The 114,323-nt window shown below is 69.1% G+C and carries 90 protein-coding genes, 1 tRNA gene, 3 pseudogenes and 1 riboswitch; of the genes and pseudogenes, 30 read left to right on the top strand and 64 right to left on the bottom strand.

Annotated elements, in window-relative coordinates:
• Positions 1-145: 145 nt before the first annotated feature.
• Positions 146-919 carry a ferredoxin--NADP reductase gene (locus tag BOQ54_RS00470; protein ID WP_063186709.1) on the bottom strand — a complete coding sequence of 258 codons (774 nt, stop codon included), beginning with the start codon at positions 917-919 and terminating at the stop codon, positions 146-148.
• Positions 920-1,061: 142 nt separating this feature from the next.
• Entirely contained in the window at positions 1,062-1,391 is a 330-nt protein-coding gene (fdxA, locus tag BOQ54_RS00465; RefSeq protein WP_063186706.1) for a ferredoxin FdxA, read from the bottom strand.
• Between the two features lie 137 nt (positions 1,392-1,528).
• Here fdxA and BOQ54_RS00460 point away from each other — a divergent pair, with 137 nt between their 5' ends.
• Positions 1,529-2,725, top strand: a complete 1,197-nt coding sequence (locus BOQ54_RS00460) for an amidohydrolase family protein (RefSeq protein WP_055459451.1) — start codon at positions 1,529-1,531, stop codon at positions 2,723-2,725.
• Positions 2,726-2,761: 36 nt separating this feature from the next.
• Here BOQ54_RS00460 and BOQ54_RS00455 read toward each other — a convergent pair whose 3' ends face one another.
• From BOQ54_RS00455 to BOQ54_RS00395, 13 genes are all read right to left on the bottom strand, one after another.
• Positions 2,762-3,193 carry a MarR family winged helix-turn-helix transcriptional regulator gene (locus BOQ54_RS00455; RefSeq protein ID WP_055459450.1) on the bottom strand — a complete coding sequence of 144 codons (432 nt, stop codon included), beginning with the start codon at positions 3,191-3,193 and terminating at the stop codon, positions 2,762-2,764.
• A gap of 37 nt (positions 3,194-3,230) precedes the next feature.
• Positions 3,231-3,935 (bottom strand): ABC transporter ATP-binding protein, encoded by a 705-nt coding sequence (locus BOQ54_RS00450; RefSeq protein ID WP_055459449.1) that lies wholly within the window; start codon positions 3,933-3,935, stop codon positions 3,231-3,233.
• Positions 3,932-4,705, bottom strand: a complete 774-nt coding sequence (locus tag BOQ54_RS00445; protein ID WP_055459448.1) for an ABC transporter ATP-binding protein — start codon at positions 4,703-4,705, stop codon at positions 3,932-3,934. Before BOQ54_RS00445 ends, BOQ54_RS00450 begins: the two co-directional genes overlap by 4 nt.
• Positions 4,702-6,663, bottom strand: coding sequence for an ABC transporter permease (locus BOQ54_RS00440; protein ID WP_245280534.1), 1,962 nt, complete (start codon positions 6,661-6,663; stop codon positions 4,702-4,704). Before BOQ54_RS00440 ends, BOQ54_RS00445 begins: the two co-directional genes overlap by 4 nt.
• Positions 6,664-6,913: 250 nt before the next feature.
• Positions 6,914-8,119 (bottom strand): ABC transporter substrate-binding protein, encoded by a 1,206-nt coding sequence (locus BOQ54_RS00435; protein ID WP_071923042.1) that lies wholly within the window; start codon positions 8,117-8,119, stop codon positions 6,914-6,916.
• A gap of 48 nt (positions 8,120-8,167) precedes the next feature.
• A complete protein-coding gene (locus tag BOQ54_RS00430; RefSeq protein WP_055459445.1) occupies positions 8,168-8,752 on the bottom strand; it encodes an amino acid synthesis family protein in 585 nt (194 codons plus the stop codon).
• Positions 8,749-9,333, bottom strand: a complete 585-nt coding sequence (locus tag BOQ54_RS00425; protein WP_071923041.1) for an amino acid synthesis family protein — start codon at positions 9,331-9,333, stop codon at positions 8,749-8,751. The genes BOQ54_RS00430 and BOQ54_RS00425 overlap by 4 nt, the downstream gene beginning before the upstream one ends.
• Positions 9,326-10,246, bottom strand: a complete 921-nt coding sequence (locus BOQ54_RS00420) for a UPF0280 family protein (RefSeq protein ID WP_071923040.1) — start codon at positions 10,244-10,246, stop codon at positions 9,326-9,328. The genes BOQ54_RS00425 and BOQ54_RS00420 overlap by 8 nt, the downstream gene beginning before the upstream one ends.
• Positions 10,243-11,736 (bottom strand): 6-hydroxynicotinate reductase, encoded by a 1,494-nt coding sequence (locus BOQ54_RS00415; RefSeq protein WP_071923039.1) that lies wholly within the window; start codon positions 11,734-11,736, stop codon positions 10,243-10,245. Before BOQ54_RS00415 ends, BOQ54_RS00420 begins: the two co-directional genes overlap by 4 nt.
• Position 11,737: 1 nt before the next feature.
• On the bottom strand, positions 11,738-14,527 hold the full coding sequence (locus tag BOQ54_RS00410) for a molybdopterin-dependent oxidoreductase (protein ID WP_071923038.1): 2,790 nt from the start codon (positions 14,525-14,527) through the stop codon (positions 11,738-11,740).
• 1 nt (position 14,528) lies between these two features.
• The gene (locus BOQ54_RS00405; RefSeq protein ID WP_055459440.1) at positions 14,529-15,380 is read right to left on the bottom strand and encodes an FAD binding domain-containing protein; all 852 of its coding nucleotides are present in this window, start codon (positions 15,378-15,380) and stop codon (positions 14,529-14,531) included.
• Positions 15,381-15,637: 257 nt separating this feature from the next.
• A complete protein-coding gene (locus BOQ54_RS00400) occupies positions 15,638-16,885 on the bottom strand; it encodes a TIGR03862 family flavoprotein (RefSeq protein ID WP_071923037.1) in 1,248 nt (415 codons plus the stop codon).
• A 6-nt stretch (positions 16,886-16,891) separates the two neighbouring features.
• Positions 16,892-17,317: an Lrp/AsnC family transcriptional regulator gene (locus BOQ54_RS00395; RefSeq protein ID WP_055459438.1), complete on the bottom strand. Its 426-nt coding sequence runs from the start codon at positions 17,315-17,317 to the stop codon at positions 16,892-16,894.
• A gap of 126 nt (positions 17,318-17,443) precedes the next feature.
• Here BOQ54_RS00395 and BOQ54_RS00390 point away from each other — a divergent pair, with 126 nt between their 5' ends.
• Positions 17,444-18,559 carry a saccharopine dehydrogenase family protein gene (locus tag BOQ54_RS00390; protein ID WP_071923036.1) on the top strand — a complete coding sequence of 372 codons (1,116 nt, stop codon included), beginning with the start codon at positions 17,444-17,446 and terminating at the stop codon, positions 18,557-18,559.
• Positions 18,560-18,659: 100 nt separating this feature from the next.
• Here the strand turns inward: BOQ54_RS00390 and BOQ54_RS00385 are convergent, their stop codons facing one another.
• Positions 18,660-19,445 carry an SDR family oxidoreductase gene (locus BOQ54_RS00385; protein ID WP_071923035.1) on the bottom strand — a complete coding sequence of 262 codons (786 nt, stop codon included), beginning with the start codon at positions 19,443-19,445 and terminating at the stop codon, positions 18,660-18,662.
• A gap of 174 nt (positions 19,446-19,619) precedes the next feature.
• Between BOQ54_RS00385 and BOQ54_RS00380 the strand changes: the two genes are divergently transcribed.
• Together BOQ54_RS00380 and pncB are read left to right on the top strand one after the other, a co-directional pair.
• Positions 19,620-20,750, top strand: coding sequence for an NAD(P)/FAD-dependent oxidoreductase (locus BOQ54_RS00380; protein ID WP_071923034.1), 1,131 nt, complete (start codon positions 19,620-19,622; stop codon positions 20,748-20,750).
• 102 nt (positions 20,751-20,852) lie between these two features.
• Entirely contained in the window at positions 20,853-22,145 is a 1,293-nt protein-coding gene (gene pncB, locus BOQ54_RS00375; protein ID WP_071923033.1) for a nicotinate phosphoribosyltransferase, read from the top strand.
• Positions 22,146-22,154: 9 nt separating this feature from the next.
• Here the strand turns inward: pncB and BOQ54_RS00370 are convergent, their stop codons facing one another.
• The gene (locus tag BOQ54_RS00370) at positions 22,155-23,753 is read right to left on the bottom strand and encodes a peptide chain release factor 3 (RefSeq protein WP_055459434.1); all 1,599 of its coding nucleotides are present in this window, start codon (positions 23,751-23,753) and stop codon (positions 22,155-22,157) included.
• A gap of 174 nt (positions 23,754-23,927) precedes the next feature.
• Between BOQ54_RS00370 and pncA the strand changes: the two genes are divergently transcribed.
• Positions 23,928-24,563: a bifunctional nicotinamidase/pyrazinamidase gene (pncA, locus tag BOQ54_RS00365; RefSeq protein ID WP_055459433.1), complete on the top strand. Its 636-nt coding sequence runs from the start codon at positions 23,928-23,930 to the stop codon at positions 24,561-24,563.
• A gap of 136 nt (positions 24,564-24,699) precedes the next feature.
• Here the strand turns inward: pncA and polA are convergent, their stop codons facing one another.
• From polA to BOQ54_RS00340, 5 genes are all read right to left on the bottom strand, one after another.
• On the bottom strand, positions 24,700-27,708 hold the full coding sequence (polA, locus tag BOQ54_RS00360) for a DNA polymerase I (protein ID WP_071923032.1): 3,009 nt from the start codon (positions 27,706-27,708) through the stop codon (positions 24,700-24,702).
• Between the two features lie 110 nt (positions 27,709-27,818).
• On the bottom strand, positions 27,819-28,874 hold the full coding sequence (locus tag BOQ54_RS00355) for an acyltransferase family protein (RefSeq protein ID WP_055459431.1): 1,056 nt from the start codon (positions 28,872-28,874) through the stop codon (positions 27,819-27,821).
• Positions 28,875-28,996: 122 nt separating this feature from the next.
• The gene (locus BOQ54_RS00350; RefSeq protein WP_432431516.1) at positions 28,997-29,491 is read right to left on the bottom strand and encodes an MmcB family DNA repair protein; all 495 of its coding nucleotides are present in this window, start codon (positions 29,489-29,491) and stop codon (positions 28,997-28,999) included.
• Between the two features lie 65 nt (positions 29,492-29,556).
• Positions 29,557-30,135 (bottom strand): Yip1 family protein, encoded by a 579-nt coding sequence (locus BOQ54_RS00345; protein ID WP_055459430.1) that lies wholly within the window; start codon positions 30,133-30,135, stop codon positions 29,557-29,559.
• 100 nt (positions 30,136-30,235) lie between these two features.
• Positions 30,236-31,864 carry a GMC family oxidoreductase gene (locus tag BOQ54_RS00340; protein WP_145979697.1) on the bottom strand — a complete coding sequence of 543 codons (1,629 nt, stop codon included), beginning with the start codon at positions 31,862-31,864 and terminating at the stop codon, positions 30,236-30,238.
• A 222-nt stretch (positions 31,865-32,086) separates the two neighbouring features.
• Here BOQ54_RS00340 and BOQ54_RS00335 point away from each other — a divergent pair, with 222 nt between their 5' ends.
• From BOQ54_RS00335 to BOQ54_RS00320, 4 genes are all read left to right on the top strand, one after another.
• Entirely contained in the window at positions 32,087-34,636 is a 2,550-nt protein-coding gene (locus BOQ54_RS00335; RefSeq protein WP_071923030.1) for an ABC transporter ATP-binding protein, read from the top strand.
• 77 nt (positions 34,637-34,713) lie between these two features.
• Positions 34,714-35,580, top strand: a complete 867-nt coding sequence (locus BOQ54_RS00330; RefSeq protein WP_082464806.1) for an MBL fold metallo-hydrolase — start codon at positions 34,714-34,716, stop codon at positions 35,578-35,580.
• 102 nt (positions 35,581-35,682) lie between these two features.
• On the top strand, positions 35,683-36,714 hold the full coding sequence (locus BOQ54_RS00325; protein ID WP_055459426.1) for a glycosyl transferase: 1,032 nt from the start codon (positions 35,683-35,685) through the stop codon (positions 36,712-36,714).
• Positions 36,711-37,640: an NAD-dependent epimerase/dehydratase family protein gene (locus BOQ54_RS00320; protein ID WP_425349126.1), complete on the top strand. Its 930-nt coding sequence runs from the start codon at positions 36,711-36,713 to the stop codon at positions 37,638-37,640. The genes BOQ54_RS00325 and BOQ54_RS00320 overlap by 4 nt, the downstream gene beginning before the upstream one ends.
• On the opposite strand, the gene BOQ54_RS00315 is transcribed toward BOQ54_RS00320, so the two are convergent.
• The 5 genes from BOQ54_RS00315 to BOQ54_RS00295 form a co-directional block, all read right to left on the bottom strand.
• Positions 37,567-39,534 (bottom strand): nucleoside-diphosphate sugar epimerase/dehydratase, encoded by a 1,968-nt coding sequence (locus BOQ54_RS00315; protein WP_071923029.1) that lies wholly within the window; start codon positions 39,532-39,534, stop codon positions 37,567-37,569. The two genes, BOQ54_RS00320 and BOQ54_RS00315, sit on opposite strands and share 74 nt — an antisense overlap.
• A gap of 92 nt (positions 39,535-39,626) precedes the next feature.
• On the bottom strand, positions 39,627-40,262 hold the full coding sequence (locus tag BOQ54_RS00310) for a TetR/AcrR family transcriptional regulator (protein ID WP_071923028.1): 636 nt from the start codon (positions 40,260-40,262) through the stop codon (positions 39,627-39,629).
• A gap of 93 nt (positions 40,263-40,355) precedes the next feature.
• Positions 40,356-41,147 (bottom strand): ABC transporter ATP-binding protein, encoded by a 792-nt coding sequence (locus BOQ54_RS00305; RefSeq protein WP_055459423.1) that lies wholly within the window; start codon positions 41,145-41,147, stop codon positions 40,356-40,358.
• Complete coding sequence (locus BOQ54_RS00300) at positions 41,144-42,187, bottom strand: FecCD family ABC transporter permease (protein ID WP_186438007.1); 1,044 nt, start codon at positions 42,185-42,187, stop codon at positions 41,144-41,146. Before BOQ54_RS00300 ends, BOQ54_RS00305 begins: the two co-directional genes overlap by 4 nt.
• Positions 42,188-42,191: 4 nt before the next feature.
• On the bottom strand, positions 42,192-44,168 hold the full coding sequence (locus tag BOQ54_RS00295; protein ID WP_071924346.1) for a TonB-dependent receptor plug domain-containing protein: 1,977 nt from the start codon (positions 44,166-44,168) through the stop codon (positions 42,192-42,194).
• A gap of 34 nt (positions 44,169-44,202) precedes the next feature.
• A riboswitch (cobalamin riboswitch) is annotated at positions 44,203-44,395 on the bottom strand.
• A 384-nt stretch (positions 44,396-44,779) separates the two neighbouring features.
• On the opposite strand from BOQ54_RS00295, the gene BOQ54_RS00290 reads away from it, so the two are divergent.
• Complete coding sequence (locus BOQ54_RS00290) at positions 44,780-45,619, top strand: ABC transporter substrate-binding protein (protein WP_071923027.1); 840 nt, start codon at positions 44,780-44,782, stop codon at positions 45,617-45,619.
• Here BOQ54_RS00290 and BOQ54_RS00285 read toward each other — a convergent pair.
• The 11 genes from BOQ54_RS00285 to BOQ54_RS00235 all read right to left on the bottom strand — a co-directional run bounded on the left by BOQ54_RS00285 (position 45,616) and on the right by BOQ54_RS00235 (position 63,245).
• Positions 45,616-47,100: a cobyric acid synthase gene (locus tag BOQ54_RS00285; RefSeq protein WP_186438006.1), complete on the bottom strand. Its 1,485-nt coding sequence runs from the start codon at positions 47,098-47,100 to the stop codon at positions 45,616-45,618. The genes BOQ54_RS00290 and BOQ54_RS00285 overlap by 4 nt on opposite strands.
• The gene (cobO, locus tag BOQ54_RS00280) at positions 47,100-47,714 is read right to left on the bottom strand and encodes a cob(I)yrinic acid a,c-diamide adenosyltransferase (RefSeq protein WP_071923025.1); all 615 of its coding nucleotides are present in this window, start codon (positions 47,712-47,714) and stop codon (positions 47,100-47,102) included. The genes BOQ54_RS00285 and cobO overlap by 1 nt, the downstream gene beginning before the upstream one ends.
• The gene (gene cobU / locus BOQ54_RS00275) at positions 47,711-48,244 is read right to left on the bottom strand and encodes a bifunctional adenosylcobinamide kinase/adenosylcobinamide-phosphate guanylyltransferase (RefSeq protein WP_055459418.1); all 534 of its coding nucleotides are present in this window, start codon (positions 48,242-48,244) and stop codon (positions 47,711-47,713) included. The genes cobO and cobU overlap by 4 nt, the downstream gene beginning before the upstream one ends.
• Positions 48,245-48,344: 100 nt before the next feature.
• Positions 48,345-48,665, bottom strand: coding sequence for a thioredoxin (gene trxA, locus BOQ54_RS00270; protein WP_019403177.1), 321 nt, complete (start codon positions 48,663-48,665; stop codon positions 48,345-48,347).
• Between the two features lie 136 nt (positions 48,666-48,801).
• Positions 48,802-52,311, bottom strand: coding sequence for a double-strand break repair helicase AddA (gene addA / locus BOQ54_RS00265; protein WP_071923024.1), 3,510 nt, complete (start codon positions 52,309-52,311; stop codon positions 48,802-48,804).
• Positions 52,308-55,469, bottom strand: coding sequence for a double-strand break repair protein AddB (gene addB, locus BOQ54_RS00260; RefSeq protein WP_071923023.1), 3,162 nt, complete (start codon positions 55,467-55,469; stop codon positions 52,308-52,310). The genes addA and addB overlap by 4 nt, the downstream gene beginning before the upstream one ends.
• Positions 55,470-55,471: 2 nt before the next feature.
• Positions 55,472-56,218 (bottom strand): nucleotidyltransferase family protein, encoded by a 747-nt coding sequence (locus tag BOQ54_RS00255; RefSeq protein WP_186438005.1) that lies wholly within the window; start codon positions 56,216-56,218, stop codon positions 55,472-55,474.
• A 20-nt stretch (positions 56,219-56,238) separates the two neighbouring features.
• Entirely contained in the window at positions 56,239-57,828 is a 1,590-nt protein-coding gene (gene tsaE, locus BOQ54_RS00250; protein ID WP_245316255.1) for a tRNA (adenosine(37)-N6)-threonylcarbamoyltransferase complex ATPase subunit type 1 TsaE, read from the bottom strand.
• A gap of 27 nt (positions 57,829-57,855) precedes the next feature.
• Positions 57,856-60,348, bottom strand: coding sequence for a sensor histidine kinase (locus tag BOQ54_RS00245; RefSeq protein WP_071923020.1), 2,493 nt, complete (start codon positions 60,346-60,348; stop codon positions 57,856-57,858).
• A gap of 164 nt (positions 60,349-60,512) precedes the next feature.
• Positions 60,513-61,913: an adenosylhomocysteinase gene (gene ahcY / locus BOQ54_RS00240; protein ID WP_055459412.1), complete on the bottom strand. Its 1,401-nt coding sequence runs from the start codon at positions 61,911-61,913 to the stop codon at positions 60,513-60,515.
• A gap of 93 nt (positions 61,914-62,006) precedes the next feature.
• Positions 62,007-63,245, bottom strand: coding sequence for an MFS transporter (locus BOQ54_RS00235; protein ID WP_071923019.1), 1,239 nt, complete (start codon positions 63,243-63,245; stop codon positions 62,007-62,009).
• 194 nt (positions 63,246-63,439) lie between these two features.
• Between BOQ54_RS00235 and BOQ54_RS00230 the strand changes: the two genes are divergently transcribed.
• The 3 genes from BOQ54_RS00230 to BOQ54_RS00220 all read left to right on the top strand — a co-directional run bounded on the left by BOQ54_RS00230 (position 63,440) and on the right by BOQ54_RS00220 (position 66,295).
• Positions 63,440-64,111, top strand: a complete 672-nt coding sequence (locus BOQ54_RS00230) for a response regulator transcription factor (protein WP_055459631.1) — start codon at positions 63,440-63,442, stop codon at positions 64,109-64,111.
• Positions 64,108-65,454 carry a sensor histidine kinase gene (locus tag BOQ54_RS00225; RefSeq protein WP_145979695.1) on the top strand — a complete coding sequence of 449 codons (1,347 nt, stop codon included), beginning with the start codon at positions 64,108-64,110 and terminating at the stop codon, positions 65,452-65,454. Before BOQ54_RS00230 ends, BOQ54_RS00225 begins: the two co-directional genes overlap by 4 nt.
• Positions 65,455-65,656: 202 nt before the next feature.
• Positions 65,657-66,295: an outer membrane protein gene (locus BOQ54_RS00220; protein WP_071923017.1), complete on the top strand. Its 639-nt coding sequence runs from the start codon at positions 65,657-65,659 to the stop codon at positions 66,293-66,295.
• A 6-nt stretch (positions 66,296-66,301) separates the two neighbouring features.
• Here the strand turns inward: BOQ54_RS00220 and BOQ54_RS00215 are convergent, their stop codons facing one another.
• The 4 genes from BOQ54_RS00215 to fabA all read right to left on the bottom strand — a co-directional run bounded on the left by BOQ54_RS00215 (position 66,302) and on the right by fabA (position 69,735).
• Complete coding sequence (locus BOQ54_RS00215; RefSeq protein WP_071923016.1) at positions 66,302-66,961, bottom strand: DsbA family protein; 660 nt, start codon at positions 66,959-66,961, stop codon at positions 66,302-66,304.
• Positions 66,962-67,034: 73 nt separating this feature from the next.
• Positions 67,035-67,880, bottom strand: coding sequence for an enoyl-ACP reductase FabI (gene fabI, locus BOQ54_RS00210; protein ID WP_276199431.1), 846 nt, complete (start codon positions 67,878-67,880; stop codon positions 67,035-67,037).
• A 28-nt stretch (positions 67,881-67,908) separates the two neighbouring features.
• Positions 67,909-69,126 (bottom strand): beta-ketoacyl-ACP synthase I, encoded by a 1,218-nt coding sequence (gene fabB / locus BOQ54_RS00205; protein WP_055459407.1) that lies wholly within the window; start codon positions 69,124-69,126, stop codon positions 67,909-67,911.
• A gap of 87 nt (positions 69,127-69,213) precedes the next feature.
• A complete protein-coding gene (gene fabA, locus BOQ54_RS00200; RefSeq protein ID WP_055459406.1) occupies positions 69,214-69,735 on the bottom strand; it encodes a 3-hydroxyacyl-[acyl-carrier-protein] dehydratase FabA in 522 nt (173 codons plus the stop codon).
• A 226-nt stretch (positions 69,736-69,961) separates the two neighbouring features.
• Between fabA and irrA the strand changes: the two genes are divergently transcribed.
• Genes irrA through otsA form a run of 4 tightly spaced genes read left to right on the top strand, consistent with a single transcriptional unit; the run spans position 69,962 to position 74,469 of the window.
• Entirely contained in the window at positions 69,962-70,480 is a 519-nt protein-coding gene (irrA, locus tag BOQ54_RS00195; protein ID WP_145979694.1) for an iron response transcriptional regulator IrrA, read from the top strand.
• 19 nt (positions 70,481-70,499) lie between these two features.
• Positions 70,500-71,267 carry a trehalose-phosphatase gene (gene otsB, locus BOQ54_RS00190; protein WP_063189643.1) on the top strand — a complete coding sequence of 256 codons (768 nt, stop codon included), beginning with the start codon at positions 70,500-70,502 and terminating at the stop codon, positions 71,265-71,267.
• Complete coding sequence (locus tag BOQ54_RS00185; RefSeq protein ID WP_071923014.1) at positions 71,264-73,048, top strand: glycoside hydrolase family 15 protein; 1,785 nt, start codon at positions 71,264-71,266, stop codon at positions 73,046-73,048. Before otsB ends, BOQ54_RS00185 begins: the two co-directional genes overlap by 4 nt.
• The gene (gene otsA, locus BOQ54_RS00180) at positions 73,045-74,469 is read left to right on the top strand and encodes an alpha,alpha-trehalose-phosphate synthase (UDP-forming) (RefSeq protein WP_055459403.1); all 1,425 of its coding nucleotides are present in this window, start codon (positions 73,045-73,047) and stop codon (positions 74,467-74,469) included. The genes BOQ54_RS00185 and otsA overlap by 4 nt, the downstream gene beginning before the upstream one ends.
• 15 nt (positions 74,470-74,484) lie before the next feature.
• Here the strand turns inward: otsA and BOQ54_RS00175 are convergent, their stop codons facing one another.
• Positions 74,485-75,018 (bottom strand): SH3 domain-containing protein, encoded by a 534-nt coding sequence (locus BOQ54_RS00175; RefSeq protein ID WP_055459402.1) that lies wholly within the window; start codon positions 75,016-75,018, stop codon positions 74,485-74,487.
• Positions 75,019-75,261: 243 nt separating this feature from the next.
• Between BOQ54_RS00175 and BOQ54_RS00170 the strand changes: the two genes are divergently transcribed.
• Both BOQ54_RS00170 and BOQ54_RS00165 read left to right on the top strand, forming a co-directional pair.
• Entirely contained in the window at positions 75,262-76,254 is a 993-nt protein-coding gene (locus BOQ54_RS00170; RefSeq protein WP_055459401.1) for a 2-hydroxyacid dehydrogenase, read from the top strand.
• Between the two features lie 36 nt (positions 76,255-76,290).
• Positions 76,291-77,100 (top strand): YiiX/YebB-like N1pC/P60 family cysteine hydrolase, encoded by an 810-nt coding sequence (locus BOQ54_RS00165; RefSeq protein WP_055459400.1) that lies wholly within the window; start codon positions 76,291-76,293, stop codon positions 77,098-77,100.
• Here BOQ54_RS00165 and BOQ54_RS00160 read toward each other — a convergent pair.
• Complete coding sequence (locus BOQ54_RS00160; RefSeq protein WP_071923013.1) at positions 77,091-78,197, bottom strand: OpgC family protein; 1,107 nt, start codon at positions 78,195-78,197, stop codon at positions 77,091-77,093. The genes BOQ54_RS00165 and BOQ54_RS00160 overlap by 10 nt on opposite strands.
• Before the next feature lie 228 nt (positions 78,198-78,425).
• Here BOQ54_RS00160 and BOQ54_RS00155 point away from each other — a divergent pair, with 228 nt between their 5' ends.
• Both BOQ54_RS00155 and BOQ54_RS00150 read left to right on the top strand, forming a co-directional pair.
• The gene (locus BOQ54_RS00155) at positions 78,426-79,538 is read left to right on the top strand and encodes a TRAP transporter substrate-binding protein (RefSeq protein ID WP_055459399.1); all 1,113 of its coding nucleotides are present in this window, start codon (positions 78,426-78,428) and stop codon (positions 79,536-79,538) included.
• A gap of 26 nt (positions 79,539-79,564) precedes the next feature.
• On the top strand, positions 79,565-80,281 hold the full coding sequence (locus BOQ54_RS00150) for a sulfate transporter family protein (RefSeq protein ID WP_071923012.1): 717 nt from the start codon (positions 79,565-79,567) through the stop codon (positions 80,279-80,281).
• On the opposite strand, the gene BOQ54_RS00145 is transcribed toward BOQ54_RS00150, so the two are convergent.
• The 3 genes from BOQ54_RS00145 to BOQ54_RS00135 form a co-directional block, all read right to left on the bottom strand.
• On the bottom strand, positions 80,282-81,286 hold the full coding sequence (locus tag BOQ54_RS00145; protein WP_071923011.1) for a complex I NDUFA9 subunit family protein: 1,005 nt from the start codon (positions 81,284-81,286) through the stop codon (positions 80,282-80,284). It lies immediately after the preceding gene.
• A gap of 124 nt (positions 81,287-81,410) precedes the next feature.
• A complete protein-coding gene (gene lepA, locus BOQ54_RS00140; protein ID WP_071923010.1) occupies positions 81,411-83,216 on the bottom strand; it encodes a translation elongation factor 4 in 1,806 nt (601 codons plus the stop codon).
• Positions 83,217-83,390: 174 nt separating this feature from the next.
• On the bottom strand, positions 83,391-83,867 hold the full coding sequence (locus BOQ54_RS00135; RefSeq protein WP_071923009.1) for an Lrp/AsnC family transcriptional regulator: 477 nt from the start codon (positions 83,865-83,867) through the stop codon (positions 83,391-83,393).
• A gap of 145 nt (positions 83,868-84,012) precedes the next feature.
• Here BOQ54_RS00135 and BOQ54_RS00130 point away from each other — a divergent pair, with 145 nt between their 5' ends.
• Positions 84,013-85,023 carry a 1-aminocyclopropane-1-carboxylate deaminase gene (locus BOQ54_RS00130; RefSeq protein WP_055459394.1) on the top strand — a complete coding sequence of 337 codons (1,011 nt, stop codon included), beginning with the start codon at positions 84,013-84,015 and terminating at the stop codon, positions 85,021-85,023.
• A gap of 168 nt (positions 85,024-85,191) precedes the next feature.
• On the opposite strand, the gene hrcA is transcribed toward BOQ54_RS00130, so the two are convergent.
• A complete protein-coding gene (gene hrcA, locus BOQ54_RS00125; protein ID WP_245280532.1) occupies positions 85,192-86,361 on the bottom strand; it encodes a heat-inducible transcriptional repressor HrcA in 1,170 nt (389 codons plus the stop codon).
• 201 nt (positions 86,362-86,562) lie between these two features.
• Between hrcA and BOQ54_RS00120 the strand changes: the two genes are divergently transcribed.
• Positions 86,563-86,647: transfer RNA gene (locus tag BOQ54_RS00120), tRNA-Leu, on the top strand.
• Between the two features lie 70 nt (positions 86,648-86,717).
• Here the strand turns inward: BOQ54_RS00120 and BOQ54_RS19610 are convergent.
• Genes BOQ54_RS19610 through puuE form a run of 3 tightly spaced genes read right to left on the bottom strand, consistent with a single transcriptional unit; the run spans position 86,718 to position 89,720 of the window.
• Entirely contained in the window at positions 86,718-87,380 is a 663-nt protein-coding gene (locus BOQ54_RS19610; protein ID WP_145979693.1) for a hypothetical protein, read from the bottom strand.
• The gene (locus BOQ54_RS00115; RefSeq protein WP_083585853.1) at positions 87,361-88,284 is read right to left on the bottom strand and encodes an HAD family hydrolase; all 924 of its coding nucleotides are present in this window, start codon (positions 88,282-88,284) and stop codon (positions 87,361-87,363) included. Before BOQ54_RS00115 ends, BOQ54_RS19610 begins: the two co-directional genes overlap by 20 nt.
• 23 nt (positions 88,285-88,307) lie before the next feature.
• Positions 88,308-89,720, bottom strand: coding sequence for an allantoinase PuuE (gene puuE / locus BOQ54_RS00110; protein WP_071924343.1), 1,413 nt, complete (start codon positions 89,718-89,720; stop codon positions 88,308-88,310).
• Between the two features lie 218 nt (positions 89,721-89,938).
• On the opposite strand from puuE, the gene BOQ54_RS00105 reads away from it, so the two are divergent.
• The 3 genes from BOQ54_RS00105 to BOQ54_RS00095 all read left to right on the top strand — a co-directional run bounded on the left by BOQ54_RS00105 (position 89,939) and on the right by BOQ54_RS00095 (position 92,447).
• On the top strand, positions 89,939-90,766 hold the full coding sequence (locus BOQ54_RS00105) for a GGDEF domain-containing protein (RefSeq protein WP_055460787.1): 828 nt from the start codon (positions 89,939-89,941) through the stop codon (positions 90,764-90,766).
• Between the two features lie 149 nt (positions 90,767-90,915).
• On the top strand, positions 90,916-91,272 hold the full coding sequence (locus BOQ54_RS00100) for a hypothetical protein (protein WP_055460786.1): 357 nt from the start codon (positions 90,916-90,918) through the stop codon (positions 91,270-91,272).
• 47 nt (positions 91,273-91,319) lie between these two features.
• Positions 91,320-92,447 (top strand): iron-containing alcohol dehydrogenase, encoded by a 1,128-nt coding sequence (locus tag BOQ54_RS00095; protein ID WP_071923008.1) that lies wholly within the window; start codon positions 91,320-91,322, stop codon positions 92,445-92,447.
• Positions 92,448-92,459: 12 nt separating this feature from the next.
• Here the strand turns inward: BOQ54_RS00095 and BOQ54_RS00090 are convergent, their stop codons facing one another.
• From BOQ54_RS00090 to exbB, 3 genes and pseudogenes are all read right to left on the bottom strand, one after another.
• Entirely contained in the window at positions 92,460-93,428 is a 969-nt protein-coding gene (locus tag BOQ54_RS00090) for a TonB family protein (RefSeq protein ID WP_071923007.1), read from the bottom strand.
• Between the two features lie 3 nt (positions 93,429-93,431).
• Positions 93,432-93,878 (bottom strand): TonB system transport protein ExbD, encoded by a 447-nt coding sequence (gene exbD / locus BOQ54_RS00085; protein ID WP_071923006.1) that lies wholly within the window; start codon positions 93,876-93,878, stop codon positions 93,432-93,434.
• A 12-nt stretch (positions 93,879-93,890) separates the two neighbouring features.
• Positions 93,891-94,795, bottom strand: a pseudogene (gene exbB / locus BOQ54_RS00080) (tonB-system energizer ExbB).
• Between the two features lie 434 nt (positions 94,796-95,229).
• Between exbB and BOQ54_RS00075 the strand changes: the two are divergent.
• Positions 95,230-96,126, top strand: a complete 897-nt coding sequence (locus BOQ54_RS00075; protein WP_055460782.1) for an SMP-30/gluconolactonase/LRE family protein — start codon at positions 95,230-95,232, stop codon at positions 96,124-96,126.
• Between the two features lie 119 nt (positions 96,127-96,245).
• Positions 96,246-97,334 carry a YeiH family protein gene (locus tag BOQ54_RS00070; protein WP_245316254.1) on the top strand — a complete coding sequence of 363 codons (1,089 nt, stop codon included), beginning with the start codon at positions 96,246-96,248 and terminating at the stop codon, positions 97,332-97,334.
• Positions 97,335-97,340: 6 nt separating this feature from the next.
• On the opposite strand, the gene BOQ54_RS00065 is transcribed toward BOQ54_RS00070, so the two are convergent.
• Both BOQ54_RS00065 and BOQ54_RS00060 read right to left on the bottom strand, forming a co-directional pair.
• Complete coding sequence (locus BOQ54_RS00065; RefSeq protein WP_063189667.1) at positions 97,341-98,690, bottom strand: AmpG family muropeptide MFS transporter; 1,350 nt, start codon at positions 98,688-98,690, stop codon at positions 97,341-97,343.
• 117 nt (positions 98,691-98,807) lie between these two features.
• Positions 98,808-100,361 (bottom strand): helicase HerA domain-containing protein, encoded by a 1,554-nt coding sequence (locus BOQ54_RS00060; protein ID WP_071924341.1) that lies wholly within the window; start codon positions 100,359-100,361, stop codon positions 98,808-98,810.
• A 258-nt stretch (positions 100,362-100,619) separates the two neighbouring features.
• Between BOQ54_RS00060 and BOQ54_RS00055 the strand changes: the two are divergent.
• Positions 100,620-101,190, top strand: a pseudogene (locus BOQ54_RS00055) (NUDIX domain-containing protein).
• A 61-nt stretch (positions 101,191-101,251) separates the two neighbouring features.
• Here the strand turns inward: BOQ54_RS00055 and BOQ54_RS19375 are convergent.
• Together BOQ54_RS19375 and BOQ54_RS00035 are read right to left on the bottom strand one after the other, a co-directional pair.
• A pseudogene (locus tag BOQ54_RS19375) lies at positions 101,252-103,071 on the bottom strand (ABC transporter ATP-binding protein); the annotation flags it as partial.
• Positions 103,072-103,312: 241 nt separating this feature from the next.
• The gene (locus tag BOQ54_RS00035) at positions 103,313-105,118 is read right to left on the bottom strand and encodes an ABC transporter ATP-binding protein (RefSeq protein ID WP_071923002.1); all 1,806 of its coding nucleotides are present in this window, start codon (positions 105,116-105,118) and stop codon (positions 103,313-103,315) included.
• A gap of 447 nt (positions 105,119-105,565) precedes the next feature.
• On the opposite strand from BOQ54_RS00035, the gene BOQ54_RS00030 reads away from it, so the two are divergent.
• Positions 105,566-106,540 (top strand): OmpA family protein, encoded by a 975-nt coding sequence (locus BOQ54_RS00030; protein ID WP_071923001.1) that lies wholly within the window; start codon positions 105,566-105,568, stop codon positions 106,538-106,540.
• 56 nt (positions 106,541-106,596) lie between these two features.
• Here the strand turns inward: BOQ54_RS00030 and gyrB are convergent, their stop codons facing one another.
• The 6 genes from gyrB to dnaA all read right to left on the bottom strand — a co-directional run bounded on the left by gyrB (position 106,597) and on the right by dnaA (position 114,323).
• Positions 106,597-109,023 carry a DNA topoisomerase (ATP-hydrolyzing) subunit B gene (gene gyrB, locus BOQ54_RS00025; RefSeq protein WP_055460775.1) on the bottom strand — a complete coding sequence of 809 codons (2,427 nt, stop codon included), beginning with the start codon at positions 109,021-109,023 and terminating at the stop codon, positions 106,597-106,599.
• A 156-nt stretch (positions 109,024-109,179) separates the two neighbouring features.
• Positions 109,180-109,803, bottom strand: coding sequence for a LysE family translocator (locus tag BOQ54_RS00020; protein ID WP_071924340.1), 624 nt, complete (start codon positions 109,801-109,803; stop codon positions 109,180-109,182).
• Between the two features lie 32 nt (positions 109,804-109,835).
• Positions 109,836-110,009, bottom strand: a complete 174-nt coding sequence (locus BOQ54_RS19605) for a DUF817 domain-containing protein (RefSeq protein ID WP_145979691.1) — start codon at positions 110,007-110,009, stop codon at positions 109,836-109,838.
• A gap of 216 nt (positions 110,010-110,225) precedes the next feature.
• Entirely contained in the window at positions 110,226-111,416 is a 1,191-nt protein-coding gene (recF, locus tag BOQ54_RS00015) for a DNA replication/repair protein RecF (RefSeq protein WP_071923000.1), read from the bottom strand.
• An 84-nt stretch (positions 111,417-111,500) separates the two neighbouring features.
• Positions 111,501-112,619: a DNA polymerase III subunit beta gene (gene dnaN / locus BOQ54_RS00010; RefSeq protein WP_071922999.1), complete on the bottom strand. Its 1,119-nt coding sequence runs from the start codon at positions 112,617-112,619 to the stop codon at positions 111,501-111,503.
• Between the two features lie 162 nt (positions 112,620-112,781).
• Positions 112,782-114,323 (bottom strand): chromosomal replication initiator protein DnaA, encoded by a 1,542-nt coding sequence (gene dnaA, locus BOQ54_RS00005; RefSeq protein WP_245282655.1) that lies wholly within the window; start codon positions 114,321-114,323, stop codon positions 112,782-112,784.

Here is a 114,323-nt window from a genome sequence, read left to right as displayed (position 1 = left end):
GCTCGCTTCGTCTGGCGCCCCTTCGCCATCGGCGCGTCATAGGCCAGCAGCGGGCGGGGGGCAAGGCGGGAGAGGGGGCGCAAGAGAAAAGGCGCGGCGGGTTCGCGCCGGCCGCGCCTCAGGCAGGGAGAAAGCTGAACCGGGCTCAGCGCTCGGCGAAGGCCTTCTCGATGACGAAATGGCCCGGCTCGCCGTGGTTGCCTTCGGTGAAGCCGCGCTCCTCGAGGATGATCTTGAGGTCGCGGATCATCTGCGGGCTGCCGCAGAGCATCAGGCGGTCGTTCTCGGCGTCGATCGGCGGCAGGCCGATGTCGCCGAAGAGCTTGCGGGTCGTGATGAGGTCGGTGATGCGGCCGCGGTTGCGGAAGGGCTCGCGCGTCACGGTCGGGTAGTAAATCAGCTTGGAGCGGATCTCCTCGCCGAGGAACTCGTCTTCCGGCAGGTCGCGCGTGATCATCTCGCCATAGGCGAGTTCGGACACCTGGCGGCAGCCGTGCAGCAGGACGACCTTCTCGAAGCGCTCGTAGGTCTCGGGGTCGCGGATGAGGCTGAGGAACGGCGCAAGGCCCGTGCCGGTGCCCAGCAGGTAGAGGTTGCGGCCGTGCATCAGGTTGTCGAGCACGAGGGTGCCGGTGGCCTTGCGGCCGACGATGATGGGATCACCTTCCTTCAGGTGCTGCAGGCGGGAGGTCAGCGGCCCGTCCGGCACCTTGATGGAGAAGAACTCCAGCTTCTCGTCGTAGTTGGGGCTCACGACGCTGTAGGCCCGCAGGAGGGGTTTTCCCTCCACCTCGATGCCGATCATCGTGAACTGGCCGTTTTTGAAGCGGAAGCCGGGGTCGCGCGTCGTCGTGAAGGAGAACAGCCTGTCCGTCCAGTGATGCACGCTCAGGACGCGCTCTTGGTTGAAGTTGCTCATGGCTTCTCGTCCATGCTCCCGGAGCTTCGTCGCGGCCGGTGCCGCGGGGTTGAGTGCCGCGCCTTCACATAGCGGGGCGCCGCGCGGGGGGAAAGGGGTAACCAGCTTCTATTTGCACGATATCATACGGAATTGCAAGTATTTACATTTTTTCCGTACTAAATAGAAATTTCTCCTTACCGGGGACGTCTTTCCAGGCATCCGCATCGTCCGGGACCGGTCCCTTATCGGTGATGTTGGGCCAGATCGCGGCATATTTCGCATTGACGGGCAGCCAGCGGTCGGCGCGAGCGTCCGCGGCGGAGACGATCGCGTCGGCCGGGCATTCCGGCTCGCACACGCCGCAGTCGATGCATTCGTCCGGGTGAATGACGAGCATCGTCTCCCCCTCGTAGAAGCAGTCGACCGGGCACACCTCCACGCAATCCTGGTACTTGCAACGGATGCAGCCATCGGTCACGACATAGGCCATGCGAACCTCCGGAAGGGCTCTTGCTCGCCTCTAGATTGTTTGTATACTAACAAATTACCGCATCTGATCCGGCTTGTCAATCGGGTCGTGACGCGGGCGGCGAGAGGCTGGTCGAAGCAACGGGAGAGAGGGAACCTATGGCGCACGACGCGGTACAGCAGGGCGGGAAGGGCAAGCTCGTCATTCGCAACATCGGCCTGATTCTGAGCGGCGATCTCGAGCGGCCGATCCTCGACGGCGACACGGTGGTCGCGATCGACGGCCGGATCGCCGCCGTCGGCCGCGAGAAGGACGTCGACACCGACGGCGCGAGCGAGGTCATCGACGCCAACGGCACGGTGCTGACACCGGGCCTCATCGACAGCCACGTCCATCCCGTCGCCGGCGACTGGACGCCGCGCCAGCAGCAGCTCAACTGGATCGACAGCAATCTGCACGGCGGCGTCACCACCATGATCTCGGCCGGCGAGGTGCACACGCCGGGCCGACCGCGCGACGTCGTCGGGCTCAAGGCCATGGCGATCTACGCCCAGCGCACCTTCTCCGCCTTCCGCCCGAGCGGCGTGAAGATCCACGCCGGCGCACCCTGCATCGAGCCGGACATGACGGAACAGGATTTCAAGGACCTGGCCGACGCGGGCGTCAAGCTGCTCGGCGAGGTTGGCCTCGGCGGCGTCAAGGACGGGCCGACGGCGCGCAAGATGGTGGCCTGGGCGCGCAAGTACGGCATCCAGTCGACCATCCACACCGGCGGGCCGTCCATCCCCGGCTCCGGCCTCATCGACAAGGACGTGGTGCTGGAGGCGGACACGGATGTCGTCGGCCACATCAACGGCGGCCACACGGCCCTGCCGGACGACCAGATCCGCTGCATCTGCGAGGGCTGCAAGCGCGGCCTCGAGCTGGTGCACAACGGCAACGAGCGGGCCGCGCTCTACACCCTGCGCATCGCGCGCGAGATGGGCGACCTCAACCGCGTCATCCTCGGGACGGATGCGCCGGCAGGCTCCGGCGTGCAGCCGCTCGGCATCCTGCGCATGGTCTCGCTGCTCTCCTCGCTCGGCGACGTGCCAGCAGAGGTGGCCTTCTGCTTCGCCACCGGCAACACGGCGCGCATGCGCCAGCTCGACTGCGGCCTGGTCGAGGTCGGCCGCGCGGCCGATTTCGTGCTGATGGACAAGGCCCAGCACTCGGCGGGCAAGGACCTGCTCGAGTCCGTGCGCCTCGGCGACCTGCCGGGCATCGGCATGACCATCATCGACGGCATCGTGCGCACGCAGCGCAGCCGCAACACCCCGCCGGCGACGCGCATGCCGGAGATCGTGGCCCGATAGGGCGCACGCGTTTCCGGCCGCGGGGCCGGAAGCGCGTCAGAGCATCTTCTGCAGCAGGGCGATCAGCGTCGCGCGTTCCGCGGCGCTCAGTTCCTTCAGCGTTTCCTCGGAGATGGCGGCGGCCCGGGGCAGGCAGCGTGCGACGGTCGCCTCGCCCTCCGGCGTCAGGGCCACGAGCAGGCGCCGGCCATCGTCGGGGTCGGGGCTCGTCCCGGTCAGGCCGCGCTTCGTCAGCCGGTCGACGACGCCCTTGATGGTGGCGGCGTCCATGGCCGTCTGCCGGCCGAGGAGGTTCTGCGACAGCGGGCCGGCCTGGTGGAGCTTGGCGAGCGCCGCCCATTGGGTCGGAGTCAGGTCCTCGCCCATCATGGTCATGAAGATGGTCGTGTGGCGCTGGCTCACCTGGCGCAGGATGAAGCCGATCTGCTCGTCGAGAACATAGGCTGGCATCGAAACGGCTGAGGTCATCGATACTCCGGTCCGGGCGGCGATCTCTCGCCGCCTATCACACTGCAAGATAAGCGTCACGAATGTCGGGGCTCTCCTCGAGCTCGCGAATCGTGCCGCCGAAGCGGATGCGCCCGCTTTCGATGATATAGGCCCTGTCCGAGATCAGCCGCGCGAAATGCAGGTTCTGCTCCGACAGGACGATGCTGAGGCCCTCGTTCTTCATGGCGAGGATGGCGTTCGCCATCTCTTCGACGATCTTGGGGGCGAGCCCCTCCGACGGCTCGTCGAGGAGGACGAGGGAAGGGTTGCCCATCAGCGTGCGGGCGATGGTCAGCATCTGCTGCTCGCCGCCGCTCATGCGTCCGCCAAGGCGCCCCCGCATCTCGCCGAGATTGGGAAAGAGCGCATAGAGCTTCTCCGGCGTCCAGCGGGGGGCGCCCGTCCGCTCCGGCTGCTCGCCGACCATGAGGTTCTCCTCGACCGTCAGCTCGGTGAAGATGCGCCGGTCCTCGGGCACGTAGCCGAGGCCGCGGCGCACGATCTCGTGCGTCGGGCGCGCCGTGATGTCCTCGCCCTCGAAGAGGATGCGCCCCTCGCGCCGGGCGACGAGCCCGACGATGGAGCGGAAGGTGGTGGACTTTCCGGCACCGTTGCGGCCGAGCAGAGCCACCACCTCTCCGGCGCCGACATTGATGTCGACGTCGAAGAGGATATGGGCGGGCCCGTAGAAGCTGTTGAGCTGGTGGACTTCGAGTTTCATGCCGCGGCCTCTCCGCCGTAGACGCTGCCTTCGCCGAGATACACGGCCTTGACGTCCGGGTTGTTGCGCACCTCCGCCGGCGTGCCGCCCGCAATGAGGCTGCCGCGGTTCAGCACCATGATCCGGTCGGCATGCTCGAAGACCACGTCCATGTCGTGCTCGGTGAAGAGCACGCCGATCGACTGCTCGCGCGCGATCGTCGCGGTAAGGCGCATCAGCGCGACCCGCTCCCTCGGTGCCATGCCGGCCGTTGGCTCGTCCATCAGGAGGAGCTTCGGCTCATTCACGAGGGCGATGGCGAGTTCGAGGCGCTTCAGGTCGCCGTACGCGAGCTCGCCGCACGGTCGCTCCGCGAGGTCGCGCATGCCGACGAGTCCGAGCAGCCGGTCGGCCTCGGCGCGGTGGCGCGCGCCAGCAAAGCCGAACAGGCGACCGAGCTCGCGGTGGTGCGAGAGCAGCGCGACCTGCACGTTCTCGCGCACGGTCATCGAGGGATAGGTGGCGGTGATCTGGAAGGTGCGGCCGACGCCGAGGCGCCAGATCTCGCGCGGACGCAGGCCCGTCGTGTCGCGGCCAAGGATCTTCACCGAGCCCGTATCGCGGCCGATCTGGCCGTTGAGCATGTTGAAGCACGTGCTCTTGCCGGCGCCGTTGGGGCCGATGAGGGCGAGGATCTCGCCGGCGGCGAGGGTGAAGGAAACGCCTCTGACCGCATGCACGCCGCCATAGGACTTCGACAGCTTCTCGACTTCGAGGATGGGCGCGCTCATCGTGCGGCCTCCATCTTGGGGGCGGCGATCGGGGCGGCGCCGCTGCCGGAGGTCGCAGCGGGCGCCTTGGCGGGTGCCTTGGCGGGTGTGGTCCGCGCCGCGGCGCCGCCGTCGTCGGCCTTGGCGCGGCGGCGGGCCAGGAGGTCCTCCGCGAAGCCGACGATGCCCTTGGGGAAGGCGACGACGAGCAGCACGATGATGGCGCCGAGCACGAGCTTCGACAGGTCCGTCTGGCTGACGAGCCAGATGGCGAGCGCCTTGTAGACGATGGCGCCGACGACGGCCCCCGACACCGTCTCGATGCCGCCGAGCAGCACCATGACGAGGCCGTCGACCGACATCGGGATGGCGAGGTTGTCCGGGAAGACGCTGCCCTTCAGGAAGGCGAAGAGCGCCCCAGCGATGCCCGCGAACGTTCCGGCGATGACGAAGGCGGCCCACTGCACGCGCGAGCGGTCGATGCCGATCGCCTCCGAGCGCAGGGCGGAATCGCGCGTTGCCCTGAGCGCGTAGCCGAAGGGCGAGAAGACGAGTACGCGCAGCGCCACGATGCCGGCGACGGAGACGGCGAGGGCGAGCCAGTAGAAGGCGGCGGGGCTAGCGGCCCAGCTCGCCGGCCACACGCCGAGGATGCCGTTGTCGCCGCCGGTGACCTCGACCCACTGGAAGGCGACGGACCAGGCGATCTGCGCGAAGGCGAGCGTCAGCATGGCAAAATAGACACCCGACAGGCGCACGCAGAACCAGCCGAAGAGGATGGCGCCGGCCACCCCGAGCAGCGGCCCGAGCAGGAGCGAGCCGATCATCGGCATGCCGAACATGGTGGTGGCGAAGGCCGCGCCATAGGCGCCGAGGCCGAAATAGGCCGCATGGCCGAAGGAGGCGAGGCCGCCGACCGTCATCAGGAAGTGCAGGCTCGCCGCGAAGAGGGCGAAGACGGCGATCTCGGCCAGCACCGTCAGCGCGTAGTCGCCGGTGACGAAGGGCGCAAAACCCGCGGCGACGACGACGGCGAGCATGACGAGGCGCTGGTTCTGGCTCATCGGCTGCCACGGGCGGATGCTGAGCCCGGCCGGCTGGCGCGCCGGCCCTTCGGGGCGCCCGAGCAGGCCCCATGGCCGCACGATGAGCACGCAGGCCATGACGAGGAAGACGAGGACGATCGAGATCTTGGGGAAGATCAGGATGCCGAAGGCGTTGAGTTCCGAGACGAGCACGGCGGCGATGAAGGCGCCGAGCACGCTGCCGAGGCCGCCGATGACGACGACGACGAAGACCTCGACGATGATCGAAAGGTCCATGAGATGGGTGACGGCGTTGCGCGGGATCTGCAGCGCGCCGCCGAGGCCGGCGAGGAAGATCCCGAGCGCGAAGACCGAGGTGAACAGCCAGGTCTGGTTGACACCGAGGGCCGCCACCATGTCGCGGTCCTGTGTCGCCGCGCGCACGAGCACGCCCCAGCGCGTGCGGTGGAAGAGGATCCACAGGCCGCCGAGAACGAGCGGGCCGAGCACGATGAGGAAGAGGTCGTAGGTGGGCACCGCGAGACCGAGGATATCGACGGCGCCGCGCAGGCCCGGCGCCCGCGGGCCTACGAGGTCCTCCGGCCCCCAGATCATGACGACGAGGTCCTGCACCATCAGCGTCACGCCGAAGGTGGCGAGCAGCTGGAACAGCTCCGGCGCGCGATAGATGCGGCGCAGCAGCACGATCTCCAGCAGCGCGCCGACGGCCGCGACGACGAGGGCCGCGGCGACGATGCCGCCCCAGAAGCCGAAGAAGCCCTCGAAGCGCTCCGTGAGCGTATAGGCCACATAGGCGCCGAGCATGTAGAAGGCGCCGTGGGCGAAGTTCACGATGCGCGTGACGCCGAAGATGATCGACAGGCCGGACGCGACGAGGAACAGGGAGGCCGCGCTGGCGAGGCCTGTCAGGAACTGGACGACGATGAATTCCACGGACGCGACCCTCTGGTTCTGGTCAGCCCCGGCGTCATGCGCCAGGTTCGGGCGGTAGCTTGCACGAACGTGAGCGACAGTGCCCCGGTCCCTCGCCGCCCTGTGTGGGAGGGCGGGAAAGGGTGCGCTGCAAGGGCTGCTGCCCGGGGCGGAGCGTCGGTCGTACCGCCCTCCGCCCCTGCCCCCGAGCGCGAGGGGAACAGCCGCTCTCGTTACGGCAGCGGCGCTCCCCGAGGCCTCAGCCGCAACTTCATCCCTGCGGCCGGAGCCGCTTCACGTCCTCTTCGGACGGCAGGTAGTTCGCGCCGTCGCGATAGACGGAATCGACCATCACGCCCTTGCCGTCGCGCACATCGGTCTTGCCGACATAGGCGCCGAGCGTCGACTGGTGGTCGGTCGCCCGGAAGACGATCTTGCCGAAGGGCGTGTCGACCTCGACGCCCTTGGCGGCGGCGACGAGCTTGTCGGTCTCCGTCGAGCCGGCCTTGGCGAGGACGGCCGCGACCGCCTTCATCGTGCCGTAGCCGACGATGGAGCCAAGGCGTGGATAATCGTTGAACTTCGCCTGGTAGGCCTTGAGGAAGGCGTCGTGTTCCGGCGTCTTGATGTCGTACCAGGGGTAGCCGGTGACGATCCAGCCCTTGGGAGTCTCGTCCTTGAGCGGGTCGAGATATTCCGGTTCGCCGGTGAGGAAGCTGACGACCGAACGGTCCTTGAAGAGACCGCGGGTGTTACCCTCGCGCACGAATTTCACCAGGTCGGCGCCGAAAGTGACGTTGAGGATGGCTTCGGGTTTCGACGCGAGCAGGGCCTGCGCCACCGCGCCGGCGTCGATCTTGCCTTGCGGCGGCCACTGCTCGTCCACCCATTCGATGTCCGGGCGGGCCTTCGAGAGAAGCTCCTTGAACACGGCGACGGCCGACTGGCCGTATTCGTAGTTCGGCGCCACCGTCGCCCAGCGCTTGGCCGGCAGCTTGGCCGCCTCTTCGGCCAGCATCGCCGCCTGCATGTAGTTGGAGGGACGCAGGCGGAAGGTGTAGTCGTTGCCCTTGGACCAGGTGATGGCGTCCGTCAGCGGCTCGGCCGCCATGAAGAACACCTGCTTCTGCTTGGCGAAATCGGCCACGGCCAGGCCGATGTGCGAGAAGAAGGTGCCGGTGATGAGCGCCACGCCCTCGCGCGAGACGAGCTCGTTGGCAGCCGTCACGGCCTCGGCCGGCTTGCCGGCGTCGTCCTTGGAAATGACGATGAGCTTCTTGCCGTCGACGCCGCCCTTGGCATTGATCTCCTCGATGGCGAGCTGCCAGCCCTTGCGGTAGGGCTCGGTGAAGGCCGGCAGGGCCGAATAGCTGTTGATCTCGCCGATCTTGATCTCGCCCTGGGCTCGGGCGACGCCGGTGGCCGCGACAATGGCCAGGGCTGCAAAGGCTACCGATTTTCGCAATCTCGTCCGCATGTGCTCTCTCCCGTTGTCGTCCGCGCCCGTCCCCTCTGGTCTGGACCGTCAGCGCAAGCCGTCCTCACCCTTGATCTCTTGTTTCGTCAGCCCGCCGACGCGCGGCAGCGGTCGGCCGGAATCGGTGACGGCGACCGCCACCAGGATTTCGCCGGCCCGCGGCGCGTCATTGAGGCTCACCTCCATGCCGTCGAAGTGGCTGCGCACATAGGCGGCATCCTTGTGGCCGAGCGGGATGTCGAGCACCGCGCCCGGCCCGCCTCGCTTCTTCGACGAAGGAATGAGGGCCGCACCCTTGCCCAGCACCTTGCGCACGGGCGTGCCCATGCGCGGGTGCAGGATGGCGGCGGCGTGCTCCAGTTCCCCGTTCTCGCCGACGAGAGCGGCCTTACCGTAGCTCTCGGCCGCAGTCCCCTCGATGCCCAGCGCCGCGACGGCCTTCTCCGCCAGGAGACCGCCGAGCTCCTCGCCGATGTCCATGAGCTCGCCGAGGTCCTCGACATAGCGCCCGGCAAAGGGGTTCTCGATCACGGCGACAGCCGCGGCCTTTCGGGTCGGCGGGCTCACCAGCCGGCCCATCTCGGTGTGGGTTTCCTCGACGAATGTCGCGATCTTGCGGATCTTCGCCTTCATCTCAGGCCGTCCTCTCCCTTGATCTCGCTCGCCTTCAGCCCGCCGACGCGGGCGTGGATGCGCGGCCCCGTCGTCATGACGAGAATGACCGCCATCTCGTCGGCGCGCGGGGAATCGGGGATGCCCACCTCCATGGCGTCGAAATGGCTGCGCACATAGGAGGCGTTGATATGCGTGACCGGCACGTCGAGGCGCGCGCCCGGCCCGCCGACCTTCTTTGTCGAGGGCACGATGGCCTTGGCATCGCCCAGGGCCTCGCGCATGGCATAGCCGCCGGGCACGTGCCACAGCGCGCCGTGCTCCAATTCGCCCGCGGCGCCGACGATGGCGCCCTTGCCGTAGCCCTCGATCGCCGCGACGTCGCCGCCGAGGGCGGCGATGAGGTCCCGCGCCATGGCGAGGCCGAGGGGCTTCAGGTCGTCCATGAAGCCGGCGATGTCCTCGACATGGCGGCCGGCGAAGGGATTGGCGATCACGGCGACGATGGCGCCGCGCTTGAGGGGCCTTGCGGCCGGCTGGCCGCCCTCGTGGAAGATCTCCTCCACCGTGATCAGGCGCTTGCGGACATCGACGTCAGGCATGGATCGGGCCCGTCTCCCGGAAAGTGTCAGCCAGCCGCGGCGCGGGCGCCGCGACGGTGGGTGCGGCCGGCAGCGAGCCTACCGTTCGCGTGTGACCTTGCAAATGCAATGCCGCGGCAACGATCAGTCCGCGGTGGAGAAGCGCCTGCGCGAAGCCGCAGCCGGCGTCGAGCGCCGCCGCGATGTCGATGGCGTCGAGGCAGCGCACGGCGCGCGTCACCGGGCGCTCGCCGAGGTCGCTCTCCGGCGCGAGGGCCGAGGCGGGCACGCGCATGACGGCGGGATGGCCCGGCAGGTCGACGGCGTTGGCGATCATGGTTGCGGCCGCATCCGCCGCCGCCGCGTCGCGGGCGAGCACGGTGACCGCGTCGGCGATGCCCAGCGAGAAGCTGCGCCCGTGCCGGCCGCTCGTCGCGATGCCTCGTACGCCATGCGCGGCGGTGAGGCTGAGGGTGCCGAAGAGGCCCGGCTCGTCCGGCCTGTCGACCATGCCGATGGAGAAGGTGCTGCTCGCGCTAAGATGGAGCGCGATGTCGCCGCCGTTGTTGACATAGGCCTTGTCGAGCCGTGCCACGGTGAGCATGGCGGCGAGGACCTCGTCCGCATCGGCGCCGGCAACGGCCGCCATGGGCGTGATGAAGCCAGCCCCCGCATAGGGCATGACGGCTCCCTGCATGCGCCGCGCGACGGTGCCGGCGAGCGGCGGATCGCCGGGGCGCGCCTGCCGCCGCAGGGCCGGCAGTTCGGCGCACAGCTCGTCGAGCAGGGTCGCGAAGCGCCGCGCGGCCGCCTCGTAGGCGCGCGCCACCTCGCCCGCTTCGCCGAAGGCCTCGATGACGAGGTCGATCGGGCCGTGCTGCAGGTGCAGCCGGCGTCCGTCGGGCAGCATGCGGGCGGTGGCGGCGTCTCTCATCCGTGCGACCTTTTCGCCTTCTGCGGCGATAGCGGCCACGGATTGTCCAGGCGGTGCGGGACCTGCCGGCGCGCCTCGCCCGGCTCGAGCGACGAGACCGGCCGGACCTCGCCCATATGGCCGCCGAGCGCCTCGTAGTCGCTCAGCCGCATGGTGAACTCGATGGGCGCGACGAGGGCCGGTGTCGGCACGTAGCCGAAGGCGTTCTCCGGCACGCGCGTCACGTCCACCATGAAGGTGATGCCGCCGCCAGGCCAGACATAGACCGGAGCGCCGCCGCAGGTGACATAGGTGAGCGCGTCCTTGACGGAGAGGGTGAGGCGAACTGGGTTCTCGGTGACGCCGGCGCGCAGCGAGCCGCCGGCCCCGCCCATGAAGAGCACGGTGCACAGGGCGGGCTCGCAGTTCTCCTTGATGCGCTCGACCGACTGGCTGAGCGCCTCGGGCAGCGCGCGCTCGACCGGCGTGAGCGCCTCGTCGAGCTCGTAATAGGCATGGTGCTCGCCGGTGGTGGAGACCATGAGGAGCCGGAGGCCCGGTCGCGCCACCTTGGGATCGAAGGGGCCGAGGATCGACAGGGGATCGGAGATGTTGGTGCCGCCCCAGCCCGTGCCCGGCTCCGCCACCTGGAAGTAGCGGCCCGGGGTCGAGCGCCGGCCCTTCATCTTGATGCCGGTCTCGGGGATGTCGAGCAGCTTGCCGGCCTGGTGCTCGGAGAGAACGCCGGTGATGTGATCGTCGACTACCACCACCTCGTCGACCTTGCCGTGCCACTGCTTGGCGAACATGCCGATGGTGGCCGAGCCGCAGCCGACGCGCATGCGCTCCTCAGCGACGCCGTTGACGATCGGCGGCTTGCCGGCCTGAACGACGACGGTGGCGCCGTCGTCGATGGTCATTTCCACCGCCTTGCCGTTACACAGGTCGAGCAGCGCGTCGCAGGTGACGCGGCCCTCCTTCTTCGAGCCGCCGGTCAGGTGATGCACGCCGCCGAGCGACAGCATCTGCGAGCCGTATTCGCCGGTGGTGACGTGGCCGACGGCCTCACCCTCGACGCGCACGGTCGCCTGCTCCGGGCCGAGGTGGCGGTCGGTGTCGATCTTCACCTTGACGCCGCAATAGCTGAAGATGCCTTCGGTGACGACCGTCACCATGTCCACTCCGTCCACCTCGGACGAGACGATGAAGGGCGCGGGCTTGTAGTCGGGATAGGTGGTGCCGGCGCCGATGGCGGTAACGAAGGTCTCCTCCCCCTGGACGATGGTGCCGTCCCATTCGCCCCTGTTGAAGGGCACCACGTTGCCGCCCTGGGCGAGCGTACGCTCCAGCACGACGTGCGGGTCGACGCGGACCAACTCGCCCTCGTGGTTGGCGTAGCGGTCGCAGGCACCGGTCATGCCCGGCTTGATGTAGCACATCACGGGGCAGGCATCACAGCGGATCTTGTCGTCCCTGGCCGCGCCCGGGGCGGCCGCCTGGTCGTTCTGCATGTCAGCCTCGTACGCTTCTGGCGGCGAGAATCGCGGCGCGCACCCGGTCGGGCGTTGCCGGCACGCGGCGGATGCGCACACCGGCGGCGTCGTGAATGGCGTTGAGGATGGCCGGGGCGGTCGGGATCAGCGCCTGTTCGCCGATGCCCTTGGCGCCGAAGGGACCGATGGGCGAGGCATCCTCGATGAGAATGGACTCGACCGGCGGCATGTCCCCGGCCGAGGGGACGAGATAGTCGTGCAGGTTCTCCCCCTTGCCAGGGAAGAACTCCTCCATGAGGGCGAGGCCGAGGCCCTGCGCGGCGCCGCCCTCGATCTGTCCCTCGACGAGGGTCGGGTTGATGGCGCGGCCGACGTCGTGCGCCGCGGTGATCTTGAGGGCCTTCACCGTGCCGAGCGCGGTGTCAACCTCGACCTCCACCATATGGGCGCCGAAGCCGTAGACGGCGTAGGGGATGCCCTGGCCGTCGGCATCGAGCGGGCTCGTCGGCGGGTCGAAGGTGGCTTCGCCGGTCAGCAGGTAGCCGTGCTCGTCGGCCGGCAGATCGGCCAGGGCGATGGCGCGCTCGTGGCCGCCGTCGCGCACGGTGACCGTATCGTCGGCGAAAGTGACCGTCGCGCCCTCGCCGGCATTGGCGAGGCGCAGGATGGCGGCGCGCAGCGCGCGGCCCGCGAGTTCGGCGGCCTTGCCGGTCACGAAGGTCTGGCGCGAGGCGGAGGTCTTGCCGCAGTCGGGCGTCAGATCCGTGTCGGCCGAGACGAGGTCGAAGCGGGCAATCGGCGCGCCGAGCGCGTCGGCGCAGATCTGGGTGATGACGGTGTTGGAGCCCTGGCCGATGTCGACCGCGCCCTGATGCAGCCCGATGCGCCCGTCGCGCTTGAGGCCGACGCGGATGGTGGAGGGGTTGGGCAACGAGGTGTTGCCGCAGCCGTACCACATGCCGGCGACGCCGACGCCGCGGCGCAGCCGGCCGTCGTCCTTGCGCTCGCTCGTCGCATTGAAGGCGGCCGCCTCGGCCCGCGCGCGCTGCCAGTGCGGCACGAGGGCTTCGAAACAGGCGCGGATGCCGACGCCTTCGCCGAGCACCTGGCCGGTCACGGTCGGCTGGTCGGCGCGCAGCGCGTTGCGCAGGCGAAATTCCAGCCGGTCCATGCCGATCCTGTCGGCGAGCTCGTCGTAGAGTTGCTCCTGCGCGATGCTCGCCTGCGGCACGCCGAAGCCGCGGAACGCGCCGGCGGGCACCAGGTGCGTGTGCACGGCGCGCGTCAACGCCCGGTAATGCGGCACGTAATAGGGACCGGAGGCGTGCACCGGCACGCGGTTTGCCACCGTCGGGCCCCAGGAGGAATAAGCGCCGGTGTTGAAGTCGCCGTGGAAATCGAGTCCGACGAGCCTGCCGTCCTTCATCGCGCCGGCCCGTGCCCGTATACGCGCCGGGTGGCGCTTCGTGGTCGTCATGATCGACTCGGGGCGCGTGTAGGTCATGCGCACCGGCCGGTCGAGGTGCCACGCGGCGACGGCGACGAAGGGCTGCACCGAGAGGTCGAGCTTGGAGCCGAAGCCGCCGCCGACGGCGGTCGGTATGATGCGCACGGCCTCGGGCGCGATGCCGAGCACCTTGGCGACGTCGTCGCGGTCCATGTAGGGCGCCTGGGTGCAGGCCTGCACCTCGATGCGCTCGCCGACGCGGCGGGCAAAGCCGGCCTCCGGCTCGATATAGGCGTGCTCGACGAAGCCGGTTTCGAATTCGCCGTCGACAACCACGTCGGCCTTCTCGAGCGCGGCCTCGACATCGCCCCTGACGACGCGGCCGCCGACGAGGATGTTGCCCGCGCGGCCCGTGTGCACGAGCGGCGCGTCTTCCGAGAGCGCCGCATCGATCGTCGTATTGGCCGGCAGCTCCTGCCAGGTGACGGGGAAGTCGGACAGGTCGAGCGCGGCCATGGCCGCGGCCTCGCCGACGATGGCCGCCACAGCCTCGCCGCGGAAGCGCGCCTCCGTCTCGGCGAAGACCGGCTGGTCGGCGAAGGGCGGGATGACGCCGTAGCAGTTCTCGCCCGGCACGTCCTTCGCCGTGAAGACGCGCACGATGCCGGGATGGCGGGCGAGGAAGGCGTCGATGTCGCCGAAGGTGAAAGCGGCGCGGTGGTAGGGGCTGCGCACGGCCCGGAGGACGAGCGCATCGGCCGGCGCCTCGTCGGCGCCGAAGATGTCGGTGCCGCGCACCTTTTTCAGCCCGTCGAGACGGCGGATGCGGGCGCCGACGGCCTCGCCGCCCTCCGGCAGCACTTCGGCCCGCGCCTCGGCCGCCACGTCGAGGATGGCGGCGACGATCTTGCGATAGCCGGTGCAGCGGCAGAGCACGCCACCGATGGCGTCGAGCACCTCGACCTCGCCCGGCCGTTCGTTGCGGGCGAGCAGCGCGACGGCGGCGACCAGCATGCCCGGCGTGCAGATGCCGCACTGGGCGGCGCCGTGGCGTAGAAAGGCTTCCTCGAGGCGCCCTGCGACGGGGTGGTCGGTCGGCAGGCCTTCGACAGTAGTGACGCTGCAGCCCTCGACCTGCCCGGCGGCGACGAGACAGGAGCAGACGGCCTCGCCGTCGACGAGCACGGAGCAGGCGCCGCAGTCGCCGGCGTCGCAGCCGACCTTGGTGCCCGTGAGGCCGAGGTCGTCGCGCAGCACCCTGGAGAGGCGCGCGGCGGGCGAGGCGGTGACCTCGACCGTCCGGCCGTTCACGGTGAGGGCGAGGCCGGCGTGGCTCTCGGTTGCGGCAACCCGGTCGAGCATGTCAGGCGGCCTCCTTGGCCGCATCGCGCACGCAGGCTTCGAGCGCGCGGGCGACGAGCGTCTCGGCCGCATCCGCGCGGTAGGCACCGGTGGCGCGCACGTCGTCAATGGGGGAAAGGGGGGCAAGATGCGCGGCCGCGACGGCCGTGCCGATACCGGCCGCGGCCGGCTTGCCGATGAGCGCCGCTTCCAGCGCCGGCAGGCGCTGGGCCACGGCCGAGCAGGAACCCACCGCGACGCGCGCCGCGTCGATGCGGCCCGTCTCGTCGGTGCGCAGCATGGCCGCGACCATGACGATGGAGATGACGAGATAGCGCCGCGCGCCGAGCTTGAGGAAGACGGAGCGGGCATCCGTCATGGCATGGGGCACGAGCACCGCCGTGACGATCTCGTCCTCGCGCCGCTCCGTGCGGCGATAGCCCGAGATGAAGGCGGCGAGCGGCAGGCGACGGATGCCGGCGCGGGAGGCGAGCTCGACCTCGGCATCGAGCGCGATCAGCGGCGGCACGCCGTCGGCGGCGGGCGAGGCGTTGCAGAGATTGCCGGCGATCGTGCCGCGGTTCTGGATCTGGATGGAGCCGACCTCGCGTGCAGCGGCCTTCAGGGCGTCGAAGCCGCGCGGCAGGTCTGCCCTCGCGACCTCGGTCCAGGTGGTTGCGGCGCCGATGCGCACATGGTCCGGCCCCATGCCGATGCCGCGCAGCTCCGGCAGCGCCGAGATGTCGAGGAAGGGGCGCGCCTGCGGCCGGTCGCCGAGGGCCGGAAAGACATCCGTGCCGCCGGCCAGGACTTGCGCGCCCGTTGTCGCGAGCGCGCCGAGCGCTTCGTCGAGGGTCCGCGGACGGAGGTACATCGATGCCTCCCGAAACTGATGTTCACCCTCTGACGGCATCAGCAATGCCGATCAGTTTTTTGTTGGTATACAAATAATCTGCAACTGGATGAGCGGCACTGTCAAGCGGCAGCCGTCCCGCTTTTTCGGGCAAGGGCGAGGCGTGTCGCATGGCAACTGCCCAAAAGCGCGGCAGGCGCGGCCTGGGGCCCCCTGCACGTCGCTGTGCCTGATGAAGAAAGGATGCCCGATCGCGGCGCCAAGGTCTATGCGGAGGGCTATTTCGGCCCCGCTTCGCCCGACGCTTGCTCTATGCCGAGCCATCGCTGGATGCCCTGGGCAGCGGCCACCCCGGTCGCGAAGGTGGCCTGCAGCAGGTAGCCGCCGGTCGGCGCCTCCCAGTCCAGCATCTCGCCGGCGGCGAAGACGCCGGGCAGGGCCTGCAGCATGAGGTTGTCGTCGAGTGCCTCGCGGCGGATGCCGCCGGCGCTGGAGATGGCGCGGGCGATCGGCCGCGGCGCGGTGAGGGTGAGCGGCAGGGCCTTCGCCGCCTTCGCCAGCGCCGCAGGCTCGGCCGGCAACTCGCCCAGGACCTCCCTGAGGAGATTGACGGCAACGGGCATCAGGCCGCCCGCCTTGCGCAGGAAGGAGGCGGTGGATTGCTTGCCGCGCGGCCGCGCGAGGCGGGCGGCAAGATGCGACGGGCTGAGATCGGGCCTGAGGTCGAGCGTCACCGTCTGCGGGCCGTGCGCGGCGATGGCCTCCCGCAACCGCCCCGACAGGGCATAGATGGCGCCGCCCTCCAGCCCCTCGCGCGTGATGACCGCCTCGCCCATGACGCTCATGCCGTCGAAGCCGATGGCGATGCGCTTCAGCGGCGTGCCGGCGAAGCGCTCGGCGAAATGGTGCGACCACACATGCTCGAAGCCGCAGTTGGCCGGCGCGAGCGGGGTGAGCGCGACGCCGCGTGCGGCAAGAATCTCCGTCCACGTCCCGTCGGAGCCGAGGCGCGGCCAGCTCGCGCCGCCGAGCGCCAGCAATGTGGCGTCGGGCGCGAGGTGAAGCGCATCGCCGTCCTCCCTCTCGAGGAGGAGGCGTCCGTCCCCGTCCCAGCCCTGCCAGCGGTGGCGCGTCGCCAGGGCCACGCCGAGCCCGTCGAGGCGGCGCAGCCAGGCGCGCAGGAGCGGCGAGGCCTTGAAGCTCTCCGGGAAGACGCGCCCGCTCGAGCCGACGAAGGTCTTTTCGCCGAGCCCCTCGCACCAGGCGCGCAGCGCGGCCGGCGGAAAGGCCTCGATCATCGGGGTGAGCCACGGCTCGGCGGCGCCGTAGCGGGCGAGGAAGGCCTCACGCCCTTCCCCGTGCGTCAGGTTGAGGCCGCCGCGCCCGGCCATGAGGAGCTTGCGCGCCGGCGAGGGCATGCGTTCGTAGACGGTGACGGCAAGGCCGGCCCGCACCAGCTCTTCCGCCGCCATGAGCCCGGCCGGGCCGGCTCCGATGACGGCCACCGTTTTCCTGTTGTCCGTCATGAGGCCCTACCGGCTGATGCGTGTGGACAGGATGATCGAGGACATGGTGCGCTCCACGCCCTCCAGCGCCCCGATGTGGTCGATGAGCTGGTCGAGTTCGGCGATCGAGGGCGCCGCGACGACGGCGATCATGTCGTAGCTGCCGCTGATGGAGTGGAGGGTGCGCACCTCCACGATGCCGGCGAGCGCCTCCTCGACCTTGCGGGCGAACTTGGGCAGCGCCGTGATGAGCACATGCGCGCGCACGAGGCCGCGCTCGTAATCGTCCGCCAGGCGCACCGTGTAGCCCGCAACGATGCCGCGCCGCTCCAGCCGCTCGATGCGGCTCTGCACCGTGGTGCGCGACAGCCTGAGGCGCCGCGCGAGATCGGCCGTCGGCGTGCGGGCATTCTCGCGCAGGAGGGCGATGAGCTGGCGGTCGGTGTCGTCCATCGTCGTTTCGCAGGAATGAATCGTCGTTTTCACTAAGCGATCTTCGCGTTTCGGCGAAGCGGAATCTTCAATTCGACGGCCAAGGTGCGATTCCTGACGGCAATTGCCAAACGGGGAACCACAGCCATGCGTGACCGCAAAGCCATTCTCGTCGTCGGGGCCGGCAAGATCGGCGCCACCATCGCCGACCTGCTGACGGGCTCCGGCGATTATGACGTGACGGTCGTCGACCGCGATCAGGCCCAACTCGACGCGCTCGACGCCGCCCTGCCCGTTGCCAGGGTCCGGCTCGACATCGCCGAGGACGGAGCGCTCGACCGGCTGCTCCCGGGGAAATTCGCCGTACTCAGCGCCGCGCCCTATCACCTGACGACGCGCATTGCCCAGGCATCGGCCAAGGCCGGCGTGCACTATCTCGACCTCACGGAGGACGTCGCCAGCACGCGGTGCGTCAGAGAACTCGCGGCGAGTGCGAAGAGTGCGTTCATTCCCCAGTGCGGGCTGGCGCCGGGCTTCATCTCCATCGTCGCCCACGACCTCGCCCGGCGCTTCGACACGCTCGACAGCGTGCGCATGCGCGTCGGTGCCCTGCCGCAATATCCGTCCAACGCCCTCAACTACAACCTCACCTGGAGCACGGACGGCGTCATCAACGAATATTGCGAGCCGTGCGAGGCCATCGTCGAGGGCGAACTGGTCGAAGTGCCGGCGCTGGAGGAGCGCGAGGAATTCTCCCTCGATGGCGTCACCTACGAGGCCTTCAACACCTCCGGCGGGCTCGGCACCCTGTGCGAAACGCTGAAGGGCAGGGTGCGCACGCTCAACTACCGCACCATCCGCTATCCCGGCCACTGTGCCATCATGAAGGCGCTCCTGAATGACCTCGGCCTGCGTCACCGGCGCGAGCTGTTCAAGGACATTCTCGAAAGCGCGCTGCCGACGACCTTGCAGGATGTCGTCGTCATCTTCGTCACCGTAAGCGGGCGCCGGGGCGGACGCCTGGTGCAAGAGACCTACGCCAACAAGATCTACAGCGCGCGCGTCAACGGTATCATCCGCAGCGCCATCCAGATTACCACGGCCTCGGGCATCTGCGCGGTGCTCGACATGCTGGCGACGGGCGAACTGCCGCGGCGGGGCTTTGTGCGACAGGAGGACATCGCGCTCGATGCCTTCCTCACCAACCGTTTCGGCCGAGCCTACAGACAGTCGGCGCCGCAGCCCCACAGCGCTGCGGCGTGAGCATCCTTCGAACCGTGCGTCATTCCCTCTCCCCGCAGCCGGGGAAAGGGTTCTGACGGCTGCGGCCAGCCCGGCTACCGTTGTTTCTCGCCTTGCCGCCTCAGATGCCGCGGGTCGCGCCGCCGTCGATGCGGATCTTGGCGCCCGTGACGTAGGAGGCTCTCTCGCTCGCGAGAAAGGCGACCACATCGGCGAATTCCTGCGGCGTGCCGTAGCGGCCGGCCGGGATCGTCGCCTTGGAGGCTTCCGCCACCTCCTCTGGCGTCTTGCCCTGGCGCTGCGCATTGGCCGCGTCGAGCTCTTCCACCCGCTCGGTTTCGATGCGCCCGGGCAGCACCACGTTCACCGTCACGCCCTGACCCGCCACCTCGCTCGCCAGCGTCTTCGACCAGCCCACCACCGCCGAGCGGATGCCGTTCGACAGGGCAAGGCGGGGAATCGGCTGCTCGACGCCCGAGGAGGCGATGGTGATGATGCGGCCCCACTTCTTCGCCAGCATGCCGGGCAGGAGGCGCTGGGTGAGATGGAACAGGTTGGCCGCCATCGCCTCGAACTGGACCAGCCAGTCGGCGCGCTTGGCCTCGCGCGCATCGGCCGGCGGCGGCCCGCCGGAGTTGTTGACGAGAATGTCGACGCCGCCCTCCGCAATCAGCCGCTCGGCGAGTGCCTCGACGCTGGCGAGGTTGGCAAGGTCGAGCCGCGCCGCGGTGACACGCCCGCCGGCCTCGGCCGGCAGGGCGCCGGCCCAGGCCCTGATCTTCTCGTCACTGCGCGCGGCCGCGACGACGCTTGCGCCCTCTTCCGCCAGCGTGCGGGCGATCGCCGCCCCGAGGCCGCGGCTCGCGCCCAGAACCAGCGCCCGCTTGCCCTTCAGTCCAAGATCCATCCCCATATCTCCTCGTGGCCGGTGCGGCCGCATGTCGGCGCCGTTGTGCCAGTCGGGTGCGGCGCATGGCAAGCCCGGGCCGGCGGCCCGTGCGAGAAGCGCCTTTCGCGGCGCGCCGGCCACCGCTAGATACGCGCCCAAGGGCGGCGCTCGGGCAGGGGAGATTCGGCCGGGATGAGCGAAGCGGATGATTTTGTCGACGCGATCGTCGTCGGCGCGGGGGTGGTCGGGCTGGCCGTCGCGCGGGCGCTCGCGCTCTCCGGCCGCGCGGTCGTGGTGCTGGAGCGCGAGGGCGCCATCGGCACCGGCACGTCCTCGCGCAACAGTGAGGTCATTCACGCCGGGCTTTATTATCCACCCGGAAGCCTGAAGGCGCGCTTTTGTGTCGAAGGCCGGCGCGCGCTCTATGCCTATTGCGCCGCGCGCGGCGTGCCGCACCGCCGTTGCGGCAAGCTGCTGGTGGCGGCGAGCGAGGACGAGATCGCCGCCGTCGCGACGATCGCCGAGCGCGGCCGCGTCAACGGCGCCGAGGACCTCGTCATGATCTCCGGCGCCGAGGCGCGGCGCATGGAGCCGGAGCTGACCGCGGTCGCTGCCCTGTGGTCGCCGCAGACCGGCATCATCGACAGCCACGCCTACATGCTGGCGCTACAGGGCGACGCCGAGAACGCTGGCGCCGTTGTTGCCTTCAACACGCCTTTCGTCGCGGCCGAGCCCGCTGCCCAAGGGTTTCTCGTCAGGACGGGCGGCGTTGAGCCCATGCGCCTTGCCTGTCGCGAACTCGTCAATGCTGCCGGCCTTTCCGCATCGGACGTGGCGGATTGCATCGCAGGGTTGTCATCGAATGCGGTGCCGCGCACGCACTTCTGCAAGGGCAGCTATTTCATCCTCGCCGGTCGGGCGCCCTTCTCGCGGCTCATCTATCCGGCGCCCAGCGCCCACGGCCTTGGCGTGCACCTGACCCTCGACCTCGGCGGGCAGGCCCGCTTCGGGCCAGATACCGAATGGGTTGACGCCGTCCGATACGAGGTCGACGGCGGGCGCCGGGCGGCCTTCGTCGCGGCCATCCGCCGCTACTGGCCCGGCCTCGACGAGGAGGCCCTGTCGCCCGGCTACAGCGGGATCCGCCCCAAGATCGTGGGCGAGGGAGAGCCGGCCGCCGATTTCCGCATCGACGGGCCCCAAACCCATGGAATGGCCGGCCTCGTCAATCTCCTCGGCATCGAGAGCCCCGGCCTCACCGCCTCGCTCGCAATCGCCGAGGAGGTTCTGGCGCGCCTCGAGGGAGGACGGCCACCCGCCTAACGCGGCGCCGGCATGCGCGTGCCGTTCTTGCGTGCGACGCAAGGCAAAGCCTAGTTTCGGCACGGGAGAACAGCGAATGAGACGGGCCGACGGAGCCGGAGCATGACGGACATCGCCACACGTGTCTACAATCACAAGTGGAAGATCGACCCGATCATCCGTTCCCTGCTCGACACGGACTTCTACAAGCTGCTGATGGCGCAGACCATCTTCCGGCGCCATCGCGACACCCGCGTCACCTTCTCGATCCTCAATCGGTCGAAGGACATCCGTCTCGCCGAGCTCGTCGAGGAAAGCGCCCTGCGCGAGCAGCTCGACCATGCCCGCAGCCTGAAGCTCACCCGCGGGGAATCGACCTGGCTGCGCGGCAACATGTTCTACGGCAAGCGCCAGATGTTCGCGCCCGAGTTCATCGAATGGCTGGAGGGCTTCCAGCTGCCGGCCTACGACCTGCGGGTGCGCGACGGCCAGTACGAGCTCGAGTTCGACGGACCGTGGCTGGAGACGACCTTCTGGGAAATCCCAGCGCTCGCCATCCTCAACGAGCTGCGTTCGCGCGCCGTACTCGCCGCCATGGGCAAGTTCGAACTGCAGGTGCTCTATGCCCGGGCCATGACTCGGGTATGGGAGAAAGTGCAGCGCCTCAAGGTCCTTCCCGGTCTGCAGATCGCCGATTTCGGCACGCGCCGCCGGCATGGCTTCCTGTGGCAGGACTGGTGCGTGCAAGCGATGATCGAGGGGCTGGGCGATGCCTTTACCGGCACATCGAACTGCCTCATCGCCATGCGCCGGGAGGTCGAGGCCGTCGGCACGAACGCGCACGAACTGCCGATGGTCTATGCGGCGCTCGCCGACAGCGATGCGGAGCTCGCCGCCGCTCCTTACCAGGTGCTGCGCGACTGGCAGGAGGACTACGAGGGCAACCTGCTCATCATCCTGCCCGACACCTATGGCACCACGCATTTCCTGGCCGCCGCGCCGAACTGGGTGTCGAGCTGGACGGGCATCCGCGTCGATTCCAAGGATCCGATCGAGGGCGGCGAGGAGGCGATCCGCTGGTGGCGCGAGCGCGGCGAGGACCCGCGCAAGAAGCTCGCCATCTTCTCGGATGCGCTCGACGTCACCGCCATCGAGCGCATCCATTATCACTTCGCCGGGCGCATGCGCTTCGGCTTCGGCTGGGGCACGCTGCTGACCAACGACTTCCGCGGCTTCGCGCCGGACGGGGCGCTCGATCCCATATCGATCGTCTGCAAAGTGGTTTCGGCCAACGGCCGCCCGGCCGTGAAGCTCTCGGACAATCCCGCCAAGGCCATGGGCCCGGCGGCCGAGGTCGAGCGCTACAAGCGCGTCTTCGAGCTCGAGGAGCGCACCGAGCGGCCGGTGCTCGTGTAGGGGCCGGCCTCAGGCCGCCTTCTTCTGGTAGTCCTTCACGTCCGAGAAGCGGATGGTGGGCCAGCGCTCCTCGTCGTAGCGCAGCGAGAAGGGGCTCGAGGCCATGAACACCGGCGCCCCGTCGAGGTCGGCGGCCATGGCGGAATTGTTCGCCGTGGCGAACTTGTCGAGCTCGGCCTTATCGTCCGCGCTCACCCAGCGGCAGACGGAGAAACGCGTCGTCTCGTAGGCGGCGTCGAGGCCGTATTCCGTCTTCAGGCGCTCGATCAGCACGTCGAGCTGCAGGGCGCCGACGACGCCGACGATGGCGCCCGAGCCGTCGTTGGGGATGAAGAGCTGCACGACGCCCTCCTCGGCGAGCTGCTCGAGCGCCTCGCGCAGCTTCTTTGCTTTCATCGCATCCTTGATGGAGATGCGGCGCAGGATCTCGGGGGCGAAGCTCGGCACGCCGCGGAAGACGATGTCCTCGCCCTCAGTGAGTGTGTCGCCGATGCGCAGCGTGCCGTGGTTGGGGATGCCAACCACGTCGCCGGCATAGGCCTCGTCCGCCACCGTGCGATCCTGCGCGAAAAAGAACTGCGGCGCATTGAGGCTGATAGCCTTGCCGGTGCGCACGAGCTTGGCCTTCATGCCGCGGGTCAACCGCCCGGAGCACACGCGCATGAAGGCGATGCGGTCGCGGTGATTGGGGTCCATGTTCGCCTGGATCTTGAAGACGAAGCCGGTCATCTTCGGCTCGTCGGCCTCGACCGTGCGCTTGTCCGCCTCCTGCCCGCGCGGGGAGGGGGCATAGGCCGCCATGGCATCGATGAGCTCGCGGATGCCGAAGTTGCGCAAGGCGCTGCCGAAGAAGACGGGCGTCAGGTGCCCCTCGCGGAAGGCGGCGAGGTCGAAGGGCTTCAGCGCGGCCTCGGCGAGCATCGCCTCCTCCTGCCAGGCCCCGGCCTCGTGCGCCGGCAACAGTGCCGCCACAGCCGAATCCTCGGCGCCGCTGACCGTCATGGTCTCATCGTCGGCGATACGCCGCACCGTCTTCGTGCCGAAGGTGTAGGTGCCGGCGAAGCTCTTGCCGGCGCCGATCGGCCAGTTGATGGGGGCGGTGTCGAGCGCCAGCGTCTTCTCGATTTCGTCGAGCAGGTCGAAGGGGTCGCGACTCTCGCGGTCGAGCTTGTTGACGAAAGTGACGATGGGGATGTCGCGCAGGCGGCACACCTCGAAGAGCTTGCGCGTGCGCGCCTCGATGCCCTTGGCCGCGTCGATGACCATGACGGCGGCATCGACGGCGGTGAGCGTGCGGTAGGTGTCCTCCGAGAAGTCCTCGTGACCCGGCGTGTCGAGCAGGTTGAACACGCAGCCGCCGTACTCGAAGGTCATCACCGAGGTGACGACCGAGATGCCGCGTTCGCGCTCGATGCCCATCCAGTCCGAGCGCGTCTGCACGCGGTTGCGCTTGGCCTTGACCTCGCCGGCGAGCTGGATGGCGCCGCCGAAGAGCAGCAGCTTCTCGGTGAGCGTCGTCTTGCCCGCATCCGGGTGGGAGATGATGGCGAAGGTGCGCCGCCGCGCGATGGGGTCGGCGGGCCCGCCGTTGACGAGGGGGCTATGCATGGGACATCGAAAAATTTTGCGGCGGCGGATGGCAGGGAGGACAGGCCTCGCCGGCTCCGGCAGCCTGGAACCACGGTTGGCGCGTTCTTCCCAGCCATTGGCGGCCGTGTCAATGGCGGGCATTGACGGAGTGTCCGGCGCGCCGGATGCTGGGGACGCGAACAGGGGCGGGTCATGGCGGGTATCAAGGTCGACGAAACGGACGTCCTCCTAGTCGTAGACATGCAGAACGACTTCTGCCCCGGCGGGGCGCTGGCCGTCGATGGCGGCAACGCCATCGTGCCGGTGGTCAATGCGCTGGCGCGGCGCTTCGCCCACGTCATCCTGACGCAGGACTGGCACAAGCCGGGCCACCTGTCCTTCGCCTCGGCCCATCCCGGCCGCAGGCCCTTTGAGACCGTCGAGATGTCCTACGGACCGCAGGTGCTGTGGCCGGACCATTGCGTCGAAGACACGCCGGGCGCCGAATTCCACCCGGACCTCGACGTGCCCCATGCCGAACTCATCCTGCGCAAGGGCTTCGACCCGGCGATCGATTCCTACTCGGCCTTCTACGAGAACGACCGCATGACGCCGACGGGGCTCGGCGGCTATCTCAAGGAGCGGGGCCTGAGGCGCGTCTTCCTCGCCGGCCTCGCGCTCGACTTCTGCGTGCGCTACTCGGCCGAGGACGCGCACGGCCACGGCTTCGCGGTCACCGTCGTCGAGGACGCCTGCCGCGCTATCGATCTCGACGGGTCGCTGGCCGCGACCGAGGCGGCGTTCGCGGCGCTCGGCATCGCCCAGGTGGACGTGGCTGATATCCGCTGAGCCGAATGGCCTCCCCGTCATGCCCACGCTTGTCCGGGCGCGGCCCTTTTGACCTGCTTCTGCCTGTCAGCCGAAAACCGCCGTCTCGCCCTGCGGGGCATGGTGGCGCCCTGCTGGAAGCGTCCGCAGCCGCGGTTCAATGCGCCTCTTCCCAATTGCTCGCGGCTCTCGCCTCGACCTCGAGCGGCACGGCGAGCGCCACGGCGGGCTTGGGCGCCTCGCGCATCACATGGGTGATGACCGGCAGCGTCCTGTCGACCTCGCTCTCCGGCACCTCGAAAACGAGTTCGTCGTGAACCTGCAGCAGCATGCGCGCATTGAGGCCCGCCTTCTCGAGCGCCTCGTCCATGCGCACCATGGCGCGACGGATGATGTCGGCGGCAGTGCCCTGGATCGGGGCATTGATCGCCTGGCGCTCGACGAAGGCGCGCTCGGAGGGGTTGGACGACCTGATCTGCGGATAATGGCAGATGCGGCCGAACAGCGTCGTTACATAGCCGTTCTCGCGGCAGAAGCGCTTGGTCTCGTCCATGTAGTCGCGGATGCCGGGGAAGCGCTCGAAATATTTCCTGATATAGGCCGAGGCCTCCTCGCGCGGGATGCCGAGCTGGTTAGCGAGACCGAAGGCCGAGATGCCGTAAATGATGCCGAAGTTGATGGCCTTGGCGCGCCGGCGCACCAGGGGGTCCATGCCCTTCACCGGCACGCCGAACATCTCCGAGGCGGTCATGGCGTGAATGTCGATGCCGTCGGCGAAGGCCTGCCGCAGCTGCGGGATGTCGGCGATATGTGCAAGGACGCGCAGCTCGATCTGGCTGTAGTCGGCCGATACGAGCTTCGTGCCCGGCGACGCGACGAAGGCGGTGCGGATCTTGCGCCCTTCTTCCGTGCGCACCGGGATGTTCTGGATGTTCGGCTCCGATGATGACAACCGCCCGGTCGTGGTCGCGGCGAGCGAGAAGCACGTGTGCACGCGGTGCGTCTCGGGATTGACGTAGCCGGGCAGCGCATCGGTGTAGGTGGACTTCAGCTTGGCGAGCTGCCGCCATTCGAGGATCTTCGACGGCAGCGGATGGCCCTCGGCGGCGAGGTCCTCCAGCACCCCGGCGCCGGTCGCCCACTGGCCGGTCTTCGTCTTCCTGGCGCCGGGCAGGCCCATTCTGCCGAAGAGGATGTCGCCCAATTGCTTGGGGCTGCCGATGGTGAAGCGCTCGCCGGCCAGGGCATAGATCTCCTCCTCGAGCCCGGCGAGCTTTTGGGCGAACTCGCCGGACAGACGCGAGAGGATGGCGCGATCGATGGCAATGCCGCGGCTCTCCATGCGTGCCAGCGTCGCCACCATCGGCCGCTCCAGGGTCTCGTAGACGCTCGTGCGGCTCTCCGCGACGAGGCGCGGCTTCAGAGCGAGCCACAGGCGCAAGGTGACCTCCGCATCCTCGGCGGCATAGGCGGTCGCCTTGTCGATCGCCACCTTGTCGAAGGTAACCTGCGTCTTGCCGGAACCGGCGACCTGCGAGAAAGCGATGGGCGTGTGGCCGAGATGCTTCTCCGACAGGGCATCCATGCCGTGCAAGCCGCGGCCGGCATCGAGCACGTAGGAAATCAGCATGGTGTCGTCGTAGGGCGCCAGCGTGATGCCGTGGCGGGCGAAGATCAGCCAGTCGTATTTCAGGTTCTGGCCGATCTTGAGGACGGAAGGGTCCTCGAGCAGCGGTTTCAGCCGCGCTACCGCCTCGCGCAACGGAAGCTGGCCGGCGGCGAGGCCGTTGCCGAAGAGGTCGTCGCCGTCTCTGTGCTGCAGCGGTACGTAGCAGGCCTTGCCGGGATCGGTCGCGAGCGAGAAGCCGACGAGTTCGGCCCGCATGGCGTCGACCGAGTTCGTCTCCGTATCGACGGCGACATGGCCGCGCTCGCGCGCCTCGGCGATCCATTCGTCAAGGCGCGCGAGGCTCGTTACCGTCTCGTAGGCATTGCGGTCGACCGGGACGGCGGCCTCGGCCGCGCGGCTCGCGACGAGAGCGGCCGGGACGAGGAGTTCGTCGCCTGGCCGGGCCGATGCGGCCGACGGGGTGGCAGGCGCGGTTGCCGCGGCCGTCTCGCCGGGGCTCCAGCCAAGGCCGGCGCCTGGGGCGGCGAGGCGCGCGTCTGGCTCAACGGCGGCGATGTCGATTTCGTAGAGCTCGGCAACGCGCTTGGTGATGGTTGTGAACTCCATCGCCTTCAGGAAGGCGACGAGGTTCCGCGGATCCGGCGGCACGAGCGCGAGGTCGGCGAGCGGGGTTTCCACGGCCACGTCGTCGACGAGCGAGACGAGCCGACGGGAGATGAGGATCTGCTCGACGATGTCCGGGTTCGTCAGCGTCTCGCGCCGCTTGGGCTGCTTGATCTCGCCTGCGCGCGCGATGAGCGTGTCGAGATCGCCGTATTCTGCGATGAGCTGGGCGGCCGTCTTGATGCCTATGCCGGGAGCGCCGGGCACGTTGTCGGTCGAATCGCCGGCGAGCGCCTGCACGTCGACCACCTTGTGCGGCTCGACGCCGAAATATTCCAGCACCTCGTCGCGGCCGATACGCCGCTCGGGCCGGAAGCTGCCCTTCGACTGGGTGCCGGAGGCCGGGTCGTACATGGCGACACCGGGCCGGATGAGTTGCATGAGGTCCTTGTCTGCGGAGATGATGAGCACGTCGGCGCCGGCCTCCGTCGCCTCGCGCGCATAGGTGGCGATGAGATCGTCCGCCTCGTAGCGGTCCTGCTCCACCGGCTTGAGGCCGAAAGCGCGGACCGCCTCGCGCATCAGCGGGAACTGCGGGATGAGATCTTCCGGCGGTTCCTGCCGGTTTGCCTTGTAGGGCGGATAGATTTCCTTGCGGAAGGACTGCTCCGACTTGTCGAAGATGATGGCGAGATGGGTCGGGACGATGCCGACCGCGCCCTCGCGGATGAACTGGAACAACTTGGTGCAGAACAGGCGCACGGCACCGGTGGGCAGGCCGTCCGAGCGGTAGTTGTATTTCCGGTCCTGGTTCATGGACTGGAAATAGGCGCGGAAGACGAAGGATGAGCCGTCGACGAGAAAGACGTGATCCCCCGGCTTCAGCGCACGGGCGGCGTGGACGGCAACGGCGGGGGCGGCTTGCTCGGACATGGCTCTCGGACGGATGCTTTTCGGGAATCGCCGGTAAGGTCGGGGCGGGACTATGCCACGCCTTGTCCGCGTTCGCGATCCGTTTCGCTCGCCGTCCCGGAAAACCGCCTTTAGCCGGCCGTCGCGAGGCGTGCCGGCGCGGCGATGTGGCAGGCCCGCGGCCGCACGAAAAGCGCGTCGAGCATCGTGCCGCGGATCAGCCGCTCGAAGATGAGGGGCGCAACGACCCCCGCCGCCGTGACGACGGCGGCGCCCCAGCCGACGCCGATGACCTCGACGAGGCCGGTCTTGACGAGGATGAGGCGCATCACCGCCATGGGCAGGAAGAAGGCGAGATAGACGACGATGGAGCGCTCGCCGCAATAGGTCAGCGGGCCGGCGAGGCCGCGCGCGACGAGCAGCGCGGCGATGGCCGTGATGGCGATGGCGCCGGCGAGACCGAGGACCAGGCTCACCCCCGGCAGGGCCGCGACCGTCGCGTGGCCGCTCACCCCGCTCGGCGCGAAGGCGGCGAAACCGTTGACGAGCGCCCAGAGGGCGAGCCCGAGGAGCGCGAGCGCCGCGTTGCGGCCCGCCCAGGCGGCAATGGCGAAGACACGCGGGGCGAGGACATAGCCGGCGGCGAAATAGACGAAATAGGCGGCGAAGGCGTCGATCACGAGCCAGCCGCTCTCGACGTGGGCGATCTGCAGGGCGGCGGCGCCGGCGAGGAGCACGGCCGGCGGCAGGCGGCGCAGCAGCTTCACCGCCACCGAATAGACGGCGAGCATGTAGATGAACCACAGGGTGCCGAAGGGCTCGATGAAGCCGAGCGCGAAGAGGCGGACAAGCTCGGCCGGATCGCCGCCGGCGAGGCCCCAGCCCTTCATGGCGAACTGGATGACATACCAGACAAGGTAGAAATAGAGGAAATGCACGATGCGCCGGTCGGCGAAGGTGCGCCAGTCGCGCGCCACGGCCCGGCCGAGGAAGAGGCCGGAGACGAGGAAGAAGTCGGGCATGCGGAAGGGCTTGGCGAAGGCGACGACCTCATGCATCCAGCCCTCGCGACCTACCGCCTCGCCGAGGCCGAGCGTCGCATGCATCATGACGACGAGGATGATGCAGATGCCCTTGGCGGTATCGACCCAGGCGATGCGCTCGCCGGTCGGCAATGGCGACGTCATGCTGGCTGCTCCCGTTATGGCACGCCCTGTCCCGCAATGCGACGCCGGCCCGGTCGGTGTCCGGCGTACGCTCTCTTCCGGCCTTTGCCCAGCAAGCGGCGTGCCGGATGGCGGAGAGGACCTCAGATGATGCCGCGCGCGCCTTCGGGATCGAAGGCGGCGTGGAGGCGCGAGGCGGCGGCGCGGGCAAAGCGCAGCGTCACCTCCTTGCGGCGGGCGCCGGGCAGCGGATGGAGGGGCGCCTCGCGCAGTACGGCGGCGCCGTACTGGTCGGCGACGATGAGCCCTGTCGCCTCCGGCAGCACCTCCTGCGGGAAGTCGTCGGTGACGGCGAAGAAGAGGCGGTCGCAATAGGCCCGGTAGTCCTGCCACTTGCCGTCGGTGCGGAAGTCGGCGAGGCACGACTTGACCTCGACGACGGTGATGCGCCCGTCGGGGGCGAGCGCCACGACGTCGGCCCGCCGGCCGGAGGCAAGGGTGAGCTCCGTTACCGTCACCTGCCCGAGACCGGCGAAGAGCCGGCGCACGCCCCGCTGGACGGCGAGTGCGACGGGCGACTGGCGCCCGTCCTCCGGCAAAACCAGCACGCTCCCCGCCCGAGAGGCCATGTCACCCATCGATATCATCCGCCCGTCACTTCGCCGTTCTTCGCCGGCGCTCCTGCCTTCGCACAGCTTTGGTCTCACATCATGGCGGGCATGGGCATCAAGGAGGCGATCACGAGCGACAGGATGAAGCTCATGACGAGCGCGATGATCACGACGATGGCGGTGAACAGGCCGGCCTTGCTCTCGGCCACCCCCATGAGCCGCGGCGCCCCGACATAGAGCAGATAGATGCCGTAGAGCCCGAGGATGGCGAGGAAGCCGAGCACCGGCACGAGGAGGAAGACGCCCGTCAGCCAGGCCGGCGTGTAGGAATAGGCCGCCAGCTTGAAGGCGGGAAGCATGCCCTTGCGGCCGCCGAAGCTGGGCGCCAGCGCATCAATGACAAGTGCCACGAGATAGACGATGAGGAGCCCGAGCCCGAACTGCAGGGCCGCCATCACGAGGCCGCTGAAGAAGGGCATGCGCATGTGCCCCTCGCCCATGCTGAAGCCCAGCACCGACATGCCGATGAAGCCGCAGACGGCCGGGATGAGCGCGAGCGGGACGACGTAATTCCGGTAGATGTCGCCGACCGTGCCCCCCTCGGCCGCGATCATGGGCCACTCGGTTCGTGGCGTGACGATGATGTTCCTTGCCCTGTCGACCAGCCCCATGTGACATTCTCCCTGCCGGAGGCCGCAGCTCCCGCCGCGGCGAAACGACGCAACATATGCCGGAAACGCCCGGGCGGAAACCGGCTGCGGTCGCGCCCGCTCAGGCGACGCGCGCATCCTCCGCCATCATGGCGGCCGCCTTGTCGGCGATCATCATCGTGGGCGAATTGGTGTTGCCGGAGGTGATGGTCGGCATCACCGAGGCATCGGCGACGCGCAGGCCGGCGATGCCGCGTACCCGAAGGCGCGCGTCGACGACGGCGAGGGGATCGTCGTCACGGCCCATGCGGGCCGTACCGACGGGATGGAAGATGGTGGTACCGAGATCGCCCGCCGCCCCGGCGAGATCGTCGTCGCTCGTCAGATGCGGCCCCGGTTTGAATTCCTCGGGCGAGAAGCGCGCGAGCGGCGGCGCGGCGGCCAGCCGACGCGCGAGGCGAATGGCGTCGACCGCGACCCGCCGGTCCTCCTCCGTGGCGAGGTAGTTCGGGGCGATCGCCGGCGGCACACGCGCCTCCGGGCTCTTCGCATGAACCGAGCCGCGGCTCGTCGGGCGCAGGTTGCAGACGCTCGCAGTAAAGGCGGGGAAGGGATGCAGCCGGTCGCCGAACTTGTCGAGCGACAGCGGCTGAATGTGGAACTGAAGATTCGGCGTCTCGTACTCCGGCGAGGAGCGGGTGAAGATGCCGAGCTGCGACGGGGCCATGGTCAGCGGCCCGCGTCGGAAGAGGGCAAATTCGAGCGCCATGGCAGCGCGTCTGACGAGCCTTGCGTAATCCTCGTTGAGGGTGCGCACGCCGGAGACCTTGAAGATGGGGCGGAGCTGCAGATGGTCCTGCAGGTTCTCGCCGACGCCCGGCAGGTCGCGCACGGGATCGATGCCGAGCCCGGCGAGCCGGGCGGCATCGCCGATGCCGCTCACTTCGAGCAGCTGCGGCGTGCCGATGGCGCCGGCGGCGAGCACCACCTCGCCGCGGGCCCGCATGGTGAAGCGCTCGCCGCCGCGCGAGAAGACGACGCCCGTGGCGCGGCCGTCCTCGAAGAGGATGCGCTCCCCGTGCACTCCCGTCTCCAGACGAAGGTTCCGACGGCCGAGGACCGGCTTCAGGAAGCCGCGCGCCGCGCTCCAGCGCCGGCCGTTCTTCTGGTTAACCTGGAAGTAGGAGGAGCCGAAATTGTCGCCGGTGTTGAAATCGTCAACCTTGGGGATGCCGAGGCTCTCGGCGGCGTCCTGCACGGCGTCGAGCAGGTCCCAGCGCATGCGCGGATAGTCGACGCACCATTCCCCGCCGCTGCGGTGCAGCGCATTGGGCGGGGCGACGTGGTTCTCCATCGACAGGAAATGCGGCAGGACGTCGTCCCAGCCCCAGCCTTGAAGGCCCATCTGCCGCCAGCGCTCGTAGTCTGCCGCCTGGCCGCGCATGTAGATCATGGCGTTGATGGCGGAGCAGCCGCCAATGACCTTGCCGCGCGGATAGGCGAGCGCGCGGCCGTTGAGGCCGGCCACGGCCTCCGTGCGAAACATCCAGTCGGCGCGCGGATTGCCGATGGCGAAGAGATAGCCGACGGGGATGTGGAACCATATCCAGTCGTCGCGGCCGCCGGCCTCCAGAAGGAGGACGGACCGCTTCGGGTCCGCCGACAGGCGGTTGGCGAGCACGCAGCCGGCCGAGCCGGCGCCGACGACGATGTAGTCGAAGGTTTCCCCCTCCCCGGTCGCAGGTGCCACGCCGTCCTCCCCGAGCCTTGCTGTTATCTGGTGTGCAGAAGGACACGGGGCGGCGGCTCATGGCAAGCCACGCTGCGGTGATGCTTTGGCCAGACCGCAGTCGGCTCGCCGCACCGCGCCCGGCCATCGTCCTGCAAAAGCGGTTCAAACTTTTGCGAAACGTCAGTAGGGTCGGGGCCACGGGTTGCCGCACCGCGGCCCGCCACTGGCCGCCGGAGAACCATGGAACGCGATCCCCTACGACTTGCTTGGCGCAGCAATCGCGGCCTTAATCTGGTGATCGCTCTTGTCGGCCTCATGCTGGCGGCCGCCGTCCTCCTCTTCCTCGTCGTGCTGGCGACCCTGATCGATGACGTCATCATCGGCGGGGGTTTCACCGATATCGATGCGCAGGCGCCTTTCCTGCGCCTCGCCTTCGGGCTGCCCGCGGTCTTCGGCGGCGGTGAGGTCGTCGTGTCCGAGGGCATTCTCCTTGGCCGCGATGCCTATATGGCGGCGGCCATCGCAACGCTCATTGCCCTCATCCTCCTGCAGGTGGGGCTCAGGGCGCTGGTCTCCCTTCTTGCTGCGACGGCAGCGAGCCGCGCCACGAACGGGCTCAGGAAGGATATCTTCGGCCGCATCGTCACGGCCCGGCCCTCGGCGCGGGACGAGGCGGAGGCGGCCGCGCGGCAGATCGGCGAGGGTGTCGGCCGCCTCGCGTCGGTGCTCGGGGAAGCGCTCGCCGTGCCGCTCAGCGTCGGTCCGGAAATCCTCGTCATTCTCGCCTTCGGCTTCGCGCAGCACCTGTTCATCGGGCTCCTGTTCCTCGGCGGGGCCATCGCTGCCGCCGTCCTGATGCGGCCTCTCGACGAGGCAAGGGCCGCGCTGGGCTTCGTTGCGCGCGAGGGCGATCGCGAATCGGGGCGCATGGCCCAGGAGGCGGCGCGGCGGCTGCCAGCCATCCGCATTCATGGCACGGGCAAGGCGGAGCTCTCAGGCTTCGGCGCCATGCTGGCGCACCTGTCTGCCCGGCAGGCCGCGCAGGCGCGGCGCCACATTGTCCTGCAGGCGCTCGTTGCCGTCGTCCGCTACGGCCTTCCCGCGCTCTTCATCGTGATCGCAGGCAATCTCGCGGCCGAAGGGATGCTGTCCGCCGGTGCATTTGTCGCCGCGCTCTTCGCCGCCTTCCTGATGCTACGGCCTGTGGATGTGCTCACGCGCTGGATCGCCGGGCAGCGCGAGGGCCGGGCCGCCCTCGAGGAACTGGCCCGCGCCGTCGGAAGCCTCAATGCGCGTGGCGAGCGGCGCCGGCGGGCGGCACGCCTGCCGCAACCCTCGCCGCAGCGCATCGAGGTCAAGGGTCTCGCGGCCTTCGATCCCCATTCCGGACACAGGCTCGAGGACGTCGACCTGGCATTCGACCTGCCGGCACACGTCGCTCTCGTCGGGCCGCCAGGGTCCGGCGCGGATGTGCTCGCCGCGATCCTCGGCGGCGCGCTCGATCCCACGGAGGGGCGCGTCCTCTTCGACGGTGTCGACGTCGGCGAGATGTCCGACGGCTACAGGGCGGCCGTCATCGCCTTCGCCGGGGCCGATCCCGTGATGCTCGACGGCAGCCTCAGGGACAACCTGACCTACGGCGTGCCGCCGGAGCTGACGCGGGACAAGGATGCGTGCGATGCCCAGCTCATCGCCGCGCTCAAGCTCGTCGGGGTCGATGCGGAGGTCTACAGCCTGGGGCTCAATGGGGCCGTCGGCTCCCATGCGGCGGGCCGCCTCGCTCCCTTCATCGCCGACGCTCGGCGGGCGGTGAGGGAGGAACTCGCTTCCGACGGAACCGAAGATCTCGTCGATCCGTTTGCGGCCGAGCGCTACAACCGCCACGGCACCGTGGCCGAGAACATCCTTTTCGGCGTGCCCGTGGGCGACACGTTCGAGGAGCGGCGTCTCGCCCGCAACCCCTTCCTCAGGGCTGTGCTGGAGGCGGAGGAATTGACGCGGCCGCTGACGGAGATGGGGCTCGCCATCGCCACGCAGATGGTGGAGATGTTCGCCGGCATTCCCGACGACAACGCTCTCATCGAGCGCTTCTCCTTCTTCAGCGCCGAGGAGCGCGGCCGCTACGAGGGCCTGATCGCACGCCGCGCCCAGCGCCGACGCAGCGAACAGGCCGAGGACCGCGATCTCTTGATCGCGCTTGCCCTGCGCTATGTGGAGACGCGGCACCGCCTCGGCCTGCTCGACGAGACGCTGGAGGCGCGCATCGTTGCGGCCCGGCGCACCTTCGCGCGCCTGCTGCCGCCGGGCCTTGCGCCGGCCATCGAGTTCTGGGAAGCGGAGCGGTTGTGCAGCGCCGCCTCGCTCAGCGACAACCTGCTCTTCGGCCGCGTGGCCTACGACATCGCCGGGGCGGAGGAGCGGGTGCATGCCGCCGTGCGCCGCGTCCTCGCCTCGCTCGATCTCGACGCCGAGGTGCTGCGGCTCGGGCTCTCCGCCCGCGTCGGCCCGCGCAAGGGGCTCGTCTCGCCGGTGCCGGACCGGCTGGTCGATCTTATCCGCTGCCTGGCGCGCGAGCCGCAGGTGCTCGTGGTCAGCCACATCTTCGACGGCATGACGCGGAGCGATGCCGAGGCACTCGTCGGCCGTCTGCGCCAGGGGTTCGAGAGCCGCAGCCTCGTCGCCGTGCTGCCGCCGGGCCTGTCCGAAGACTGCCTTGGCAGGACCGTCCATTTCTCGCGCGCCGGGCTGGCGCAGCCACGGACGGCGGCGGAAATGGCGGAGCAATCATGACTCTCCCGAATCGTGACTTGCATGTGCGCTAGCGCACGTCGTTTGCGGTTTTTCTAAGGTAGAGATGATGGATGGCTATGGACAAGAAACCGACGGAGAGTGATCTCAGCGTCCGCTTCTGGGGCGTCCGGGGCTCGCATCCCGTGTCGGGGCCGGACGTATGCACGTTCGGCGGTCATACGGCCTGCGTCGAGGTACGTTGTGGTGAGCGGCTGTTTGTCATCGACGCCGGCACGGGCATCACCCGCCTCGGACAGACGCTCGGCGCCGATGCTCCGGCGCACATCGACCTGCTTCTGAGCCACCTTCATCTCGACCATGTCATCGGTCTGCCCTTCTTCCGGCCGGCTTTGATGAAGGGCACGACGCTGCGGCTGCACTGCGGCAATCTCGGCGGCGAGAGTGCCGAGGCGGCGCTCAACCGGCTGTTTGCGCCGCCGCTCTTCCCAGTGACGCTCGCCCAGTTGCCGGCGACGATTGAGCACGTCGGCTTCCATGCCGGTGAGACGCTGACCTTCGACGATGGGCTCAGGGTTCGCACGTGCCCGCTGCAGCATCCCTCCGGCGCCACCGCCTATCGCTTCGACCACGGCGGGCGGGCCGTCTGCTACGTCAGCGACATCGAGCACGACGAGCTCGGCCCCTGGCCGCACGAGGAACTGCTCGCTTTCGTGCGCAACGCCGACCTCGTCATCTACGACGCCATGTATACGGAAGCGGAATATTGCCGCTGCCGCGGCTGGGGCCACTCGACCTGCGATGCGGGCGTCGCGCTCTGCCGGGCGGCCGGCGTCGGCCGGCTCGCGGCCTTCCACGTGCATCCCTGGCACACGGATGCCGATCTCGCCGACATGGAGCGGCGCCTCGCCGCCATGCTGCCCGGTTCGTTCGTCGCGCGCGAGGGGCAGGAGGTTCACCTCGCCGCCGCGCGCGTAGCCGCCTGATCGCGACCGCACGACAGCCTCGCCGCTTGCGGCTGTGGCACCATCGGCTATTGTCGCGCCGCCCGCCGGAGAGCGGGATCGGTTCGTCATCCGGAGCGCGACGTGACGGCGCTGTTCGCCACCACCTGCCTCGGCGCCGCCCTGCTGGCAGGGCTCGCCATCATCCTGCTGCGCCCGCTGCTGCAGCGTTATGCGCTGGCGCGGCCCAACGCGCGCTCGAGCCATCGCATCCCGACGCCGCAGGGCGGGGGCATCGCCGTGCTCGGTGCCGCGCTCGCGGCCGGTGCGGTGGCCTTCGCGATCGGCCTGCCGCCGCTTGGTGCCGGTGGCGGTGCCGCGCTCCTCGCCGTCGCAATAGCAGCCATCGTGCTCGCGGGGCTTGGCGCCTTCGACGACATGCGCCCGCTGCCCGTGCTGCCGCGCCTCGGCGCGCAGTTCGCCGCTGTCGGTCTCGTGGTCGTCGCAGCGACGAACGTCGCACGCATCGGGCCGGACTGGCTACCCCTCGGCTGCGAGCAGGCCCTGCTGGTGCTCGCTGGCGTCTGGTTCGTCAATCTCGTCAATTTCATGGACGGGCTCGACCTGATGACGGTGGCGGAATTCGCGCCGCTGTGCGCCGCGCTCACCACCTTCGCCCTGTCCGGCCTACTGCCACCGGCGGAGGGCGTGCTCGCGGCGGCCCTGCTTGGCGGTCTCCTCGGCTTTGCGCCCTTCAACCGGCCGGTGGCCCGGCTCTTCCTCGGCGATGTCGGCTCGCTGCCCATCGGGCTCATCGCCGGCTACCTGCTGCTCGTGCTCGCCGCCCATGGCGGGCTCGCCGCCGCCGTCCTCCTGCCGCTCTACTATCTGGCCGACGCCACGCTGACGCTCTTCAGGCGGCTCGCGCGCGGCGAGCGCGTATGGCAGGCGCACCGCAGCCATTTCTACCAGCGCGCCACCGATAACGGCTATTCGGTGCCGGCCGTCGTTGGCCAGGTGCTGGTCCTCAATCTCTTCCTTGCCGTGCTGGCGGCGATTTCGCTGGGCGTCACCTCTCCGGCGCTTCAGGTGGCCATCGTCGCGCTCGGGGCGGCGGGCGTCGGTTTTGTGCTGCTGCGCTTCTCGCGTCCGCGCGCTGGCATCGCCGCGGCATGATGACGGGCGCGCGCGGCACGGTTCTCCTCACCGGAGCCTCCGGCTTCGTCGGCCGGCACGTGGCTGCCGGCTTGCGCGAAGCCGGCTATGCCGTCCGCGCTGCCGTGCGCGATGCGGGCCGCGTGCCGCCCGGCAGTGAGCCTTTCGTCATCGGCGATCTTGCCGGGCCGGTCGATTGGGCGTCGGGGCTCGGCGGCGTCGACGCCATCGTGCACGGGGCCGGCATCGCCCATGTGGGGCCCGGCGTCGCGGAGGCGCGCTATCAGGCAGTCAATACCGATGCGACGCTCGCGCTGGCCGATGCCGCGGCCGGCCGCGTGCGCCGTTTCGTCTTCCTGTCCTCCGTCCGCGCTCAGAGCGGAGCGAGCGCGACGGCGACTGTCAGGGACGACGATTCGCCCGCCCCGGTCGATCCTTACGGCCGCTCCAAGCTCGCGGCCGAGCGCGGCCTTGCCGAGCGCGGCATCGACCATGTGTCGCTACGGCCCGTGCTGGTCTACGGCCGGGGTGTTGCGGGCAACATGGGGGCCCTCGTCAGGCTGGCGCGCCTGCCGTTGCCGTTGCCCTTCGGCGGGCTCGGCGCCCGGCGCTCGCTTCTTGCGGTAGAGAACCTTGCCGATGCTATCGTCCATGTGCTGGCGCAGCCCGGCCCGCTGTCAGGGGCCATGCTGGTGGCCGATGCGGCACCCGTCTCGCTGGCGGAGATTATCGCGGCGCTAAGGGCCGGGATGGGACGGCGCCCGGGGGTCATCGACATTGACGAGCGGTGGATCGCCAAGCTGTTGCGGCTTGCCGGCCGCCAAGCAGTGCTCGAGCGTCTGGCCGGCTCGCTCGTCGTCGAGCCGGGCCGCCTCACGGCGCTCGGCTGGCGACCGCTTCTGACGACACCGGAAGGCCTGCGGCGGCTGGGGGCTGCCGGCGGCTGAACTCGGGGATGGCCTCGGCCATCACCGCCTCGGCGCTGGCGCGGTCGTAGGTGCGCGCCGCCTTCTCGAGCCGCGCCAGCCAGCCCGCGATGCGCGCCTTGTCGGCGAAGACCGGCTCGGCCGCCATGACACCGTCGATGCCCGTCTCCGTCATCGGCTCCTCGCGGGCGAAGAGGATCTCATGCAGGCGCTCGCCGGGGCGCACGCCGGTGATGGCAATGTCGATATCGACGCCGGGCTCGAAGCCGGCGAGTCGGATCATGCGCTGGGCGAGGTCGTAGATGCGGACAGGCTGGCCCATCTTGAGGACGTAGACGGCGGCGCGCCGGCCGGCGCCGGTGGCCATGCGGCCCTCAGCATCGGCATGGGAGGCGGCGGTAAGGACCAGGTCGGCGGCCTCGCGCACCGTCATGAAATAACGGACCATGTCCGGATGGGTGACGGTGACGGGGCCACCGCGGGCGATCTGGGCCTTGAACTTCGGTACCACCGAGCCGACGGAGCCGAGGACGTTGCCGAAGCGCACGGCGATGAGGCGCGTACCGCTGCCCCCATTCGCTGCCGTCTCGGCATCGAGCGCCTGGGCATACATCTCGGCGAGGCGCTTCGTCGTGCCGAGCATGGATACCGGCTCGATGGCCTTGTCGGTCGAGATCATGACGAGCGCGCGCACGCCGGTAGCGACTGCCGCATCGGCGACGTTGACGGAACCGAAGACGTTGGTCTTGATGCCCTCGCTCCAGTCCTGCTCCAGATAGGGTACGTGCTTCAAGGCCGCGGCGTGGAAGACGACGTCGGGTGCGAACTGCCGGAAGAGATGCTCGATGCGTTCGCGGTCGCGCACGTCGGCGATGCCGCCCTCGATCCGCGTCGGCGCGTCGAGCACGGCGAGCTGCTCGGTCACCGCATGCAGCGCCGGCTCCGAACTCTCGAGCACGTAAAGCGCATCGGCGCCGAAGGCGGCGACACGGGCGCAGATCTCGCTGCCGATGGAGCCGCCGCCGCCCGTGACGAGTACGCGCTTGCCGCGGATGAAGCGGGCGAGGCGCGCCTTGTCGATCTCGACCGTCGGGCGCAGCAGCAGGTCCTCGATGTCGACGGGGGCAAGGGTGAGGTCGCGCAGGCCTTCCTCATCAAGGCCCTGCAGCCGCGACAGCGGCAGGCCGAGGCGCCGCGCGCGGGCGAGCAGGGCGTCGGCTTCGGGGGCGTTGATGGCGCTCGGCGTCATCACGAGACGGCGCACGTTGATCCCGCGCTCGGCGAGATCGGCGATGACCTGCTCAAGTTCGACGAAGGTGCCGAGCACCGGCACGCCGCGAATCGCCTGGTCGAGATCAGACTCGCGCGGCGACAGGATGCCCTTGGCCGCGATCTTCGAGAAAGCACCGCTCTCGATGGCCCGCAGCGCGACCTCCACCTCGGCGCTGCGCCCGAGGACAAGGGAGGCGGTGGCGTCCTGCCGCTCGATGCTGTGGCGCGACTGGGCGTATTTCAGATAGCGCCAGGCAAGCCGAGGCCCGCCGAGCAGGAACATCTGCAGCACCCAGTAGAGCGCGATGGTGATCTTGCCGAAGAAGAAGTAGCCGTAGAAGCGCGACGAGGCGAGGACATAGTCGCCGACGAGCAGTGCCAGCGCCAGGATCGTGACCGCCTTGAAGATGTTCGACAGGTCGGGCAGCGAGGCGAAGCGCCAGCGCGAGCGGTAGAGGCCGAAGTACCAGTAGGTGACGGCGGCGAGCGGCCCGAAGACGACAAGGACGTGCGGCAGCAGCGCCAGGCGCTCGCCGAGCTGCGGGCCCTCGAAGCGCACGATAAAGGCCAGGACCACGGCAAGGATGGTCGCGCCGAGGTCGTGGGCAATGATGAGCGTCTTCTTCGCCAGGAGTTGTGCCAAGAATCTGGAGCCGTTCTGAATGGATGTGTGCGCGGTATCAGCCTGACGGGGCGGTTTGTCAACGCGCCGAACCGACGGGAGCTGCGGGCGGTTCAGGTTGCGCGGGTCGCCTCGCGGGCCCGGCGCGGGGTCTCCTGCCGCCCCGCACCGAGGGCCGCCAGGATGAAGTCGATCTGCTCGTCGAGGGTCGGCTGCGGGATGTCACGGCACATCACGAGCACGCTCGGATGGCAGAAGCGTGTCATCGCCGCGCGCACGCAGGGGCCGGCCACCTCCGGATCCACATCCGAGAATTCGCCTTCGGCGATGCCCTCGCGCACCACATTGGCGATGATCGTGTCGATGTCGCGGATGTGGTCGTGGATGACGCTCCAGCTCTCGGCGATGGCGACGGCCACCATCTCCTGGATCTTGGCATCGGCATCGGCGAATTCCGCCATCATGATGTGCATCTCAGTCAGGAGGCGGCGCATGCGCTCGCGCGCCGTGCCCGGCTCGCTGGCGACGGCTTCGAGCCGGATTCGCTTGCGGCCGGTCATGAGCTCGGCCACCGCCTCGTTGATGTCCTTCTTGGAGGCGAAGAAACGGTAGACGTTGGCTGGGCTCATGGAGAGCGTCTTGGCGATGTCGGCAACGGTCGTCTTCTGGAAGCCGATGTCGCGGAAGAGCTGTTCGGCGGCGGCGATGATACGCGCGCGGGTGTCCGGGCTTGGGCTGCCGTCCTTCATGGCAGATGATCGACTTCTCTCGAACCGAATGCTCCGTCCCGCCTTTCGGGACCGGGGTATGTCGATTAGAGGTATGACGTTGTGCGTCAGTCGTCAAACAGGGGACGCGGGCGCAAGCGGGCGCCAGGGCAGGACGAGCAGCCCGTCCGGCCGCTCCTCGCGCAGAGAGGCGACCCCGAAGACCTCCGCCAGCAGGGCCGGGGTCAGCACCGCGTGCGGCGTGCCGGCGGCGACGAGATGTCCCTCGGCGAGGATGACAACCCGGTCGGCATGGCGCGCGGCAAGGGCGAGGTCGTGCATCACGACGGCGACGGCGCGGCCCTTCCGGGCCTCGGCGGCGAGCACGCCCATCACCGCGAGCTGGTGACGCGGATCGAGCGCGGCGACCGGCTCGTCGCAGATGAGCACCGGCGCCTCGACGGCGAGCGCGCGGGCGAGCAGGACGCGCGCCCGCTCGCCGCCCGACAAGGTGGTGACGGCCCGTCCGGCGAAGGCCTCGCTGTCGGTGGCGCGCATGGCGCGGGCGACAGCCGGATCAATCCGGCCCGTTCCCGGCCCGCCGCCGTGCGGCACGCGCCCGAGGGCGACGACGTCGGCGGCCGGCAGCGGCCAGGCGACGGTGCCACCCTGCGGCAGATAGGCAATGGCGCGGGCCCGCTCGCGGGTCGAGAGCGCCGGCAGCGGCCGTTCGCCGAGGAGCACCGTGCCTACCTCCGGCCGCACGAGCCCGGCCATTACCCGCACCAATGTCGTCTTGCCGGCGCCGTTCGGGCCGATGATGGCAGTCAGGCTGCCGGGCGAAAGTGTCAGGTCGACGCCGGCGAGCACCTGCCGGCCGCCGAGGCGCGCGGCGACGGCGCGGGCGGCGAGAGTGGGACCCGTCATGCCGGCGCTCCCGTCAGCTCGGCCCGGCGGCGCACGATGATGTAGAGGAAGAAGGGGACGCCGACGATGGCGGTGAGCACGCCGAGCTTGACCTCGGTGGCGGAGGGGATGACACGCACGGCGCAATCGGCCGCAGTCAGCAGCACCGCCCCGGCGAGCGCTGCCGGCACGAGCGTGCGGCCCGGGTCATGACCGACGAGCGGGCGCACGATGTGCGGGGCGACGAGGCCGATGAAGCCGATGGTGCCGGCGACCGCTACGCTCGCGCCGACGCCGACGGCCACCCCGGTGACGACCGCAAGGCGCAGCAGGCGCACGTCGATGCCGAGGCTGCGGGCGGCTTCCTCGCCGAGCGCCAGCGTGCGCAGCGCCCCACCCTGGGAGAGGAGGAGCGCGGCCCCGAGAAGCGCGAAGGGCGCCACGAGCGCGACGTGGCGCATGGTTCGGTCCTCCAGCGAGCCCATGAGCCAGAAGACGATCTCGGTGACGGCGAAGGCGTTGGGCGACAGGCTGATGGCGAGCGAGGTGGCCGCCCCGGCGAGGCTAGAGATGGCAAGCCCCGCAAGGACGAGGACGACGAGGCTCGCACCCTCACCGGCGATGAGGATGACGACGAGCACCGACAGGAAGGAGGCGGCGATGGCGGCGAGCGGCAGGGCGGGCGAATAGACCTCCGCATAGCCGAAATAGATGACGACGACGGCTCCGAGCGCCGCCGCCTGCGGCGCACCGAAGACGGAGGGTGCGGCGAGCGGGTTGCGCAGCAGACCTTGCAAGGCGGCGCCCGCAAGGCCGAGCGTCGCGCCGATGATGACGGCGAGCAGGGTGCGCGGCAGGCGGATGTCGCGCACGACGACGCCCGCACCACCGCTGTCGCCGAGGAGGCCCTCGATCACCGTGGCTGGCGTGAGCCGCGCCGGGCCGAGCATCAGCGACAGGACGCACAGGACGAGGAGGATGACGACGAGCGCCGGCACCAGCCAGCGCCCGGAGCGGCGGGCCGCCTCCTCCTCGATCTCCCTGCCCCCTGCGCCGTCCATCGCCTCACCAGCTGGCCTTGAGGCCGGCGTAGAGCGAGCGCCCCGCCGTGCCGTAGTTCTTCACCTCCTCATAGCGCGCATCGGTGAGGTTTTCACCGCGCAGGAAGAGCGACACGCCCTCCGACACCTCATAGGAGGCGAAGAGGTCGAGCCGGGCATAGGGGGCGAGCCTGTCCTTCTCGTGCGCCGCGGAATAGCGCGCGTCGACGAGAACGAGCGTCGGCGCGATGACGAGGCCCGGCGCGGGCGTCAAGGTGAGGCCGATGCGCGCGGCGTTCTCCGGTCTGCGGGCGAGCCTGAGGTCGGTGGTGCGGTCGATGGCGACAAGGTTCGTATAGGCGATGTCGAGCCCAAGCCTCCCGGGAATGAGCTCGGCCTTCGCCGCCAGTTCGAAGCCGCTGGTCTCGGCCCGCGCCACATTGACGTAGCAACCAAAGGGCTGGTCCGGCCGGCAGGACGGATCGCTCTGGAAATTGATGAGATCGCGCAAGCGGTTGAGGAACAGCGTGCCGGAAAGGGTGAGCCGCCCGTCGAACAGCTTCTGGTCGATGCCGGCGTCGATGCCGAAGGAGCGCTCCGGGCTGAGCGCCGCATTGCCGTAGAGCGGATCGAGGCGCTGGTAGAGCGTCGGAGCCTTGGCGCCCGTCCCGGCGCTTGCGCGCAGCACGGTGCCGCTCTCCGCGATGTCGTAGGCGAGGGTGGCGCGCCAGGTGGCGAAGCGGTCCGCCCCCTCGATGTCGTCAATGCGCCCGCCGAGCGACAGGTTCAAGTGCTCGGCGAGGGCGATCTGGTGCAGGGCGAAGAGCGAGCGGGTGGTCTGGACGGCATCGTCGAGCGTCGTGCGTAGGCCGGGCACCGGCAGCACCGGCTGGCTCGTGCTCGTCAACGTCTCGCGTTCCACCTGGCCGCCGAAGGTAAGGAGGCCGAAGGCATCAAGCGAGAGATCGCCCTGATAGGAGGCGCCGACGCGCCCGCCGACATAGCCATCCTTCGACCAGTCCGTCACCGGCGCTGCCGTGCTGCCGTAATAGCTGATGGAGCGATAGTCGCGCTCGGTGCGGTTGGCATAGACGAGAAAGGTGTTCTTCAGCCGCCGGTCGAAGGCGTGGACGGTCGCCCTGGCATGGACCTGCCCGAGGCGCTGGACGCTCGACGACGGGGTGTCGGGAAAGGCTCCGAAGGCCGCGTCGTATTGCGTGGCATTGACATAGGCCGAGCCGCCGAGGTCGAAGGCGACGTCTTCGCTCGGCGAGAAGCCGAAGCGCGCGGAGAGGCCGAAGCGGCGCGCGCCGTCGTTCTCCAGCGGCCATGGGTGCCGGGCGCGGAGGCGGCCGATGCGGTGGCCCCAGCGCGAGAAGCCGGCGGTGTCGTAGCCGTTGAGGGAGATGGCATAGTTGAAGCGCGGATCGCCGCCGGACACGGCGGCCTGCACCCCCCTGCTGCCGTAACTGCCGCCCTCGGCGGCGATGGCTGCGCGCGGCTCGCCGCGGCCCTTGCGGGTGATGATGTTGACGACGCCGCCCATCGCGTCCGAGCCGTAGAGGGCCGATTGGGGGCCGCGCAGCACCTCGATGCGCTCGATGCCGGTCGGCACCAGCAACGAGAAGTCGAACTGGCCGTTGCCGGTGGACGGATCATTGACGCGCACGCCGTCGATCAGCACCAGGGTCTGGCCCGGCTCGCCGCCGCGCAGGCGCACAGAGGCGGTGGCGCCCGTGCCGCCACTCTCGGTGAGGTCGAGGCCGGGCACGCGGCGCAGGGCCTCGTTGAGCGTGCGAGCGCCCGCGCGGGCGATCTCCTCGCCGGTAATGACGGTAACGGCGCTGCCGCTGCGGGCAATGGCCTGCGGGCCGCGCGTCGCCGTGACGACGATCTCGCGCAGGGCTATCTCGTTGCTGGCGGCATCGGTGGCGGCAAGGATGAGGGAAGACAAAAGGAAGATACCGCCGGAGAGCGTCCGGCGGCCGGCGGAACCGGCCATGAAAACCTCCATTCCGCCCCTCCGGCGGATGTCAGGGTTGCCTCGCGCGCTGGCCGGTCTCCTGGCTTGCGGGTCCCTGCGGCGATTCGGCCTTCCCGGTGCCCGATGGCCCCAGTGGCTTCGTCGAATCGCCGCTCGCCGCTCACAGTTGCGGGGGCAGCCACGGTCTTGCACCGTGTTCCCGTTTCACCCCGCTGCGGCGGGGCACCAACGCAGGGCCTCTTTACGCAGACCGCGGCTCGGCCGCAAGCACGCGGAGCGGATACACCGCCCGTGCATTTGCGCCGGCGCAAGGAGCGCCGTAAGGCTGCGGCCGAGATTGCGCCCGTAAGGGCAGGCAAGGACATGAGGATATGAGGACGGCTGTCGCGTTCGCGATCGTGCTTGCAACAGGGCTCGGCCTTGGGCCGGCTTCCGGCAGCAGCGAGCCGGAGCGCCTCTCTCCTCCCTCCCCCCACGCAGTGGTGGGGAGGGCCGGGGTGGGGGGCGGTTCCGCCGGCGGGCGTTCGACGATTGCAGGTGGTGTGTCCGTCGGCCCGGAAGGCTTCCGGCCTGCACCCGCCGGCCCCCCACCCCTGACCCCTTCCCGCCGCGAGCGGGGGGAGGGGGATATGGTGCGCCTCGCCGCGGCCGGCCGATCGGAAACCGTGCCGTCCGTTGTCCGCTACACCGAAACGCCTCCGGCGCGGGTCGTCTCGCTCAACCTGTGCGCCGACCAACTCCTGCTGGCACTCGCCGACCGCGGCCAGATCGCCTCGCTCAGCCCCCTGTCGCGCGATGAGGATTATTCCTTCCTCGCGGGGCTGGTTGATGACCTTCCGGTCAACGGCGGCACGGGGGAGGAGATCCTTGTCGGCGAGGCGGACCTCGTGCTCAGTGGCCGGTACGGGACGCGCGTCAAGCGCGAGCTTTTGGAGCGCCACGGCGTGGAGCTGATGGTGCTCGACCCCTGGCGCGACATCGCCGGGGGGCGCGAGCAGCTCAGGGCCGTTGCGGCCCGGCTCGGCCATACGGAGCGCGGCGCGGCGCTTGCCGCCGAGATCGAGGCGGCGCTCGCGCGTACCAGGGGCATCGCACGGCGCCCGGCCACCGCGCTCGTTCTCTACCGGCGCGGCTATGTGCCGGGGGAACGCTCGCTCGTCGGCGAACTCCTCGGCCACATGGGCCTTCAGCCGATGCAGGCCCGCCTCGGCCTGACGCAGGGCGGCCTCGTGCGCCTCGAGCAACTCGTCATGGACCCGCCGGACTTCGTGGTGATGGACGAGGCCGATGCCCGCGCCATCGACAACGGCACGGCCTTTCTCGTCCACCCGGCGCTTGCCCGCGTGCTGCCGCCCGAGCGGCGCCTCTTCCTGTCCGACAGGCTCACCATCTGCGGCGGGCCGTCGACGCCGGCCGCCATCGAGGCGCTTGCGGCCGAGGTGCGTGCCAAGGTGAACGGGGAGCGTTAGCGGATCGACTCGCCGCCTCGCTCCTGCGCGATGGCGAGGAGTGCGGCGACGTCCATGTGCCGGCCGACATGGGCGGCGAGCCTGTCGAGGGCTTCCTCGATGCTGCGCTCGTAGGCGAGGCTGGCGCGGAAGGTGCCGCCGCTCGCCTGGGCGAGGAAGGCCCGGCGGAAGTCGTCGGCGGCGAACATGCCGTGCAGATAAGTGCCGATGACGAGCCCGTCCGGCGACATGGCCCCTTCGCGTTCGCCGGCGACGCGAAAGGGCGCGCGCATGCAATCGGGCCCTTCGCTGCGGCCGAGGTGGATCTCGTAAGCGGTGACCGCATAGCCCGTCCCTGCATGGACGGCCTCGACCGGCCGCACGGTCTTATCGCCCGTCAGGACCGTGTCGATGTCGAGAAGGCCGAGCCCCGGCACGACACCGGCCGTGCCCTCGATGCCCTCGGGATCGGCGATGGTGCGGCCGAGCATCTGGTAGCCGCCGCACAGGCCCACGACGCGCCGGCCGCGGCGCACATGGGCGAGGATGTCGATGTCCCAGCCCTCGTCCCTGAGATGGGCGAGGTCGGCGATGGTCGCCTTCGAGCCGGGCAGTACGATGAGGTCGGCGTCGGACGGGATCGGCCGGCCGGGCGGCACGAGGACGAGGGAGACGCCCTCCTCCAGCCTGAGCGGGTCGAGATCGTCGAAATTGGCGATGCGCGGCAGGACGGGGGCGGCGACGATGAAGGTGTCGCCCGGCTTGCGGCCGGTGCCGGTGAGGTCGAGCGCATCTTCCGCAGGTAGCCGGCTCGCCTCCGGAAGCCAGGGCAGCAGGCCGAGCGGCTGCCAGCCGGTGCGCTCGGCAATCGCCGTCATGCCGGCGGAGAAGAGGGCGGGATCGCCGCGGAACTTGTTGACGAGAAAGCCGCGCACCATGGCACGGTCGGTTTCGCCGAGCACGGCATGGGTGCCGACGAGGCTGGCGATGACGCCGCCGCGGTCGATGTCGCCGACGAGCACCACCGGTACGTCGGCCTCGGTGGCGAAGCCCATGTTGGCGATGTCGCCGGCGCGCAGGTTGATCTCGGCCGGGCTGCCCGCGCCCTCGACGATGACGAGGTCCGCCCCCTCGCAGACCTTGGCGAAGCTGCCGAGCACGAAGGGCATCAGCGCCTTGCGCCGGCCGGTGAAGTCGCGCGCGTCGAGATGGCCGTGGCGCCGGCCCTGCACGATGAGCTGGGAGCCGCGGTCGCTCTCGGGCTTCAGCAGCACCGGGTTCATGTGCACGGTGGGCTCGGCGCGGGCGGCGCGCGCCTGCAGCGCCTGGGCGCGGCCGATCTCGCCGCCGGCCACTGCAGCGGCGTTGTTCGACATGTTCTGCGCCTTGAAGGGGCGCACGGTGAGCCCGCGGCGGGCAAAGAGGCGGCACAGGCCCGCGACGATGAGCGACTTGCCGACGTTGGAGCCGGTGCCCTGGAGCATCACCGCGGGCGTTACCATCAGAATTCGATACCTTCCTGTGCCTTCACCCCAGCGGCGAAGTGATGCTTGACGAGCCCCGCTTCCGTGACGAGATCGGCGGCGGCGACCATCTCCGGCTTGGCGTTGCGACCGGTGACGACCACGTGCAGATCCGACCGCCGCGCCGTGAGCGTCGCCACCACCGCGTCGAGCGGCAGGTAATCATAGCGCAGGGCGATGTTGAGTTCGTCGAGAATGACGAGGCGGACGTCGTCCCGCGCCATCAGCTCCTTCGCCTTGTCCCACGCGCGCGAGGCGGCGGCGATGTCGCGGGCCTTGTCCTGCGTCTCCCAGGTGAAGCCCTCGCCCATGGCGTGCCATTCGACGAGGTCGGAAAAGCGCTCCATGGCGCGGCGCTCGCCCGTCTCCCAGTTGCCCTTGATGAACTGGACGACGCCCACCTTCCAGCCGTGGCCGAGGGCGCGCAGCATGAGGCCGAAGGCGGCGGTCGACTTGCCCTTGCCGGGGCCGGTGTTGACGATGAGGAGGCCCTTCTCGCGTGTCTTTGCCGCCACCTCCGCATCCTGCACCGCCTTGCGCTTCACCATCTTCTCGCGATGGCGGGCGGCTTCCTCGGGGGAGATGGCGGTCATCGGTCGCGTCCCTTCACGGTGAGCGGCAGGCCGGCGACCACGAGGGTGACCTGGTCGACGACGGCGGCAAGGCGTTGGTTGAGGAGGCCGGCATGGTCGCGGAAGCGGCGGGCGAGCGCATTGTCCGGCACGATGCCGAAGCCGACCTCGTTGGCGACGAGGACGAGCGGCCGCCTTCGGCGGGCTACCGCCTCCGTTAGTTGCCGGCAAGCGGTCTCGACATCCTCGTCCGAGAGCATGATGTTGGTGAGCCAGAGGGTCAGGCAGTCGACGAGGACGGGCGCGCCCTCCGGCGCCGCGGCGATGGCCGCGACGAGGGCGCGAGGCGCCTCCACAGTCCGCCATTGGGGTTCCCTGTCATGACGGTGGCGGGCGATGCGCTCCAACATCTCGGCGTCGCGCGCCTCGGCAGTGGCTATATAGATCCACGGTCCCGGCATCGCCCTGACCAGCGCCTCGGCATGGCGGCTCTTGCCCGAGCGGGCGCCGCCGAGGACGAGATGGGCGATGGGGAGGTCCGTGTCCTGCATGGCTCCGGCATGCCACGGCGGCCCGGCGGCGGCAACAGGCAATCGCGGCAAGAAAAAAGGGCCCCGGCGGGCCCTTCTTCCAGCGTCGATGCGCCGCGACTCAGACGGCGGTCGAGATCCACTTGGACAGTTCGCTCTTCGGCAGGGCACCGACCTTCTGGCCGGCGAGCTTGCCGTCCTTGAACATCATGAGGGTCGGGATCGAGCGGATGCCGAACTGGGCGGCTGTGTTCGGGTTCTCGTCGACGTTGAGCTTGACGACCTTGACCTTGCCGGCCATCTCGGTGGCGATTTCCTCGAGCGCGGGCGCGATCATGCGGCAGGGTCCGCACCATTCGGCCCAGAAATCGACGACGACGGGCTCTGCGGACTTCAGGACATCGGCCTCGAAGCTCGCATCTGTCACCTTCGCAGTCGCCATGATGAGTTCCTTTCCATATGCGCGGCGCAGTCTGCGCAGCAAGTCGATCCGAACGTAGGAAGGCCCCCCGTTCCGGTCAAGGCAACTTGTGTGCGTGCCCACACGTTGACGCTAGATCTGGTGGCACCCTGGCCGTTCACAACACCGGGATCCGGCCGAGCGCGGCGGCGAGCGCCTCGCCGGGAACCTCCAGCACACGCGGCCCGGCGGTGTAGACGAGAAGGGCCCTGAGGCTGCGTCCGGGGAAGATGTCCGCAAGCAGCGCCGCATAGACGGCGAGCTGCACGACATGCGCCTCGGGCACCGCCGCGAGATCCGCCGGAGGGCGGACGCTCGTCTTGAAATCGGCGAAGACGACGGTCTCGTCGCTCACCACGAGCCGGTCGATCTGTCCCGAGACGGCGCGCCTCGTGCTGCCGACGGCGATCTCGCCGGCAACGGCGACCTCGGCGCGCGCGTCAGGGCCAAAGAGGGGCGCGAGCGCCGGCTCGTCGAGAAGGGCGAGGGCCTGGGCGACAACGCCGGCCCGCTTCGCCTCGTCGAGGCGCCCGGCCCGCGCGGCGACGAATCGCTCGGCCGCCGTCCGGCGCGCCGCGGCAGGCAGGCCGGGCAGATGCTCGACGAGCTGGTGTACGAGCGTGCCGGCAAGGCGCGCGTCGGCGGCGAAGGGCCCGTCACCCGGACGGTGCGGCCTATCGGCGGCGGCGAGCGCGCTCGAGGGGCTGAGCGGCGGCGGCGCCTCCGGCTCCGCAGGCGCCGGCCGATCGAGCCAATCGGGCATGGCGATGCCGGCGCTATCCTCGGCGGAGGCCGGCGCGGCTGCGAGAGCGTCGAGGGGGCCGCTTCGCCAGCGCTGGACCCTCAGGCCGTCCACCTCGACCTCTTCCAGCCGACCCTCCAGGCCGCGGCGGATCATGCGAGTCCAGCACATGGCGGGCAGCTCGGGCCAGTTGCCGTCCTTGCCGCGCTTGCCGTTGCTGTAGGAAGCGACGACGAACCGGTCCTTCGCGCGGGTCATGGCGACGTAGAGGAGGCGGTTGTGCTCCTCGGCCTCGCGCGTGCGTACCGCTTCCCTGAGCCGTGCAATGGCCGGAGTGTCCTCGTCGCGCTTCGGCGACCACACCGGCACCGTGGCCGGGCCGGCGCGGCCGCGGTGCTGCAGGGGCAGCGCGAAGAGTTTGGGATCATGGCGGCCGTTGGGCTGTCTGCAGTCGTCGGCGAGGATGACGAAGGGCGCCTCCAGCCCCTTGGCACCGTGCACCGTCATGACGCGGACCTCGTCGCGTCCGGCGTCGAGGTCGCGCTTGATCTCGCGCTTCACCTCGCGGCCGTCGCTCTCGAAGGAGAGGAGAAAGGCTTTCAGCGACGGCGCGTGGCGGTGCTCGAAGTCGAGCGCCATGGCGAGAAAGGCGTCGATGGCGTCGCCCGCCTCCTGGCCGAGCCGTGCGACGAGCCGCTCGCGGCCGCCTTCCGGGCCGATCAGCCCGGCATAGAAGGCGAAGGGACCGCGGCGGGCGGCGGCATTGCGCCAGCGCGCGAGCGCCTCGCCCGCCCGTGCAGCCGCTGCATCGCCGGCCGCGCTGGTCCGCGCGATGGCGTCGGCGAGGCTCTCGCTCTCCTCCCGCCGTGCGGCGATGCGCATCAGATCGTCGTCACCAAGGCCGAGGAGCGGACTCTTAAGGGCGGCGGCCAGCGTCAGGTCGTCGTCGGGCAGGACGGCGGCCCGCCCCGCGGCGACAAGGTCGCGCACGGCGATGTGCTGGCCGACGTCGAGACGGTCGGCGCCGGCGACCGGCACGCCGCGTCGCTTCAGGGCCCGAATGACGGCCTCGAAGAAGGCGCCGCGGCTGCGCACGAGAATGAGGATGTCGCCCGGGGCGAAGCGCTGGCCGGCATCGTCGCCGTGCCGCGTCAGCCGCTCGACGGTACGGGCGATGCGCTCGGCCACGCGGATGGCGGGCGCGCTTTCGGTGACTTCGTCGAGCGGCAGCGCCCAGGCTTCCGGCTCCTCGCTATCTGCCGGCCGCTCCGTCTCCCATATCTCGACGAGGCCCGGGGCATCGGGGCGCGCGCTCTCATGCGCGGTGCCGACCGCGACATCAGCGAAGCTGAGGCCGCGATAATGGGCCTCGACCGAGAAGACGGCATCGACGGCGCTCAGCACCGCCGGCGCGGAGCGGAAGGAGACGGTGAGCTCCACCGGCTCGAACAGGAGGTCAGCCTGCTTTGCCCGTGTCTGGAAATAGCGGCCCGAGCCCTCGAATTCCTGCGGTGCAGCGCCCTGGAATCCGTAGATCGACTGCTTGGGATCGCCTACGGCAAAGAGCGTGCGTGTCTTCGCGACGGCGCCCTCACCGGCAAAGAGTTCCTCCGTCAGCCGCTTCAGGATGGCCCATTGCGTCGGACTCGTGTCCTGCGCCTCATCGACGAGGAGGTGGTCGATGCCGGCGTCGAGCTTGTAGAGCACCCAGGCCGTATCAGCGCGCTCGAGCAGGGTCAGCGTGCGCTCGACCAGATCGTCGAAATCGAGCGCGCCCCTCGCCCGCTTGACAGCCTCGATGCGAGCGAGGACAGCCTGCGCGAGGGTGAGCAGGGCCTGCGTCCGCTCAAGCGTCCTTGCGCCCTTCATCCGCTCGTCGAGGGCGGCGAGGCGATCGCGCTCGGCAAAAAGACGCTCGGCAAGATCGCGCGGGACGCCGGCCGTCGCCACGCTGCTGTTGGCCGCCGGCGTTCCCTTCTGGGTGAAGAACAGCGAGCGGTAATGCGCCAGCCGTTCCCACGGATCGTCCGCCCGCGCCGCCAGCGACAGCGCTTCGGCATTCGTCTGGTCGGTCTTCTTGCCGCCGCGCAGCACCTCGGCGATCGCCGGCCATTCGGCCGGGGCGATGCCGTCCTCGCACATGGCGCGGGCGATGGTCTGCAGTGTCTCGCCCTCCGCGAGACCAAGGGCAGTGGCAAGGCTGGCCATAGTGTCGGCGAAGGCGTCGGGCTCGCGCGCGTAGGCGAGGAGCGCCGTGCGGTGGCGCAGCGCCTCGCGGATCGTCTCGGCGATGGCTGTGTCCGAATGGTTCTCGGCGAGCAGCGTCAGGGCCTCGCGCAGGCCGGGTTCGCGGCCGAGGGCGGCCCGGGCCATGACTGTGGACAGCGCCTCGGCGAGCAGAACCGCGCTCTCGTTGTCGTCAAGCACCGTGAAGCGCGCCGGCACGTTCGCCTCGAAGGGGAACATGTGCAGCAGGCGCTCGCAGAAGGCGTGGATGGTCTCGATCTTGAGGCCGCCGGGGGTTTCGACGGCATGGGCGAAGAGCCGGCGAGCGCGCGCGAGCCGGGCCCGGTCCGGCCGGCGGCCCTCGAGCTTCTCGAGCGCGGCGGTGAGCGCCTCGTCGTCGAGCCGCACCCACTTGCCGAGCTCGGCGAAGATGCGGTTCTCCATGTTCGCCGCCGCCGCCTTGGTGAAGGTGAGGCAGAGGATGCGCGAGGGCTCCGTGCCGGAGAGCAGGAGCCGCATGACGCGGTCGGCGAGCACCTTGGTCTTGCCCGAGCCGGCATTGGCCGACACCCAGGCCGAGGCGTCCGGCCGGGCGGCGCGCTGCTGGTCGAGGATCGTCTTCGTCGGGACCTTGAGCCCGCCGGGCGCCGGGCCGCTCATGCCTCGCCTCCGAGTTCGCCAAGATCGGCCTCGTCGCCGGCGAGCGACCATTCGCGCACGCGGGCGAGATGGTCGTAGGCGCCGAAGCGGCCGGCGAATTGCGGGAAGGGTCGCGACGCGAAGCCGATCTCGCCGGTGACGTAGCGCGACAGAAGGGTCGTCAGCTTCCTCTCGTGCTCGACGACGATCTCGGCGACGGAGCGCGTCTCGTCGCGCGGCGGCTTGACCGGGCAGGGCCTCAGAGGGTCACGGGCGCCGCCGGCGTGCATGTAAAGAAGCTCGCAAAGCCCGGGGGGCACTGGTGCAACGTCGCGGAAGCCGCTTGCGGCAAGGATGGCAGCCTCTAGCGTGAGCTGCGGGGAGAAGCCGGCGAAGACCTGCTTTGAGCTCGGCGGCTGCCCTGTCTTGAAATCGACGATCACCACCCGGCCGTCGCGCAGGCGCTCGATGCGGTCGGCGCGTGCCGTGATGCGGAAGGGGTTGCCGTCGGCTAGCGCCAGTGCGAGGGCGCCGGCCACCTCGGCCTGAACGACATCGATATCCGCGCGTCGCTCCGTCTCCCAGGCGATGAAAGCCCTGGCGAGGCGCAGGAAGCGGGGCCACCACAGCGCCGCGACATCCGGATAGGCGGCGATGGGGGCGAAGGCCTGCCGGCCGATGGCGACCAGTTCCTCGGCTGCTTCGGCCGGCAGCGTCACGGGATGGCGCTCGGTGAAGGCGCCGAGCGCCTCGTGCACGAGGGTGCCGCGATCGGCGGCGCCCGGCGGCACGGCGATGGGGTCGAGCGGATCGAGCTTCAGCACATGGCGGGCGAAGATGGCATAGGGGTCGCGCACCAGCGTCTCGACCTCGGTGACGCTGAGGCGGCGCGGGATCAGCGCCGGGTCGGGCTTCGGCCGCGGCCGCTCGATGGGCCTGAGTGCGGGCGGGCGCGTCAGCGCCCCGGCGTAGCGGCGCAGGCGCTCGCCCCGTCGCCTCAGCTCCGCCCACAGCTCGTCGCCCGCCAGCGCCTGCATGCGCTGCAGGAAGCGCGAAGGGACGGTCGGCGCATCGCCGCGCTTCAGGGCCCGGGTCAGCACCACGTCGCGCGTGCCGAGCGCCTGCACGAAGTCGTGGGCCGTCTGGCCGATGCGCCGCTCGGGCGGGGCGAGGCCGAGGGCGGCGCGCATCGGCCGGTTGAGGAAGGCATCGGTGCGCGCCGTCGGCGGCCACACCTCCTCGTCGAGCCCGCCGAGGACGAGGCGATCGGCCTCGACGAGGCGCGCCTCGAGCAGGCCGAGGATCTTGACGCGCCGGTGGCCGGACATCGGCCGGCGCACCACCGCGTCGGCCATCAGCGTCGCGAAGAAGGCCGGATAATCGGCGAAGCGGCCGGTGAGGCCGTCGACCTTCGCGCTCGTTGCCGCGTCGAAGACCTCGGCCAGGGCCTCTCCCGCCTCTCCCGCGGCGAGGGGCAGCGGCTCGTCGGCGCCGGGGCGCGCCACTGCATCGAGCGCGGCGCGGTGGGCGCCGACGAGGGCGACGAGGTCGAGTTCCTCTCCGTCCTCGGCGCGAAAGCCGGAGAAGGCTTCGCTAAGGCGCGTAAGGAGCGTCTCGGCGAGGTCCCAATCCGTGTCGGTCAAGCGGCGCAGCGGCCGCGGCGCGCGGTGGTCGCTTGCTTCCGCCCGCCGCTCGGCGAGCACGGCGGCGATACCGGCAAGGCCCGGCGGCGGCGCGGGGCCGCGCAGCACTCCGATCTCGAGCGTGCGGGCAGCGCGCTCCATTGTCGCCCGTGGCCAGCCGAAGCGGGCGAGGGGATGGGCGACGAGGCTGGCGAGGATCGTGGGCTCGTGGTCGGCGGCAGCCGCATCGGCGACGAGGCGGGCGAGCGTGCCGTGCGGGCTGCGCCGCAGCGGCAGGCCGGCCGAATCCTCGGCGGCGATGCCCCAGCGGGCGAGCTCGGCGGCCACGCGCTCGGCGAGCGCCCGGTCCGGCGTCACCAGCGCCGCCGTCGCCTTCGGATCCTCCAGCGCCTCGCGCAGGGCAATGGCCGCGCACAGCGCCTCCTCCCGCTCGTCCGCCGCCTCGACGAGGGCGAGGCCGTCGAAGGCGGCGTGAAGATCGGCCTCCGACGGGCGGTGGGCGGGCTCGGCCCACAGGTCCGTGGTCTCCGCCGGCCGCATGGCCTCGGAGAGGAAGCGCGAGCGAGCGGCAAGGCCCGACGGGGGCGCGCCGAGGACGGCGACGTCGGCGCGCGGAATGCCGATGGTGGCGAGAAGGCGGGCGAGCATCGCCTGCGGGTGGTTATGCACCGTTAGGTCGGCGCCCGCGCCGATGAGCGCGAAGGTGTCGTCATCGAGCCCGGTGTCGAGCCCCGGCAGCACCACGGCGCCCTTGGGCAGGCGTGCGATGGCGGCGATGAGCCGGGCTGTGGCGGGGATGGAGCCCGTCGAGCCGGCGACGATCACCGGTCTTTGGGGCGCCGCCGCCGCGAGGCTGGCGGCCCGCGCGTCGATGAGGGCCGAGCGGCGCCGGGCGGGGTCGCTCGCCTGCCGCTCGGCGAGGATGGCCGGCCACATCTCGGCGGCGATCTTCACGAAGTCGAGCGTGATGCCGTAATAGCGCGAGTAGCGCTCCTCCACGAGGCCGGCGAGCGCCGCCCAGGGGATGTCCTCGGTCGCGAGCCCGTCCATGAGGGCGGCGAGATCGTCGGCGAGGGCAAGGGCGTCGGCCGGCGATGCGGGCACGAGCAGGGGCTCGTGCGCCTCGGCCGGCAGGATGGCGCCGTCGAGGGCGCGGGCCCATTGCAGCACGAGGCGGGTAAGGATGAGGCGCCGCTCAGTCGGCGCCAGCGCCGGCGGCAGATGCACGGCCGCGTCGCCGAAGGCGCGCTCCGCCTCCCCCGCGAGGGCGAGCTCCGCGGCATCGAGGTCGCCGAGCGGCTGGATGTCGGGCAGCAGCACGCTGCGCTGCGGCAGCCGCTCGGCGAGGGTCGCGGCGAGTGCGCGGGCGGCACGTCGGGTCGGCAGGTAGATGGTGGCCGAGGCGAGCGCGAGGGGATCGTCGGTGCCCGGGAAACCGGGCACGATGCGGCCGGCGAGCAGCGCATCGGCGAAGGTTGCGAGGAACGGCGCCCCCGGGGGGATGGTGAAGACCCGTGCCGGCGCCTGCCCTGCCATCGTCAGTCCGTCGTGGCGAAGCGGGCCTCGGCCGCGCGCAGTGCCTCGGGCGTGCCGACATGCAGCCACTGGCCCTCGATGCGTGCGCCGTGAAGCCGGCCCCGCTCCGCCACCTCATCGAAAATGCGGTTGAGCGAGAACGGGCCCTCCGGCGCGTCGGCGAAGAGCTGCGGCTTGACGATGGCGACGCCCGCATAGGCAAACGGCACGACCTCGCGCTCGGGACGGCGCGTCAGGCGGCCGGCGGCATCCATGGAGAAGTCGCCGCGTCCGTCGTAGCCGAGGCTCGTCGCAGTCGGGGCCATCAGCAGCAGGATGTCCATCCGCTGAGCGTCCCATTCGTCGGCCAGGAGGTCGAGGTTCGGCAGCGGGCCCTCAAGCCACAAGGTATCGCTGTTGACGAGGAAGAACGGCTCCTCGCCGAGGAGGGACAGCGCCTTGCGGATGCCGCCGCCGGTGTCGAGGAGCTTCTGCCGTTCGTCGGAGATGTGCACCTTCGGCCCGCCCTTGCGCCGGCGAGCGTGCTGCTCGACGAGGTCGGCGAGATAATGGACGTTGATGACGACATCCTCGACGCCAGCGGCCGCGAGCCTGTCGAGCGCCCGGTCGAGCAGGGAGCGCCCCGCCACGCGCACGAGTGGCTTCGGCGTCGTGGCGGTGATCGGGCGCATGCGCTTGCCGAGCCCGGCTGCAAGGATCATGGCACGGCGAGGCATGGTGCGGCGAGGCATGGCGGCAGGGCGGCTCATCGTGTTCGCATCGCGAAAGGTCAGGTGTCGGCGACGAGCGCCGGCAGGTGCGTCTCATACCAGAGCCGCAGCTCGGACAACACCGGATGGGCCAGGTTGCGCACCAGATAAGTCCTGAGCCGCGGCAGGTGGTTGAGATAGATGCTCTTGCCGTCGCGCTTGGCAAGGCGCGCGAAGGTGCCGAACAGCTTGGTGCCCCGCTGGGCGGCAAGGACGGCATAGGCGGCGGCGAAGCCGCCAACGTCGAAGTCCGGATCCTGCCCCTGCCGGGCCCGGGCATAGGCGCCGAGCAGCGACAGTTCGAGCTCGGCCGGCACGGTGACGCGCGCATCCTGCAGCAAGGCTGCGAGGTCGTAGGCCGGGTGGCCGAGGACAGCATCCTGAAAGTCGAGGAGGCCGAGTCGGGCGAGCCCCTGTCGCTCCGGCAGCCAGATGAGGTTCGGTGAGTGGAAGTCGCGCAGCGTCCAGGTGGAGGGGGCAGTCACGACATCCGCCAGCAGGCGCGTCCACAAGGTGTTGAACTGAGCGCGGGCGACGGCGGACAAGGCCTTGCCGCCGATGTGAGGGGCATACCAGTCGATGATGAGCTCGACCTCCGTCAACAGCGCCTCGAGGTCGTAGGGCGGGATGACGTGATCGATGCCGTCTGCCACGGGCAGGACGTCCGGCAAGGTGGTGCCGTGGAGCTTCGCAAGCAGCAGGGTCGCCTCGCGGTAGCGCTCCGGGATGGGGGAGCCGTCGGCGATGACTGGCTCACTGCCGAGGTCCTCGAGCAGCAGGAGGCCGGTGTCGAGATCGGCGGCGTAGATGTCCGGTGCGCTGAAGCCGAGGGCCCTGAGACCTTTGTCGACGGCGACGAAGGGATGGACGGTGAGGGCGAGCTTCGCCGCGATCGGATAGGGCTTGATGCCGCGGAGCACGGGGCCCGGCGGCCGGGGCGGCGAGATCATCAATACGGCGGTTGCGCCGTCCGGCCTGATGAGGCGCTCGTATTCGCGATAGGAGGCGTCGCCCTGGATGTGCCGGCGCTCGGCGTCGCCCCAGCCGGCAGCGTCGAGCAATGTGCGGATCGCGCGCAACCGGAAGAGCCGCGGCGCGAAGCGGCCGTAGCCGGTCATCACGATCCGGCGGCGCCCGGGATGCTCGTGCGGCAGGAGATGGAAGGCGATGTCCAGCCGGTCGGGTGACAGGGCCTCCTCGGCCTTCTGCGGCCATTCGACGAGGACAAGTGCGCCTTCGCAGGCCTCCTCCCAGCCGAGGTCGGTGAGCTCATCCGCGCCGCCGAGCCGGTAGAAATCGGCATGCACCACCGGCGGGCACGCGGTGTCGTAGAGCTGCATCAGGGTGAAGGTCGGGCTCGGCACCTCGAGGCCCGCATCGCCCGCGAGGGTGCGGATGAGGCTGCGGGCGAAGGTGGTCTTGCCTGCACCGAGGTCCCCCGACAAAGTGACGAGATCGCCCGCCTTCAGCTCCTCGCACAGCACCTCGGCGAGGCGCTGCGTCGCGGCCTCGTTCGGCAGGTCGAGCTGCCAGGTAGCCGTCGCCGCCTCGCCGCCGCCGCGCGTGCCGGAAGCCGCAGCCTGCCCGGCCGGGAAGGGAGAACTCACCATCGTCTCGTCCACTCGAAAGCCAACTCGTTACTCCGCTGCCGCGCGGCTCGGCACGCGGGGAAAGCGGCAGGTCACTGTGGTGCCGCGGCCGGGCGCCGAATCGAGCGCCACCGTGCCGCCGTGCAGCTCGACGAAGGAGCGCACGATGGAGAGACCGAGCCCGACGCCGCGGTGGCCGGAGCCGAGGGTGTGGCTCTCGAAGCGGTCGAAGACGCGGGCCCGAACCTCCGGCGCGATACCCCGCCCGGTATCGCTGACCGTGAAGACGACCTCCTCGCCCTCGCGGCGCGCCGTGACGGTGACGGTCTGGCCGGGATCGGAGAAGCCGATGGCGTTCGACAACAGGTTGAACAGCACCTGACGCACGCGCTTGGCATCGGCGACGAAGCGGCCGATGTCGGCCGGCACGTCGATGGCGACCCCGATGTCGCGCTCTGCCAAGCGGTCCTGCAGGCCGGTGAGCGCGGCATCGATCGTCTCGCGGATATCGATCTCCTCGCAGGCGAGGGCGATGGCGCCGTTGTCGACCGTGGCGAGATCGAGAATATCGTTGATGATGGCGAGCAAGGCCGCCGAGGACTTGGTGATATGCGAGGCGTATTCGCGCTGCTTGTCATTGAGTGGGCCGACCGTCTCGGCATCGAGCAGCTGCACGAAGCCGATGATGTTGGTCAGCGGCGAGCGCAGTTCGTAGGAGACGTGGTGGACGAAGTCCTCGCGCAGGCGCGAGGCCTGTTCGAGCGCCTGGTTCCTTTCCTTCAGCGCCCGCTCCACCTCTACACTCGCCGTCACGTCGGTGAAGGTGAGGAGGGTCGAGCCATCCGGCAATGGCGCGGTGACGCAATCGATGACCGTTCCGTCGCGCCGGTCCATGCGCGCAGCGAAGCCGGTGCGCGTGTCGTGCACGCCGGCGACGGCGCCGCGGATGACGTCCCAGGCCTCCTGCCGCGGGGCCAGTAGGCCGCACAGACGGATCACGTCGTCGATGTGCGGCAGGTCGGCCAGCACGTCTTCCGAGAGCTGCCACAGGTGGCCGAAGGCCGGGTTGCAGAGTTTGAGATGGCCGTTCGAGCCGAAGACAGCGACGCCCTCGCGCAGGGAGTTCAGGGTCTCGCCCTGGGCGCTGAGCAGGGCGTTGAAGCGCGATTCGAGATTGAAGCGCTCGCTCACGTCGTCGAACAGGTACGTGACGCCGCCCTTCGGATTGGGGTTGGCGAGGACGCGCAGGGTGCGCCCGTCCGGCAGGTACCACCAGTGCTCCTGCGGCTCGACCGAGCGGTGCGCGGCGAGAACGTCGGCCTTCCATGCGCGAAAGTCAGCCTGTTCGGGCAGCCGGCGGCGAGCGCGCAATTCATCGAGCACCTCGCTGTCCGTCGGGCCGGCCTCGAGGAAGGTGGCGTCGAGCTGCCACAGTTCGCGATAGGCGGCGTTGCAGAAGGTGAGACGCTGGCCGGCATCGAAGATGGCGACGGCAGTCGGCAACTGGTCGAGCGTCCGCACATGCGCCGCCATCTGCCGCTCGAGATCGGAGCGGACGGCTTCGAGCTCAGACACGTCGATGGCGATGCCGGCGGTGCCGTCGACGCTCGGCGTCTCGGTCACGTCCAGCACCCGCCGCGCCCCGGCCACGACAGCGGTGACGCGGTCGCGATAGGTTGCGCCCGCCGCACGTTGGCGTTCCATGGCTTTGCGTGTCGGCGCATCAAGCAATTCGAGGCCGCGGCTCACCGCCTCGGCAGGATCGGCCGCCTCGACGGCCTTGGCATAGGCGCGATTGACCCAGATGAGCCTGCCTTCGGCATCCCGACGCCAGGCAGGCTCGGGCAGGCCATCGAGCACGCCGGCGAGCGCGCGCCTTTCCGCCTGAGCTTCGGCGAGGGCGTCGCGATGGCGCAGCAGGTCGAGACGGTCGCCTGTGACCTCACGCAAACGCAGCACGGCACGGCCGCCAATGGCCCGGCCCTCGGCCTCGTAATAAGCGCCGCTGGTGGCCCTCAGATTCATCTGGAAGCGCTCGCCGCGCTCCTTCAGGCGCTCCAGCGCCCGTTCCAGCGCCTGCGCCCCGGCCGCGGGCAGCCAGGAGCCGAAGGCGAGCACCCGACGGCCCGAGGCGCCTTCACCGAGGATGCCGACGTCGCCTTCTATCTGCGGCTCGGCATCGCGCCCGTGCCAGCTAACGAGCAGCTGCGGCTCGGTGGCGACCAGCATGGCGACACGGTCGGCTCGAGCGCGTAGCTCCTCGTTCTCCCCGGCGAGCAGCGCCTCCTGTCGCGCCCAGCGGCGGCGCTCCCTTAGATGTACGAGGGCAGTGGTGGTGGCGAAGGCGATCAGGCCAAGCACGAGGGCTAGGCCGGCGAAATCCTGCGGCGCGGCGCGGCTGATGAGCGGCGCGAGCCCTTGAGCCGCGGCGGGCGCAGGGAGGCCGGCGAGGCTCATGGCAAGGCCCATGGACGAGAGCGCGGGGATCGCACAGGAGGAATGCGCCCCCCGCCGTTCGCCAGCCCTCGTTGCTCCCTGCATCGTCCGATCCTCGCTTCCGCCGCCGCGCGCACGCGCTCGCCCAGGCCGCGAATCGAGCCACTGTAGCGTTTCAACGACTTCTGCAGGAAGTGGTTAACAAAAGGCAAATCGCCCGGTGGCGGCCACCGGGCGATCCATGTGGATGCGTGTGGAGAACGCCGGTGTCAGTAGCGGTAGTGCTCGGGCTTGAACGGGCCCTGCGGCGTGACGCCGATATAGGCCGCCTGCTCGTCCGAGAGCTTCGACAGCTTCACGCCGATCTTGGCGAGGTGCAGCATCGCGACCTTCTCGTCGAGATGCTTGGGCAGCGTATAGACGGTCTTCTCGTACTTGCCCTGCTTGGTGAAGAGCTCGATCTGCGCCAGCGTCTGGTTGGTGAAGGAGGCACTCATCACGAAGGAGGGGTGGCCCGTGGCGTTGCCGAGGTTCACGAGGCGGCCCTCCGACAGGAGGATGATGCGCTTGCCGTCGGGGAACTCGATCTCGTCCACCTGCGGCTTGACGTTGTGCCACTTGAAGTTCTTGAGGCCGGCGACCTGGATCTCGTTGTCGAAGTGGCCGATGTTGCAGACGATGGCGCGATCCTTCATGGCGCGCATGTGGTCGACGGTGATGACGTCCTTGTTGCCGGTGGCCGTCACGAAGATGTCGGCGCGCGGGGCGGCGTCCTCCATCGTCGTCACCTCGTAGCCCTCCATCGCCGCCTGCAGGGCGCAGATGGGGTCGACCTCCGACACCATGACGCGGCAGCCGGCGTTGCGCAGCGAGGCGGCCGAGCCCTTGCCCACGTCGCCGAAGCCGGCGACCATGGCCACCTTGCCGGCCATCATCACGTCCGTACCGCGGCGGATGCCGTCGACGAGCGACTCGCGGCAGCCGTAGAGATTGTCGAACTTCGACTTCGTCACGGAGTCGTTGACGTTGATGGCGGGGAAGAGGAGCTTGCCCTCCTTGGCCAGCATGTAGAGGCGGTGCACGCCCGTCGTCGTCTCCTCGGACACGCCTTTGATGGAGCGGGCGACCTCGCCGAACCAGCCCTTCGGCTTCTCGACGAGCATGCGCTTGATGAGGGCGAAGAAGATCTCCTCCTCCTCGGAGCCGGGCTTGTCGAGGAAGGCGGTGTCGCCCGCCTCGGCGCGCACGCCGGCATGGACAAACATGGTGGCGTCGCCGCCATCATCGAGGATCATGTTGGGCACGCCGCCGCCGTGCCAGTCGAACAGCCTGGCGGTGTAGTCCCAGTAGTCCTTCAGCGTCTCGCCCTTGACGGCGAAGACGGGGATGCCGGCGGCGGCGATGGCCGCGGCGGCATGGTCCTGCGTCGAATAGATGTTGCACGACACCCAGCGGATGTCGGCGCCGAGCGCCTTCAGCGTCTCGATCAGCACGGCGGTCTGGATGGTCATGTGCAGGGAGCCGGCGATGCGGGCGCCCTTGAGCGGCTGGCTCGGGCCGAACTCCTCGCGCACGGCCATGAGGCCGGGCATCTCGCTTTCGGCGATGGCGATCTCCTTGCGGCCCCACTCGGCCAGCGAAATGTCCTTGACGATATAGTCCTGGGTCATGGCGCGACGATCCGTGATTTCAGTACGGCGTTAGGTTCGGCGCGACCTATAGCAGCCGCGCCGCCCGCAGGCAATAAAGACATAAAGAAGTCTTTATATGTTCGTCACCCGCACGGCGGCCCGGCGCGTGCCCCACTTGACGAGGAAGGCCGCGGTGATGGTGCCGATCAGCGCCGCCGCCATGAAGGCGAAGGCAAGATGCGCCTGCCCTCCATCGAGGAAAAGGCCGATCGCGACCGGGGCCAGCATCGCCCCGAGGTCGAGGCCGGAATAGACGAAGCCGAAGATCTTGCCGGTCGAGCCGGCCGGCGTCGCCGAGCGCACCAGCATGTCGCGCGAGGGAATGGTGATGCCGGTGAGGAAGCCCGCCACGGCCACCGTCGCGAAGGCGGTGGCGAGCGCCAGCGGGATATAGCCGAGCGCGAGCGTGAGCACGCCGGCGCCGACGAGGCCGCCGCCGACGATGCGCTCGTGATTGCTCGTCCGGTCGGCGAGGAAGCCGCCGATGAGCGAGCCGGTGGCGCTGGCGACGAGATAGACCGTCGTGGCGGTGGTCGCGAAGGCAAAAGTGATCGCCTGTACGTGCGGCATCAGGCTCGGCAGGAAGCTCTGCATGCCGGTCTGCGCGATCGACAGCAGGGTAAAATAGACGAAGCACAGCACGACCGGTGCGGCGAAGAGCAGTTGCGCCGTACTGGGGGAGCCCTGTGGCGGCCTTGCCGAGTCGGCGGCATGAGGCTCATGGGGCGCGACGCGCAGGAACAGGTGCTGCGTGGCGACATAGAGCGCGAAGACGATGCCGGCCGCGCCGGTGACGATGAGCGCCATGCGCCAGTCGAGGAGGTCGTTGAGGAGAAGCAGCGTCACCGGCGCCGCCGCCCAGCCAAGCGTGCCGGAGACCGTGTGGATGCTGTAGGCGCGGGCAAGGCGCGAGGGTGTCACGCGCGCCGTCATCACCGAGAAGTCGGCCGGATGGAAGACGCAGTTGCCGAGGCCGGCGACGATCGCGACGACGATCAGCATCCAATAGGCAGGTGCGAGGCCGGCGAGGATCGTCGCGAGGCCGAAGAGCGCGATGCCCGCGGGCAAGATGCGCTGCGGGCCGTAGCGGTCGACGAGAAAGCCGGCGGCCACCTGGCCAATGCCGGAGACGGCATAGAACACCGCCATCGCAACGCCGAGCTGCGTATAGCTGACCCCGAGCCCGTCACGGATGAAGGGGAATAGTGGCGGCAGCACCAGCTGGAAGAAGTGGCTCGCAAAATGGGCCGCGCCGACGAGGCCGATGATGCGGACGTCGCGCTGCGGCAGGGCGCTCGCCTGCTGCGTCATGTTTCCTCCGCTTCCGTTGCGGCGCACCGTATCGGAAAGCCGTTTTTTTGTGCATCCAGCCAATAGGACGAACGGCCGCGGATGGCCAGTCCGCCCGCGCAGGGCTGCACTGCCCGGCGCGCGCGGCGGGTGGCCAGTCATGCTGGCGTAATGTTGCGCCGCCAATGCGGGAGCGGCGGATCAAGGGGCTGATCATGCGTGTACTCGTCATCGAAGACGATCCCGAACTCGGGGCGTGGCTGCGCGCCACGCTGACGCAGGCGCTCGGGCCGTGCGACCTCGTGACCTCGCTCGAGGACGCGCGGGCGGCGATCGCCGTCGCCGCCTTCGATCTCGTCGTCATCGACCGGCAACTGCCGGATGGTGAGGGGATGAGCCTCCTGGCGGAACTGCGGGTGCTCCGCCCCCAGCCGGGCACCATCCTCCTCACCGCCCTCGACGACCCCGAGGAGATCGCGAACGCCCTCGACGGCGGTGCCGACGACTATGTCGGCAAGCCCTTCGAGCCGGCGGAGCTCATTGCCCGCATGCGAGCCGTCCTGCGGCGCCTCTCGGCGGCGCGCGACACCGTCATCCGCGTCGGCAACCTGCGCTTCGACAGCGTGCAGCGTTCGGTGCACCGCGACGATACGCCGATCGTACTGCCGCGGCGCGAACTTGCGCTGCTCGAACTGCTCGCGCGCCGGGCGGGCCGCGTCGTCCTGCGCGAGGCGCTGGAGGGCGCCGTCTATTGCTTCGACGACGATATCCAGTCGAACGCGCTCGACTCGCACGTCTCGCGGCTGCGCCGCCGGCTGCGTGAGGCCGATTGCGAGGTCGTCATCCGATCGGTGCGGGGTGTCGGCTACATGCTGAGCGCGTCGTGAGGTTGCCCCGCTCCATCACCTTCCGCGCGAGCGTGGCCGTGGCATGCCTCACGGCCGTACTCCTCGTGGGCGTCACTGTCCTGCTCATCTCGGTGCTCGTCACCATCGGCGATCCCGACAAGTCGCCCGAAGGCTCAAAATATGCCGCGCGTATCCTGCGCGACGCCGTTGACCGGGACGCGGACGGCCGCCTCATCCTGAAAGCGAGCAAGGCGCTCGCCGCGCTGGAAGCGGACCGGCCGTTCTTCTGGTACGTTGTGCGCGCGGGCGACGAGGCCGTCTCCGGCGGACCGGCGCAGCCACCGGCCGGAGCCTGGCTGCAGGGCTGGGCCGGGCGGATCGACCATGCGCAGTTCGAGTATGTCGTCGGCGAGAGGCGCCTGCTCGGCTATGCCGCGAGCGAGGAGACACGCGCCGGCCCGGTGATGATCGAGCTCGGCGGCGTCACCTTCTCGCTGATCGAGGAACTGCTGTTCGGCTTTGGCCACAATACGCCGCTGATCGTCGCCTATGGCGTTTTCCTCCTGCTCGTCATGATCGCCGCCGTCTGGGCCATCCCGCGGCTGATCGCCCGGCCGGTCCACGCCATGGCCGGCGCGGCCGAAGCCATCGACGGGCTGCCGGCCGGCCGACGGCTGCCGGCGGCGCAGGCCCCGGCGGAGCTCAGGCCGCTCGCCGGCGCCTTTAACCGAGCGCTCGAGCGGATCGACGCCGCCGCGCAGGCGCAGCGGACCTTTCTGTCGAACGCCGCTCACGAGTTGCGCACGCCGCTGACGAGGATGCGGATGCGCCTCGAGCGCGTGCGGGACGTCGGCCTGCGGGCCGAGCTGATCGCGGACGTGCAGCGCCTGTCGGGCATCGTGGCGACATTGCTGCATCTGGCGCGCCTGTCCGGCCAGCCCCTGGCGCGGGCGCGCGTGGACCTCGTGGCGCTGGCGCGCATGGTCGTGGCGGAGCAGGCGCCGGCGGCGCTCGCCGCGGACACGGAGCTGGCGCTCGAGGCGCCGCGGCCGGTTATCGTCACCGGCAGCGAGATGGCGCTGAGACTGGCCCTGACCAACCTTGTCGAAAATGCCGTTCGTCACGGCGGCGGGCTCGTCACCGTCAGCGTGGCCCATGGTGAGATTGCTGTCACGGACCGCGGAGCGGGTGTGCCCGAGGCCCTCAGGGCGGAAGTGATGAAACCCTTCGCGCGCGCCGGGGCGGGCGCCGGCGCCGGGCTTGGCCTCGCCATCGTCGCGCAGGTCATGGCGTTGCATGGGGGCACCGTCACCATCGGCGAGGCCGAGGAGGGCGGCGCACGGGTCTCGCTGCTTTTTCCGAAGGAAGCATCCGTTCCGTAATGGAGCGGCAATGCCCGGCGGCGAGAGAAGCATTCGTCAGTGCCGTCCCGACGGTCTGATGCGCGCCGCAGCCGGCGCGGCGCGCAGGGCCCCCATCCCTGCCGCCGCCCGCAACGCAATGGCCGGCTGCGGCGCGTCCTGCACGGGACGGCGCAGCGGCAGGCCATGGCCGCCGCATTCCTCCCACTTGGAGCAACTTTTCATGCATCTGCGTATATTCGCCGTCCCGGCCCTCGTCCTCGCCGGCACCGCCGGGGCTCTCGCCGCGGACCCCGCCCCGCGCCTCTACGACACGACGTCGTCCTATGCTGCGCCGCCCACCTTCACATGGAGCGGCGCCTACATCGGCGTCAATGGTGGCTACCGGCGGGCGAGCTTCGGCCGCGGCGCCAGGTCCGAGGGTGGCTTCACCGGCGGCGTGCATGCCGGTTATCTCACGCAGCTCGGCTTGTTCGCGCTCGGCGGCGAGCTCGAGGCCGCCTATCTCGGCGGCAAGAGCGGCTCGGGCCCGGCGCTCGGCGGCGCACGCATCGACCAGAGCTGGATGCTCGCGGCCAAGCTCCGTGCGGGTGTTGCCGTCGGCCGGCTCCTCGTCTTCACCACCGCCGGCTATGCCCGGTCCAACATCGACGTCAAGGACGGCCATACGCGCGATGGCTGGCGTGGCGGCTATCTCCTCGGCGGCGGCGTCGAATATGCGATGACCGATCGCCTGGCCCTGCGGGCGGAATACGACTTCGTGCGCTATGGCGGCCAGAAGATTGTGCTCGGCGACGGCGCCCGGGTGAAGGGGGACCTGACCAACCATCTCGTCCGGGCGGGCGTCAGCTACCGGTTCTGACGCCGCTCAGCAGGTGACGGCCTCGCAGGCGCGCAGGTTGGCGATGACGGCGCGCTTGTCGGCGAGGGGAACGAAGCCGTGGAAGGCCTCCGTCATCACCGTGTAGGAGGGGGTGGCGTTGAAGCCGAGGTCGGAGCCGAGCGTCACGGCCTGGCCCAGGGCGTTCGTCACCGCCTCCGAATCGGCCCGCTTCAGGAGCTCGTGCTTGTCGAGCGGGAAGGTGGCGGCGATGTCGAAGGTGCGCTGCGCATCGATGCGGCCCTTGAGGCCGAAGATGCGCTGGTGCAGCTCGAAATAATCCGCCGCCGGCCGCATCTCGGCAAAGGCGAGGGCGATGCGCGCCGCCTCGACCGATTGCTCGCTCAGGATCGGATAGTTGACGAGAACATAGGCGAGGTCCTGCTCGCTCTTGAGAAGGGCGGCCGCGTCCCGGCACGACTGCCGGCACCAAGGGCAGTTGTAGTCGAAGAACTCGACGATCGTGATGTCGGGCTGGGCGCTGCCCACCGCGATGCGGATGGGCAGGAGCGCGATCTCGTTGACGAGCTCGCTGGGCACGCGGTTGTGCGGTGCCGTGATGGCGGCGGCGAGCGCCTGTGCCGAGCCGCCGGCGACGAGTGCGCCGGCGAGGCCCTGGATGATCGTGCGGCGTGAAGGCTGGACCATGGGCCTGTGGGTGCACCGGCTCGCGGGCCGCGTCAATCGCTGCGGTCTCACGAGACGGTGAACGCCCGTCCGTTCAGGCCGTTGCCGGATCGGCGAGCCGCTCGCTCGCGGCTTCCGCCTTCTCCTGGGCCTTGAGCACGTCCGGCCGCGGCATCGAGATGATATTATAGCCGGAATCGACGTAGTGGATCTCGCCCGTCACCCCGCTCGACAGGTCGGACAGGAGGTAGAGGGCGGAGCCGCCGACCTCCTCGATGGTCACTGTGCGACGCAGGGGCGCATGGGCCTTCTGGTAGTTGAACATGAGGCGCGCGTCGGCGACGCCGGCGCCGGCCAGCGTGCGCACGGGTCCCGCCGAGATGGCATTGACGCGGATGCCCTCGGCGCCGAAATCGGCGGCGAGATAGCGCACGCTCGCCTCGAGCGCGGCCTTGGCGACGCCCATGACATTGTAGTTCGGCATCACCCGCGTCGAGCCGCCATAGGTCAGCGTGAGCAGGGAGCCGCCGTTCGGCATCAGCGCCGCGGCGCGCTTGGCGATCTCCGTGAAGGAGAAGCAGGAGATGACCATGGTGCGCGAGAAATTGGCGCGGGTCGTGTCGGCGTAGCGGCCCTTGAGCTCGTTCTTGTCCGAGAAGCCGATGGCGTGGACGACGAAATCGAGGCTGCCCCAGGCGTCCTTCAATTCGTCGCAGACGGCGTCGACGGTGGCGATGTCCTCCACGTCGCAGGGCATGATAAGCGTCGAATCGAGCGATTCGGCGAGCGGCGCCACGCGCTTCTTCAGCGCTTCGCCCTGGTAGGTGAAGGCGAGTTCGGCGCCGTGCTGGCGAAGTGTCTTGGCAATGCCCCAGGCAATCGAGTGATCGTTCGCGACGCCCATGATGAGGCCGCGCTTTCCGTGCATGAGCCCTGTCAAGGAGGCACTCCCGGATATGGCCCGCCGCTTACGCGTCGAGCTGCTTCATGACGATGGTTGCGTTTGTGCCGCCAAAGCCGAAGGAATTGGACAGCACGCAGCCGAGCTTGGCGTTGTCGATGCGCTCGCGCACGATGGGCATGTCGGCGAAGATGGGATCGAGCTCCTCGATATTGGCGCTCTCGCAGATGAAGCCGTTGTTCATCATGAGCAGCGAATAGATCGCCTCCTGCACGCCGGTGGCGCCGAGCGAGTGGCCGGTCAGCGACTTGGTCGCCGAGATCGGCGGGCACTTGCCGCCGAAGACCTCGCGGATGGCCTCGATCTCCTTCTCGTCGCCCACTGGCGTCGAGGTGGCGTGCGGGTTGATGTAGTCGACCGGCACCTTCACGCTCTCGAGGGCCATGCGCATGCAGCGCACGGCGCCCTCACCGGAGGGGGCGACCATGTCGTAGCCGTCGGAGGTGGCGCCGTAGCCGACGATCTCGCCGTAGATCTTGGCGCCGCGCGCCTTGGCGTGCTCCAGTTCTTCGAGGACGAGCACGCCCGCGCCGCCGGCGATAACGAAGCCGTCGCGGTTCCTGTCATAGGCGCGCGACGCCGTGCGGGGCTGCTCGTTGTATTTGGTGGACATGGCGCCCATGGCGTCGAAGAGCATGGACAACGTCCAGTCCAGTTCTTCGCAGCCGCCGGCGAAGATCACGTCCTGCTTGCCGTACTGGATCGTCTCGTAGGCATTGCCGATGCAATGATTGGACGTCGCGCAGGCCGAGGAGATCGAATAGTTGACGCCCTTGATCTTGAACCAGGTGGCGAGCGTCGCGGAAGCGGTGGAGGACATGGCCTTCGGCACGGCGAAGGGGCCGATGCGCTTCGGCCCCTTGGTGCGGGCGATGTCGGCGGCCTCGACAAGCGTGCGGGTGGAGGGACCACCCGAGCCCATGATGATGCCGGTGCGCTCGTGGCTGACCTCGCCGGCCTCGAGCCCGGCGTCCTGGATTGCCTGCTCCATGGCGACGTGGTTCCACGCTGCCCCGGTGCCGAGGAAGCGCATGGCGCGCCGGTCGACAACCTCCTCAGGGTTCAGCGCCGGCGCGCCATGGACCTGGCAGCGGAAACCGAGCTTGGCATAGTCGTCGGCGAAGACGATGCCCGACCGCGCTTCGCGTAGGGAGGCGAGCACCTCCTGCGTGTTGTTGCCGATGGACGAGACGATGCCCATCCCGGTGACGACGACGCGCCTCATGGCAGCCGTATCCTTTCCTCAGATCAACCAAACGGGCTCAGTGCCCTATGTGGGGGGCCCGAACGGGGCTGTCTACCTGCCGTGCAATCAGGCCGCGCTGCCGGCCTCGGCCTGGAACAGGCCGACCCTGAGGTCCCTGGCCTCGTAAATGCGCTTGCCGTCGGCCTCCACCCAGCCGTCGGCGATGCCGAGCACGAGCTTGGACCGGAAGACGCGCTTCAGATCGACGCCGTAGACCACCTGCTTGACGGTCGGCAGCACCTGGTCGACGAACTTGACCTCGCCGACGCCGAGCGCCCGCCCGCGTCCCGGGGAGCCGAGCCATCCGAGGAAGAAGCCGACCATCTGCCACAGGGCGTCGAGGCCGAGGCAACCCGGCATGACCGGATCGCCCTTGAAATGGCAGCCGAAGAACCAGAGGTCCGGGCGCACGTCGAGCTCGGCACGCACCAGGCCCTTGCCGTTGGCGCCACCCTCCTCGGCGATCGCGGTGATCCGGTCGAACATGAGCATGGGGGGCAGCGGCAGTTGGGCATTGCCGGCGCCGAACAACTCGCCGCGGCCGCAGGCGAGAAGTTCCTCGTAGCTGAAGTTCGACTGCCGCTCCATAATCCTCGGACGATCCCTTCATTCGATTGTCACGAACCAGGCGCTATGAGCCCGATGCACCGGGCTCTCCTAACATAGTGACCGCGAGGCCGAAAGCGGGGAACGGCGCTTTTGCGCCCACCGAGCGGAGGCGACGCCCTGGGCATCACCTCCCGCGGGTTGCGATCGCGCGAGCCAATCCATATGATAATGCGAACAGATAGCAATTTCCGGGCCATTGGCAGACATGAGCGAGCAAGTGCATTCCCGCCGGGAGACGGACGTTCCCGCACGCCTGCAGGAGGGCTCTCGAGCCCCGTCGCAGGCGCCTGCGACCGTCCACGGTGAGCGTCGGGGGTGCCCGTTCCACGAACTGCGCGAGAAGCTGCGCCGGGTCGGGTTAAGGCCCACCCGCCAGCGCGTCTCGCTCGGCTGGCTCCTCTTCGCCAAGGGGGATCGGCACGTCTCGGCTGAGATGCTCTACGAGGAGGCGACGCGGGCGCGCGTGCCAGTCTCCCTCGCCACCGTCTACAACACGCTGCACCAGTTCACGCAGGCTGGCCTCCTGCTCGAGCTCGCGGTGGACGGTTCCAAGACCTATTTCGACACCAACCTCTCGGACCACCATCACTTCTTCGTCGAGGGCGAGGACAAGATGATGGACATTCCCGGCCCCGCCATCACGGTGGGAGACCTGCCGACGCCGCCGGAGGGCATGGAGATCGCCCGCGTCGATGTCGTGGTCCGTCTGCGGCGCAAGGACTGAGCGCCGCGCGCTCGCGCCCATGATGCACGCATTCGAAGAGATCATCGCCCGCGCCGACGCTTTCGCCCTCTTCTTCGACATCGACGGGACGCTCGTCGACATGGCGGCCCGACCGGACGACGTCGTCGTGTCGGACGCGCTGTGCCGAGACCTCGTCCGGGCGCGGCTGCGCTACGACGGGGCGCTGGCGCTTTTGAGCGGGCGCTCGCTCGCCTGGATCGACACGCGCTTCGGCGATGCCGTCGCCGCCGTCGGCGCGCTGCACGGGCTGGAGCGGCGCAGCGCGGGCGGCGTGTGCCAGCGCTTTCCCGCGCCTCCCACCCTCGCCGCCGCGCGACAGGCCATCTGCACCGCCTTCGCCGCAGTGCCGGGCATCATCATCGAAGACAAGGGCCTGTCGATCGCCGTGCACTACCGCGCGGCGCCCGAGGCCTTCGAGGCCGTCAGGTCCCTTGCGGAAGATCTCGCGCGCGAGAGCGGCGGCACCCTCGCCGCACTGCCCGGCAAGTGCGTGGTGGAACTGCGCACGACCGGGGCGCACAAGGGCTCGGCGCTCGACGCCTTCATGTTGGAGGAGCCCTTCCTCGGCCGGCGGCCCGTCTTCTTCGGCGACGATCGGACGGACGAGGATGCTTTCGCCGCGGCACGGGCCCTCAACGGCATTGCCGTCGCGGTAGGCCGGGAACCCGAAGCGGTCGGAGCAGATTTGTATCTGGATGATCCGCCCGCCGTGCGCGCCTTCCTGGCAGATGCGGCCGCGGGCGGGAGGCAGGGGGGCAGGGCATGAGCGATCTCGATCTCGGCGTCGTCGGCAACAGCGCCATCGCTGCGCTGATCGACCGGCGAGGACGGATCGTGTGGTCCTGCTTCCCGCGGCTCGACGGCGACCCCGTCTTCCATAGCCTGCTCGGCGCCTCCGCGCAGGGCGACGAAGGCGTCTTCGAAATTGACCTCCAGGGCTTCACGCGCAGCGAGCGGCGCTATTGGCCCAACACCGCCATCCTCGAAACCGTCCTCGAATCCGAGGACGGCTCCAAGGTGCGCATCGTCGACTTCGTTCCGCGCTTCAAGATGTACGGCCGGCTCTTCCGCCCGGCGATGCTCATGCGTTCGGTCGAGCCCCTCGTCGGCTCCCCCATGATCAGGGTGCGCATCAGGCCATCCCATGACTACGGCCGCGAGCGCGCCGAGACGACACGCGGCTCCAACACCATCCGCTATCACCTCGGCGAGCAGGTGCTGCGCCTGACGACCGATGGCTCGCCGGGCCTCATCCGGGACGAGGTGCCGTTCATCCTCGAGCGGCCTTTGACGCTGATCCTCGGTCCCGACGAAACCCTGCCCGAGGCGCCGGCCACGCTGTTCGGCAAGTTCTGCGAGAACACGGAGGACTACTGGCGCGAGTGGGTGCGCTATCTCGCCATTCCCTTCGAGTGGCAGGACGTCGTCATCCGCGCCGCCATCACGCTCAAGCTCTGCGCCTACGAGGAGACGGGCGGCATCGTCGCGGCCCTGACGACCTCGGTGCCGGAATACGGCGCCAGCGGACGCACGTGGGACTACCGCTACTGCTGGCTGCGCGATTCCTTCTTCACCGTGCGGGCCCTCAACCGGCTCGGAGCGACCCGTACCATGGAGGACTACATCAGCTACGTCTCCAACGTGGTTGCGCGCAACGGTGACCGGGAGCTGCAGCCGCTGTTCGGCCTGCAGTTCGAGGCGCAACTGCACGAGGAGATCGTGCCGGCGCTGCCGGGCTATCGCGGCTTCGGCCCAGTCCGGCGGGGCAACGACGCCTTCCGCCAGCGCCAGAACGATGGCTACGGCTCTGTTGTCCTCGCCATTTCCCAGTGCTTCTTCGACGAGCGGCTGATCCGCAAGGGCGACGTGGCGCTGTTCGAGCGGCTCGAGGGTCTCGGCGAGCACGCCGCCCGGCTGTGGGCGGAGCCCGATGCGGGCCTGTGGGAATACCGCACGCTCGCCAACGTCCACACCCACTCCTCCGCCATGTGCTGGGCAGCCTGCGACAGGCTGGCGCGTATCGCCGGGCGGCTCGGCCTGCCCGACCGGGCGGTCTACTGGCGCGAGCAGGCCGACGTCATCCGCGAAGGCATCTTCGCCCGTGGCTGGAACGCGGAGCTTGGCACTTTCGTGAGCCGCTTTGGCGGCGACGATGTCGACGCCAGCCTCCTGCTGCTCGCCGACATCGGCCTCGTCGACGCGGAGGATCCCCGCTTCATCTCGACGGTCGACTTCATCGGACAGCGGCTACGGCATGGAGCGCACCTCTTCCGCTATGCCGGAGAGGACGACTTCGGCGAGCCGGAGACGGCCTTCACCATCTGCACGCTCTGGTACATCGAGGCGCTCGCCAAGGTTGGCCGGCGCGAGGAGGCGCGCGTCCTGTTCGAGGACGTGCTCGGGCGGCGCAACAGTCTCGGCCTCCTGTCGGAAGGCATCCACGTCGAAAGCGGCGAGCTGTGGGGCAATTTCCCGCAGACTTATTCGATGGTGGGCCTCATCCACGCGGCCCTCTCGCTGTCAGCATCCTGGGAGGACGCGTTTTGAGCAGGCTCATCGTCGTTTCAAACCGTGTCGCGGTGCCCTCGCGCAAGGGCGGGGCCACCGCCGGCGGACTCGCCGTCGCCCTCAACGATGTCCTTGCCCAGCGGGGCGGCCTGTGGTTCGGGTGGAGCGGGCGCATCGGCGAGCGCCAGAAGACCGCGACCCTCGTTGCGCATGGGAACGTGACCTATGCCGTCTGCGACCTGTCGCAGGAGGACCACCAGGAATATTACAATGGCTTCGCCAACCGGGCCCTGTGGCCCCTGTTGCACTACCGGCTCGACCTGACCGAGTTCGCCCGCAAGGACCTTGCCGGCTACCGCAGTGTCAATAGCTATTTCGCGGATCTGCTGGTCGAGCATGTCGCGCCCGACGATCTCATCTGGATCCACGATTACCATCTCATTCCGCTCGCGGAGGCGCTGCGGGAGCGCGGCGTCAACAACCGCATCGGCTATTTCCAGCACATCCCCTGGCCTTCGCTCGACATCTTCCTTGCCTTGCCGAACCATGCGGAGATCGGTCGCGCCTTGACCGCCTGCGACCTCGTCGGCTTCCAGACGCGCAAGGATGCCGACAATTTCGGCTCCTACCTCGTCGAGGAGGCCGGCGCCTTCGCGAGCGGCAAGCGCCTGTTCGCCGTCGGTGGGCGGGCGCTGCGCACGGGGGTCTATCCCGTCGGGATCGACCGCCTCGGCTTTGCCCGCACGGCGGCGCGCGCGGCGCGCTCGCGTTTCATCCAGGAGGTGGGTGAGAGCCTCGGCGGCCGCACGATGATGATCGGCGTCGACCGGCTCGACTATTCCAAGGGCCTGACGCAGCGCCTCGACGCCTTCGAGCGTATGCTGCAGACGGCGCCTGACTGGCGCACCCACGTCACCTTCCTGCAGATCACCCCCAAGAGCCGGGCCGACATTCCCGAATATGCGGCCATGCAGCGTGCGTTGGGCGAGGCGGCCGGGCGCATCAACGGCCAGTACGGCGAGGTGAGCTGGACGCCGATCCGCTATATCAACCGCTCCTACAACCGCAGCGAGCTCGCCGGGCTCTACCGGCTCGCCCGCGTCGGCGTGGTCACCCCCCTGCGCGACGGCATGAACCTCGTCGCCAAGGAATATGTCGCTTCGCAGGATCCGGACGATCCGGGCGTGCTCGTCATCTCGCGCTTTGCCGGCGCCGCTTCGGTCCTCGACGGGGCGCTCATCGTCAATCCCTACGACATCGACGGCACGGCGGCGGCCTATGTTAAGGCGCTGATGATGCCTCTCGACGAGCGTCGTGCGCGCTGGCGGCGCATGTGGCAGGGGCTCGCCAATACGGATATCGGCGGCTGGGCCGATCGCTTCCTGTCCGACCTCGAGGATGTCGACCGCGACCTGCCCTACCGCGGCTTCCCGCACGGCAACGGCACCGTGACCGCCTGATGGGGCGGGCCTGGATCACTCGATGCGCTCGTTGGGATAGACGCCCCAGAGCTTGTCCTGCGCCACGAAGCCGCGGCGGTTGGAGACGGCGACTTCGCACCAGGTGCCGGTGCAGCGGCGCACGTCCACGACGACGCCCGCTTCGAGACGCGCCACCACCGCGGCTTCCTCGGAGGCGCGCTCGCGCATCGTGAAGATCTGGCCCTTGCTCCAGGGGGAGACGAGCGCCGTACGCCGGCCGGACAGCAGGCTGTGCAGCACCCAGCCGTCGCTGCCCTCCGAATCCCGGATACGCCGCCACGTCTCGAACTCGGCGATGATCTCCACCGGCAGGCCGGCGCGTGTAAAGACCCAGGTGACGCGGTGATCCTTCGACGGCCCCTCGCGCAGATTGACGCGATCCGACTTCAGGCTGACGTAGCGCGGCAGCGGTAGCCCGCTCACCGTGCCGCGCGCCACTGGCGCGTCTGCGGCCTGCGCCGCGACCCTCCCACACGGAGCGACGGCGACGACGAAAAGGGCGAGGACGAGGCGGGCAAGGTGGGGCATCGCTGTACTTTGCGGGGGGCTCGGCGGATGGGAACGTCGGACGAAGGCGTCGGGGACGGCCGGAGCGACCTTAGACTTCTCTACCGGTTGTCTTTCAGACTTCCTTTGCTACAGAGGCGACGTGTAGAAGTGGAATGAAGGGCCGGCTGCAGGGGGCTGAGCGCAACCCGTGTTCAACTCAATGTCTTGCCGATTGTGCTTAACGTGGGGTGAACACGTCGCCCCGGATGCGAGGCCTCCCTCATGAAAAAGAAGCCGCTCGTCGTCGTCACACGTCGCCTGCCGGACATCATCGAGACGCGCATGCGCGAATTGTTCGACGCGCGCCTCAATGTCGACGACACACCCATGACGGCGCAGCAACTCGTCGAGGCGGTGCGCACCGCGGATGTGCTGGTGCCGACCATCACCGACAGGATCGACGCGGCCCTGCTTGCCCAGGCGGGGGAGAGCCTCAAGCTCATCGCCAATTTTGGCAACGGCTTCGACCATATCGACGTTGAGACGGCCCTGTCGCGGGGTATCACCGTGACCAATACGCCCGGGGTGCTGACGCAGGACACCGCCGACATGACGATGGCACTGCTGCTCGCGGTCGCCCGGCGCCTGCCCGAGGGCGCTCGCATGATGACGGACGGCGACTGGCCGGGCTGGTCGCCCACCTGGATGCTGGGCCGGCGCATCACCGGCAAGCGCCTCGGCATCGTCGGCATGGGGCGCATCGGCCAGGCGCTGGCACGCCGCGCCAAGGCCTTCGGCCTGTCGATCCACTATCACAACCGCCGACGGGTCAGCGCCGCCGTGGAGGAGGAACTCGAGGCGACCTACTGGGATTCGCTCGACCAGATGCTGGCGCGCATGGACATCGTCTCCATCCACTGCCCGCACACGCCCGCGACCTACCACCTGCTGTCGGCCCGGCGACTCAAACTGATGAAGCGCGAGGCCGTGCTCGTCAACACGGCGCGCGGCGAGATCGTCGACGAGGTGGCGCTGGCCCGCATGCTCGAGGCGGGGGACCTCGCCGGGGCGGGACTCGACGTCTTCGAGCACGAGCCGTCGGTGAACCCGCGCCTGCTGAAGCTCGCGCGGCAGAACCGGGTGGTGCTGCTGCCGCACATGGGCTCGGCCACCATCGAGGGGCGCGTCGACATGGGCGAGAAGGTCATCGTCAACATCAAGACCTTCCTCGACGGCCATCGCCCGCCGGACAGAGTGCTGCCGTCCATGCTCTGAGGCCGCGAGCGGTCGCCGCGCGGGGAGGGGAGGGCCATGGTCTCGAGCATTCTTGCCGGCATCGGCCGCGGGCTCGTCGGCTTCCTGACGCGGCCCATCAAGGGCTATGCGCCGGCCTTCCCGCCGGATCTCGATGCCCTGTCGCGAGTCATCCAGCCGGGCGACGTGCTCCTTGTCGAGGGCAACACGCGCATCGCTGTTGCCATCAAGTACCTGACACAGTCCACATGGTCGCACGCCGCGCTGTGCGTCGGCGACAGGCTCGGCGTCCGCGAGGCGGACGGCGAGCCGCATGTGCTCGTGGAGGCTACCGCCGAGGCCGGCGTGACGACAGCCCCGCTCACCAAGTACCGTGACATGCACGTGCGCCTGTGCCGGCCGGTCGCGCTGACGCCGGCAGACCGGGAGGCGGTCATCCGCTTCATGGTCGAGCGCATCGGCTACGGCTACGACGTGCGCAACATCGTCGACCTCGCACGCTACCTCCTGCCAACGCCGCCGGTGCCGGTGCGCCTGCGCCGCCGTATGCTGGCGCTCGGTTCTGGCGAGCCGACGCGCACGATCTGCTCGACGCTGATCGCCCAGGCTTTCCAGAGCGTGCGCTATCCGATCCTGCCGCGCGTCAAGCACTGGGACGATGACCGGCGGGTCAAGTCGGCCTACGGGCGGGCAGAGGTGCTCCACATCCGCCATCACTCGCTCTACACGCCGCGGGACTTCGACATCTCGCCCTATTTTGCCATTGTGAAGCCGACCATCGAGACCGGCTTCGACTACAAGCGCTTCCTGTGGGGCGAGGACCGGCCGGTCGAACTGCACCCGCCGGCAGGCACGCCTCAGGCCTGACGGGGCTGGGCCCGGCGGGCTGTGCGCTCCGCGAAGGCGCGTGCCACCAGATAGTGCAGGACGATGCCGATGCCCACGAGGGCCGCTTCGTCGAGGAATGCTGGCGGGCGCACGTGCTGGATGATCTGGCCGAGCGCGCTCAGGAGCGAGCCGGCAGCAAAGACCGGCAGGCTATGGCGGCCGATGAGGCAGAGCGGAGCGTGGACCGGCGTGCGCGCGAGGAGCTTCGACAGGCCGAGATGGCTGATGACATAGGCAAGCGCGAGGAAATGCAGCAGCCGCGCAAGACCGAGGTTGGTCTTGCTGATGTCGAGCGTTTCGCGCACCCCGTCCCACAGGCCGGGCACGAGATGGAAGCCGTTGGTCACCACGAAGAACGAGGCGGCAAGAATGACCAGGCAGACGGCGAACAGCAGATTGTCGCGCGTCACCATCACGTCGCGCAGGTGAAGGCCGATGAACAGGCCGATGCAGAACAGGAACTGCCAGGCGAAGGGGTTGAAGAACCACTCGCCCTCGACCGGCCACGTCGGCAGGTTGAGGCCAGCCGTGCGGGCGCCGACATAGACGAGCGCCGACACGATCAGCATCAGGAAGCTGTTGATGCGAGCGAGCGCCAGGATCGCGGGGGTCGCGAGCAGGAGCACGATGTAGAGCGGCAGGATGTTGAAATAGCCGAGCTGGTGGCTGAGCCCGACGATGGCGAGCAGCGCCCGGACGGGATCCGTCACCACGATGTCGCGTCCGTGCTCTGCCAGAAGCCCTTCGTCGTCGAATACGATGGCGGCGGTGACGAAGAGGGCGACGGCGATGAGCGACAGCGCCACCTGGACGCCGTAGATGGTGAGCGCGCGGCGCCCCAGGGCGCGGGTCGGCGTACCCGGTTCGCCGCTGAGAAAGCGTCGGCCATAGGCGAGCGCCACAGAAACGCCGGACAGGAAGACGAATGCTTCGGCTGCATCGGAAAGTCCGATGTTCTTGTGGGTCATGTATTCAAACACGTTGCCAGGAACGTGGTTGATAAAGATCGAAACAAGCACGATTCCGCGCCAGAAATCGATCGAATTTATTCTCTGATTCGAAGTGGACTTAGCCATCGTCAGCCCGATTCGTCTGTCCGCCGAAATTCTTGCGCTGCCTGTGGTCGAAATGAGGCACCAGCCTCGAAACGCGGGGAAAAGATCGATTGTTCCCTTCACGAAAGGGCGAGGCGTGTGTGCAGGCCGCTTGCGGCCCAGCCGCAAAAGCCGGTTTCACCCGGCTTCGATCATGCTCTAAAGTCCGCGACCGATCGCGGCGCAGGCCGCATGGGGATGAGGAACGCCATGACCAGGGAATACGAGGCAGGACGATCGACAGTGGCGCGCCGCGGCGTCATCGGGGCGCTGGCGGCGGGCGCGGTGGGGCTCGCCGCCCCGCATGTGGCGCGGGCCCAGGGCGCCGTTTCCTGGCGCATGGCGACCTCCTGGCCGAAGAACACGCCCGGCGTCGGCGTCAATGCCCAGCGCCTGGCCGACATGATCACGGCCATGTCCGGCGGGCGGCTCAAGGTGCAGCTCTTCGCCGCAGGCGAACTGGTGCCGCCCTTCGAGGTCTTCGACGCGGTCTCCTCCGGCGCCGTCGAATGCGGCCATGCCACACCCTATTACTGGCAGGGCAAGAGCCCGGCCTTCCATTTCTTCACCGGCGTGCCCTTCGGGCTGTCGGCCAACGAGCACGCGGGCTGGATCGCCTTCGGCGGCGGCCAGGCCCTGTGGGAGAAGGCCTACGAGCCCTTCGGCGTGCTGCCCTTCTACACGGGCTCCTCCGGCGCCCAGGCTGGCGGCTGGTTCCGCAAGGAGATCAACAGCCTCGACGACCTCAAGGGCCTCAAGATGCGCATCGCCGGGCTCGGGGCGGAGGTGCTGCGCCGGCTCGGCGTCAACACGCTGCTGACGCCGCCGGGCGAGATCTTCCAGGCCATGCAGGCCGGCACCATCGATGCCGCGGAGTGGGTCGGCCCGTGGAACGACCTCGCCTTCGGCCTCTACCGGGTGGCCAAGTACTACTACCTGCCGGCCTTCCACGAGTTCGGCCCGGCGCTCGAGATGCTGGTCAACAGACAAGCCTACGAGGCGCTGCCCGACGACCTGCGGGAGATCGTGCGCCGCGCGGCGCAAGCCATCTCTTACGAGACGCTTGCCGATTTCACCTTCCACAATATCGAGAGCTATCAGCCGCTTCTTGAGAAGGGGGTGGAAGTGCGTGCCTTCAACGACGATATCGTCAAGGCGCTCGGCCGCCAGTCCGAGGCGGTCCTGTCGGATCTCTCCAAGACCTCGCCGCTCGCGGGCGAGGTCTATGCCTCATTCACCGCCTTCCGTGCCAAGGCGATGACCTACGGCAAGGTGATGGACGGGGCCATCTATTCCATGCGCGAGACGGGGCTGGGGGCATAAGCCCCCGATCCTTTCCTGGGAGAGCCATGTATCCCGATGCCATCCTGAAGGCGTGGCGGCAGATCGTCTCGCCGCCGTTCCGCCGCATCCTGTGGCGCTCGCTGGCCCTGACGCTGGCGCTGATCGTGCTCGTCTGGCTGGCGCTGACGCGCGGCGTCGCGATGCTGATGGACCGCTATGCGCTGCTGGTGGACTATCCACTGATCGACAGTTTCGCGCTCATCTTCGCCGGCATCGGCATCTTCATCGCGCTCGCCTTCCTCGTCCCGCCGATCTCCGCGCTCGTCGCCGGCTATTTCCTCGACGATGCGGCGGAGATGGTGGAAGGGGCCCACTATCCGGCAGATCCGCCGGGCCGGCCACTCTCCTTCGGCCGGTCCATCCTCTACGGGCTGCGCTTTGCCGGCCTGTCGCTGATGGTCAATGCGATCGCGCTGGTGCTGCTCTTCGTTCCCGGCGTCAATCTCATCGCCTTCTTCGGAGCGAACGCCTATCTGCTCGGCCGGGAATATTTCGAGCTTGCCGCCGGGCGCTTCCATCCGATGCCGGAGGCGGCGGCTATGCGCCACCGCAACCGCGGCACGGTGCTGCTCGCCGGTCTCGTCCTCGCCGGTTTCGTCGCCATTCCGGTCATCAACCTGATGACGCCGCTCTTCGGCGTGGCCTACATGGTGCACGTGCACAAGAAGCTGGCCGCCCGCGAGGCGCGGGCGATGGCGACTGCCACGGTGCGGGGCGGCTGATCAGGCGAGGTGCGTCTGCTCGAACTGGCCGCGTTCGCGGAAGCGCCAGAGATAGGTCGGCACGATGGCCTCGACGGCTTCCGGCTGGATGCCGAGGCCCTCGAGCGTGCGACCTTCGGCGATGGCGACCTCGGACACCACGTTGTCGGTCCCCAGCAGCGTCACCTGGTCGCGGGTCAACACAAATTCGTCGGGCATGAGGCCGAAGGTGAGCTTGTCGAGCGTCTCGAGCACCGCCGCCTGGGCCCGGCCGAGTCCGAAGGACAGCGGCAGCACCAGCCGGCGTCGGCCCGTGACCTTGAGGATGTAGTCGAGGATCTCGCGCAGGCTCCGCACCTGCGGACCGCCGAGCTCGTAGACGCGCCCGCCGGCCACTGTGCCGTCGACGGCGCGGGCGATGGCCTCGGCGACGTCACCGGCGAAGACCGGCTGGAAACGCGTGTCGGCGCCGACGAGCGGGATGACGGGCAGCATGCGGGAAAGCGCCGCGAAGCGGTTGAAGAAGGCGTCCTCCGGGCCGAAGACGACGGAGGGACGGAAGACGATCGCCTCGGGCACCGTGGTGAAGACCGCCTCCTCGCCTGCCGCCTTCGTGCGGGCGTAGAGCGAGGCGGACTTGGGGTCCGCCCCCAGCGCGGAAACGTGCACGAGCGAAGCGCCGGCACCGGCCGTCGCCTGGGCGACGGCGCGCGCGCCGAAGGCCTGCACGGCGTCGAAGCGCTGGCGCCCGGTCTCTTGCATGATGCCGACGAGGTTGATAACGGCATCGGCCCCCTGCACGGCGGCCTCGACCGAGTTTTTGAAGCGCAGGTTCGCCTGGACGGCGTGGATCTGGCCGACGCGACCGAGGGGCTGCAGGTGCCCGGCAAGATCGGGCCGGCGCACGGCGACGCGGATGCGATAGCCGCGGCGGGCGAGGGCCCGCACCACGTGGCGGCCGAGGAAGCCCGAGCCGCCGAAGACCGTGACGAGCTTGGAGAGGGGATCGAGCGCTTGCGCCGCCATGGTTGTCTCCACGAGTGCTGATCCGACGTTGCCGGCCGCCGGAAGGGTCGCGGCTTCCTTAGAGCATTTTTGAGGGAAGTGGAATCCGCCGCGACGAAAGGCGGCGGGGCTGAGGCCGGACGCCTCAACTGTCCATCTTCAGCGCGGCGATGAAGGCTTCCTGCGGGATCTCCACCTTGCCGAACTGGCGCATGCGCTTCTTGCCCTCCTTCTGCTTCTCGAGGAGCTTGCGCTTGCGCGAGACGTCGCCGCCATAGCACTTCGCCGTCACGTCCTTGCGCAGGGCGCGGATGGTCTCACGGGCGATGATCTTGGCGCCGATCGCGGCCTGGATCGGGATCTGGAAGAGGTGCTGTGGGATGAGGTCCTTCAGCTTCTCGCACATGGCGCGGCCGCGCATCTCGGCGCGGGTGCGGTGCACGAGCATGGAGAGCGCATCGACCGGCTCGCCGTTGACGAGGATCGACATCTTGACGAGGTCGCCGGGGCGATAGTCGGTGATCTGGTAGTCGAAGGAGGCATAGCCCTTCGAGATCGACTTCAGCCGGTCGTAGAAGTCGAACACCACCTCGTTGAGCGGCAGGTCGTAGACGACCATGGCGCGCTTGCCGACGTAGTTGAGGTCCACCTGCTCGCCCCGCCGGTCCTGGCACAGCTTGAGGATGGCGCCGAGATAGTCGTCCGGCGTCATGATGGTGGCGCGGATCCACGGCTCGGCGATCTCGGCGACCTTCATCACCTCCGGCATGTCGGCCGGATTGTGCAATTCGCGCTCGCTGCCGTCGCTCATCTTGAGGCGGTAGACCACCGAGGGGGCGGTGGAGATGAGGTCGAGGTTGAACTCGCGCTCCAGCCGCTCCTGGATGATCTCGAGGTGGAGAAGGCCGAGGAAGCCGCAGCGGAAGCCGAAGCCGAGCGCCGCCGAGGTCTCCATCTCGTAGGAGAAGCTGGCGTCGTTCAGTCTGAGCTTGCCCATGGCCGCGCGCAGGTCCTCGAAATCGGCGGCATCGACCGGGAAGAGGCCGCAGAAGACGACGGGCTGCACGGGCTTGAACCCGGGCAGTGGCTCGGCGCAGGGCTTCTTGTCGTCGGTGATGGTGTCGCCGACGGCGGTGTCCGCCACCTCCTTGATCGAGGCGGTGAGGAAGCCGACCTCGCCGGGGCCGAGCGAGTCCACATTGGTCATCTTGGGCCGGAAGACGCCGACACGGTCCACCGGATAGGTCGCGCCGGTGCGCATCATGCGGATGGTCGTGCCCTTCTTCAGCGTCCCGTCGATGATGCGCACGAGGACGACGACGCCGAGATAGGCATCGTACCAGCTGTCGACGAGCATCGCCTTCAGTGGCGCCGCCGCGTCGCCCCTGGGCGGCGGCAGGCGGGTGACGATGGCCTCCAGCACGTCCTCGATGCCGAGGCCGGTCTTGGCCGAGATCGGCACGGCATCGGACGCGTCGAGGCCGATCACCTCCTCGATCTGCTCCTTGACGCGGTCGGGCTCGGCGGCCGGCAGGTCGATCTTGTTGAGGACGGGCACGATCTCGTGGTTGGCGTCGAGCGCCTGGTAGACATTGGCGAGCGTCTGCGCCTCGACGCCCTGGGAGGCGTCGACGACGAGCAGCGAGCCCTCGCAGGCCGCGAGCGAGCGCGAGACCTCATAGGCGAAGTCGACGTGGCCGGGCGTGTCCATGAGGTTGAGGACGTAGGTCTTGCCGTCCTTGGCCGGATATTCGAGGCGCACGGTCTGCGCCTTGATGGTGATGCCGCGCTCGCGCTCGATGTCCATGGAATCGAGCACCTGCTCCTGCATCTCGCGGTCCGACAGCGCGCCCGTCTTCTGGATGAGCCTGTCGGCGAGCGTCGACTTGCCATGGTCGATATGCGCGACGATGGAGAAGTTGCGGATGGTCTCGATGGGCTTCGTTGTCATGTCGGAACGTCGTTTCGCTCGCCCGCCTGTCCCCGCGGCTGTGACGGCCTTCCTGCGCAGGCGGGGGCGGGAGCGCGGCCGTGATCGTCAAGCCGCGGGAATAGCAGCGTGCGGGCCATCCGCCAAGGGGTGCACGGCGCAGGGGCGGGCAAAGTGCCTCGCGCGGGAGGCGCTTCAGAACGCGAGCGGCGCGTTGTCGACCACCTCCTTGAGGACGAAGAAGGTCCGCGTCTGGCGCACGCCGGGCAGGGCGATGAGCTTTTCGCCGTGCAGGCGGTTGAAATCGACCATGTCGCGCACGCGGATCTTCAGGAAATAGTCGAAATCGCCGGCGACCACGTGACAGTCGAGCACCACGGGCATGGCGCGCACCGCCTCCTCGAAGGCGGCGAAGCTCTCGGGCGTCGAACGGTCCAGCACCACGCCGACGAAGACGAGCGTGCCGCGCTCGACCCGCTCGGGCGCGACGAGCGCCCGCACGCCCGACACATAGCCCTCGGCGAGGAGGCGCTGGATGCGCCGGTGGCAGGTCGCCGCGCTGGTATTGACGCGCTTGGCGATCTCGGCATTGCCCATGCGCCCGTCGGCCTGCAGCAGCCTGAGGATGCGCAGGTCGGTGCGGTCGAGTTCGCGCGTGACGGATTCTTTCATTGAATGGCCTGTTAATGAAGCATTCGGAAGATACTAGGCGGATCGACCGAAACAGCAAATCATAAATGACGCTTACTTCGGAAGGACCTTTCATAGGTACTGTTGCTAGGCTTTCCCCATCCATTTCCAAGGGGAAGACCGCGCCATGCTCGAAAAATTCGACCGCTATCCGCTTACCTTCGGCCCGACGCCGATCGAGAAGCTGGAGCGTCTCAGTAAACACCTCGGCGGCAAGGTGGAGCTCTATGCCAAGCGCGAGGACTGCAACTCGGGCCTCGCCTTCGGCGGCAACAAGCTGCGCAAGCTCGAATATATCGTGCCGGACGCGATCAGGAGCGGTGCCGACACGCTCGTCTCCATCGGCGGCGTGCAGTCCAACCACACGCGCATGGTGGCGGCGACGGCAGCCAAGATCGGCATGAAGTGTCGCCTCGTGCAGGAGAGCTGGGTGCCGCACGACGATGCGGTCTACGACCGGGTCGGCAATATCCTTCTCTCGCGCGTCATGGGGGCGGAGGTCGAACTCGTCGACGAGGGCTTCGACATCGGCATCCGCGAGAGCTGGGAGCGGGCGCTCGAAGACGTCCGCGCCCGGGGCGGCAAGCCCTATCCCATCCCGGCCGGCGCCTCCGTGCACAAATACGGCGGCCTCGGCTATGTGGGCTTCGCCGAGGAGGTGAGGGCGCAGGAGGCGGCGCTCGGCTTCTCCTTCGACTTCATCGTGGTGTGCACCGTCACCGGCTCCACCCACGCCGGCATGGTGGTGGGCTTCGCCAAGGACGGGCGCCAGCGCCGCGTCATCGGCATCGACGGCTCGGGCACGCCGGAAAAGACGCGCGCCCAGGTGCTCGACATCGCGCAGAAGACCTCAGCCCTCGTCGGCGGCAAGGACATCACCGAGGAAGACATCGTGCTGAAGGAGGACTACGCCTATCCGGCCTATGGCGTGCCCTCGAAGGAGACGCTCGCCGCCATTCGCCTCTCGGCGCGCCTCGAGGGCATGATGACCGACCCGGTCTACGAGGGAAAATCCATGCAGGGCATGATCGACCTCGTCGCGCGCGGCTTCTTTCCGGCCGGGTCGAAGGTGCTCTACGCGCATCTCGGCGGCGTGCCGGCGATCAACGGCTACAGCTACACCTTCCGCAACGGCTGACCGCACCGTGGCGGCCTCCTCTTCATCGGGCGGCCGGCGACCGCCGCCGCCTGGCCGGAGGAGGTCGTCGCCATGCGTTTCGCGACGCTGCCGGCGGCAGAGCTCATCGCCCTCGACGAGGCGTCCGGAGCCGAGGCGACGATGATGCTGTTCCCGTGAGGGGGGCGCCTACCGCCCCTCCAGCAGCCGCGACACCACGCGCGCCGTATAATCCACCATCGGCACGATGCGGGCATAGTTGAGCCGCGTCGGGCCGATGACGCCGACGACGCCGACGATGTGCTGGGTGCCGTCGCGGAAGGGGGCGGCGATCATCGACGAGCCGGACATGGAGAACAGCTTGTTCTCCGAGCCGATGTAGATGCGCACGCCCTCGCCCTCCTCGGCGCGGGAGAGGAGGTCGATCACGTCCTTCTGGGTCTCGAGGTCGGCGAAGAGCAGGCGGATGCGCTCGAGGTCCTCGGCGGCCCGGAGGTCCTCGAGCAGGTTCGCCTGGCCGCGCACGATGAGCTGACGCTCCTCGGCCGGGCCGACGCTCATGGCGACGCCGGCCTCGACGAGCCGTGCCGTCAGTGCGTCGAGCTCGCGGGCGATCTCCTCGCGCCGGCGGGCGATCTCCTCGCGCACCTCGCTCAGGGTGCGGCCACGGATGCAGGCGTTGAGGAAGTTCGTCGCCTCGGTCAGCGCCGAGGCGGGCAGGCCCTGCGGCAGGTCGAGCAGTCGGTTCTCCACCGAGCCGTCCTCGGCCACGAGCACGACGAGGGCGCGGCCGGGGTCGAGCCGCACGAACTCGATGTGCTTGAGGCGCAGGTTCTGCTTGGTGGTGACGACGACGCCGGCCCCGCGCGACAGGCCGGACAAGAGCGTCGTCGCCTGGGCGAGCACGCCGTCGAGCGAGGCGCTGCCGGTGCCGGCGCGCACCTGGCTCTCGATATTGGCCCGGTCGGCCGCCGTGAGGTCGCCGATCTCGAGCAGCGCATCGACGAAGAAGCGCAGGCCGAGCTCCGTCGGCAGGCGCCCGGCGCTGGTGTGGGGCGCGTAGATGAGGCCGGTCTGCTCGAGATCGGCCATCACGTTGCGGATCGAGGCGGGCGAGAGCTGCAGCGGCAGCATGCGCGAGAGATTGCGCGAGCCCACCGGCTCGCCCGTGGCGAGATAGCTCTCGACGATCTGGCGGAAGATCTCGCGCGAGCGCTCGTTGAGCTCGACGAGCGGGCGCGACCCTTCCGCCACCGTACCGGCGGTGGTGCCAGCAGCCGCGCCGGAATGCGCGCTCGCGCCCGGCGACGCGCCGCCGGGAGGCAAGGCACCGCGTGGCGTCACGTTCATGGCCGTCATGCTCCTGTCGTCCTTGGGATTATGGGCCCGATCGGCCGCTTTTCAAGCAACGGCCAGCGCCTCGCAGTGGATCCCTGCGGCCGCGCGCCCGCATTCCCGCCCCGCTGCGGCCGATTGTCCACCGCGCCGGCGGGCGCCCGCGCAAAAGCGCCGTTGACAAGCCCGGGGCGCATGCTTAGACAGACGCCTGCCCTGACATGGGCCCAGGTGGCGGAATTGGTAGACGCGCTGGTTTCAGGTACCAGTGGTGAAAGCCGTGGAGGTTCGAGTCCTCTCCTGGGCACCATCTCTTCTCAGGTGATTGCTTGAGAGAGCGGCTATGTACCGCCTCCGCATTTTTGAGACCAGTGCATAAGCTACTGTGCTTCTGGTGTTTTCTGGACGCGTGAGGGCTCCGGCGCGGATGGCGCCAAACTTTCAGGAGATCCGCCCGTAGGCGCAGCCTGAATGGGTTGTTCGTTCGAAGTCGCAAGCGATCTAGGCGCCGTTTGTGTCGTGGCGGCAGTCGCAGGAGTCTCTGCTACCTGTTTCTGAGCGAACAAAAGCACAACGAAAATTACAGCCAACATTAGGAAGCCTAATCCATAAAATATCTTAAGGCGGCGCTGCGAATTGGTTTCGAAAACCCAGAACATTCGAACATTCTGGCTCTCACTGGAAATAGTGCCTCCGAGATCAATGCCGGGAAGCATGCTCTTGTATTCTTCCTCAATCTTGCTGGCGTGCTTAACTGCTCCTTTGAGAAACATATGATACCAATAGTAATCCATAAGAAAGAATGCGAGCCAGGCGAAAAGTGCTGCAGCCACAAAGCCCATGCCGGCTGCGAGTCGATAGCCGAGAAACGCTATCTCAAGCCCCTGCTGATAGGTGAAACCCATAGCCGCCAACAGCGCGCCAACAACGGTTATGGCGGTGTTTCGAATCCGCAGGCACAAATCGTTGAAGTGCTGTTGCACATCGATAGTCTTTTTCCAGATTTCAATCGCGGCCTTTATATCACGCTCTTGCTCTGGCATTTGGCGGCCCAAATTGGCAATAGTTGAAAATCTCAGAGAACTGTTTATCAAGAACAGCGCTCGGTTCAAAATCATGACCTTGAGCCGCAATCGCTTTCTCGCGTTCGACATCCTCCTGGGTCCAGTGGGATACGCGTTGTAGTAGTGAGTATTCAGGCCGCCTCTGGCTTTCACCATACTTCGCGTGGATGTCGAACACACCTACGTCACGCGCCATCGCTACATCCTTAAATAGACTGTCGCCGACATAGGCGCAACGTTCAGGAGATGCGTCGATCATGTTGAGGATATCGAGCAGGATCCTCGGATTAGGCTTTAGCTCTCCCCGAGGCGTGTGCCGGACCTCTGTTACCTCAAGTTGATAAAATTCGTCGGGTTGATGGCGCAGGCGATCCAGCGAGACTCCGGCCGGGATATCATGATCCTCAGGGCTAAACATAATATCGATCACCCCGTCCAGCCCGAAACGCTTTAGACGATAGGCACTGTAGAACGCCATCGACTCCGTATATGCAATGATAGTGGCTCCACTTTTCTTCACATCCCATAAGCTGCGGAATACAGACGGATACAATTTGAGGTGCCGATCTCGCCTCAGGCGGGATTCATCGATTGCATCCTTGAACAGGGTGCGGATGTCGCCTTGAGTGCGGTTCTGCTTTAGAACTTCAACTTCTTCAATCAGAAAAGTGTATTCCGACGTGCGGCGTTCTTGATGCACACGGCGGATATCAGCTTCGATCTCAGCGACCGGCTTGCCAGTCACTTCGATAATACGGTGGTAGATTGGCTCGAACTGCGCGTACCAAGCTGCGAACCAATCGAAAATTGTGTTGTCTAAGTCAACGATGAGTGTATCTGCGAATTTATAGGTCATGGCTTCCGAACGTATGTTGAACGACATGGGCAAGCTCGGCCCGTTGCACCTCACCCTACCCTCTCCCGCAACCGCAACAACGCGATTCGCTCGATTTCCGCCATCGCCGTCGAGAACTCCGCTTCCGGCGTGTTCGCCAGCCGCGCCTGAAAAGCCTCCAGGATCTCCTCCTTGGTCCTGCCCTTCACGGCCATGATGAAGGGGAAGCCGAAGCGGGCCTTGTAGGCGTCGTTGAGGGCGAGGAAGGTCGTCTTCTCCTCGGCCGTCAGGCGGTCGAGGCCGGCGCCGGCCTGTTCGCGGCGGGAATCGGGGGCGAGCTCGGCGGCCTTCAGGCGGCCGGCGAGGTCCGGGTGGGCCTTGATGAGGGCGAGCTTTTTCTCACGCGAGGCATGCGCCAGGACGGTGCACATGGCCGCGTGCAGGCCCTCGGCGCTGTCCTGGGCGGCGGTGAGGCCGCGCCGGTGCGTCTCCTCGGCGATCCAGGGGGAATGTTCGAAGACGTCGCCGTAGAGGGCGATGAAGCGCGGGGCGGAGAGGCGGCTCGGCACGAGGCCGGCCGGGCGGTGGTGAACGTACCAGTGGCGGGCGATGTCGATGCGGCGCGGCACCCACACGCGCGGATGCGCGGCGACATAGTCGAGGAAGCGGGCGAGCGCGGCGGCGCGGCCCGGCCGGCCGACGAGGCGGCAGTGCAGGCCGATGTTGAGCATCTTCGGCGCGCCTTCGAGGCCCTCGGCATAGAGGGTGTCGAAGCTGTCCTTGAGGTAAGCGAAGAACTGGTCGCCGGAATTGAAGCCCTGCACGGCGGCAAAGCGCATGTCGTTGGCATCGAGCGTGTAGGGGATGACGAGGTGCGGCCCGTGCGGCCCCTCGACCCAATAGGGCAGGTCGTCGGCGTAGGAATCGGAGGAATAGAGGAAGCCGCCCTCCTCCATGACGAGGTCGGTGGTGAAGGCCGAGCAGCGGCCGGTGTACCAGCCGAGCGGGCGCGCGCCCGTCACCTCTTCGTGCAGCTCGAGCGCCTGCAGAAGGTGAGCGCGCTCCTCCTCCTTGGAAAAATCCTTGTATTCGATCCACTTGAGGCCGTGGCTGGCGATCTCCCAATCCGCCTCCTGCATGGCAGCGACGGCCTCCGGGTTGCGGGCGAGCGCGGTGGCGACGCCATAAACCGTCACCGGCAGGCCGCGGTGGGTGAACATGCGCCACAGGCGCCAGAAGCCGGCGCGGGAGCCGTATTCGTAGATCGACTCCATGTTCATGTGGCGCTGCCCCGGCCAGGGCTGGGCGCCGACGATCTCGGACAGGAAGGCCTCCGAGGCGGCGTCGCCGTGCAGGATGTTGTTCTCGCCGCCCTCCTCGTAGTTGAGGACGAACTGCACCGCGATCGCCGCCCCGTTCGGCCAGAGGGGATCGGGCGCGTGGCGTCCGTAGCCGATCATGTCGCGGGGATAGGGGCTCGTCATGGCGAAGGGCTCCGGAGGCAGCGGCTGGAGGGGCGGCCGGGAGGCCGCGCCCGGCACCAAGCAAGCATCGGGCCGCGGCGGAAATCAACGGGGGGGTGCCGGCGCGGCCGGCTGTCGCGGCCGCCCGTTTTTGCATCTTCGCCTCTTTGGCAAGCGGTATGCACTGTTGTAGTGACAATGTCTGGGACAACCGTCCCGCCGGATGAGGTAGGACCCCCGTGAGCACGCCCGCGATCCACGGCGCCATCAGGCCATCCGACTGGCATTTGCGCAGCACGCTGCAGGATCTCTTCCTGCTCGTGTCGGCCATGGCGCTCGCGGTGCTCGTCGCCTGGCAGTACGATATCTTCACGAGCGGCTATGTCACCGATCCGCCGGAGAAGAAGATCGAGATCGACGAGGCCTTGCTGCTCGGCCTCATCCTCGGCATCGTGCTCTTCCTGTTCTCGCTGCGCCGGCTCTCCGAGCAGCGCCGCGAAGAGGCGCGGCGGGTCGCCGCAGAAGAGCGGGCCCAAGAGGCCGAGCAGCTTGCCATGCTCGACCCGCTGACGGGCCTGCCCAACAGGCGCGTGCTGAGTCGGGCCTTCGAGGAGATGCGCGCACGGCCGGAGCGTGCCGGTGCCACCCTCGCCTTCATGCTGATCGACCTCAACGGCTTCAAGGCGGTCAACGACCGGCACGGCCACCCGGTCGGCGACCGGCTGCTCGTCGTCGTGGCGCAGCGCCTCGGCGGCGCGCTGCCGCGGGAGGCTACCTTGAGCCGGCTCGGCGGGGACGAGTTTGCGGTTCTCTGTCCCAACATTACCGGCCGAGAGGATGCCGCGGCCGTCGCCCAGCGGCTCGTTGAGGTCATCGGGGAGCCGATCGTGATCGACGGTCGGCGCCATGCCGTTTCCGCTGCCGTCGGCGTTGCCCTCCGCCCGCTCGTCGGCGCCGTCGTCGATGATCTGATGCGCGAGGCTGATGCTGCGCTCTATGCGGCCAAGGCCGCGGGCGGTGCGGCGATCCGCTTTGCGGCAACGCCTGCCGATGCGCCGGCGGGCTGAACGGCGGCACGCTGCGCGACATTCCTGTTGAGAGACATGAAGCCATGGCTGCCATGCAGCGGCGGCCCTGCGCCAGCGGCACGAATCATGTTTCGCTGGTAGAAGTGCAAGTTGCGTCATGTGGCGTTCAGTCGGGTCGTGGTGTCGGTATGCGTTTCGAGGCGTCGTTTTCCGTCGAGGTCGACGAATACGGGCGCATTGCGCACGAATGTGTCGACTATTCCTTGCTGCCCCTGCGTTACGAGCGGCTGACGCTGGAGCTCGACGAGCCGATGCCGCGCCGGCAGATCGGCTATGCCATCGTCTGGAACGACGACCGGGTGGTGCATGCCGCCGCGGTGGTCAGCGACCGGCTGCGGATCGACCTCGATCTTGCCGTGCCGGCCGGCGACCATGCGTTCTGGTTCCTGTGCGCCGGGCTCGAGCCGGGCGCCACCATCAGGGGGCGGGCCGTCGTCGAGGGGCGGCTCGACCTCGCGGCCGATGCTGCGGCTGATCCGGACTGACCGGCGGGGCCGCGCGGAAAGATACAAAGGCGGAATAGGGGGAAGCAGTGGGCATCATCTCTTACCTGACGACGACGGAGTTCGGGCCGGGCAGTCTCGCCAAGCTGCCTGAGAGCCTCACGGGCCTCGGCATCCGGCGCCCGCTCCTCGTCAGTGACCGCGGCCTTGCCGCGACGCCGCTCGTCGAGCGCGTCAGGGCGCTCTGCCCGGAGGGCACGCCGGTCTTCCTCGACGTGCCGACGAACCCGACCGAGGAGGCGGCGCTCGCCGCGCTCGCGCTCTACAAGGCGGAGGGCTGCGACGGGCTCGTGGCGCTCGGCGGCGGCTCGCCCATCGACCTCGCCAAGGCGGTGGGGCTGCTCGCCACGCATCCGGCGCCGCTCGCGCGCTATGCCGCCATCGACGGCGGCATGGTCCATATCACGGCAGCGGTCGCGCCGCTCGTCGCCATACCGACGACGGCCGGCACCGGCGCGGAGGTGGGGCGCGCCAGCCTGATGACGCTGGCCGACGGGCGCAAGGTGGGCATCATCAGCCAGCATCTCATCCCGCGGCTCGCCCTGTGCGATCCGGAGCTGACGCTCGGCCTGCCGCCGGGGCTGACGGCGGCGACGGGGCTCGACGCGCTGTCGCATTGCATCGAGACCTTCCTGTCGCCGCGCGACAATCCGCCGGCCGAGGCCATCGCCCTCGACGGCGCCGGCCGCATCTGGCGCAACCTGGAGCGGGCCGTTGCCGACGGCTCCGACCTCGCGGCACGCACCGAACTGATGATGGGCGCACTCGAGGGCGGCCTCACCTTCCAGAAGGGGCTCGGGGCCGTGCATGCGCTGAGCCATGCGCTCGGCAGTCTCAAGGAGCCGTCGCTGCATCACGGTACGCTCAACGCCATCCTGATGCCGCCGGTGGTGCGCTTCAACGCCGGCCATGTCGGCGACAAGCTTGCGCGCATCAAGGCGGCGCTCGGCCTGCCGGCTGAGGTGGACCTCGCCGCCGAACTCGACGCGCTCAACCGGCGCCTGAACATCCCGGCGGGCATCAGGACGCTCGGCGTCACCGAGGCCATGCTGCCGAGCGTTGTCGAGAAGGCCCTCGCCGACCACAGCAATGCCACCAATCCGCGTGCGGCGACCGGCGACGACTACATGGCGCTGTTGCGCGCGGTGATGGTGTGATCGGGGGACCGGTCAGCGCAGGGTGAAGTTGACCGGCACGCGAACGTTGAGCGTCGCCTGCTGCATCACGGCTGGTGGGGGGGAGGGCACGGGGCTCGCTTGCCTGGCGCCGTCGATGATGGCGGCGTCGAGGATGGGCGAGCCGCTGCTCGCCGCGATGCGCACAGCGAGCACGTTGCCCGCCGCATCGAGCCGCAGCAACAGCTGTGCGGAGCCTGTCACGGTGCCGGCGCGGGCGCGGTCGGGATAGCGGATGTGACGGCGCAGGTGTGCCACGACCTTGCCGGCCCATTCCATCTTCGTCTGACCCGACACGGGGGCCGAGCCCTCGCGCGGCGCCGCCGGCGCGGCAGCCTCGTTCTCCTGTGGTGCGAGGCTGCCGCGCGTGCGCCGCTGTTGTGGCGGCGGAGGGCGGCGCTCCATCCTGGGCTGGACGGCCGCGGTCTTCGGCTTCTCGGGTGGCGTCAGCTCCGGCGGGCGTTGCGGCGGCGTCGGGGCCGGCAGCATCACCTCCGGCGTCGGCACGTCGGGCGGCGGCGGCAGCATGTCGAGCGCCGCCACCTGCGCGGGCGTCACGAGTTCGGCAAAATCGGGCGTCGGCGCCGGCTCCGGCAGATCGACGACGGGATCAGGCAGGGGCTCCGGCGGCGGCTGCTCGGCCGGCTCTTCCGGCCGGGGCTCTTCCGGAACGGGATCGGGCGGCTTGGGCTGCTCCTCCTCGGCCTCCGTCGGCTGCGTGTCGGCGTCCTCTCCCGGTGTCGTGTCCTCGTCGCTCGCCTCGCTCGGCGGGGCGGCAGCGAGCGGCGCGAGGTCGACCATGACCGCCGCCGGCGGCTCGCCGGGATCCTGGAACGGCATGGCCGAGCGCAGCAGGCCGATGGCGACGAGGCCGTGTACGGCCAGCACAACCGTGCCGGCGAGCGTCCAGCGCAACGCCTGCCGGCCCGGATGTTCCGCAGCGGTGAAGCCGGGGTGATGCATCCGTCAGGGGCTCGCCGTGGGCGCCGCGGCGGCTGCCGCCTGCTCCAACCCGACGAGCGCCACCTTGAAATAGCCGGCGGCGCGCAGCGCGTTCATCACCTGCATGACGTCGCCGTAGGCCACGGCCTGGTCGGCGCGCAGGAAGATGCGCTCCTCGCGGTTGCGGTCCGTCGCCCTATCGAGCGCGGCGGCGAGGCGCTCGCGCGTCACCGTCTCCTCGCCGAGGGTGAGGCCGAGGTCCGCTTTGATGGTGAGATAGAGCGGCCGGTCGGGGCGCGGCTGCTGGGCGGCGTTCGACACCGGCAGGTCCACCGGCACGTCGACGGTGGCGAGCGGCGCCGCCACCATGAAGATGATGAGCAGGACGAGGATGACGTCGATGAACGGCGTGACGTTGATCTCGTGCGTCTCGGCGAGATCGTCATCCCGGTGGTCGAGCTGGACGGCCATGGTGATGCCTGTTCATTCCGCCGCGGCAGGCAGGCCGGAGATGGCGCGCAGGTTCGTGCGCCGTCCCTGGGCGGCAAGGTCGCGACGGTCGAGATCGCGCGAGAGGAGGCGCATCACCTCGCTGCCGGCATCGGCGAGGAGTGCCTTGTAGCCGCCGATGGAGCGCGTAAAGGCATTGTAGATGATGACCGCGGGGATGGCCGCGACGAGGCCGATGGCCGTGGCGAGGAGCGCCTCGGCAATGCCCGGCGCCACCACGGCGAGGTTGGTCGTCTGCGCCTGTGAGATGCCGATGAAGGAGTTCATGATGCCCCAGACGGTGCCGAAGAGGCCGACGAAGGGAGCCGTGGCGCCGATGGTGGCGAGGAGGCCGGTGCCGCGCGTCATGCGCCGGGCGGCATTCGCCTCGATGCGGGCGATGGAGATGGCGACACGCTCCTTGATGCCGTCGGCCGGCATGGCGCCGGAGCGCTCCACCTCGCCCTGCGCCGCTCGCGGCAGGTTCGCCGCCGGGCTGCGCGCTGCAACGCGGTCGCGGTCGAAGATCGCCTTGAGGGCGTCGTCCAGCGTCGCGGCCCGGGCGAGTGCGGCATTGACCCGCCGGGCGGCGCGCCGCGCGGCCGCGAGTTCGAGCGTCTTGGCGAGCCACACGGTCCAGGTGACGACAGAGGCGAAGGCAAGGCCGATCATGACCGCTTTGACGACCCAGTCGGCCGCCATGAACATGCCCCAGGGCGACAGGTCGTGCGGCAGCAGGGCTGTCCCCCCGGGGGCGCGGGCATTGCTGTCGCAGGCTCCGTTCCTTCGGTCGCGACAGGCTGATCCGCTGCCGGCGCGGCCTGCGGCGCGGTTTCCTGTTGCGCGGGGGCAGCAGCGCCGGGCTGCGCCGTGTCCTGCTGCGCCTCGACGGCGACGATCGAGAGCGCGCCGAAAACAAGAACGATCGCGAGGCGGCGTATCGCGGTGCCAGCGATGTGCAAGGCGATCCATCGCCGTGCCTCGCGCCCGGCAGGCGGCTGAGTTGCAATCATGTCCGGCCTCGTTCGCTGTCGGTCTGTTTTCACCTGCCGCGGTCGCCCTGCGGCAGGCAGGCATATGTGCTTTGCTGCAATAGATACACGGTAGTTGGCAAGTAAAAATCGAAAAATCTAAATTGAAATAATTCCAAAGAGGGCAGAGGCGCGATGAATTACGGAGCATTTATTATTTTCGGGCGCCATTCTGCAGCAGGCGGCTTCGCTCGGCGCTGAATGCGCCGCTGGTATGCGCAAAGTGGAAAGCGCGACGAAAAACGGTGCGCGGGGGCGGCGACTGCCCTATTGAGAAGATCAACAACACGGAGCGAAGCCACATGAGCGAGGGGTCACCCTTCACCTGCGTGCTCGACGCACGCGCCCGCCTCGGCGAAAGCCCGGTCTGGTCTGTGGCGGAGCAGGCCCTTTACTGGGTGGACATCAAAGGCCGGGCCCTGCATCGCTTCGACCCCGCGACGGGCGTGGACGAGGCCATGGCGATGCCAGAGGACATCGGCTCGGTGGTGCTCGTCGAGGGCGGCGGCTTCATCGCGGCGCTGCGCACGGGTCTCTTCTTCGTCGAGGCGGACGGCACGGTGCGCGAGCGCCTCGCTGCCAATCCCGAGGACCATGCCGTGAGCCGCTTCAACGACGGGCGCACGGACCCGGCGGGGCGTTTCCTCGTCGGTACCATCGACGAGCCCAAGGCCGGCGGCAAGGCGCATCTCTACCGCTTCGACGAGGGCGGCCTGGCACCTCTCATCGGCGGTCTGCTCACGTCCAATGGCCTCGCCTTCAGCCCGGACGGCACCTGGCTCTATCATTCCGATACGCCGGCCTTCACTGTCTATCGCCAGCGCTACGACATCGAGACCGGAGAATTCGCCGACCGCGAGGAATGGGTGCGCCTGACGCCGACGGAAGCCGACCGGGGTCGGCCCGACGGTGCGGCGGTGGACATTGAGGGATGCTACTGGACGGCCCTCTTCGAGGGCGGCCGCATCCAGCGCTATTCGCCGCAGGGCGAGCTCCTCGCCGAATATCCGGTGCCCGCCCGGTGCCCGACCATGATCGCCTTCGGCGGGGCGGACCTGCAGACGATCTTCGTCACCTCGGCGCGGGACGGGCGGCCGGAGGAGGAACTTGCGCGCCTGCCGCAGTCCGGCGGCATCTTCTCCATGCGCGCGCCGGTGCCCGGCCTGCCGGAGCCGCTATTCCGCCGGCCGGTGCGCTGAGCGCGCTACGCGGCTGGCGCATGGTACGCGGCTGGCGCATGGGCGTTGCCCGCCTTCCGCCATTCCCGGTTGCGGCGAGCGGGGATAGAGAGGGGCGGATTGCAGCCGGTGCCTCGCCCATGACCGCCTCCACCCCCGGATCGACCGCCGAAGCTTCGTCGCCCGCGGCGCGCGGGCGCCTGAACGGGCGCATGGGCGGCCTTGGCGATGTCATGCCAGGGGTCCTGCTCGCGGCGGCGGTCGGCGTCGTCGCGACGCTGCTCGAGCCCACCGCGGCGCGCCTTGCCGCTGCCCTCTTCGGTGCCACCGCTGGCCTGCCGGCGATGGTGCTGGCGCTCCTCATCGGCATCCTGCTCAATCCGGTGGCACAGCGGCTGGTCTTCAGGCCGGGGCTCACCTTCTGCGTCAAGAAGGTGCTGCGCTGGGCCGTCGCGCTGCTCGGACTGAAAATCGCCGTCGGTGACGTCCTCGGCCTTGGCTGGCAGGTCATGGTCGTGGTCGTCGCCGGCATGGCGGCGACGCTCGTCTCGGGCGTGTGGCTGGCGCGCCTTTTCGGCCGTAGCGATGCGTATGGCGCGCTCGTCGGCAGTGCCACAGCCGTCTGCGGCGCCTCGGCGGCCCTTGCCACGGTCAGCGTGCTGCCGGACTACAAGGAAAGGGAAGCCGACGTTGCCTTCGTCGTCGTGGCGGTGAACGCCCTGGCGACGCTCGCCATGCTGCTCTACCCGCCGCTCGCGGCCTTCGTTGGCTTCGACGAGCGCATGACCGGCGCCCTCCTCGGGGCGGCGATCCACGATGTCGCCCAGGTTGCCGGCGCGGGCTACGCGGTGTCGGAGGTGGCGGGCAATACGGCGGTGGTGGTCAAGCTCTTCCGCGTTTTCCTGCTGCTGCCGGTCGTCCTCGCCGTCGCCTTCTATTTCGCGAGCCAGGGCGGCAGCACGGCGCGGGCGCGCGTGCCCGTGCCGGTCTTCGCGATCGTCTTCCTGGCACTCGTCCTCGTCAACAGCTACGCCCTGCTGCCCGGCCCGGTCACGGGAGTGCTCAACGAGGCCTCGCGCACCGGGCTGCTGCTCGCCATCGCCGCGCTCGGCCTCGGCACGTCGCCGCGGGCGCTGGCAAGTCTTGGCTGGCGACATGTCGTCATCGCCACCGGCGTGACGCTCATCATCCTCGCCATCTCGGTCGCCGGGCTCGCCCTTCTCGGCTGACGGGCCTCAGCCACGCGCCGCGGGCGTGGGGGCTGGGGCACCGGCCGGCACGGCGGTCGCCTCCTCATCCTCCTTCTCCTCCGCCATGCTGCCCCTGAGGGCGATGCACAGGAGCGTCGTCGGGATGCCGATGGCGGCGGTGAGGATGAAGAAGGTCGGATAGCCGAAGCTGTCCACCATGTAGCCGGAGAGGCCGCCGACGACCTTGCCGGGCAGGGCGTAGAGCGAGCTGAGGAGTGCGTATTGAGTCGCCGCGAAAGCGGGCGAGGTCAGGCTCGACATGTAGGCGATCAGCGCCGTTCCGGCGAAGCCGCCGGCGAAGTTGTCGAGGCTGATGCTGAGCATCAGGAGATTGAGGTTGTGCCCCTCGAGCGCCAGCCAGGCGAACATCAGGTTCGAGGCGGCGGCGCTGACGGCGCCGATGAGCAGGGTGGTCCACAGGCCGAGGCGCGTCGCCGCGATGCCGCCGGCAAAGGCGCCGAGAATGCCGATCCACACGCCGTAGAGCTTGGAGACGCTGGCGATCTCGGACTTGGAGAAGCTGAGGTCGATGTAGAGGGGATTGGCCATCACGCCGGCGACGAAATCCGGCAGGCGGAAGAGCGCGACGAGGGCGAGGATGGCGACGATCAAGGGGCCCTTGCGGCGGGCGAGGTCGGCGAAGGGCTCGACCACCATTTCCTGGGCGCGTGCCAGCAAGGAGGTGCCCCGCGGCGCGGCGCGCTCGCGGCCGATGTCGAGATTGGGGGCGAGCAGGCTCGCGCCGACGCCGACCGCCATGACGGCGGCCATGGCGAGATAGGCGCTGCGCCAGTCGACGAAATCGGCGATGTAGAGCGCGCCCGCGCCGGCGCAGATGAGAGCGAGGCGATAGCCGAGCTGGTAGGCGGCCGACATCATGCCCTGCCGCTCGGTGGGGGCGGCGTCGATGCGCCAGCCGTCGATGACGACATCCTGCGTCGCCGAGAAGAAGGCGACGACGAGCGCGCAGACCACCGTGACGCCGAGGCTCGTTCCTGGATCGCTCAGGGCGATGCCGACGAGGCCGAGCGCAATGCCGCCCTGCGCCGTCAGCATCCAGGCGCGGCGCCGGCCGACGAGGCCCGACAGCACCGGCACGTCGAGACGATCGATCACCGGCGCCCAGACGAACTTGAAGCTGTAGGCAAGAGCGACGTAGCTCAGGAGCCCGATATCGGTGCGCGAGATGCCGGCCTCGCGCAGCCAGGCCGACAGGGTGCTGAAGACGAGGAGGAAGGGCAGGCCGGCGCTGAAGCCGAGGGCCAGCATGATGGCGAGGCGCCCATCCGAGAGGAGGGCGGCGAGGCTGAGGCGGGGGCGCTCGGTCTTCGTCACGGCATCATTCCGGTGTCTCGTCGCTCGCTGTCCGCCGGACAGCGGCGACCGCCGGCCACGGCCAGCATAGCAGCAATGATGGCCAGGGTGCGCCCGATCCCGTTGACTTTCCGTTAACTATGCGGCGCCGGCGGTGGAGGTTTCTTCAGGGCCGGACTCCACGCCCGTCTCGCTGCCGAATGCGGCATCGGGCCCGTTCGGGTCGCCCGGCGCCGTCTCCCAGCCGAGATCGGGAAAGGCCATGACGCGGTTGTTGCGGAAGTCGTTGCGGCAGACGATGACGCCGCGCTCTTCCATATAGGCGATGAGGCGCCTTGCTCGCCCGGCCGAATGCGTGCCGTAGGCGCGGGCAACCGCGGCATCCGAAGGGCAGCGGGCGCCGTCGTGGGCGGCGCGGGCGAGCATCAGGAAGACGCCGTGCATGTCCTCCGGCAAGGTCGCCGCCAGCGAGACCGCCGCATGCCAGGGACCTTCCTCGGCGGCGCTCTGCGCATCGATGCCGGCGCGCGCCATGGCGAGGCGGCGGCGGAAGGCCGGCAGGTCCGGCGGTGCGCCCGGCACCCGGTGGATGCGGCAGCGCACGAGGAAGTCCTGGTAGAGCACGGCGATGGAGCGGAAGGCCGAATCGGGGTCGGCGAGCACTTCCGCGAGCACGGCGTCGATCAGCGCGTCGCGTTCGGCGGGCGGCATCGGCGGCTCCGCTGGCTCGCTCGGCGCCGGCGGCTCGGGCCTTGCACGCACGAGCTGGGCGAGGATGTCGTTGGTCGAGGGCGGCGGCGGTGCGACGGGCCGGCGCGGCGGCGGGCGCAAGGGCTCGGGCTCTGCGGGCGTGAAGATCAACTCGTGCGCATCCTCGGGCGGCTGCTCGGGCAGGGGCAGGAGCCGCGGGCTGCCGCTGCGGGCGCTCGTCTCGACGGCGCCGATGGTCACCGGCAGCGGCCGGCGCGACAGGGCCGGGCCGAGGGCGACGAAGCGGCCCCGGTCGAGGTCGCGGAACATCTCGGCCTGGCGGCGCTCCATGCCGAGGAGGTCGGCGGCGCGCGCCATGTCGATGTCGAGGAAAGTGCGCCCCATGAGGAAGTTCGAGGCTTCCGCCGCCACGTTCTTGGCGAGCTTGGCGAGGCGCTGGGTGGCGATGACGCCGGCGAGACCGCGCTTCCTGCCGCGGCACATCAGGTTGGTCATGGCGCCGAGCGAGACCTTGCGCGCCTCGTCCGACACCTCGCCGGCCGCCGCCGGGGCGAAGAGCTGCGCCTCGTCGACGATGACGAGCATCGGATACCAATAGTCGCGCTCGGCGTCGAAGAGGCCGCCGAGGAAGGCGGCGGCGCAGCGCATCTGCATCTCGGAGTCGAGGCCCTCGAGGTTGAGGACGACGGAGACGCGGTGCTGGCGCACACGTGCGGCGATGCGGGTCAGGTCGTTCTCGCTGCGGCTTGCATCGACGACCACATGGCCGAAGCGGTCGGCCAGGGTGACGAAGTCGCCCTCGGGGTCGATCACGGCCTGCTGCACCCACTGAGTGCTCTGCTCCAGCAGGCGGCGCAGCAGGTGCGACTTGCCGGAGCCGGAATTGCCCTGCACGAGCAGGCGCGTCGCGAGCAGTTCCTCAAGATCGAGCAGGGCGGATGTGCCCGCCTGCGTCACCCCCATGTCGATCCCGACCTTCATCCCACTCCTCGTTTCGGCTCCCGGCCATCCGGCGACCGGTTCCGTGCGATTCGCACCCGCGAGCGCGCGGCCCATCATTAGCTGCCTGAGGCAAGGCGCGCCAAGACCGGCAGCGCCTGCCAAAGGGCCGAAGCTGGTGGGAGGCAGGCGCAACATGTCGTAATGAGACGCGATTCCTGTCGCGTTCGCGTCAAAGTCGTGGTGAACGATGATCGTCGTGGCCGGGCGGCGGTCGCAGGATGGCGCAAGGAAGGCGACATGACGGCTCGTATCGAGGAAACGCACATCGTCTATGACGGCTGGACGACGGTGGAGGTCGCCACGATCCGTTTCGAGGACGGTTTCGTCATCCACCGCGAGGTGGAGAATCATGGCACGGCCGTGGCAGTGCTCGCCTTCGACCCCGAGCGCGGCGTGGCGCTGCTCACCAGCCAGTGCCGTGCGCCCATCCTGCGCGAGGGCGGCGACAGGGTGCTCGAGGTGCCGGCCGGGCTCGAGGAGGGAGAGGAATCCGCCGCCTGCGCCCGGCGCGAGGTGCTGGAGGAGACGGGCGTGCGGCTCGATCGCCTCGTCAACGTGGTGCGCGCCTGGACGATGCCGGGCCTCTCCACCGAGCGCTGCTCCGCTCTTCCTCGCCGAATACCGTGAGGCCGACCGGGTCGAGGACGGTGGCGGGCTCGACGAGGACGGCGAGCGCATCACCGTCCACGAGCTGCCGCTCGCCACGCTCGCCGTTATGGCCGACGGGGGCAGACTGACCGACCTCAAGACCTTCGCCCTCGTGCAGACGCTGCGCCTGCGGCGGCCGGAGCTGTTCGCGCCCCGGTGACGCAGCGGGCCAGTAACGCCTCAGGCCGGTGCCGTCTCGCTCGCCTTGTCCGTCTCGATGCGAGGAAGCCGCCGGACTGGCGATGCCACAGTGCGGCGTAGAGGCCGCCGCGGGCCAGGAGTTCCCTCGTGCGTGCCGGTCTCGACGATGCGGCCGCCGTCCATGACGACGAGCCGGTCGAGCACGGCGATGGTCGACAGGCGATGGGCGATGGCGATCACCGTCTTGCCCTCCATCAGGGCATAGAGCTGCTCCTGGATGGCCGCCTCGATCTCCGAATCGAGGGCGGAGGTCGCCTCGTCCAGCACGAGGATCGGCGCGTCCTTCAGGAGCGCGCGGGCGATGGCGATGCGTTGGCGCTGGCCGCCGGACAGCTTGACGCCGCGTTCGCCCACATGGGCGTCGTAGCCGTGGCGGCCCGCCGGATCGGTGAGGTCGTCGATGAACGTGTCGGCATGGGCCATCCGGGCGGCCGCCCGGATCTCCTCCTCGCTCGCTTCCGGCCGGCCGTAGGCGATGTTGTCGCGGATGGAGCGGTGCAGGAGCGAGGTGTCCTGCGTCACCATGCCGATCTGCCGGCGCAGCGACGCCTGGGTGACGCCGGCGATATCCTGCCCGTCGATGAGGATGCGCCCGCTTTCGGCATCGTAAAAGCGCAGCAGCAGGTTGACGAGCGTCGACTTGCCGGCGCCCGAGCGGCCGGACGAGGCCGACCTTCTCACCGGGCCTCACGACGAGCGACAGATCGTCGATGACGCCGGACGCGCGCCCGTAGTTGAAGCGCACGTGCTCGAAGCGGATCTCGCCTCTGGACACGACGAGCTCGCGCGCGTCCGGCCGGTCCTTGATGGCGGTCGGCCGGGCGATGGTGTTCATGCCGTCCTGCACCGTGCCGATCTGCTCGAAGAGCCCGGCGACCTCCCACAGGAACCAGTCCGACATGCCGCGCAGGCGCAGCACAATGGCGATGCCGACGGCGATGGCGCCCATCGACAGCGCCGACCGTAGATCGACACCGCCGGCGGAGCAGCAGGGCGTTGGTGGTGTGCAGCGCCGACCGTGAGCCACGTCGTCCGCATTTGCCGATACGAGCCGCATTTGCCGATAGACGGTGTCCATGAAGCCGCCCATGGCATCGCGCGCGTAGTCGAGCTCACGGCGAGTGTGGGCGAAGAGCTTGATGGTCTGGATGTTGGTGTAGCTGTCGACCACCCGTCCGGTCATCTCGGCCCGGGCATCGGCCTGCTGCATGGAAATGGCCCTGAGCCGCGGGACGAAGAAGATCATGAGCCCGGCATAGGCGAGGAGCCAGAGGACGAGCGGTAGCATCAGGAGCAGGTCGGCGCTGGCGAGGAGGACCAGCGCGCCGAGGAAGTAGGTGATGACATAGACTGCGACGTCCATGAGCTTCATCACCGTCTCACGCACGGCGAGCGCCGTCTGCATCACCTTCTGCGAGACGCGGCCGGCGAACTCGTCCTGAAAGAAGGCCATGCTCTGGTCGAGGATATAGCGGTGCGTCAGCCAGCGCGCGATCATCGGATAATTGCCGAAGATCGTCTGGTGGGTGACGAGCGACTGCGCGAGGACGGCGAGCGGAAAACCGACGACGACGAGCAGCGCCATGCCGATGAGCGGCCAGCTGTGCGTCTCGAAGAAGGTGGCGCGGTCCGCCTTGGCCAGCCAGTCGACCAATGAGCCCATGAAGCCGACGAAGCTGATCTCGATGATCGAGATCACCGCCGTCAGCACCGCCATGACGATCAGCCAGGGCAGCACCGGGCGCGAATAATGCATCACGAACGGCACCAGCCGGCGCGGCGGCGCGACGGCCTCGGCCCTGGGGAACGGATCGACGAGGGTTTCGAAGAAGCGGAACATGGCGTCCAGACGAAAATCGATGGAGCTGCGGCCGGCGGGGAGGGCCGCCGCAGCGGGAAAGCGAGACCTTTGCCGCCTCCTCAGGCGGGCAGAAAGAGCATGGCCAGGGGCATATGGTGGCTCCTTCGCTTCGTTGCACGCCCGGCCGCATCGCGGGTCGGGCGGGTGGCTCGAGGGCGGAGCGGCGTTATAGAACCTCGACCAGGGTTGAGATCAAGCCGCGCTCCGCGGGCCGGCGGCCTCATGGCCGCCAGCCGTCCGTCAGCTCCAGCGCCTGGCGCTCGAACAGGCGGCGGTAGAGGCCGCCGGGCCGGGCCACGAGTTCCTCGTGGCTGCCCTCCTCGACGACGACGCCGTGGTCGAAGACGAGGATGCGGTCGACCGCACGCACCGTCGACAGACGGTGGGCGATGATGAGCGCCGTGCGGCCCTTGAGGAGCCGCGCCATGGCCTGCTGGATCGCCGCCTCGCTCTCCGAATCGAGGGCCGAGGTCGCCTCGTCGAGGATGAGGATCGGCGCATCGGCGAGGAAGGCCCGCGCCAGGGCGACGCGCTGGCGTTCGCCGCCCGAGAGCTTGACGCCGCGCTCGCCGACGAGCGTCGCATAGCCGCGGGGCAGGCGGTTGATGAAGGCGTCCGCATTGGCGAGCGCCGCTGCGCGCCGGATCTCCTCCATCGTCGCCCCCGGCTTCGCATAGGCGATGTTCTCGGCCAGCGAGCGGTGGAACAGCACCGGCTCCTGCTGCACGATGGCGATCTGGGCGCGCAGCGATGCCTGCGTCGCATGGCGCACGTCCTGTCCGTCGATCAGCACGCGGCCGCCGGTGACGTCGTGCAGGCGCTGGATGAGCTTGACGAGCGTCGTCTTGCCCGAGCCGGACGGGCCGACGAGGCCGAGGCTCTCGCCGGGCGCTATCGTGAGGTTGAGGTCGCGGTAGAGCGGCGTCGGGTGGCCGCCGTAGCGGAAGTCGACACGCTCGAACACGATCTCCCCCCGCTTGACGGACAGGGGCCGCGCATCCGCCAGGTCCTCCACGCCGAGTGGCGTGTCGTGCATGGCCACGAGTTCCTCCATCTCGTTGACGCCGCGCTGCAGGTTGGAGATGTGGTAGCCAACGTCGCGCAGGTAGCCCTGCACCATGAAGAACATGGTGAGCACCGTGGCGAGGTCGCCGGCGCTTGCCTCGTCGCGCCACCACAGCCACAGGGCGACGGCGACGATGCCGATGCGCAGGGCGAGGAGGGTGACGATCTGCAGTGCCTCCGAGCCGGAGCTGCGCAGCCAGGTGCGCCGCGTGCGGCGACGCCACTTGTCGATCAGGGCGGCGAGGCGTGCGTCCTCCCGGGCTTCCGCACCGAAGGCCTTGACCACGGCATTAGCGCCGATGGCATCGGCCATGGCGCCGCCGAGCTTCGTGTCCCAGCTGTTCGACAGCCGGGCCGCGGGCGCCACCCAGAGCAGCGACAGGAGCACCGTCAGCACGACATAGAGTACGCCGCCGGCTGCGACGAGGAGGCCCATGAGGGGCCAGCGCCAGCCGAGCAGCAGCGTCGCACCCAAGAGCACCATGGCCGAGGGCAGGAGAGCGATGAAGATGGTATCGCCGACAAGGTCGATGGCCCACATGCCGCGGCTGATGCGGCGCACCGTCGAACCGACGAAGCTGTTGGCGTGCCAGTCCGACGAGAAGCGCTGCACGCGCTCGAAGGCATCCGAGCCGGTGCGGCTCATGACCTTCAGCGTCAGCTCGATGATGGCGAGGATGCCCGTCATGCGGCCGGCGAGCACCAGGAGCCCCATGAGCGCAAGCAGGCCGAGCGCGACGAGCGCGGCTGCGAGCGCCGCCTCGCGTCCGGTCTCGCCGCTGCGGGCGATGGCGTCGACAAGCTGGCCGGCGAAGACGGGCACCAGCACGTCGGCGACGGTGGCGACGACGAGGCCGCCGATGAGGGCGGCGAGCAGCGCGGGATGGCATCGCCATCGGCGCCAGAGGAAGGCGAGCACGGGGCGAAAAGCCCCCGTGCGCCGGGTCTGTTCGGCGGTCACGGTTCGATCACGCCCGCGCGGCGCGGGCGGCCCTTATGAGGGAAACTGGCGCCGGCAACGCGCGCGCGACGGCGCGCGAGCCACGGCCCGGTTCCGAAATGGATAGGAGGTGGAAAGTGGGGTCGGCGGCCTAAGCCGCTCGCGACCTAACGGCGCTTGCGCCCGCTCGGCGAAATGCCGGCGCCCGCCCGCAGCATGGCAAAGGGCATCTGCGTATGACGGATAACTGTCATGTCCGCCCTCCTGCGGGGTGAGTTAGGGGCGCTCTTTGTACAGCGTGATCAGTTTTTGGGCAAGTCCGGTGCGGCGGGAGCGCGCATGTCGCGTGGACGGAGTGGCATCGGAGCCACAGGCGGTCCCGCAGTCTGGTGCGGGAGATCACTTCCTCCGGCGCGGCCAATGCTAAGCTATTTCCGCTTTCGGTCATCTCCGGACGGGAGGACCATCATGGCCAGGAAAACGCCACCGGTCAGGGAACAGGTTGTCGGCCCATATGTACGATCGAACGCCTATATCAAGGGCCGTTTGATCGACTTCGATACGGGCAGCGCGGCCCTCGAGGGACAGCACAAGCAATGGCTGTCGGAGAAGATGGCCTATGTGAAGAGCCAGTCCGGCTTCCACATGTGGCTGATCGGCTTCGCCTCGAAGATCGGGGACGCCAACTACAACAAGCGCCTGTCGAACGACCGGACCAATGCGGTCCTCAAGTTCATCGGCGGCCTCGACGAGCGCGCCCTCAGCGCCATCGACCTCTGGGAAGCGCGCGGCGAGGAAGGCTACAACGCCGCCGAAAGCGACAATTCGGCCGACATGCGCGCGGTGGAGGTCCACATCTTCATCGGCGACATCCCGCCTCCGCCGCCTCCACCCGACATCAAGCCACGGCCGCGGCCCCTGCCGCCGCTGCCGGGCGGGCAGCGTTATTCGGACTGGGCGGTTGCCTCGCCGGGCGGCGCGGTGTCGAACATCCTGCCGGGTGTCGTGATCGGCTTCAACGTCTTCGTCTTCCGCAACAGGACGACCCGCGAGCAGCGGGCCTATATTGCGCCGAGTGCCGGGTTCGGCCAGTCGCTGAGCCTGAAGGGCGGGCCGGTGAAGCAGGCGGTGCAGACGCTCCTGACCTCGCCGGCCGGAACCAACATGGACTTCGAGCCGCTCACGTCGCCGCTGCCCATCACCTGGGAGGAACTGGGCGACAGCCTGAGCACGGTCTCGTCCATCGGCGGCGGCATCGGGCCGCGCGGCGTGACGGCGATCCACACCACGATCGAGGCACCGAACGTGTGGCGGCACTCGCCCTCGGGCGTGCCGATCCGGAAGGAGCTTCAGCTGTTCTCGTTCGACTATGTCGGCAAGAACTTCCAGCTTGGGGCCGGCGGCTCGGCCGTCGTCGGGCCGCTGGTCGAAGTCGCCCGCTGACGGCGGGCAGGCGGGCCGGATTGCGGGCGTGCGCCGCCGGCAATCTGCCGCCGCCGTCACACGTCGAGGTTCGCCACCGACAGGGCGTTTTCCTGGATGAACTCGCGCCGCGGCTCGACGATGTCGCCCATCAGCTTGACGAAGATGTCGTCGGCCTCGTCGACCTCGCGGATCTTCACCTGCAGGAGCGAGCGGTTCTCGCGGTCGAGTGTCGTCTCCCAGAGCTGGTCCGGGTTCATCTCGCCGAGGCCCTTGTAGCGCTGCAACTGTATGCCCTTGCGGCCGGCGGCCATGACGGCGTCGAAGAGGCTGACGGGCCCGTCGATCGTCCTCTCGTCGCCGCGGCGCACGAAGGTGGCGGGCTTGGCATAGACGTCCTGCAGGCTCGCGGCGCGCTCATCGAGCTTGCGCGCCTCGGAGGACGCGAGGAGCGCCGCGTCGAGACTCACCGCCTGGCGCACGCCGCGCACCGTGCGAGCGAAGACGAAGCCGCCGGCTTCCGCCCGGCCTTCCCAGCCACGCTCGGTCTCCTCGGCGATGGCGTCGAGGCGGCGGGCGATATAGCTGGCCGCCGCTTCAGCTTCGGCCGGCTCCTCCGCCACCTGCGGGCGCAGCGCCCCGGCGATGGCCGCTTGCTCAACCACGGTGCGGTTGTAGCGGGTGTGCAGGCTGCCCAGCATCTGGCGCACGAAGCGCGCCTCCTCGACGAGGGAGCGCAGGTCGGCGCCGGCGCGTTCCTCGCCGTTGCCGAGCCGCAGGAGCGCGCCCTCGAGGCCGCCGTCGATGAGATAGTCCTCAAGCGCCCGCTCGTCCTTCAGGTACTGCTGCGACTTGCCGCGCGTGACCTTGTAGAGCGGCGGCTGCGCGATGTAGAGGTGCCCGCGCTCGATCAGCTCCGGCATCTGGCGGAAGAAGAAGGTGAGCAGCAGCGTGCGGATGTGGGAGCCGTCCACGTCCGCGTCTGTCATGATGATGATCTTGTGGTAGCGCAGCTTGTCGGGCGCGAATTCCTCGCGGCCGATGCCGGTACCGAGAGCGGTGATCAGCGTGCCGATCTCCTGGCTCGACAGCATCTTGTCGAAGCGCGCGCGCTCCACATTGAGGATCTTCCCCCTCAGCGGCAGCACGGCCTGATACTCGCGGGCGCGGCCCTGCTTGGCAGAGCCGCCGGCCGAATCGCCCTCCACGATGAAGAGTTCGGCTTTGGCCGGGTCGCGTTCCTGGCAGTCGGCGAGCTTGCCGGGCAGGGAGGCGATGTCGAGCGCGCCCTTGCGCCGCGTCAGCTCGCGCGCCTTGCGCGCCGCCTCGCGAGCCGCGGCGGCCTCGACGACCTTGCTCACCACTGTCTTGCCGTCGGAGGGATTCTCCTCGAGCCAGGTCGACAGGGCCTCGTTCATGATCCCCTCGACCACAGGTCGCACCTCCGAGGAGACGAGCTTGTCCTTGGTCTGGGAGGAGAACTTCGGATCGGGCACCTTCACCGAGATGATGGCGGTGAGGCCTTCGCGGCAGTCGTCGCCGGTGAGCGAGACCTTCTCCTTCTTCGTGAGACCGCTCGCCTCGGCATAGCCCGTGATCTGGCGCGTCAGCGCGGCCCGGAAGCCCGCCAGATGCGTGCCGCCGTCACGCTGCGGAATGTTGTTGGTGAAGGCGAGCACCGTCTCGTGGTAGCTGTCGTTCCACCACAAGGCGATTTCGACACCGATGCCGTCGCGCTCGCCGCGCAGCACCACCGGCTTGGTGATGAGCGGGCTCTTGGTGCGATCGAGATAGCGCACGAAGGCCTCGACGCCACCCTCGTAGCACAGCTCCTCGCGCTTGCGCTCGGCATGCCGGTTGTCGGTGAGGACGATGCGCACACCCGAATTCAGAAAGGCGAGCTCGCGCAGTCGGTGCTCCAGCGTCGCATAGTCGAATTCGGTGATGGAGAAGGTCTGAGGGCTCGGCAGGAAGGTCACCTCCGTGCCGCGCTTGTCGCCCGCCTCGCCGACGACCGTGAGCGGGGCCACGGCATCGCCGTGGTGGAACTCGACGAAATGTTCCTTGCCGCCGCGCCAGATGCGCAGCTTCAGCCAGCTCGACAGCGCATTGACGACGGAGACGCCGACGCCGTGCAGGCCGCCGGAGACCTTGTACGAATTCTGGTCGAACTTACCACCGGCGTGCAGCTGGGTCATGATGACTTCGGCAGCCGAGATACCCTCCTCGGCATGCAGGTCAGTCGGAATGCCGCGGCCGTTGTCAGTCACCGTGCAGGAGCCATCGGCATTGAGCGTCACCGTGACCTCGGTGGCGTGGCCGGCCAGCGCCTCGTCGATGGCGTTGTCGACGACCTCGTAGACCATGTGATGCAGGCCCGAGCCGTCGTCGGTGTCGCCTATGTACATGCCCGGGCGCTTGCGCACCGCATCGAGCCCCTTGAGCACCTTGATGGAATCGGCGCCGTAGGAGTCGGGGTTGAGGTCGCGAGCGGGTTCGGCCATGGGGCGATAATCCTGTCAATGATCCTGAGCCGCACGCGAAGCGTGCGACAGGCTTGATTCGACTATTGAATTTAGTGTCTCAACCGGGCGATTGCACGTATTGCGGCCGCTTTTGCGGCCTCATTTGCAGCCTTGCCCTGGCTCCGATGCGTCCCGTCAACGGCTCGCTACCGCAACGGCCGCGCCGGCCATCACCGTCCCGGTGGCGCGGTTGACGAGGCGCACCGCCTGAGCGCTCGTGAAGAGGCGGCGCGCGCGGGCGGCAAGGACGATATAGGCCGAGAAGACCGCGGCGAGAATACTCAGCGTCACGACGACGAGTTCGACATAGCCCACGGCATCGAGGCGGGCGAGGTCGACGATGTTCGGCACGAGCGCGAGATAGAAGACGATGACCTTGGGGTTGCCGAGCGTGACGGCGAGCCCGGCGAAGAACAGCTTCACCGGGTGCTCACGCCGGCGGTCCGCCTCGATCTCGCGCGCTTCGGCCGGGGCACTCCACAGCTTCCAGGCAAGATAGAGCAGATAGGCCGCGCCGGCGTATTTCACCACGAGGAAGACGCCATGGAAGGTCTGGGCGAGGACAGCGAGGCCCGTCACGGCGAAGGTCAGCCACACGACATCGCCGATGGCGAGGCCGGCCGTGAAGGCGGCGGCTCCCTGTGTGCCGCGGCCGAGCACACGCGCGACGATCGCGGCGATGCCGGGACCGGGTGAGGCGGCCGCCACGGCGAGCGTACCGGCGAAGACGAGAAGACCCGTGAGGTCGAGACCGGACATGAACAGCAGCAACTCCATGCGTCGCGGGCGGATCAGCGCTTCTCCCCGGCGACCGCCCCGTTCTTAGCAGAAATGCCGGCATCCGCGAAGTCCGGCATCGCCGGCGTAATCATTCCGGCGGCGGATGGGCGAGGGTGACGTGCAGCTTGCGGACGCCCGCACATGAAGCCGGCAAAGAGCGGCACGCCGCCGATGCGCAGCGCCACTGCGGGATCAGCTGCCGTGCGTCTTGAAGATGGTCAATCCCGTGCCGGGACATGGCTAGGGCGGATGATGAAGGCTTCCTGCAGCTCACCGAGCTTCAGCAGGATGGAGGCGACCTGCACGAGAATTGCCGCGGCGACGGGCCGTCGTGACGATGGACCGGTCAGTCCGATGGCCTCAGACCTGCCCGGTGAGCATGATCGGCGCCAGCGCTCGTTTCATGCGGCGGGCGCAGCCGGTGTGAGCCGGCCCGGCGTCACGGCGAAGCGCACGGCGTCCGTGGGCAGGTCGGCGAAGAGGGCCGGGTCGGCGCCGGTCATCCAGACCTGGCTGCCGAGTGCGGCAAGCGTGCCGTAAAGCGCGGCGCGCCGCCGCGGGTCGAGATGCGCGGCGATCTCGTCGAGGAGCACGAGCGGGGCTAGGCCGCTCATGGCGGCAACGAGGCGGGCATGGGCGAGCACGAGCCCGATGAGGAGGGCCTTCTGCTCGCCGGTGGAGCATTCGGCGGCCGGCGTGTCCTTCGGCCCGTGGCGCACGGTGAGGTCGCTCGCCTGCGGGCCGGCGAGCGTGCGCCCGGCGGCCCGGTCGCGCATGCGGCTCTCGGCGAGGTGGGCGCGGTAAAGATCCTCCACCTCGACGGCCGGCCGGTCGGCGGCCATGTCCTCGAACGCGCCCGCGATGGCGAGATCGCCCCAGGGAAAGGGCGAGGCGTCGTCGCGGGCCGCGAGGATGAGGGCGGCGAGACGGGTGACGGTCTCGCGCCGGGCGGCGGCGACGGCGACGGCGAGCTCGGCGAGCTCGGTCTCGATGGCGTCGAGCCAGGCTGTGTTGCGGGGATGCTCCTCGAGCACGCGGTTGCGGCTGCGCAGGGCGCGCTCGAAGGCATTGACGCGCGTGCCGTGGGCGGGGTCGACGGCGAGGACGAGCCGGTCGAGAAAGCGCCGCCGGTCGCCGGGCGTGCCGGTGAAGAGGCCGTCGAGCGCCGGCGTCAGCCAGACGACGCGCACATACTCGGCGAAGGCGGCCGGGGAGCCCGCCGTCTCGCCGTCGATGCGGCAGCGGCGCGCAAGGCCGCCGTCCGGCGCGCGCTCCGTTCCCGTGCCGAGCCGGACACCGCCCCAGCGGGTGTCGAGCGTGACGGAGACGGAGAAGGTGCCGGGCCCGTCGTGCGCCGCCATGGCGGCGAGGTCGGCACGCCGCAGGCCGCGGCCCGCCGTGAACAGCGACAGCGCCTCGAGCACGTTGGTCTTGCCGGCGCCGTTCTCGCCGACGAGGGCGACGAGCGGCGCATCGACGTCGACGTCGAGGGCACGATAGCTGCGGAAGTCGCGCAGGCCGAGGCGCGTCACGCGGCAAGGCCCGGCCGCGCCCGTCGGCGGCAATGCAGCGGATGGCGGTTGCTCGGTCATCGCCTCGTCACGCAGCGGCGCGGCACCGCCGCCGCGCCTCTTGCCGCAGACCGGCGAGGCGTGCGCGCCGTCCCGTCCGGATGCTTACACCCGCATCGGCATCAGGACGTAGAGGGCGCTCGCGCCCTCGCGGTCCTGGATCAGCGTCGGCGAACCGGGGTCGGCGAGCTTGAACAGCGCGGTGTCGCCGTCGAGCTGGGCCGTGATGTCGAGGAGATAGCGGGCGTTGAAGCCGATATCGAGCGCATCGGCCTCGTAGTCGACCTCGATCTCCTCCGTCGCGCTGCCCGAATCGGGGTTGGTGACCGAGAGCGTCAGCCGGCCGTCGGCGAGAGCGAGCTTCACGGCCCGGCCGCGCTCGGAGGAGATGGTCGAGACACGGTCGACAGCGGCGGCGAAGCTCGCCCGCTCGACGACGAGTTGCTTGTCGTTGCCGGCCGGGATCACCCGCTGATAATCGGGGAAGGTGCCGTCGATGAGCTTGGAGGTGAGGACGACCGAGCCGATCGACAGGCGGATCTTGCTCGGGGACAGTTCGACGCTTGCCTGCGCCTCGGCGTCCTCTAGCAGCTTCTGCACCTCGGCCACGGCCTTGCGCGGCACGATGACGCCGGGCATGCCGGCCGAGCCTTCGGGAGCCGTGGTCTCGACGCGGGCGAGCCGGTGCCCGTCGGTCGCCACGGCGCGCAGCACCGGCATGCCGTTGCTCTCGATGGTGTGGAGATAGATGCCATTGAGGTAGTAGCGCGTCTCCTCGGTCGAGATCGCGAACTGCGTCTTGTCGATGAGGCGCTTCAGCTCGCCCGCCGGCAGGGTAAAGCGGTGCGGCATCTCGCCGGCCGCGATGTCGGGGAAGTCGCTCTCGGGCAGGGCCTGCAGCGTGAAGCGCGAACGGCCCGAGCGGATCAGCATCTGGCTCGTGTCGCCGCCCGTCTCGAGCGAGACCTGGGAGCCGTCGGGCAACTTGCGCACGATGTCGTAGAGCACGTGCGCGGGCACGGTGGTCGCGCCCGCCATCTCCACATCGGCGGCGAGCGCCTCGGTGACTTCGAGATCGAGGTCCGTCGCCTTGAGATGCAGCATGCCGCTCTCGGCGCGCAGCAGCACGTTCGACAGGATCGGAATGGTGTTGCGCCGCTCGACGACGCGATGCACATGCCCGAGCGACTTGAGGAGCGCCGCCCGCTCGACCGTGACCTTCATGACCGCCCGTTTCCCTTTGGCGCCCGAAGGCGCATGAGGCTCGCTTGCCCGGCTGGCTGATAGCCCACCGGGGCACGCACAATGCCGTCTTGTCGGCCCTTGTGCAAGGGCGGCAACGGGTGTGTCAACAGTGGCGGGCGCGGCAGCTCGGGCTGCGGCCGCTCACTCCTGCAGCATGCGCTTGAGCAGCTCGACCTCCTCGTTCAGCGCCGGGTCGTCGCCCACCGCCTTCTCGATCTTGCGCACGGCATGCAGCACGGTGGTGTGGTCGCGCCCGCCGAAGCGCCGGCCGATCTCGGGCAGCGAACGCAGGGTCAGCACCTTGGAGAGGTACATGGCGATCTGTCGCGGCTTGACGACGGCCGCCGTACGGCGCTCGGAGAGGAGGTCGGCGCGCGACACGTTGTAACGGCCGGCAACGAGCTTCTGGATGTCCTCGATCTTGACGCGCTTGGGGTCGCGGGTGCGCACCAGGTCGCGCACGGCCGCCTCGGCGGTCTCGACGGTGAGGGGCGAGCCGGTCAGCGTCGCGTGGGCGAGCAGGCGGTTGACCGCGCCGTCGAGGTCTCGCCCGTTGGTGGCGATGACCCGGGCCACATAGGCGACGACGGCCTCGGGCACCTCGAAGGCGGGATGCAGCGCCTGCACCGCGGCGATGCGCATCGACAGGATGCGGGAACGCAGTTCCTCGTCGAGCGGGCACATCTCGACGACGAGACCACCGGCGAGGCGCGAGCGCACGCGCTCGTCGAGGGCCTCGAGGTCCGATGGCGGACGGTCCGCCGCCACGACGATCTGCCGCCCGGCATCGAGCAGGGCGTTGATGGTGTGGCCGAATTCCTGCTGGATCGACTTGCCCTGAAGGAATTGCACGTCGTCAATGACGAGCATGTCGATGCCGCGCAGGCGCTCCTTGAAGGCAAGGGCCGTCTGGGCCTTCAGCGAGGCCACGAAACCGTACATGAAACGGTCGGCCGTCAGGTAGATGACGCGCTTGCCGCGGCCCTGCGCCTCATGGGCGATGGCCTGCATGAGATGCGTCTTGCCGAGGCCGACGCCGGCATGGAGATAGAGCGGATTGTAGAGCGGCGCGCCGCCGTCATGGCGGGCGATGCGGTCGGCGGCGGCATGGGCGAGGGCGTTCGAGCGGCCGACGATGAAGGTGGAGAAGGTGAGGCGCGGGTCGAGCGCATTGGCGGCGCTGTCGTCGGCAAGATCCGGGGCCGCGGCCTTCTCGCTCGTGCTCTCGCGCGCCTCGTCTGCGACGCGAGGACGCGCCACGACAGGGGCGGCCGCGCGCGCGGGGGCCGTGGCCGGCTCGCTCGGGCGGGCGGCCACGGGCATTTCGCGCGTCACCGCGCCGCGGACGAAGAAGGCGACGCGGCTGACCGCTGCATGCTCGGCCTTGAAGACCGCCAGAACGCGATCGGCGTAGTGCGACTCGATCCAGCTTTTGAGGAAGCGGGTCGGCACGGACAGGCGGGCGGTCCCGGCCGCAAGACCGTCGCACTCCAGCCGGCCGAACCAGCTCGAGAACACGTCCTCGCCGAGTTCGGCCCGCAGCCGGCGGCGCACGCGTCCCCAGGCGTCTGACAGGTCCTCGCTGCCGCCGGCGGCGCCGCGAGCGTCATCGATATAGGGCACGTGTCCGTGCGGAGCGGCCACACCCTTGGTTTCGATCACGCTCTCTTCGCCTTTGTACAT

The sequence above is a fragment of the Chelatococcus daeguensis genome (genome assembly GCF_001887265.1).
Taxonomy (GTDB): domain Bacteria; phylum Pseudomonadota; class Alphaproteobacteria; order Rhizobiales; family Beijerinckiaceae; genus Chelatococcus_A; species Chelatococcus_A sambhunathii.
Note: the sequence above shows the minus strand (reverse complement) of the source record. Positions and strands in the feature narration are given on the sequence as shown.

Bases quoted from the DNA above. Each gene is read 5' to 3' on its own strand.
- BOQ54_RS00410 (WP_071923038.1), bottom strand. From the start codon at position 14,527: ATGCTCGACCGGGTTGCCGCAACCGAGAGCCACGCCGGCCTCGCCCTC.
- BOQ54_RS00345 (WP_055459430.1), bottom strand. From the start codon at position 30,135: ATGGGGCTGGTCGACAGGGCAAGGAACATCATCGTCACGCCACGAACC.
- ahcY (WP_055459412.1), bottom strand. From the start codon at position 61,913: ATGACCCAGGACTATATCGTCAAGGACATTTCGCTGGCCGAGTGGGGC.
- lepA (WP_071923010.1), bottom strand. From the start codon at position 83,216: ATGACAACGAAGCCCATCGAGACCATCCGCAACTTCTCCATCGTCGCG.
- BOQ54_RS00355 (WP_055459431.1), bottom strand. From the start codon at position 28,874: ATGACGTCGCCATTGCCGACCGGCGAGCGCATCGCCTGGGTCGATACC.
- BOQ54_RS00165 (WP_055459400.1), top strand. From the start codon at position 76,291: ATGGTCTCGAGCATTCTTGCCGGCATCGGCCGCGGGCTCGTCGGCTTC.
- BOQ54_RS00175 (WP_055459402.1), bottom strand. From the start codon at position 75,018: ATGCCCCACCTTGCCCGCCTCGTCCTCGCCCTTTTCGTCGTCGCCGTC.
- BOQ54_RS00295 (WP_071924346.1), bottom strand. From the start codon at position 44,168: ATGGCCGGTTCCGCCGGCCGCCGGACGCTCTCCGGCGGTATCTTCCTT.
- BOQ54_RS00370 (WP_055459434.1), bottom strand. From the start codon at position 23,753: ATGCATAGCCCCCTCGTCAACGGCGGGCCCGCCGACCCCATCGCGCGG.
- BOQ54_RS00235 (WP_071923019.1), bottom strand. From the start codon at position 63,245: ATGACGCAGCAGGCGAGCGCCCTGCCGCAGCGCGACGTCCGCATCATC.
- BOQ54_RS00445 (WP_055459448.1), bottom strand. From the start codon at position 4,705: ATGAGCGCGCCCATCCTCGAAGTCGAGAAGCTGTCGAAGTCCTATGGC.
- otsB (WP_063189643.1), top strand. From the start codon at position 70,500: ATGATGCACGCATTCGAAGAGATCATCGCCCGCGCCGACGCTTTCGCC.
- BOQ54_RS00075 (WP_055460782.1), top strand. From the start codon at position 95,230: ATGAGCGAGGGGTCACCCTTCACCTGCGTGCTCGACGCACGCGCCCGC.
- BOQ54_RS00285 (WP_186438006.1), bottom strand. From the start codon at position 47,100: ATGGTAACGCCCGCGGTGATGCTCCAGGGCACCGGCTCCAACGTCGGC.
- BOQ54_RS00395 (WP_055459438.1), bottom strand. From the start codon at position 17,317: ATGGACGACACCGACCGCCAGCTCATCGCCCTCCTGCGCGAGAATGCC.
- BOQ54_RS00135 (WP_071923009.1), bottom strand. From the start codon at position 83,867: ATGAAAGAATCCGTCACGCGCGAACTCGACCGCACCGACCTGCGCATC.
- tsaE (WP_245316255.1), bottom strand. From the start codon at position 57,828: ATGGTGAGTTCTCCCTTCCCGGCCGGGCAGGCTGCGGCTTCCGGCACG.
- BOQ54_RS00330 (WP_082464806.1), top strand. From the start codon at position 34,714: ATGGACAAGAAACCGACGGAGAGTGATCTCAGCGTCCGCTTCTGGGGC.
- trxA (WP_019403177.1), bottom strand. From the start codon at position 48,665: ATGGCGACTGCGAAGGTGACAGATGCGAGCTTCGAGGCCGATGTCCTG.
- BOQ54_RS00310 (WP_071923028.1), bottom strand. From the start codon at position 40,262: ATGAAGGACGGCAGCCCAAGCCCGGACACCCGCGCGCGTATCATCGCC.
- BOQ54_RS00405 (WP_055459440.1), bottom strand. From the start codon at position 15,380: ATGTACCTCCGTCCGCGGACCCTCGACGAAGCGCTCGGCGCGCTCGCG.
- BOQ54_RS00300 (WP_186438007.1), bottom strand. From the start codon at position 42,187: ATGGACGGCGCAGGGGGCAGGGAGATCGAGGAGGAGGCGGCCCGCCGC.
- polA (WP_071923032.1), bottom strand. From the start codon at position 27,708: ATGTCCGAGCAAGCCGCCCCCGCCGTTGCCGTCCACGCCGCCCGTGCG.
- BOQ54_RS00320 (WP_425349126.1), top strand. From the start codon at position 36,711: ATGATGACGGGCGCGCGCGGCACGGTTCTCCTCACCGGAGCCTCCGGC.
- BOQ54_RS00070 (WP_245316254.1), top strand. From the start codon at position 96,246: ATGACCGCCTCCACCCCCGGATCGACCGCCGAAGCTTCGTCGCCCGCG.
- fabA (WP_055459406.1), bottom strand. From the start codon at position 69,735: ATGGAGCGGCAGTCGAACTTCAGCTACGAGGAACTTCTCGCCTGCGGC.
- pncA (WP_055459433.1), top strand. From the start codon at position 23,928: ATGGCGGGTATCAAGGTCGACGAAACGGACGTCCTCCTAGTCGTAGAC.
- exbD (WP_071923006.1), bottom strand. From the start codon at position 93,878: ATGGCCGTCCAGCTCGACCACCGGGATGACGATCTCGCCGAGACGCAC.
- BOQ54_RS00150 (WP_071923012.1), top strand. From the start codon at position 79,565: ATGTATCCCGATGCCATCCTGAAGGCGTGGCGGCAGATCGTCTCGCCG.
- BOQ54_RS00290 (WP_071923027.1), top strand. From the start codon at position 44,780: ATGGTGCGCCTCGCCGCGGCCGGCCGATCGGAAACCGTGCCGTCCGTT.
- BOQ54_RS00130 (WP_055459394.1), top strand. From the start codon at position 84,013: ATGCTCGAAAAATTCGACCGCTATCCGCTTACCTTCGGCCCGACGCCG.
- recF (WP_071923000.1), bottom strand. From the start codon at position 111,416: ATGACCGAGCAACCGCCATCCGCTGCATTGCCGCCGACGGGCGCGGCC.
- BOQ54_RS00460 (WP_055459451.1), top strand. From the start codon at position 1,529: ATGGCGCACGACGCGGTACAGCAGGGCGGGAAGGGCAAGCTCGTCATT.
- BOQ54_RS00455 (WP_055459450.1), bottom strand. From the start codon at position 3,193: ATGACCTCAGCCGTTTCGATGCCAGCCTATGTTCTCGACGAGCAGATC.
- fabB (WP_055459407.1), bottom strand. From the start codon at position 69,126: ATGAGGCGCGTCGTCGTCACCGGGATGGGCATCGTCTCGTCCATCGGC.
- pncB (WP_071923033.1), top strand. From the start codon at position 20,853: ATGACGGACATCGCCACACGTGTCTACAATCACAAGTGGAAGATCGAC.
- BOQ54_RS00255 (WP_186438005.1), bottom strand. From the start codon at position 56,218: ATGAGCCGCCCTGCCGCCATGCCTCGCCGCACCATGCCTCGCCGTGCC.
- BOQ54_RS00420 (WP_071923040.1), bottom strand. From the start codon at position 10,246: ATGAGAGACGCCGCCACCGCCCGCATGCTGCCCGACGGACGCCGGCTG.
- BOQ54_RS00400 (WP_071923037.1), bottom strand. From the start codon at position 16,885: ATGACGGACAACAGGAAAACGGTGGCCGTCATCGGAGCCGGCCCGGCC.
- addB (WP_071923023.1), bottom strand. From the start codon at position 55,469: ATGGCAGGGCAGGCGCCGGCACGGGTCTTCACCATCCCCCCGGGGGCG.
- gyrB (WP_055460775.1), bottom strand. From the start codon at position 109,023: ATGGCCGAACCCGCTCGCGACCTCAACCCCGACTCCTACGGCGCCGAT.
- BOQ54_RS00245 (WP_071923020.1), bottom strand. From the start codon at position 60,348: ATGCAGGGAGCAACGAGGGCTGGCGAACGGCGGGGGGCGCATTCCTCC.
- BOQ54_RS00100 (WP_055460786.1), top strand. From the start codon at position 90,916: ATGCGTTTCGAGGCGTCGTTTTCCGTCGAGGTCGACGAATACGGGCGC.
- BOQ54_RS00215 (WP_071923016.1), bottom strand. From the start codon at position 66,961: ATGGTCCAGCCTTCACGCCGCACGATCATCCAGGGCCTCGCCGGCGCA.
- BOQ54_RS00415 (WP_071923039.1), bottom strand. From the start codon at position 11,736: ATGCAGAACGACCAGGCGGCCGCCCCGGGCGCGGCCAGGGACGACAAG.
- BOQ54_RS00305 (WP_055459423.1), bottom strand. From the start codon at position 41,147: ATGACGGGTCCCACTCTCGCCGCCCGCGCCGTCGCCGCGCGCCTCGGC.
- BOQ54_RS00090 (WP_071923007.1), bottom strand. From the start codon at position 93,428: ATGCATCACCCCGGCTTCACCGCTGCGGAACATCCGGGCCGGCAGGCG.
- BOQ54_RS00185 (WP_071923014.1), top strand. From the start codon at position 71,264: ATGAGCGATCTCGATCTCGGCGTCGTCGGCAACAGCGCCATCGCTGCG.
- BOQ54_RS00390 (WP_071923036.1), top strand. From the start codon at position 17,444: ATGCGTGACCGCAAAGCCATTCTCGTCGTCGGGGCCGGCAAGATCGGC.
- BOQ54_RS00335 (WP_071923030.1), top strand. From the start codon at position 32,087: ATGGAACGCGATCCCCTACGACTTGCTTGGCGCAGCAATCGCGGCCTT.
- BOQ54_RS00380 (WP_071923034.1), top strand. From the start codon at position 19,620: ATGAGCGAAGCGGATGATTTTGTCGACGCGATCGTCGTCGGCGCGGGG.
- BOQ54_RS00230 (WP_055459631.1), top strand. From the start codon at position 63,440: ATGCGTGTACTCGTCATCGAAGACGATCCCGAACTCGGGGCGTGGCTG.
- dnaA (WP_245282655.1), bottom strand. From the start codon at position 114,323: ATGTACAAAGGCGAAGAGAGCGTGATCGAAACCAAGGGTGTGGCCGCT.
- BOQ54_RS00385 (WP_071923035.1), bottom strand. From the start codon at position 19,445: ATGGATCTTGGACTGAAGGGCAAGCGGGCGCTGGTTCTGGGCGCGAGC.
- BOQ54_RS00020 (WP_071924340.1), bottom strand. From the start codon at position 109,803: ATGTCCGGTCTCGACCTCACGGGTCTTCTCGTCTTCGCCGGTACGCTC.
- BOQ54_RS19610 (WP_145979693.1), bottom strand. From the start codon at position 87,380: ATGCCAGAGCAAGAGCGTGATATAAAGGCCGCGATTGAAATCTGGAAA.
- BOQ54_RS00425 (WP_071923041.1), bottom strand. From the start codon at position 9,333: ATGCCTGACGTCGATGTCCGCAAGCGCCTGATCACGGTGGAGGAGATC.
- BOQ54_RS00160 (WP_071923013.1), bottom strand. From the start codon at position 78,197: ATGGCTAAGTCCACTTCGAATCAGAGAATAAATTCGATCGATTTCTGG.
- cobU (WP_055459418.1), bottom strand. From the start codon at position 48,244: ATGCAGGACACGGACCTCCCCATCGCCCATCTCGTCCTCGGCGGCGCC.
- fdxA (WP_063186706.1), bottom strand. From the start codon at position 1,391: ATGGCCTATGTCGTGACCGATGGCTGCATCCGTTGCAAGTACCAGGAT.
- BOQ54_RS00430 (WP_055459445.1), bottom strand. From the start codon at position 8,752: ATGAAGGCGAAGATCCGCAAGATCGCGACATTCGTCGAGGAAACCCAC.
- BOQ54_RS00350 (WP_432431516.1), bottom strand. From the start codon at position 29,491: ATGGGTGACATGGCCTCTCGGGCGGGGAGCGTGCTGGTTTTGCCGGAG.
- BOQ54_RS00470 (WP_063186709.1), bottom strand. From the start codon at position 919: ATGAGCAACTTCAACCAAGAGCGCGTCCTGAGCGTGCATCACTGGACG.
- BOQ54_RS00155 (WP_055459399.1), top strand. From the start codon at position 78,426: ATGACCAGGGAATACGAGGCAGGACGATCGACAGTGGCGCGCCGCGGC.
- irrA (WP_145979694.1), top strand. From the start codon at position 69,962: ATGAGCGAGCAAGTGCATTCCCGCCGGGAGACGGACGTTCCCGCACGC.
- BOQ54_RS00060 (WP_071924341.1), bottom strand. From the start codon at position 100,361: ATGAAGGTCGGGATCGACATGGGGGTGACGCAGGCGGGCACATCCGCC.
- BOQ54_RS00115 (WP_083585853.1), bottom strand. From the start codon at position 88,284: ATGTCGTTCAACATACGTTCGGAAGCCATGACCTATAAATTCGCAGAT.
- puuE (WP_071924343.1), bottom strand. From the start codon at position 89,720: ATGACGAGCCCCTATCCCCGCGACATGATCGGCTACGGACGCCACGCG.
- addA (WP_071923024.1), bottom strand. From the start codon at position 52,311: ATGAGCGGCCCGGCGCCCGGCGGGCTCAAGGTCCCGACGAAGACGATC.
- BOQ54_RS00450 (WP_055459449.1), bottom strand. From the start codon at position 3,935: ATGAAACTCGAAGTCCACCAGCTCAACAGCTTCTACGGGCCCGCCCAT.
- BOQ54_RS00435 (WP_071923042.1), bottom strand. From the start codon at position 8,119: ATGCGGACGAGATTGCGAAAATCGGTAGCCTTTGCAGCCCTGGCCATT.
- dnaN (WP_071922999.1), bottom strand. From the start codon at position 112,619: ATGAAGGTCACGGTCGAGCGGGCGGCGCTCCTCAAGTCGCTCGGGCAT.
- BOQ54_RS00145 (WP_071923011.1), bottom strand. From the start codon at position 81,286: ATGGCGGCGCAAGCGCTCGATCCCCTCTCCAAGCTCGTCACGGTCTTC.
- cobO (WP_071923025.1), bottom strand. From the start codon at position 47,714: ATGACCGCCATCTCCCCCGAGGAAGCCGCCCGCCATCGCGAGAAGATG.
- BOQ54_RS00170 (WP_055459401.1), top strand. From the start codon at position 75,262: ATGAAAAAGAAGCCGCTCGTCGTCGTCACACGTCGCCTGCCGGACATC.
- BOQ54_RS00220 (WP_071923017.1), top strand. From the start codon at position 65,657: ATGCATCTGCGTATATTCGCCGTCCCGGCCCTCGTCCTCGCCGGCACC.
- hrcA (WP_245280532.1), bottom strand. From the start codon at position 86,361: ATGACGGCCATGAACGTGACGCCACGCGGTGCCTTGCCTCCCGGCGGC.
- BOQ54_RS00030 (WP_071923001.1), top strand. From the start codon at position 105,566: ATGGCCAGGAAAACGCCACCGGTCAGGGAACAGGTTGTCGGCCCATAT.